Annotated in this window: 110 protein-coding genes, 19 tRNA genes, 3 rRNA genes, 4 pseudogenes and 1 riboswitch (2 of these 137 only partly in view); of the genes and pseudogenes, 21 read left to right on the top strand and 115 right to left on the bottom strand. The window is 41.0% G+C overall.

Features of this window, described 5'->3' with window-relative positions:
* Together SM12261_RS02265 and SM12261_RS02260 are read right to left on the bottom strand one after the other, a co-directional pair.
* Positions 1-479, bottom strand: the 5' portion of a protein-coding gene (locus tag SM12261_RS02265) for a DUF421 domain-containing protein (protein WP_000174457.1). 157 nt of this gene lie to the left of the window's left edge; the window shows 479 of its 636 coding nt (coding positions 1-479); its start codon is at positions 477-479; its stop codon lies beyond the left edge, outside the window.
* Entirely contained in the window at positions 476-931 is a 456-nt protein-coding gene (locus tag SM12261_RS02260) for a DUF3290 family protein (RefSeq protein WP_000675337.1), read from the bottom strand. Before SM12261_RS02260 ends, SM12261_RS02265 begins: the two co-directional genes overlap by 4 nt.
* A 133-nt stretch (positions 932-1,064) precedes the next feature.
* Between SM12261_RS02260 and SM12261_RS02255 the strand changes: the two genes are divergently transcribed.
* From SM12261_RS02255 to SM12261_RS02235, 4 genes are all read left to right on the top strand, one after another.
* The gene (locus tag SM12261_RS02255) at positions 1,065-1,892 is read left to right on the top strand and encodes an exodeoxyribonuclease III (RefSeq protein ID WP_004238789.1); all 828 of its coding nucleotides are present in this window, start codon (positions 1,065-1,067) and stop codon (positions 1,890-1,892) included.
* Positions 1,893-1,903: 11 nt separating this feature from the next.
* Positions 1,904-2,290 (top strand): bleomycin resistance protein, encoded by a 387-nt coding sequence (locus tag SM12261_RS02250; RefSeq protein ID WP_000386222.1) that lies wholly within the window; start codon positions 1,904-1,906, stop codon positions 2,288-2,290.
* Between the two features lie 231 nt (positions 2,291-2,521).
* A riboswitch (purine riboswitch) is annotated at positions 2,522-2,617 on the top strand.
* A 324-nt stretch (positions 2,618-2,941) separates the two neighbouring features.
* The gene (locus SM12261_RS02240; RefSeq protein ID WP_000770412.1) at positions 2,942-3,523 is read left to right on the top strand and encodes a xanthine phosphoribosyltransferase; all 582 of its coding nucleotides are present in this window, start codon (positions 2,942-2,944) and stop codon (positions 3,521-3,523) included.
* On the top strand, positions 3,523-4,785 hold the full coding sequence (locus SM12261_RS02235; RefSeq protein WP_001194508.1) for a nucleobase:cation symporter-2 family protein: 1,263 nt from the start codon (positions 3,523-3,525) through the stop codon (positions 4,783-4,785). The genes SM12261_RS02240 and SM12261_RS02235 overlap by 1 nt, the downstream gene beginning before the upstream one ends.
* 26 nt (positions 4,786-4,811) lie before the next feature.
* Here the strand turns inward: SM12261_RS02235 and SM12261_RS02230 are convergent, their stop codons facing one another.
* From SM12261_RS02230 to SM12261_RS02220, 3 genes are all read right to left on the bottom strand, one after another.
* Complete coding sequence (locus SM12261_RS02230) at positions 4,812-5,216, bottom strand: PaaI family thioesterase (RefSeq protein ID WP_000651224.1); 405 nt, start codon at positions 5,214-5,216, stop codon at positions 4,812-4,814.
* 69 nt (positions 5,217-5,285) lie between these two features.
* Positions 5,286-6,767 carry a UDP-glucose--hexose-1-phosphate uridylyltransferase gene (locus tag SM12261_RS02225; protein WP_000176976.1) on the bottom strand — a complete coding sequence of 494 codons (1,482 nt, stop codon included), beginning with the start codon at positions 6,765-6,767 and terminating at the stop codon, positions 5,286-5,288.
* Between the two features lie 18 nt (positions 6,768-6,785).
* A complete protein-coding gene (locus tag SM12261_RS02220) occupies positions 6,786-7,964 on the bottom strand; it encodes a galactokinase (RefSeq protein WP_000191949.1) in 1,179 nt (392 codons plus the stop codon).
* Between the two features lie 164 nt (positions 7,965-8,128).
* Between SM12261_RS02220 and galR the strand changes: the two genes are divergently transcribed.
* Entirely contained in the window at positions 8,129-9,130 is a 1,002-nt protein-coding gene (gene galR, locus SM12261_RS02215) for a DNA-binding transcriptional regulator GalR (RefSeq protein ID WP_000212485.1), read from the top strand.
* A gap of 67 nt (positions 9,131-9,197) precedes the next feature.
* Here galR and SM12261_RS02210 read toward each other — a convergent pair whose 3' ends face one another.
* The 3 genes from SM12261_RS02210 to SM12261_RS02200 all read right to left on the bottom strand — a co-directional run bounded on the left by SM12261_RS02210 (position 9,198) and on the right by SM12261_RS02200 (position 11,813).
* Positions 9,198-10,235, bottom strand: coding sequence for a zinc-binding dehydrogenase (locus SM12261_RS02210; RefSeq protein WP_000833747.1), 1,038 nt, complete (start codon positions 10,233-10,235; stop codon positions 9,198-9,200).
* Entirely contained in the window at positions 10,236-10,589 is a 354-nt protein-coding gene (nmlR, locus tag SM12261_RS02205; RefSeq protein ID WP_001022624.1) for a stress response transcriptional regulator NmlR, read from the bottom strand.
* 333 nt (positions 10,590-10,922) lie between these two features.
* A complete protein-coding gene (locus tag SM12261_RS02200; RefSeq protein ID WP_000645152.1) occupies positions 10,923-11,813 on the bottom strand; it encodes a cation diffusion facilitator family transporter in 891 nt (296 codons plus the stop codon).
* A gap of 132 nt (positions 11,814-11,945) precedes the next feature.
* Between SM12261_RS02200 and SM12261_RS02195 the strand changes: the two genes are divergently transcribed.
* On the top strand, positions 11,946-12,482 hold the full coding sequence (locus SM12261_RS02195; RefSeq protein ID WP_000207362.1) for a TetR/AcrR family transcriptional regulator: 537 nt from the start codon (positions 11,946-11,948) through the stop codon (positions 12,480-12,482).
* Between the two features lie 137 nt (positions 12,483-12,619).
* On the opposite strand, the gene SM12261_RS02190 is transcribed toward SM12261_RS02195, so the two are convergent.
* From SM12261_RS02190 to SM12261_RS02140, 10 genes and pseudogenes are all read right to left on the bottom strand, one after another.
* Positions 12,620-14,140: an ABC transporter permease/substrate-binding protein gene (locus SM12261_RS02190; protein ID WP_000182947.1), complete on the bottom strand. Its 1,521-nt coding sequence runs from the start codon at positions 14,138-14,140 to the stop codon at positions 12,620-12,622.
* Positions 14,133-14,861 (bottom strand): ATP-binding cassette domain-containing protein, encoded by a 729-nt coding sequence (locus SM12261_RS02185; protein ID WP_000575245.1) that lies wholly within the window; start codon positions 14,859-14,861, stop codon positions 14,133-14,135. The genes SM12261_RS02190 and SM12261_RS02185 overlap by 8 nt, the downstream gene beginning before the upstream one ends.
* A gap of 14 nt (positions 14,862-14,875) precedes the next feature.
* A pseudogene (locus SM12261_RS02180) lies at positions 14,876-15,067 on the bottom strand (nuclear transport factor 2 family protein); the annotation flags it as partial.
* Between the two features lie 34 nt (positions 15,068-15,101).
* Positions 15,102-15,545 (bottom strand): MarR family winged helix-turn-helix transcriptional regulator, encoded by a 444-nt coding sequence (locus SM12261_RS02175; protein ID WP_000655212.1) that lies wholly within the window; start codon positions 15,543-15,545, stop codon positions 15,102-15,104.
* Between the two features lie 145 nt (positions 15,546-15,690).
* On the bottom strand, positions 15,691-16,884 hold the full coding sequence (locus SM12261_RS02170) for an O-antigen ligase family protein (protein ID WP_004238796.1): 1,194 nt from the start codon (positions 16,882-16,884) through the stop codon (positions 15,691-15,693).
* 137 nt (positions 16,885-17,021) lie between these two features.
* Entirely contained in the window at positions 17,022-18,464 is a 1,443-nt protein-coding gene (gtfA, locus tag SM12261_RS02165; RefSeq protein ID WP_001122355.1) for a sucrose phosphorylase, read from the bottom strand.
* Positions 18,465-18,783: 319 nt separating this feature from the next.
* Entirely contained in the window at positions 18,784-19,617 is an 834-nt protein-coding gene (locus SM12261_RS02155; RefSeq protein WP_000711264.1) for a carbohydrate ABC transporter permease, read from the bottom strand.
* A gap of 16 nt (positions 19,618-19,633) precedes the next feature.
* Positions 19,634-20,506 carry a carbohydrate ABC transporter permease gene (locus SM12261_RS02150; protein WP_001007715.1) on the bottom strand — a complete coding sequence of 291 codons (873 nt, stop codon included), beginning with the start codon at positions 20,504-20,506 and terminating at the stop codon, positions 19,634-19,636.
* Between the two features lie 18 nt (positions 20,507-20,524).
* Positions 20,525-21,775 carry an extracellular solute-binding protein gene (locus SM12261_RS02145; protein WP_000872420.1) on the bottom strand — a complete coding sequence of 417 codons (1,251 nt, stop codon included), beginning with the start codon at positions 21,773-21,775 and terminating at the stop codon, positions 20,525-20,527.
* Positions 21,776-21,809: 34 nt separating this feature from the next.
* Positions 21,810-23,972 (bottom strand): alpha-galactosidase, encoded by a 2,163-nt coding sequence (locus tag SM12261_RS02140; protein WP_078228323.1) that lies wholly within the window; start codon positions 23,970-23,972, stop codon positions 21,810-21,812.
* Between the two features lie 107 nt (positions 23,973-24,079).
* On the opposite strand from SM12261_RS02140, the gene SM12261_RS02135 reads away from it, so the two are divergent.
* The 3 genes from SM12261_RS02135 to SM12261_RS02125 all read left to right on the top strand — a co-directional run bounded on the left by SM12261_RS02135 (position 24,080) and on the right by SM12261_RS02125 (position 27,277).
* Positions 24,080-24,940 carry an AraC family transcriptional regulator gene (locus SM12261_RS02135; protein WP_000959991.1) on the top strand — a complete coding sequence of 287 codons (861 nt, stop codon included), beginning with the start codon at positions 24,080-24,082 and terminating at the stop codon, positions 24,938-24,940.
* Positions 24,937-25,872 carry a bifunctional biotin--[acetyl-CoA-carboxylase] ligase/biotin operon repressor BirA gene (gene birA, locus SM12261_RS02130; protein ID WP_000844496.1) on the top strand — a complete coding sequence of 312 codons (936 nt, stop codon included), beginning with the start codon at positions 24,937-24,939 and terminating at the stop codon, positions 25,870-25,872. The genes SM12261_RS02135 and birA overlap by 4 nt, the downstream gene beginning before the upstream one ends.
* Before the next feature lie 148 nt (positions 25,873-26,020).
* Positions 26,021-27,277 (top strand): ISL3 family transposase, encoded by a 1,257-nt coding sequence (locus tag SM12261_RS02125; protein WP_004238800.1) that lies wholly within the window; start codon positions 26,021-26,023, stop codon positions 27,275-27,277.
* A gap of 201 nt (positions 27,278-27,478) precedes the next feature.
* On the opposite strand, the gene SM12261_RS02120 is transcribed toward SM12261_RS02125, so the two are convergent.
* The 23 genes from SM12261_RS02120 to rlmD form a co-directional block, all read right to left on the bottom strand.
* Positions 27,479-27,566: transfer RNA gene (locus SM12261_RS02120), tRNA-Ser, on the bottom strand.
* Positions 27,567-27,572: 6 nt separating this feature from the next.
* Positions 27,573-27,646: transfer RNA gene (locus SM12261_RS02115), tRNA-Ile, on the bottom strand.
* Between the two features lie 34 nt (positions 27,647-27,680).
* Positions 27,681-27,751 (bottom strand) — tRNA-Gly (locus SM12261_RS02110).
* A 20-nt stretch (positions 27,752-27,771) separates the two neighbouring features.
* Positions 27,772-27,844: transfer RNA gene (locus SM12261_RS02105), tRNA-Phe, on the bottom strand.
* A 3-nt stretch (positions 27,845-27,847) separates the two neighbouring features.
* Positions 27,848-27,921 (bottom strand) — tRNA-Met (locus SM12261_RS02100).
* A gap of 10 nt (positions 27,922-27,931) precedes the next feature.
* A tRNA-Ser gene (locus tag SM12261_RS02095) sits at positions 27,932-28,021 on the bottom strand.
* A gap of 12 nt (positions 28,022-28,033) precedes the next feature.
* A tRNA-Ile gene (locus tag SM12261_RS02090) sits at positions 28,034-28,107 on the bottom strand.
* Between the two features lie 13 nt (positions 28,108-28,120).
* Positions 28,121-28,194, bottom strand: a tRNA-Met gene (locus SM12261_RS02085).
* Positions 28,195-28,199: 5 nt separating this feature from the next.
* Positions 28,200-28,273: transfer RNA gene (locus SM12261_RS02080), tRNA-Pro, on the bottom strand.
* Positions 28,274-28,288: 15 nt separating this feature from the next.
* Positions 28,289-28,362: transfer RNA gene (locus tag SM12261_RS02075), tRNA-Arg, on the bottom strand.
* A gap of 11 nt (positions 28,363-28,373) precedes the next feature.
* Positions 28,374-28,459: transfer RNA gene (locus SM12261_RS02070), tRNA-Leu, on the bottom strand.
* A 7-nt stretch (positions 28,460-28,466) separates the two neighbouring features.
* Positions 28,467-28,538: transfer RNA gene (locus SM12261_RS02065), tRNA-Gly, on the bottom strand.
* Between the two features lie 22 nt (positions 28,539-28,560).
* Positions 28,561-28,633 (bottom strand) — tRNA-Thr (locus SM12261_RS02060).
* Positions 28,634-28,651: 18 nt separating this feature from the next.
* Positions 28,652-28,733, bottom strand: a tRNA-Leu gene (locus SM12261_RS02055).
* Positions 28,734-28,738: 5 nt separating this feature from the next.
* Positions 28,739-28,811, bottom strand: a tRNA-Lys gene (locus SM12261_RS02050).
* Positions 28,812-28,834: 23 nt separating this feature from the next.
* A tRNA-Asp gene (locus tag SM12261_RS02045) sits at positions 28,835-28,907 on the bottom strand.
* Between the two features lie 2 nt (positions 28,908-28,909).
* Positions 28,910-28,982: transfer RNA gene (locus tag SM12261_RS02040), tRNA-Val, on the bottom strand.
* A 4-nt stretch (positions 28,983-28,986) separates the two neighbouring features.
* Positions 28,987-29,102, bottom strand: a 5S ribosomal RNA gene (rrf, locus tag SM12261_RS02035).
* A gap of 76 nt (positions 29,103-29,178) precedes the next feature.
* Positions 29,179-32,080: ribosomal RNA gene (locus tag SM12261_RS02030) — 23S ribosomal RNA — on the bottom strand.
* Between the two features lie 124 nt (positions 32,081-32,204).
* Positions 32,205-32,277: transfer RNA gene (locus SM12261_RS02025), tRNA-Ala, on the bottom strand.
* 51 nt (positions 32,278-32,328) lie between these two features.
* Positions 32,329-33,874: ribosomal RNA gene (locus SM12261_RS02020) — 16S ribosomal RNA — on the bottom strand.
* Together the 16S, 23S and 5S rRNA genes with 19 tRNA genes alongside form the textbook arrangement of a ribosomal RNA operon.
* A gap of 241 nt (positions 33,875-34,115) precedes the next feature.
* Positions 34,116-34,187, bottom strand: a tRNA-Glu gene (locus tag SM12261_RS02015).
* A 61-nt stretch (positions 34,188-34,248) separates the two neighbouring features.
* On the bottom strand, positions 34,249-35,604 hold the full coding sequence (gene rlmD / locus SM12261_RS02010) for a 23S rRNA (uracil(1939)-C(5))-methyltransferase RlmD (RefSeq protein ID WP_020903149.1): 1,356 nt from the start codon (positions 35,602-35,604) through the stop codon (positions 34,249-34,251).
* Between the two features lie 37 nt (positions 35,605-35,641).
* On the opposite strand from rlmD, the gene recX reads away from it, so the two are divergent.
* Both recX and ntdP read left to right on the top strand, forming a co-directional pair.
* Complete coding sequence (gene recX / locus SM12261_RS02005; RefSeq protein ID WP_049499824.1) at positions 35,642-36,418, top strand: recombination regulator RecX; 777 nt, start codon at positions 35,642-35,644, stop codon at positions 36,416-36,418.
* A gap of 88 nt (positions 36,419-36,506) precedes the next feature.
* Positions 36,507-37,040, top strand: coding sequence for a nucleoside tri-diphosphate phosphatase (ntdP, locus tag SM12261_RS02000; protein WP_000775316.1), 534 nt, complete (start codon positions 36,507-36,509; stop codon positions 37,038-37,040).
* A 70-nt stretch (positions 37,041-37,110) separates the two neighbouring features.
* Here ntdP and SM12261_RS01995 read toward each other — a convergent pair whose 3' ends face one another.
* The 40 genes from SM12261_RS01995 to SM12261_RS01770 all read right to left on the bottom strand — a co-directional run bounded on the left by SM12261_RS01995 (position 37,111) and on the right by SM12261_RS01770 (position 74,247).
* The gene (locus SM12261_RS01995; protein ID WP_000567554.1) at positions 37,111-37,878 is read right to left on the bottom strand and encodes an epoxyqueuosine reductase QueH; all 768 of its coding nucleotides are present in this window, start codon (positions 37,876-37,878) and stop codon (positions 37,111-37,113) included.
* Positions 37,879-38,015: 137 nt separating this feature from the next.
* Positions 38,016-39,638, bottom strand: coding sequence for a chaperonin GroEL (groL, locus tag SM12261_RS01990; RefSeq protein ID WP_000031580.1), 1,623 nt, complete (start codon positions 39,636-39,638; stop codon positions 38,016-38,018).
* A 15-nt stretch (positions 39,639-39,653) separates the two neighbouring features.
* Positions 39,654-39,938, bottom strand: coding sequence for a co-chaperone GroES (groES, locus tag SM12261_RS01985; protein ID WP_000917337.1), 285 nt, complete (start codon positions 39,936-39,938; stop codon positions 39,654-39,656).
* Positions 39,939-40,093: 155 nt separating this feature from the next.
* Positions 40,094-40,489, bottom strand: a complete 396-nt coding sequence (locus SM12261_RS01980) for a single-stranded DNA-binding protein (protein WP_000282464.1) — start codon at positions 40,487-40,489, stop codon at positions 40,094-40,096.
* Positions 40,490-40,564: 75 nt separating this feature from the next.
* Positions 40,565-41,326: an SDR family NAD(P)-dependent oxidoreductase gene (locus SM12261_RS01975; protein ID WP_000165331.1), complete on the bottom strand. Its 762-nt coding sequence runs from the start codon at positions 41,324-41,326 to the stop codon at positions 40,565-40,567.
* A 41-nt stretch (positions 41,327-41,367) separates the two neighbouring features.
* Entirely contained in the window at positions 41,368-41,994 is a 627-nt protein-coding gene (ytpR, locus tag SM12261_RS01970) for a YtpR family tRNA-binding protein (protein ID WP_000578319.1), read from the bottom strand.
* Positions 41,995-42,009: 15 nt separating this feature from the next.
* Positions 42,010-42,327 (bottom strand): thioredoxin family protein, encoded by a 318-nt coding sequence (locus SM12261_RS01965; protein ID WP_000615777.1) that lies wholly within the window; start codon positions 42,325-42,327, stop codon positions 42,010-42,012.
* On the bottom strand, positions 42,324-42,623 hold the full coding sequence (locus tag SM12261_RS01960) for a DUF4651 domain-containing protein (protein WP_001013977.1): 300 nt from the start codon (positions 42,621-42,623) through the stop codon (positions 42,324-42,326). The genes SM12261_RS01965 and SM12261_RS01960 overlap by 4 nt, the downstream gene beginning before the upstream one ends.
* Positions 42,624-42,827: 204 nt before the next feature.
* Entirely contained in the window at positions 42,828-43,901 is a 1,074-nt protein-coding gene (locus SM12261_RS01950) for an N-acetylmuramoyl-L-alanine amidase family protein (RefSeq protein ID WP_161969979.1), read from the bottom strand.
* 119 nt (positions 43,902-44,020) lie between these two features.
* The gene (locus tag SM12261_RS01945; RefSeq protein ID WP_000105246.1) at positions 44,021-45,628 is read right to left on the bottom strand and encodes a CTP synthase; all 1,608 of its coding nucleotides are present in this window, start codon (positions 45,626-45,628) and stop codon (positions 44,021-44,023) included.
* A 237-nt stretch (positions 45,629-45,865) separates the two neighbouring features.
* On the bottom strand, positions 45,866-46,453 hold the full coding sequence (gene rpoE / locus SM12261_RS01940) for a DNA-directed RNA polymerase subunit delta (protein ID WP_000418405.1): 588 nt from the start codon (positions 46,451-46,453) through the stop codon (positions 45,866-45,868).
* A gap of 130 nt (positions 46,454-46,583) precedes the next feature.
* Entirely contained in the window at positions 46,584-48,161 is a 1,578-nt protein-coding gene (locus SM12261_RS09425; RefSeq protein WP_161969978.1) for a hypothetical protein, read from the bottom strand.
* A 70-nt stretch (positions 48,162-48,231) separates the two neighbouring features.
* Positions 48,232-49,452, bottom strand: a complete 1,221-nt coding sequence (locus SM12261_RS01930; RefSeq protein ID WP_078228330.1) for a DNA cytosine methyltransferase — start codon at positions 49,450-49,452, stop codon at positions 48,232-48,234.
* A gap of 190 nt (positions 49,453-49,642) precedes the next feature.
* Positions 49,643-50,509, bottom strand: coding sequence for a hypothetical protein (locus SM12261_RS01925; protein WP_078228331.1), 867 nt, complete (start codon positions 50,507-50,509; stop codon positions 49,643-49,645).
* 3 nt (positions 50,510-50,512) lie between these two features.
* Positions 50,513-52,564 carry an ATP-binding protein gene (locus tag SM12261_RS01920; RefSeq protein ID WP_233280454.1) on the bottom strand — a complete coding sequence of 684 codons (2,052 nt, stop codon included), beginning with the start codon at positions 52,562-52,564 and terminating at the stop codon, positions 50,513-50,515.
* 78 nt (positions 52,565-52,642) lie between these two features.
* The gene (locus tag SM12261_RS01915) at positions 52,643-53,806 is read right to left on the bottom strand and encodes a DNA cytosine methyltransferase (RefSeq protein WP_078228334.1); all 1,164 of its coding nucleotides are present in this window, start codon (positions 53,804-53,806) and stop codon (positions 52,643-52,645) included.
* Positions 53,807-53,881: 75 nt separating this feature from the next.
* The gene (locus SM12261_RS01910) at positions 53,882-56,533 is read right to left on the bottom strand and encodes a valine--tRNA ligase (RefSeq protein ID WP_078228336.1); all 2,652 of its coding nucleotides are present in this window, start codon (positions 56,531-56,533) and stop codon (positions 53,882-53,884) included.
* A complete protein-coding gene (locus SM12261_RS01905) occupies positions 56,526-57,104 on the bottom strand; it encodes an AAA family ATPase (protein WP_078228337.1) in 579 nt (192 codons plus the stop codon). The genes SM12261_RS01910 and SM12261_RS01905 overlap by 8 nt, the downstream gene beginning before the upstream one ends.
* A complete protein-coding gene (locus tag SM12261_RS01900) occupies positions 57,104-57,664 on the bottom strand; it encodes a GNAT family N-acetyltransferase (protein ID WP_078228339.1) in 561 nt (186 codons plus the stop codon). Before SM12261_RS01900 ends, SM12261_RS01905 begins: the two co-directional genes overlap by 1 nt.
* A 280-nt stretch (positions 57,665-57,944) precedes the next feature.
* The gene (locus tag SM12261_RS01895; RefSeq protein WP_078228340.1) at positions 57,945-58,340 is read right to left on the bottom strand and encodes a helix-hairpin-helix domain-containing protein; all 396 of its coding nucleotides are present in this window, start codon (positions 58,338-58,340) and stop codon (positions 57,945-57,947) included.
* Positions 58,341-58,435: 95 nt separating this feature from the next.
* Complete coding sequence (locus SM12261_RS01890) at positions 58,436-58,690, bottom strand: DUF1912 family protein (protein WP_078228342.1); 255 nt, start codon at positions 58,688-58,690, stop codon at positions 58,436-58,438.
* A 9-nt stretch (positions 58,691-58,699) separates the two neighbouring features.
* Complete coding sequence (locus SM12261_RS01885; protein ID WP_078228344.1) at positions 58,700-60,034, bottom strand: DUF438 domain-containing protein; 1,335 nt, start codon at positions 60,032-60,034, stop codon at positions 58,700-58,702.
* On the bottom strand, positions 60,034-60,267 hold the full coding sequence (locus SM12261_RS01880; RefSeq protein WP_000368739.1) for a DUF1858 domain-containing protein: 234 nt from the start codon (positions 60,265-60,267) through the stop codon (positions 60,034-60,036). Before SM12261_RS01880 ends, SM12261_RS01885 begins: the two co-directional genes overlap by 1 nt.
* A 417-nt stretch (positions 60,268-60,684) precedes the next feature.
* A complete protein-coding gene (locus SM12261_RS01870) occupies positions 60,685-60,867 on the bottom strand; it encodes a hypothetical protein (protein ID WP_000522923.1) in 183 nt (60 codons plus the stop codon).
* Positions 60,868-61,078: 211 nt separating this feature from the next.
* The gene (gene rbfA, locus SM12261_RS01865; protein WP_001273601.1) at positions 61,079-61,429 is read right to left on the bottom strand and encodes a 30S ribosome-binding factor RbfA; all 351 of its coding nucleotides are present in this window, start codon (positions 61,427-61,429) and stop codon (positions 61,079-61,081) included.
* Positions 61,430-61,680: 251 nt separating this feature from the next.
* Entirely contained in the window at positions 61,681-64,473 is a 2,793-nt protein-coding gene (gene infB, locus SM12261_RS01860; protein ID WP_000039186.1) for a translation initiation factor IF-2, read from the bottom strand.
* Between the two features lie 16 nt (positions 64,474-64,489).
* Complete coding sequence (locus SM12261_RS01855; protein ID WP_001041390.1) at positions 64,490-64,789, bottom strand: YlxQ-related RNA-binding protein; 300 nt, start codon at positions 64,787-64,789, stop codon at positions 64,490-64,492.
* On the bottom strand, positions 64,782-65,075 hold the full coding sequence (gene rnpM / locus SM12261_RS01850; protein WP_000857567.1) for an RNase P modulator RnpM: 294 nt from the start codon (positions 65,073-65,075) through the stop codon (positions 64,782-64,784). Before rnpM ends, SM12261_RS01855 begins: the two co-directional genes overlap by 8 nt.
* Positions 65,076-65,096: 21 nt before the next feature.
* Entirely contained in the window at positions 65,097-66,233 is a 1,137-nt protein-coding gene (gene nusA, locus SM12261_RS01845) for a transcription termination factor NusA (protein WP_000032285.1), read from the bottom strand.
* A gap of 43 nt (positions 66,234-66,276) precedes the next feature.
* Entirely contained in the window at positions 66,277-66,756 is a 480-nt protein-coding gene (rimP, locus tag SM12261_RS01840) for a ribosome maturation factor RimP (RefSeq protein WP_000338691.1), read from the bottom strand.
* Positions 66,757-66,882: 126 nt separating this feature from the next.
* A complete protein-coding gene (gene trmB, locus SM12261_RS01835; RefSeq protein ID WP_001266106.1) occupies positions 66,883-67,518 on the bottom strand; it encodes a tRNA (guanosine(46)-N7)-methyltransferase TrmB in 636 nt (211 codons plus the stop codon).
* Positions 67,515-68,309, bottom strand: a complete 795-nt coding sequence (gene ccrZ, locus SM12261_RS01830) for a cell cycle regulator CcrZ (RefSeq protein ID WP_000362999.1) — start codon at positions 68,307-68,309, stop codon at positions 67,515-67,517. The genes trmB and ccrZ overlap by 4 nt, the downstream gene beginning before the upstream one ends.
* Positions 68,310-68,469: 160 nt before the next feature.
* On the bottom strand, positions 68,470-69,081 hold the full coding sequence (locus SM12261_RS01820) for a CPBP family intramembrane glutamic endopeptidase (protein WP_000394026.1): 612 nt from the start codon (positions 69,079-69,081) through the stop codon (positions 68,470-68,472).
* Positions 69,082-69,111: 30 nt separating this feature from the next.
* Positions 69,112-69,360, bottom strand: a complete 249-nt coding sequence (blpZ, locus tag SM12261_RS01815; RefSeq protein ID WP_000276515.1) for an immunity protein BlpZ — start codon at positions 69,358-69,360, stop codon at positions 69,112-69,114.
* A gap of 58 nt (positions 69,361-69,418) precedes the next feature.
* Positions 69,419-69,823 carry a hypothetical protein gene (locus SM12261_RS01810; protein WP_000717993.1) on the bottom strand — a complete coding sequence of 135 codons (405 nt, stop codon included), beginning with the start codon at positions 69,821-69,823 and terminating at the stop codon, positions 69,419-69,421.
* A 28-nt stretch (positions 69,824-69,851) separates the two neighbouring features.
* The gene (locus SM12261_RS01805; protein WP_000645118.1) at positions 69,852-70,172 is read right to left on the bottom strand and encodes a hypothetical protein; all 321 of its coding nucleotides are present in this window, start codon (positions 70,170-70,172) and stop codon (positions 69,852-69,854) included.
* 14 nt (positions 70,173-70,186) lie between these two features.
* Complete coding sequence (locus SM12261_RS01800) at positions 70,187-70,414, bottom strand: bacteriocin class II family protein (RefSeq protein WP_001093254.1); 228 nt, start codon at positions 70,412-70,414, stop codon at positions 70,187-70,189.
* A 20-nt stretch (positions 70,415-70,434) separates the two neighbouring features.
* Positions 70,435-70,839, bottom strand: a complete 405-nt coding sequence (locus tag SM12261_RS01795) for a hypothetical protein (protein WP_000846948.1) — start codon at positions 70,837-70,839, stop codon at positions 70,435-70,437.
* 1,307 nt (positions 70,840-72,146) lie between these two features.
* Positions 72,147-73,496: a sensor histidine kinase gene (locus tag SM12261_RS01775; RefSeq protein ID WP_000409121.1), complete on the bottom strand. Its 1,350-nt coding sequence runs from the start codon at positions 73,494-73,496 to the stop codon at positions 72,147-72,149.
* Positions 73,497-73,500: 4 nt separating this feature from the next.
* Complete coding sequence (locus SM12261_RS01770; RefSeq protein ID WP_001219140.1) at positions 73,501-74,247, bottom strand: response regulator transcription factor; 747 nt, start codon at positions 74,245-74,247, stop codon at positions 73,501-73,503.
* A 295-nt stretch (positions 74,248-74,542) separates the two neighbouring features.
* Here SM12261_RS01770 and SM12261_RS01765 point away from each other — a divergent pair, with 295 nt between their 5' ends.
* Positions 74,543-74,872, top strand: coding sequence for a hypothetical protein (locus SM12261_RS01765; protein WP_000132585.1), 330 nt, complete (start codon positions 74,543-74,545; stop codon positions 74,870-74,872).
* Between the two features lie 61 nt (positions 74,873-74,933).
* Here the strand turns inward: SM12261_RS01765 and SM12261_RS01760 are convergent, their stop codons facing one another.
* Together SM12261_RS01760 and SM12261_RS01755 are read right to left on the bottom strand one after the other, a co-directional pair.
* Positions 74,934-75,983, bottom strand: a complete 1,050-nt coding sequence (locus SM12261_RS01760) for an ABC transporter permease (protein WP_000653760.1) — start codon at positions 75,981-75,983, stop codon at positions 74,934-74,936.
* Entirely contained in the window at positions 75,980-76,711 is a 732-nt protein-coding gene (locus SM12261_RS01755) for an ABC transporter ATP-binding protein (RefSeq protein ID WP_000889948.1), read from the bottom strand. The genes SM12261_RS01760 and SM12261_RS01755 overlap by 4 nt, the downstream gene beginning before the upstream one ends.
* 67 nt (positions 76,712-76,778) lie before the next feature.
* Between SM12261_RS01755 and SM12261_RS01750 the strand changes: the two genes are divergently transcribed.
* Positions 76,779-77,189: an HIT family protein gene (locus SM12261_RS01750; protein ID WP_001278319.1), complete on the top strand. Its 411-nt coding sequence runs from the start codon at positions 76,779-76,781 to the stop codon at positions 77,187-77,189.
* A gap of 9 nt (positions 77,190-77,198) precedes the next feature.
* Positions 77,199-77,486, top strand: coding sequence for a hypothetical protein (locus SM12261_RS01745; protein ID WP_000777752.1), 288 nt, complete (start codon positions 77,199-77,201; stop codon positions 77,484-77,486).
* A 280-nt stretch (positions 77,487-77,766) separates the two neighbouring features.
* Here SM12261_RS01745 and dnaJ read toward each other — a convergent pair whose 3' ends face one another.
* The 15 genes and pseudogenes from dnaJ to SM12261_RS09735 all read right to left on the bottom strand — a co-directional run.
* Positions 77,767-78,903, bottom strand: a complete 1,137-nt coding sequence (dnaJ, locus tag SM12261_RS01740; RefSeq protein WP_001066310.1) for a molecular chaperone DnaJ — start codon at positions 78,901-78,903, stop codon at positions 77,767-77,769.
* Positions 78,904-79,101: 198 nt separating this feature from the next.
* Complete coding sequence (locus SM12261_RS01735; protein ID WP_000756346.1) at positions 79,102-79,734, bottom strand: DJ-1/PfpI family protein; 633 nt, start codon at positions 79,732-79,734, stop codon at positions 79,102-79,104.
* A gap of 79 nt (positions 79,735-79,813) precedes the next feature.
* Positions 79,814-80,215: a hypothetical protein gene (locus tag SM12261_RS01730; RefSeq protein ID WP_000114425.1), complete on the bottom strand. Its 402-nt coding sequence runs from the start codon at positions 80,213-80,215 to the stop codon at positions 79,814-79,816.
* A gap of 1 nt (position 80,216) precedes the next feature.
* Complete coding sequence (gene dnaK / locus SM12261_RS01725; RefSeq protein ID WP_000034661.1) at positions 80,217-82,040, bottom strand: molecular chaperone DnaK; 1,824 nt, start codon at positions 82,038-82,040, stop codon at positions 80,217-80,219.
* A 252-nt stretch (positions 82,041-82,292) separates the two neighbouring features.
* The gene (gene grpE, locus SM12261_RS01715) at positions 82,293-82,817 is read right to left on the bottom strand and encodes a nucleotide exchange factor GrpE (RefSeq protein WP_000046038.1); all 525 of its coding nucleotides are present in this window, start codon (positions 82,815-82,817) and stop codon (positions 82,293-82,295) included.
* A gap of 26 nt (positions 82,818-82,843) precedes the next feature.
* Positions 82,844-83,878: a heat-inducible transcriptional repressor HrcA gene (hrcA, locus tag SM12261_RS01710; RefSeq protein ID WP_000255759.1), complete on the bottom strand. Its 1,035-nt coding sequence runs from the start codon at positions 83,876-83,878 to the stop codon at positions 82,844-82,846.
* Between the two features lie 160 nt (positions 83,879-84,038).
* Positions 84,039-84,551: a DUF2812 domain-containing protein gene (locus SM12261_RS01705; RefSeq protein WP_000837547.1), complete on the bottom strand. Its 513-nt coding sequence runs from the start codon at positions 84,549-84,551 to the stop codon at positions 84,039-84,041.
* Between the two features lie 34 nt (positions 84,552-84,585).
* Positions 84,586-85,161, bottom strand: a complete 576-nt coding sequence (locus SM12261_RS09710) for a DUF2812 domain-containing protein (protein ID WP_004238824.1) — start codon at positions 85,159-85,161, stop codon at positions 84,586-84,588.
* Positions 85,161-85,481 (bottom strand): PadR family transcriptional regulator, encoded by a 321-nt coding sequence (locus SM12261_RS01695; RefSeq protein ID WP_000423971.1) that lies wholly within the window; start codon positions 85,479-85,481, stop codon positions 85,161-85,163. Before SM12261_RS01695 ends, SM12261_RS09710 begins: the two co-directional genes overlap by 1 nt.
* Positions 85,482-85,603: 122 nt before the next feature.
* Positions 85,604-86,950 carry a type I glutamate--ammonia ligase gene (gene glnA, locus SM12261_RS01690; RefSeq protein WP_001122889.1) on the bottom strand — a complete coding sequence of 449 codons (1,347 nt, stop codon included), beginning with the start codon at positions 86,948-86,950 and terminating at the stop codon, positions 85,604-85,606.
* A 36-nt stretch (positions 86,951-86,986) separates the two neighbouring features.
* Entirely contained in the window at positions 86,987-87,343 is a 357-nt protein-coding gene (gene glnR / locus SM12261_RS01685; RefSeq protein WP_000659547.1) for a transcriptional repressor GlnR, read from the bottom strand.
* 76 nt (positions 87,344-87,419) lie between these two features.
* Positions 87,420-87,947 carry an FUSC family protein gene (locus SM12261_RS01680; protein ID WP_000119915.1) on the bottom strand — a complete coding sequence of 176 codons (528 nt, stop codon included), beginning with the start codon at positions 87,945-87,947 and terminating at the stop codon, positions 87,420-87,422.
* 134 nt (positions 87,948-88,081) lie between these two features.
* The gene (locus SM12261_RS01675) at positions 88,082-89,278 is read right to left on the bottom strand and encodes a phosphoglycerate kinase (RefSeq protein ID WP_001096741.1); all 1,197 of its coding nucleotides are present in this window, start codon (positions 89,276-89,278) and stop codon (positions 88,082-88,084) included.
* Positions 89,279-89,367: 89 nt separating this feature from the next.
* A complete protein-coding gene (locus tag SM12261_RS01670; RefSeq protein ID WP_373462777.1) occupies positions 89,368-94,287 on the bottom strand; it encodes an endo-beta-N-acetylglucosaminidase in 4,920 nt (1,639 codons plus the stop codon).
* 291 nt (positions 94,288-94,578) lie between these two features.
* A pseudogene (locus SM12261_RS09735) lies at positions 94,579-94,641 on the bottom strand (YSIRK-type signal peptide-containing protein); the annotation flags it as partial.
* A gap of 303 nt (positions 94,642-94,944) precedes the next feature.
* On the opposite strand from SM12261_RS09735, the gene SM12261_RS01665 reads away from it, so the two are divergent.
* Positions 94,945-96,576 (top strand): Na/Pi cotransporter family protein, encoded by a 1,632-nt coding sequence (locus SM12261_RS01665; protein WP_000026673.1) that lies wholly within the window; start codon positions 94,945-94,947, stop codon positions 96,574-96,576.
* A gap of 96 nt (positions 96,577-96,672) precedes the next feature.
* Here the strand turns inward: SM12261_RS01665 and SM12261_RS01660 are convergent.
* Together SM12261_RS01660 and pepA are read right to left on the bottom strand one after the other, a co-directional pair.
* Positions 96,673-96,970: pseudogene (locus SM12261_RS01660) on the bottom strand (bacteriocin immunity family protein).
* Between the two features lie 21 nt (positions 96,971-96,991).
* Positions 96,992-98,056: a glutamyl aminopeptidase gene (gene pepA, locus SM12261_RS01655; protein WP_000209170.1), complete on the bottom strand. Its 1,065-nt coding sequence runs from the start codon at positions 98,054-98,056 to the stop codon at positions 96,992-96,994.
* Between the two features lie 293 nt (positions 98,057-98,349).
* Between pepA and galE the strand changes: the two genes are divergently transcribed.
* The 5 genes from galE (at position 98,350) to SM12261_RS01630 (ending at position 103,207) form a co-directional block, all read left to right on the top strand.
* A complete protein-coding gene (gene galE / locus SM12261_RS01650) occupies positions 98,350-99,348 on the top strand; it encodes a UDP-glucose 4-epimerase GalE (protein WP_004255928.1) in 999 nt (332 codons plus the stop codon).
* 143 nt (positions 99,349-99,491) lie between these two features.
* The gene (locus SM12261_RS01645; protein WP_000777233.1) at positions 99,492-100,451 is read left to right on the top strand and encodes an ABC transporter permease; all 960 of its coding nucleotides are present in this window, start codon (positions 99,492-99,494) and stop codon (positions 100,449-100,451) included.
* Positions 100,441-101,397: an iron chelate uptake ABC transporter family permease subunit gene (locus SM12261_RS01640; RefSeq protein WP_001190920.1), complete on the top strand. Its 957-nt coding sequence runs from the start codon at positions 100,441-100,443 to the stop codon at positions 101,395-101,397. Before SM12261_RS01645 ends, SM12261_RS01640 begins: the two co-directional genes overlap by 11 nt.
* Complete coding sequence (locus SM12261_RS01635) at positions 101,394-102,146, top strand: iron ABC transporter ATP-binding protein (protein WP_000769166.1); 753 nt, start codon at positions 101,394-101,396, stop codon at positions 102,144-102,146. The genes SM12261_RS01640 and SM12261_RS01635 overlap by 4 nt, the downstream gene beginning before the upstream one ends.
* Positions 102,147-102,241: 95 nt before the next feature.
* Positions 102,242-103,207: a siderophore ABC transporter substrate-binding protein gene (locus tag SM12261_RS01630; RefSeq protein ID WP_000858281.1), complete on the top strand. Its 966-nt coding sequence runs from the start codon at positions 102,242-102,244 to the stop codon at positions 103,205-103,207.
* A 111-nt stretch (positions 103,208-103,318) separates the two neighbouring features.
* On the opposite strand, the gene yidD is transcribed toward SM12261_RS01630, so the two are convergent.
* From yidD to SM12261_RS01550, 15 genes and pseudogenes are all read right to left on the bottom strand, one after another.
* A complete protein-coding gene (gene yidD, locus SM12261_RS01625; protein ID WP_000821624.1) occupies positions 103,319-103,561 on the bottom strand; it encodes a membrane protein insertion efficiency factor YidD in 243 nt (80 codons plus the stop codon).
* Positions 103,561-104,283: a pseudouridine synthase gene (locus SM12261_RS01620; RefSeq protein ID WP_001222228.1), complete on the bottom strand. Its 723-nt coding sequence runs from the start codon at positions 104,281-104,283 to the stop codon at positions 103,561-103,563. The genes yidD and SM12261_RS01620 overlap by 1 nt, the downstream gene beginning before the upstream one ends.
* A complete protein-coding gene (gene scpB, locus SM12261_RS01615; protein ID WP_000105308.1) occupies positions 104,270-104,839 on the bottom strand; it encodes an SMC-Scp complex subunit ScpB in 570 nt (189 codons plus the stop codon). Before scpB ends, SM12261_RS01620 begins: the two co-directional genes overlap by 14 nt.
* Before the next feature lie 18 nt (positions 104,840-104,857).
* Positions 104,858-105,586: a segregation/condensation protein A gene (locus SM12261_RS01610; protein WP_000351900.1), complete on the bottom strand. Its 729-nt coding sequence runs from the start codon at positions 105,584-105,586 to the stop codon at positions 104,858-104,860.
* Positions 105,586-106,320: a site-specific tyrosine recombinase XerD gene (gene xerD, locus SM12261_RS01605; protein ID WP_309150596.1), complete on the bottom strand. Its 735-nt coding sequence runs from the start codon at positions 106,318-106,320 to the stop codon at positions 105,586-105,588. The genes SM12261_RS01610 and xerD overlap by 1 nt, the downstream gene beginning before the upstream one ends.
* Positions 106,317-106,778 carry a cyclic-di-AMP-binding protein CbpB gene (cbpB, locus tag SM12261_RS01600; protein WP_000560719.1) on the bottom strand — a complete coding sequence of 154 codons (462 nt, stop codon included), beginning with the start codon at positions 106,776-106,778 and terminating at the stop codon, positions 106,317-106,319. Before cbpB ends, xerD begins: the two co-directional genes overlap by 4 nt.
* Positions 106,775-107,296 carry a metallophosphoesterase gene (locus SM12261_RS01595; protein ID WP_001118957.1) on the bottom strand — a complete coding sequence of 174 codons (522 nt, stop codon included), beginning with the start codon at positions 107,294-107,296 and terminating at the stop codon, positions 106,775-106,777. Before SM12261_RS01595 ends, cbpB begins: the two co-directional genes overlap by 4 nt.
* The gene (locus SM12261_RS01590; protein WP_000182405.1) at positions 107,272-108,243 is read right to left on the bottom strand and encodes a nucleoside-triphosphate diphosphatase; all 972 of its coding nucleotides are present in this window, start codon (positions 108,241-108,243) and stop codon (positions 107,272-107,274) included. Before SM12261_RS01590 ends, SM12261_RS01595 begins: the two co-directional genes overlap by 25 nt.
* Complete coding sequence (gene racE / locus SM12261_RS01585) at positions 108,240-109,034, bottom strand: glutamate racemase (RefSeq protein WP_000370371.1); 795 nt, start codon at positions 109,032-109,034, stop codon at positions 108,240-108,242. The genes SM12261_RS01590 and racE overlap by 4 nt, the downstream gene beginning before the upstream one ends.
* 199 nt (positions 109,035-109,233) lie before the next feature.
* The gene (locus tag SM12261_RS01580) at positions 109,234-109,482 is read right to left on the bottom strand and encodes a YneF family protein (protein ID WP_000364990.1); all 249 of its coding nucleotides are present in this window, start codon (positions 109,480-109,482) and stop codon (positions 109,234-109,236) included.
* A 325-nt stretch (positions 109,483-109,807) separates the two neighbouring features.
* Positions 109,808-110,611, bottom strand: coding sequence for an ABC transporter ATP-binding protein (locus SM12261_RS01575; RefSeq protein WP_000157663.1), 804 nt, complete (start codon positions 110,609-110,611; stop codon positions 109,808-109,810).
* Between the two features lie 12 nt (positions 110,612-110,623).
* Positions 110,624-111,517 carry an ABC transporter permease gene (locus SM12261_RS01570; RefSeq protein WP_001012085.1) on the bottom strand — a complete coding sequence of 298 codons (894 nt, stop codon included), beginning with the start codon at positions 111,515-111,517 and terminating at the stop codon, positions 110,624-110,626.
* A gap of 11 nt (positions 111,518-111,528) precedes the next feature.
* A complete protein-coding gene (locus tag SM12261_RS01565; RefSeq protein ID WP_000869843.1) occupies positions 111,529-112,506 on the bottom strand; it encodes an ABC transporter substrate-binding protein in 978 nt (325 codons plus the stop codon).
* A 497-nt stretch (positions 112,507-113,003) separates the two neighbouring features.
* Positions 113,004-113,123 (bottom strand): annotated as a pseudogene (locus SM12261_RS01555) (IS630 family transposase); the annotation flags it as partial.
* Between the two features lie 201 nt (positions 113,124-113,324).
* Positions 113,325-114,950 (bottom strand): malolactic enzyme, encoded by a 1,626-nt coding sequence (locus tag SM12261_RS01550; protein ID WP_000200491.1) that lies wholly within the window; start codon positions 114,948-114,950, stop codon positions 113,325-113,327.
* Positions 114,951-115,223: 273 nt separating this feature from the next.
* Here SM12261_RS01550 and SM12261_RS01545 point away from each other — a divergent pair, with 273 nt between their 5' ends.
* Positions 115,224-115,343, top strand: partial view of a helix-turn-helix domain-containing protein gene (locus SM12261_RS01545; RefSeq protein WP_000208711.1) — the beginning only. 231 nt of this gene lie beyond the right edge of the window; the window shows 120 of its 351 coding nt (coding positions 1-120); its start codon is at positions 115,224-115,226; its stop codon lies off the right edge, out of view.

Here is a 115,343-nt window from a genome sequence, read left to right as displayed (position 1 = left end):
ACAACTGGATACTTAGGATTTTCATCCCCCATTTGGACCACGATGAGTTGGCCATTTTGCTCCTGCACAGCTCGTTTGACTTGCTTCATCTGGAAAATTCCTTGGCTACGAAGTTTGAGGGCTACTTCCGATGCAGACAAGCCAACTGAACGACAGGCTTCTGGGTCAATCTGCCCATTTTTGATAAGGAGAGTTGGTTTTCCATCAATCAAGCGTTTGACAAAACGAACATTGTTATTGAGCCACTTGAGGGTCAAGACCAAAATCGTCCACATCATCAAAATCACTGCATACTGGAGAATGCTGATAGAACTATTGTAAATCACCCCACCGATGATACCACCGAGAACATAGTTCTGAATTTGGTCTGTCGCAGAGTTAGGTGCTAGGTTCCCCTTTCCTGTCACATTGATAACAAAAACAAGCGAGAAGAGCCCCAAGGCCAGTTTGATTAAAATTTCCATATAATTGAGTGTCATTTGTTTACCTCCACCAATTCAATAGCGTCTGTTTGATTCAATTCTAATTTCTCTAAAAGATACTTGTCTGGTTGGCTCCCGTTCATGGCGCGGTAGAAATTTGGACCTACCTTGACAAGCGCTCCATCAGTGGCTGCAGAAGTATTGACATAAACTTCTGATTTATCCACTCCCAAGTCTTTGGAAACAACCTCTATGAAATGAAGGGAGGTTTGAAATTGGTTGTTAGAGGCTTGATTGGTCTGGTATTTTGAGATTGTCACCAAAAGCATGGCCACCAAGGTCAAGGCCAAAATCATGACCAATTCCCGAAACTTAGTCCCCTTTTTATCTCGATAGGCTTTTAAAGCAAAAAATCCTGTGATAGCTAGGAGAACAATTCCAAAGCCAATCATGATGCCATTTTGCTGACTGATTTGGCTAAGTACATAGTCATATGAGTAAAATTTCATTTATTTTCACTCCCTTTCATAAAATCATTCTTAATTATAAACGAAAGAGAGTGATTTTTCAAGCCATACGTTGGGGAAATGGACCTTTTTTTGGTATAATAAAATCTATAATCTGAATGAAAAAGGTAACTTTATGAAACTCATCTCATGGAATATTGATTCCCTCAATGCTGCCCTAACTAGTGACTCAACTCGTGCCAAATTGTCCCAAGAAGTACTACAAACCTTGGTCGCTGAAAATGCTGATATCATCGCTATCCAAGAAACCAAGCTTTCTGCCAAGGGGCCTACAAAGAAACACTTGGAAATTTTAGAAGAACTCTTCCCAGACTACGAAAACAAGTGGCGCTCTTCCCAAGAGCCTGCCCGTAAAGGCTATGCTGGAACCATGTTCCTTTACAAGAAAGAACTCACACCCACTGTCACTTTTCCAGAAATCGGTGCCCCTTCTACCATGGACTTGGAAGGCCGCATCATCACTTTGGAATTTGATAAATTTTTCGTGACCCAAGTTTACACTCCAAACACTGGCGACGGTCTCAAACGCTTGGAAGAACGCCAGATCTGGGATGTCAAATATGCGGAGTACTTGGCTGAACTAGACAAAGAAAAACCAGTCCTTGCATCCGGTGACTACAATGTGGCCCACAATGAAATCGACCTTGCAAATCCTGCTAGCAACCGCCGTTCACCAGGATTTACCGACGAGGAACGTGCTGGATTTACCAACCTTTTAGCAACTGGATTTACTGATACCTTCCGCCACATTCACGGCGATGTCCCAGAACGCTACACTTGGTGGGCACAACGCAGCAAGACTTCTAAAATCAACAATACAGGCTGGAGAATCGACTACTGGCTCACAAGTAACCGCATCGCTGACAAGGTGACCAAGTCCGATATGATCGACTCTGGAGCTCGCCAAGACCATACACCGATTGTCTTGGAGATTGAACTCTAAGGAGAAAACGAATGGACTATCAAGCTGTCATTCCTGAATTTGTAGTATCTGACATCGAAAAATCACGCCACTTCTACTGCGACTTGCTGGGATTTTCTGTCGAATACAAGCGTCCAGAGGAGAAATTTCTCTTCCTCTCGCTTGAAGACTGCCAACTTATGCTAGAAGAAGGCAGCACAGAAGAATTAGCCCAACTAACCTATCCTTTCGGGCGCGGTGTCAATATTTCCTTTGGCATTGAAGATGTCCCTCAGCTCCACCAAAAACTGCTGGAAGCTGACTATCCTATCCATCGTCCGCTGACCAAAAGAGAATTTCGAGTGGGAGATAGCTTTATTTACCCTCATGAATTTGCGATTTTGGATCCAGATGGCTATTTTTTAAGATTTAGCGAGTAGAATAATAAAGATTGGGAAAAAGTCTTTAAAGTTAAAAAGGCATATTATCAAGTCTTGAGAAATCTTGATAATATGCCTTTTATGATAGAAAAGCCTTCTAAATGTTAGCCAATAAGTTGATTTTTGCCCGTTTTTATTATATTTGTTCGTTTTTTATTTCAAAACATTAACAAAACATTTGATTTCTAAAGTTATTTAGTGTAAAATAAAAACATTGGCTCAAGCCTATTTTAAATTAAATATCGTTTTACTTGTTTATGTCGTGAATTGGCACGACGTTTCTACAAGGTGCCGGAACACCTAACAATAAGTAAGTCAGAGTGAGGTATGGGTGTTTTGCCATGCCTATTTTGGGGACTTACTTAGAGATTAAGTAGGCCCCTTTTGAATATTTTTAATATTTCCCTTAATTAGTGTGGACGGGAGCAACTTCCTTCGGAATTTCATCCCTAATTTTTGAGCCAAAAGTCTCAAAAATTCCGTCATAGACAATAACAAACTTATTGTCTATGATACCACTACAACAGGAAATATTTGATAAGACTCGCTTCGCTCGTACTAGTTTTATCAAATATATAGTACTAGCAAACTGGATCACCATAGAAACATTTAACCAACAAGTAAACTGGCTTTTAGACTTTAGGAGGTCTTATGAAATTATTAGAAGAGCGCATCCTCAAGGATGGGCATATCTTGGGTGACAACATCCTCAAGGTGGATTCCTTTTTAACCCACCAAGTTGACTTTAGCTTGATGAGAGAGATTGGTAAGGTTTTTGCGGAAAAATTTGCTTCTGCTGGCATTACCAAGGTCGTAACCATTGAAGCGTCAGGTATTGCCCCAGCCATTTTTACAGCGGAATCCTTAAACGTTCCCATGATTTTCGCCAAAAAAGCTAAGAACATCACTATGAACGAAGGAATCTTAACTGCCGAAGTTTACTCCTTTACCAAGCAGGTAACCAGCACCGTTTCTATCGCTGGCAAATTTCTCTCACCAGAGGACAAGGTCTTGATTATTGACGATTTTCTTGCTAATGGCCAAGCTGCCAAAGGCTTGATTCAAATCATCGAACAGGCTGGAGCAACAGTCGAAGCTATCGGTATTGTGATTGAAAAATCTTTCCAAGATGGCCGTGATTTGCTTGAAAAAGCAGGCTATCCTGTCCTATCACTCGCTCGTTTGGATCGTTTTGAAAATGGTCAAGTTATTTTTAAGGAGGCAGATCTCTAATGCAAACTCAAGAAAAACATTCGCAAGCAGCCGTTCTTGGCTTGCAACACTTACTAGCCATGTACTCAGGGTCCATTCTGGTTCCTATCATGATTGCGACAGCCCTTGGCTATTCGACTGAGCAGTTGACCTACCTGATTTCCACAGATATCTTCATGTGTGGTGTGGCAACCTTCCTCCAACTCCAACTCAACAAATACTTTGGGATTGGACTTCCAGTCGTTCTTGGAGTTGCCTTCCAGTCGGTAGCTCCCTTGATTATGATTGGGCAAAGCCATGGTAGTGGTGCTATGTTTGGTGCCCTTATCGCATCAGGGATTTACGTGGTTCTTGTTTCAGGCATCTTCTCAAAAGTGGCCAATCTCTTCCCATCTATCGTAACAGGATCTGTTATTACCACGATTGGTTTAACCTTGATTCCTGTTGCTATTGGAAATATGGGAAATAACGTTCCAGAACCAACTGGTCAAAGTCTCTTGCTTGCAGCTATCACTGTTCTGATTATCCTCTTGATCAACATCTTTACCAAAGGATTTATCAAGTCTATCTCTATTTTGATTGGTTTGGTTGTTGGAACTGCCATTGCTGCCAGCATGGGCTTGGTTGATTTCTCTCCTGTTGCGGCAGCACCACTTGTCCATGTCCCAACTCCACTCTACTTTGGGATGCCAACCTTTGAAATCTCATCTATTATCATGATGTGTATCATCGCAACGGTTTCTATGGTTGAGTCAACTGGTGTTTACCTAGCCTTGTCTGATATCACGAAAGATCCAATCGATAGCACACGCCTTCGCAACGGTTACCGCGCAGAAGGTTTGGCCGTTCTTCTCGGAGGAATCTTTAACACCTTCCCTTACACAGGATTTTCACAAAACGTTGGTTTGGTTAAATTGTCAGGTATCAAGACTCGCCTACCAATCTACTACGCAGCTGGTTTCCTGGTTCTCCTTGGACTCCTTCCTAAGTTTGGCGCCCTTGCCCAAATCATTCCAAACCCTGTCCTCGGTGGTGCCATGCTGGTGATGTTTGGTTTTGTATCTATTCAAGGGATGCAAATCCTCGCTCGTGTTGACTTTGCTAACAATGAACATAACTTTCTTATCGCAGCAGTATCCATAGCTGCAGGTGTCGGACTCAACAACAGTAATCTCTTTGTCAGCATGCCGACAGCCTTCCAAATGTTCTTCTCAAACGGAATCGTCGTAGCCAGCCTACTCGCCATTGCCCTCAATGCTGTATTAAATCATAAAAAGAAATAAGAAAAAGAGGTGTAGACCTCTTTTTTCTATATCCTTACCTGTCTTTCTTCTGACCTCTGGCCTGTGACAAACATGGTAAAGGTTGCTTTGCAGACATTTCTGCCTTCTTGATTGGTGATATCCACATCCACCACACAGGTTGTGCGACCTTGATGGACACATTCTCCTTTAATAGTCAGCACATCATCAAGTTTTCCTGCTTTGAGGTAGTTGATAGAGGATTGGAGCGTCACTCCGTCTAATCCTAGCGAGATAACCACCAAACCACTGATCTGGTCACAAAGGGTAAAGAGATAGCCACCATGAGCATTGCCATAGTAGTTGAGCGACGAGTCCACTACTTTGGTCGTCACCACAACGTGACCATCTCTCATTTGTTCAATTTCGTAATTTTCAAAGGCAGATATAGCGTCAAAATGAAAATCTTTCATCGTTTCCTCCTGATATTTCAAACGACACTATGATACTACTTTTTATAGGACTGTGCAAGGAGAAAGCTCCTAGTCTGGCAAAATTCCGACCTGCTCCACAAATCGCATAAAGGCCGCCTGTCCTTGTTCTGTCTGCTTGTAGACTCCTGCATCCTCAAGTACACGCGCAAAGATAGTACCCACAGAGTCCTTGACGATTTCAAGGGCTTTTTCTTTATCCGTTAGATCTGGATGGTGGGCTCTGAGTTGGTCTGCCCATTCCTGATGATAATCGGCAACTGTAACAGCTTCTCCTACAAGATAGCTAGCAACTTGCTCCACTTCTTCTTTCAGACGTGGTGGCAGGATTGCCAAGCCCATGACCTCAATCAAACCGATATTTTCCTTCTTGATATGTTGGACATCCTTGTGGGGATGATAGATACCATCAGGATGCTCTGGCGATGTTTGATTATCTCGTAAAACCAAGTCCAACTCAAACTGTCCATCGCGTTTACGCGCAATCGGTGTGATGGTGTGATGCGGTGTCCCATCAGTCTCAGCTAAAATCTGCACACTAGGATCTGAATACTGACGCCATTCCTGTAAAATCTTGTCAGCCAAGTTGATCAAATCCTCTTTGGAATCCGAAGTCAAACGCAACACTGACATAGGCCACTTGACAATTCCAGCCTTGACCTGCTCAAAACCAGCAAATCGGAAAGACTTTTGCAAGGGAGCCAATTCCATAGGAAATACGTGACGACCTCCTTGATAGTGATCATGAGTTAGAATAGAGCCCCCCACAATCGGCAAGTCGGCATTAGATCCAGCAAAATATCCTGGAAACTGCTCTACGATAGCCAACAGACGTTCAAAACTCTGACGACTAATGGCCATGGGACGATGCTGGCCATCTAAGAAAATACAGTGCTCATTAAAGTAAGCATAGGGCGAATACTGGAAGCCCCACTCCTGACCAACCATTTCAAAACGGATAATACGGTGGTTACTGCGAGCTGGGTGGTTGACCCGACCATGGTAGCCCTCATTCTCTAGACAAAGCTGACACTGAGGATAATTACTAACTTGCACCAACTTGGCTGCCGCAATCTCTTTGGGATCCTTTTCAGGCTTAGAGAGGTTGATGGTAATTTCAAGTTCACCGTAATCAGATGGAACACGATAAGCAATATTTTTAGCAATGGCCTTGAGTTTGATGTAGTCATTTTTCTGACTGAGTTGGTAAAAATCCTCTATCGATTGCTCAGGAGAGTGGGCATAGGTTTCCCAGAAGTCACGATTGACCTGACTCGGACAAGGAGTCACCAAGTCCATCAGTTCAGCACCAAGGATTTCACGTGCAGTCTGACTATCCTCAATCATCTCTAATCGAACGGCTTCCTCAACCAGCTGGTCCTTGAGGTCAATCACTTTATCCAGATCCGTCTCAACTTCCAAAACACCGTCTCCCACTCGTGCCAAGACACGATTGGTCAGGTAGATTCGATCCATTTCCTCAAATGAACTTTCAGAAATGACATGTGTTACAAATTTATCTACTAAGGTCACTATAGAGCCTCCTTTTAACTAGTCAAGGACGCGAGTGCCACCTGCAACTTCAGCGATATAGAAGCTTGGAGCGTAGCCAACTACTTCCTCGTAGTGTTTGCCTACAGCTTCCTTAAAAGCCTCAACAGTATCTTTTTGAACCAAGGCAATGGCACATCCACCAAAACCTGCCCCTGTCATACGAGCACCGAGAACACCTTCTTGTGTCCAAGCTGTGTGAACAAGAGTATCCAATTCCAAACCAGTTACTTCATAGTCATGCTCCAGAGAAACGTGTGACGCATTCATCAAACGACCAAATGTTTCCAAATCTCCTGCTTGAAGGGCTACTTGAGCTTTGAGGGTACGTTGGTTTTCAAGCACAGCATGGCGAGCACGTTTCAAACGATTTTCATCTTTAATCAGATAGCTGTATTGGTCAAAGGCCCACTCATCCAATTCACCCAAGGTCTGAATATCTAAAGCAACTTGCAATTCTTCCACTGCTTTTTCACACTCAGCACGACGTTCATTGTATTTAGAATCCGCCAATTCACGGCGTTTGTTAGTGTTCATAATAACAACGACATTGTCCTTCAAATCAAGTGGTACCAAATCATACTCTAAAGTGTTAGTATCTAAGTAAATAGCACGTTGGTCTGCACCCATACCGATAGCAAACTGGTCCATAATGCCAGAGTTGACTCCGATAAAGTTGTTTTCTGTTTGTTTTCCGATTTTAACCAAATCGAGACGCTCTAATTTTAAATCAAAGAGATGCTCTGCCACGACCCCTGTCAAAAGTTCCAAGGATGCTGAAGAAGACAAACCAGCACCATTTGGGATATTCCCATAAACAAAGAAATCAAAACCTTTGTCAATCACATGACCAGCTTCTTGCAAGAAATGAAGAACCCCTTTTGGATAATTGGTCCAATTGTGCTCTTTTTCAAACTTGAGGTCAGCGAGAGGCACTTCGATAATGCCCTTGTCCTCAAAATTAGCTGAGTAGAAACGTAAAACTTGGTCGTCACGCTTACGAGCTGCACCGTAAGTTCCCAAGGAAATAGCAGCTGGAAAAACGTGCCCACCGTTGTAGTCCGTGTGTTCACCAATCAAATTGATACGACCTGGTGAAAAGAAAGTTTGGTCTGCTTCTTGATCAAAAACAGCAAGAAAGTCTTTGCGAAGTGCTTCTGCAGTAAGATGTTGTGTCATTTGAATTCTCCTTTGACTGTCCGTTAAGCCACCTTAACATGTAATCGTTTTCTTCTATTGTATCCAAGGGATTTTCCAAGGTCAATCCTTTTTACTAAAATTTTACTAAACTATCAGTAAAAAGCAGAAAAATATGATATACTAACCTTAAAGAAGGAGGATTTATGGCTACCTTAAAAGACATTGCACAGCTAGCCTCTGTCTCTATCGCGACCGTATCCCGCGTCCTCAATCGCGACCAGAGCCTATCTGTTACAGAAGAAACCAGACACCGTATTTTAACCGTTGCTGAAGAACTGGGCTACACCAAGCACCTCAAGACAGGCGATTCCCACAAACCCAAGCAAAAGATTGCCATTATCCAATGGGTCAGTGAACAAGGAGAACTGGACGACCTTTACTACTACCAGATTCGCTTGGGTATTGAAAAAAGAGCCCAAGAGTTGGACTATGATATCTTGCGCTATTTTAATGACCATCCTTTTACCCTAAGCGAGGAAGTGATTGGGATTCTCTGCATCGGAAAGTTTAGTCGAGCTCAGATTTCTGCCTTTGAAGAATACCAAAAGCCTCTTGTATTTCTAGACAGCGATACACTTTCCCTGGGACATACCTGCATTATCACAGACTTTTACACTGCCATGAAACAGGTTGTCGATTATTTTCTCAGCCAAGGGATGGACCGCATCGGGATTCTAACAGGCCTTGAAGAAACAACCGACCAAGAAGAAATCATTGAGGATAAGCGACTGGAAAATTTTAGAAACTACAGTCAAACAAAAGGAATCTATCATGATGAATTAGTCTTTCAAGGAAGCTTTACCGCCCAGTCTGGCTATGACTTGATGAAGGAGGCCATTCAGAACTTGGGAGACCAACTCCCACCAGCCTTTTTTGCAGCTAGCGATAGTTTAGCCATCGGTGCCCTCCGTGCGCTCCAAGAAGCTGGAATCAACCTGCCAGACCGCGTCAGTCTTATTTCCTTTAACGATACTAGCCTGACCAAGCAAGTCTATCCTCCCCTCTCTAGCATCACCGTCTATACCGAAGAAATGGGCCGAGCAGGTATGGATATTCTTAATAAGGAAGTACTCCACGGTCGGAAAATCCCTAGCCTAACCATGCTGGGAACCAGACTGACATTGAGAGAGAGTACTCTGCCATAACTCCACAAATTAAAAATGACAAAAAATCCTAATAGAGAGTCTCAAATCTCCATTAGGATTTTCTTTTTTAGGCCATCACAATCATAGACTTAATGGTCTTACGTTCATCCATATCTTTATAAGCTTGATCAATATCTTCTAATTTATAGCTTGAAGTAAAGACACGGCCTGGATTGATATCACCATCAAGGACGGCTTTTAGTAAAAATTGCTTATCATATGTTGTCGCAGAAGCTGCCCCACCTGCTACAGAGATATTTTGCATAAATGTCGAACCAAGAGCACGATTATTATAGTGTGGGACTCCTACAAATCCCATACGCCCTCCATTATGAAGGACACCTAGCGCCTGTTCTACAGCAGCCTCCGTACCAACACATTCAAGTGCTGCGTCTGCTCCGCCACCGAGAATTTCACGCACCTTGGCAATACCTTCTTGACCTCGCTCAGCTACAACAGCTGTCGCACCCGACTCCAGAGCCATCTTTTGACGATCTTCATGACGACTCATAAGGATAATTTGCGATGCACCACGCATCTTCGCCGCGATGACAGCACATTGACCAACAGCACCATCACCGATAACAACAACCTTGTTCCCTTTTTGAACATTTGCAACTCGCGCCGCATGATAGCCTGTCGGCATAACATCTGCAAGAGTCAAGAGGGACTTTAGCATACCTTCTGTGTAGTCAGAAGGTTGTCCAGGGATTTTAACCAGCGCCCAGTTTGCATAGTGAAAACGAATATATTCCGCCTGAAAATCGCCTCCCAAGTTATTACCAATATGATTGTCGCAAGAACCGTCAAAACCAGCAAGACAGGCATCACATTCACCACATCCATGAGTAAAAGGGACAATGACAAAATCACCTGGTTTCACCGTCGTAATGGATTCCCCAGTTTCTTCGACAATCCCAATCGCTTCGTGTCCACTATTTTTGTGTCCAGCTTTCGTTTCTGGATTACGGTACCTCCATAGATCCGATCCGCAAACGCACGCACGAACTACACGAATAATCGCATCATCTGCGTCTATAATTTGCGGACGTTCAATTGTAGCAAGACCAACCTGACCTGCCTTTGTATATACTGCTGATTTCATTTAAATTTTTCCTTCCTTGTAAAGTTTAATTTTGAGATTTAAGCGATTTAAAGCCACCTGTAACTGAGACAAGCGCTCCTCTAATTTTTTCTTTTCCTCTTCTAAAATACCAAGCCTTTTCTCTCGCGTTTCATCCCCCTTTTGGTAGAGAGACATATAGTCAACTAAACTATCTACAGAGACACCTGCCGAACGAAAACACTTAATAAATTCCAGAGCTTCAATATCATGATCTTGAAAATCACGAATTCCAGTTGCAGTTCGAGTAATCGGTGGCACAAGACCAACCCGTTCATAGTACCGAATCGTATCCGCTGAAATTCCCAACAAGTCACTAGCAGATTTAATATTCATACACTAACCTCCTCTCATTCACTGAATTTAAGCTATTCTAACTCACTTATCTTATTATATAATTTTGAGTTGACTCCAAGTCAAGCATTTTGCGTCTAATCGAAAAATTTTTTATCATTATCAGTTCTCTTATTAGCATACCTTTTCATCAATCAAAGAAAGAGGTTGGGGAAAGCGTCTTTCAAATATGATACCAAAGAAACTGGAAAAAAAGTCTTTAAAAGCAAAAAGCGCATAGTATCAGACATTGAAAACCCTTGATACTATACGTTTTTTTGTATGAAGATTTACTTCATTTTCTCTTGAAATTGAGTTTTGTCTCAGCCGCTTTTTCTAGTGTTGATGCCCATGGGATTGCCCTAAGGCTGTTACCTTTCGCTTATGTTGCGCATGATTGCTTTGACTGGTGTCCACTTCGATAGTAATATTCTGCACACCTCTTTCTTCTAAGAGCTGACGTACTTGATTCTTTGTTTCCGTCATCTCCTCCCAATCCTCTAAACAGATATGGATAATAGCATTATTTTCTAGACCATCCATGGACCAAATGCTAAGTTGATTGACACTTTTGACATTGGTCAGAGCCTCCAAATCCTTCTCCAAATCACCTGTCTCTAGTCCTTCTGGCACAGCATCCAGGAAAATCTTGAGTGCGCTCCAAAATCGAGGAATAGCTTTTGTTAGAATGAAGATGGAAATGACAAGCGATAAGAGCGGATCAAGGATATACCAATCTGTAAATCGGAGGATAATCGCCATTAGAATGACAGCCAACCAACCTAGAGTATCTTCCAAAAAGTGCAGGCTCAGAATTGACTCGTTCTTTGTCTTTCCCTTACGAACTACTAGACTAGCTAGCACATTGATACTGACTGCAATGATTCCTAGCCAGAGGACGCCTTCGTCATTAACGGGCTGTGGATTCAAAAGTTTAGTTATATTTTCCAAGATCACTAGAATGGATCCTGTGATAAGAATCACAGCAGTCACTAGGGCCCCTAAAAGACTAAATCGCTTGTAACCCAAGGTGTATTGCCTATCTTCTTCTCTATTTGAGATTGTTTCTAAAAAGGCCGATATGCCGATTGCTATAGCATCTCCCAAGTCATGGATAGAATCAGCAAGAACAGCACTTGAACCGAAGATTCCTCCTGCGATAAACTCAACAATAGCATAGCTTAAATTTAAGAAAAAAGCTACCCAAACAGTATATTTTGCCTTCATCTTTCTCATTCCTTTGTTATAATAGATTTATGAATACCTTGTTCATTATCATTATCCACTAAAACTCAAAGAAAGGATAGAAGCAAAACGTCAGCTTTATTCATTTCTGAACAATTTGCCTCAAGTGTCCATATGACTACCATTGACCGCCGTATCAGCAAAACAAAAAAAGCCATCTATCAAGCTTTTCTACAACTTTTAAACGATAAGGGTTACGAAGCCACTACAGTTCAGGATATCATTGATCTCGCAGATGTGGGACGATCCACCTTTTACTGTCACTATGAGAGTAAGGAACTACTTCTGGACGCGCTTTGCCGCCACCTCTTCCATCATCTCTTTGAAAGAGAGCAACCCATTTCAACTGAGGACTACCTCGCCCACCTCTTTCTCCATTTTCAGAAAAACCAAGACCATATCACCAGTTTACTATTCTCCAAGAATGACTACTTCCTCCGTCAACTCCGGAGAGAGCTGGAGCACCACGTCTATCCCATGCTAACTGATGAGTTTAAAGAAGCACACCCAAGTCTGCCTGCTTCTTACCTCCAACACTTAGTCGTGTCCAACTTTATCGAGACATTGACCTGGTGGCTCAAAAAAGGACAAGACTTTACAGACCAAGAAGTTGTGCAGTTTTATCTAGACCTTCTCATTCCTAAAAATTGAATACAGATTAAAGCTCGGTTGCCTTATTTCTAGGCTACTGAGTTTTTTATCTTTTCAATAATCAAAAAAGCCCAGACGACATTGTCTGAGCGTTCTTCTATATTGTCGTTTAACCAAGTTGAGTTTAGCTTTTCAGGCTATTTCTTCAACAAACCTTGTTCTTGTAGAAACTCCTTGGCTACTTGCTCTGCTGACTTGCCTTCAACACCGACTTGGTAGTTGAGCTGGCTCATCTGGCTTTCAGTAATTTTACCAGCCAGTTTATTGAGAACTGTTTCCAACTCTGGATGTTTCTTGAGAAGAGCTTCTTTCATCAGTGGAGCTCCTTGATAAGGTGGGAAGAGTTGTTTGTCATCTTCTAAGACCTGTAAATCATAACGTGCCAATTCTGCATCAGTCGAATAGGCATCCGTGATTTGAATGTCACCTGACTGAATTGCCTGATAACGAAGAGCTGGCTCCATAGTCGCTACATTGAGATTGAGACCATACATTGACTGCAAGCCCTTATTTCCATCTTCACGGTCGTTAAACTCAAGTGTAAAGCCTGCCTTCAGCTGCCCTTCCACTTTTTTCAAGTCCGAAATGGTCTTCAAGCCATATTCTTGAGCAATTTTTTTCGGAACAGCTACAGCATAGGTATTTTGATAAGACATTGGTTTGAGATAGGCTAGATGATCCTGTTTGGCAATACCATCACGCGCCACCTGATAAACCTGCTCTGGCTCATGACTCACTTTAGGTGATGGCTGAAGTAAACTTTCAGTCACCGTACCGGTAAATTCAGGATAAATATCAATATCACCTTTTTTCAGAGCTTCATAGAGGAAGCTTGTTTTCCCAAAATTCGGTTTAACAGTCGCAGTCATACTGGTATTTTCTTCAATTAGCAACTTATACATATTGGCCAAAATTTCTGGTTCTGGACCCAATTTCCCAGCAATGATCAAGTTCTCTTTCTCTTTTTGAGCTAAGAGGGCTGGACTATAAGACAAACCGAGTAATATGGTCACCAAGGCAAAACCAGAAAAAATCGTCCGCAATTTTGCTTTTTCCATCACTTTTAGTAGGAAGTTAAAGGCAATAGCAAGCACTGCAGAAGAAAGTGCCCCGATCAAAATCAGACTGGCATTATTACGGTCAATTCCCAAAAGGATAAAGGAACCCAGCCCCCCTGCACCAATCAAGGCCGCCAAGGTTGCCGTACCGATAATTAAGACAGCTGCCGTCCTAATCCCAGACATCATAACAGGCATGGCAAGTGGAATTTCAAACTTCTTGAGTCGCTCCCACCTAGTCATCCCAAAGGCAATTCCAGCCTCTTGCAGACTCGGATCAATTCCCTTTAGCCCAGTGATGGTATTTTGCAAAATCGGAAAAATCGCATAAATCACTAGAGCTGTCAAAGCAGGCAAGGTCCCAATTCCCATCAAGGGGATAAAGAGTCCTAACAAGGCCAGAGACGGGATGGTCTGGAAAATCCCTGCAATCTGCAAAACCCAATCCGCCAACTTCTCATGATAGCGAAGATAAACAGCCAAGGGAATCGCTATAAAGATGGCCAGCAACAAGGTCAAAAGTGACAACTGCAAATGTTGAGATAGAGCTGTCAACCAATCACTAAAACGATCCTGAAAAGTTGCAATTAAATTAGTCATGAACACTACCTCCAAACAAGTCTGCTACAAAATCTGTTGCAGGAGCTTTTAAAATCGTCTCGGGATTCGCCACCTGACGAATCTCTCCATCCTGCAAGACAGCAATACGGTCCGCCAATTTCAAAGCTTCATCCGTATCATGGGTCACAAAAATCGTTGTCATCCCAAACTCTTTATGCAATTCTTTAGTCAGAACCTGCAACTGTTTGCGAGAAATAGCATCAAGAGCCGAAAAAGGTTCATCCATGAGGAGAATCTTAGGCTGACCAATCATAGCCCGTACAATTCCAACACGCTGCTGTTCTCCACCAGATAATTCATTAGGAAGTCGATGTCCATACTCAGCCACTGGTAAACCAACCTTAGCCAAAAGCTCTTCTGTTTTCTGAGCAATTTCTTCCTTAGTCCAGCCCTTCATCTCAGGAATCAGGGCAATATTTTCCGCAACTGTTAAATTGGGAAACAGAGCAATAGCCTGTAAAACATAACCAGTAGAAAGACGAAGTTCACGCTCATCATAGTCTTTGATGCGTTTACCATCCATATAAATATTTCCATCAGTCGGTTCCAAAAGACGGTTAATCATCTTGATCATGGTCGTCTTACCTGACCCAGAAGGTCCAACTAAAACCATAAACTCCCCATTCTTAATCCGTAAATTAACATCTCTCAAAACATCTTTTTCTGTGTAGCGCAAGACTACATTTTTGTATTCAATCATTCTTTGTCCTCATTTTAAAACTTTCCTCGATTGGTCAAGTCTTCTACCTTAGGCATAACTTCCTTATTATCCCAATGCTCCACAATTTTCCCGTTTTCTAGTCGGAAGCTATCGTACTGGGCATAGGCAACTCCACCAATCTGATTCTGACCATAGCTAACCACATAGTTTCCTTGTCCTAAGAGTTGGAAAACAAAGTCAAAAGTGGCCTTTACTTATAAACAGCTAATTTGCTCCATTTTAAACCTCATTTTCCTCCTCTTTCAGATTAACCAAAATTCTTTCTTGAAAGGCTTCAAACTGACGAATTTCTTCCTCGGTGAATCCTTTATAAAAGATCGTATCCAATTTCTGACTGACACGATGCCCCACTTCTTTCTGAGACTGCCCCAACTCTGTTAAAACCAAATACTTCTTACGCTTATCTTCTCCACATGGACTAATAGTTACAAGATTTTGTTCCTCTAGTTTTTTAATCATCGTCGTCAGAGTATTATTAGCAAGCCCAGTCGCAAGCGCAATATCTGTCGCAGTTGCGCAGCCAGTTTCACTATTCCATAAAACCGCTAAAATCTTCCCCTGTTCACTCCGATAAAGAGCATCAGGATCTTGGCTCAGTAACTTTTGAAAAAGCCGCCCATTCAACAAACGAATATGATGAGCTAGCAAATGACTATCTTTCATGACACCTCCAATTTATTTCCATATCGAAACGAATAAAACAATTGTAACACTCATCGTTCCAACTGTCAACTATTTCGATTTAGAAATAATTTTTCCCAGTAAAAAAATCTCCTACCCAAGGTAGAAGATTTCAATCTTATAAAACTTAATCCGTCATGTCTGATACCAACGTTCGATGCTCCAATGGAACACTGCACATAACTAGCAAGAAAATGAAACCTGACTGAATCCAGAAGAGGGCCAAGTCAAAGATTCCGTGCACAGCAACCACTGTAAGGAAAGATAGATAAAGACCGATAATCGGGCGTTTCCCCGACTCCTGACTCATATCCATCATCAAGCGAACAGGAGCCACAGAAGACAAAACTAGTAAAATAGTCCCTACAATTCCGTAACTCAGAATCGTATCAATATAAAGACTGTGAGCATGTTCATGATAAGGAGCATTTATCCGAGGATACGAGTGCATGTAGGTCAATGGCCCTTCACCCCAAAAAGGATTTTGCTTAAACAAGGCCATCCCAGCATCCCAGATAGAAATGCGTTCTTCCATAGAAGAGTCTAAAGTCCCCATCCGAACTCCCAAATCACTAGAAAAGAGGAAGCTCAAGCCAATCGCAAAGACCCCAATACTAAGCCAAAAGGCCTTCCAGTTTTTAATGGTCGTAAAGAGATAGATAATGGCACCAGCGATAATAGCAGGAAAGGCAGTTCGATTTTGCGTAAAGTTCAAACCAAAGAGATTCACAAAGCCTGCAATCACACAGAATACTTTCAACCAATTCAACTTGGTCGTTGTAAACAGATAGAAGGCAATCATGATACAGAAACAACAAATAATTCCATAATAATTAGGATTAAAGAAGGTCACTTCTGCACGATTCTGATGCCACACCTGCATGTTAGGTGAAAGAAAAGCATAGTTGAATTTCTTCACAATTTGGAAATGTTCTAAACTCGCAAAAGCAGCTGACAAAACGCTACCAAACAAGACGAGCTGCAAAATCAATCGAAAGAATTTATGTGATAAAATCGACTGATAATGCAAAAAGAAAACAGTAAATAGAAAAATTCCTACTGAGGCCACAACTCCCATCCAATTTTGTGCAAAAACGGATATAACAGTACTATAGCCAAGAAAAAGAAGTAGCATCGGATGCTCCCCCATTTTCTGAAGAATACTTTTCATGTCTCCTGTGAAAATTAAACTGATAATATATAAACAGAATACAACTACAAAAAGATAAAAGGGTAAAAAGATACTCAGGATAATTCCCAATAAAATCAGCTCTTTACTAGACAACCCTTTCAGCTTTTCAATAAAGCCTATTGATTTCAAAATGAATCCTTTCTCTCCAAATCAGTTGATTCAGATAATAGTAAGCTACCCTTTATTGTACCACTTTTTTAGCAATTTGAAAACAAAGGAAACGTTTTCTAAAATAAAAACCCTATTTTATCAACCATATCAAGTCTTCAAAATGTTACTTCAATTCCGTTCTCAATTACTCGATAAGTCTGATTTTGCAAATCAATTTCTGCTACTGCTGTTACGGACTTATCTTTATTTTGACGTTTGATTACAATGCTGTGGGCTGTTGGTGTTTCAACGTCAATAGTTCCTTCTAAATCAAATGCTACTGATCGATTACGGAAAGAAAATAGATTGAGAAGGGCCTTCACTACAGGACGTTGGACTTCTTCTGCTATTTCCTCATTGCTATAGTAATGACGATTAATATTTCGACCTACTTTAGTTTCTTCTAATAATTTCAAATCATTCTTGCCTGCTAATAGACCTACATAGTAAACTTGAGGAATACCTGGAGCAAATGCTTGAATTAATCGTGCAAGGAAATACTTGACATCATCATCTCCAAGCGCAGAATAATAGGTTGAATTGATTTGGTAGATATCTAAATTATTATACTCGGCACTGGAGTACTTACGTTTGACATTAGCTCCAACCTTATAGAGTTCATTTGAAGCATAGTCAATCTCCTCATCTGTCAAGATATCCTTGACATCCACCACTCCAATCCCATCATGGGTGTCTAGCGTCGTAAATTGCTTCATTGGGCTCATCTTTAACCACTTAGCCAAACGCTCTGTTCTGGAACTGTAAAGAGTATAAAGTGTCACCATTGGAAGAGCAAAATCATAAACATAGTAATCATGGTCTGCTATTTTAAACTGAATCGAATAATGTTCATGAATCTCAGGTAAGAGCTCTGTCCCATACTCAGCAGCGATATCTCGAACTTTGTCCAATAAATCCCAAATATCTGGTTCTACAAAGAAATCATTAGTATCCAATTTCTTCACTGCATAAGCAAAGGCGTCTAGACGAATCAAATCACACCCATTACTTGCCAAGTGCTGAATGGTCTTACGGATAAATTCCATAGTTACTTCTTTGGTCACATCAAGATCAATCTGCTCCTCACCAAAGGTATTCCACAAATGTTCGACTGACCCATCTTCAAAAACAATCTCTTGCTTTGGTGCACGATCCTTACGCTTGTAAATTAAATCTACATCAGACTGTGTCGGACGGTTTTCTGGCCAAAACTTATCCCAGTTTAAAAAGAGATCTTTAAATTCACTGGCTTCATGTTTTTCTTGATAGTCCTTATAATACTTAGATTGACGAGAAATATGATTAATCATAAAGTCAAACATAAGATAATATTTCTCACCTAAACGCTTAACATCCTCCCAATCACCAAAAGCTGAATCCACTTCGTCGTAGTCAACTGGCGCAAATCCACGATCACCTGTTGATGGGAAAAATGGTAGAAGGTGAACTCCCCCAATAGCATCTCCAAAATACTCTTCCAAATTCTCATATAAGTCTTTAAGATTATTTCCCAGACTATCTGAATAGGTAATCAACATGGTTTTATTCTGAATTGGCATCATTACTCTCCTTTTTCTAATTGAAGCCAAGTCTTATATGACTTGGCTTCGTAAATCAAGTTCATGTTATACTCTTCGAAAATCTCTTCAAATCACGTCAGCTTTATCTGCAACCTCAAAGCTGTGCTTTGAGCAACCTGCGGCTAGCTTCCTAGTTTGCTCTTTGATTTTCATTGAGTATTAAATCTCTGTTTATCATCAAACTCGTACTAATATAGACTGTGATAAACTAAGTACTACTTTCTTGTTTTCTACATAGAATTATCAACAAGCTGAACCCTTCCTCTGTGTCAAAGACTATAGATTCTATGAGTTCTTCTTACTTCACTGCTCCGTTGCTCATGCCTGAAATAATATGTTTTTGGAAGATGAGGTAGACGACAGTAATTGTTACAATTCCTACAATATAGGATGCAAAACTTGGCCCATAGTCATTAAAATACTGACCTTGGTAGTTGTACTGGAAGAGAGGCAAAGTCCACAGCTTGGAATCCTTATTCAAAATTAACAATGGCAACATAAAGTCATTCCAGAACCATAATGCATTGATAATCAAGGTTGTAGCATGCATGGGCTTCAGCATTGGAAAAATAATCCGACGGTAAGTTGTAAATCGATCAGCCCCATCAATTTCTGCAGCTTCATCTAAACTATCTGGTACACTGATTTTAATATAACCAACATACAAGAAGAGAGTCTGTGGAATTGCATAAGTTAGATAAAGTAGTACCAACCCCCACATATTTGCCAGGCCGAGTTTGCTCATCATAACTGTGATAGGAATCATAATCACCTGAAATGGAACAAATATCCCTAAAATCAATAGTGAATACATAATTGCAAAGGCTTTTTTCTTGGACATATTTCGAGCAATGGAATAGGCTGCAGCTGGTATAAAGAAGGCTACTACAATCAATGATAACACCGTAATAACAGCTGAATTCCAGAAATAGCCTCCAATCCCATCCGAAACCAATCGTTCATAATTGCTTAATGTAAAAGGATTGGGCAAACCAAAGAAATGATTCATGATATCCTTGGTTGTCTTGAAGGAACTAAAAACCGTTACCAACAAAGGAACAAGTATGAGAATACCACCTACTATCAAGAGAACATACTTCCAAAACTGATTCAATTTTTCTTCTTTTTTCATGTGTAAGACTCCCCTATTAGATTTCAAATTTCTTTGATAGTTTGATTTGGATAAGAGAAACAATTCCAATAATTAAGAATAAAATCAAGGCAATTGCATTCGCATATCCATATTGATTACTCTTGAAGGCATAGTTATAGACTAAAAGACCAAGAGACGTTGTAGCATTATTAGGACCACCACTCGTCAAAGCAAAAATTTGGTCAAAGGCAGTCAAACCGGACTTAAGAGCTAGGATAAAAACCATAGAAATCGTTGGCAACAAATATGGTAATTCAATCTTCCAAAAAGTTTGTTTGCTTGTTGCACCATCAATTGATGCCGCCTCCAAAATATCAGATGGAATACTCTGAAGACCAGCAAGAAAGAGAATAATTGGCATTGCTACTCCTTGCCATAGAAGAACAAAAATAGTTGCTACTACCGCACCGATCGGTGTTCCTAATAGACTTTCTTGTAAAAAACTAATCCCTAAAATTTTTCCAATCGTTGGAAGACCATAGTTGAAGAATTGTTTAAAAATCAAGGAAACTGTCAAACCAGACAAAACCGCCGGGAAAAAGAACCATGCTCTAAAGAAGGTCTGCCCTTTCATCTTAGAATTTAAGGCTCGAGCGACAACCATCCCAATTGTAATCTCTCCAATAATCAATGCCAGGGTTAAAATCAAAGTAAAAGCAATGGCTGTGAAGAATTTCCCATCAATCATCAGCAATTTATAGTTATTCAGACCAACAAATTTATAATTATAGGTCAATCCAGTCCAGTTAGTCAAACTATAGAAAGCACCTTGTACCATCGGAAAGTAAAAGAAGATAGCTTGTAATGCAAGCGGGATGAGCAAAAAAGTCCAACCCCAGTATTTATTTAAAATTTTTCGAATAGCCATATCATCTTAACTCCTATTCTAGTCCAAATCTGCCTTCATTGGATTAAAGAAAGCATTGAGATTGTTTGCCATATTTTTCAGATTTTTATCCATCAAGTAACCTGCACTTAGATTGAAAAAATCTTCTTCAGAATTCCAGTGTTGGCCCAACCAAACATAATGTTTATCCGTAAATGCTAGTTTAGAAATCTCTGCAAGTGCTGAATCTTCTTTTTCCTGTATACCTTTCACAGCAACTGGTGAACCATCTACATCATAATATGCCTGCATAGCTTTTGGACTAGTCATATAGCTGATAAATTCTTCGGTTTCTTTAGGATGTTTGGTCGTAGCTGAAGTTGATAATGCCATGTCCCCTGCACCAACAGTGACTTCTTTTCCTACTTCTTCTCCTGGGAAGGCAAACATCCCCACATCAAATTTTGGATCCTGTTGATTAATTGCCGCTAATGCCCATGATCCTTGTGGCATCATAAAAGCTTTTTCATTCGAGAATGCTACCACCGCATCATTATAAGAGGCACCACGCCATCCATCTTGAGCATTGTCTGCCAACAAATCTAGTCGTTCTGCATCTGCTTTTAAAATAGCATCATCTACAGAAATAGCATTTGGTTTTGAAAAGCGAAGATAGTTATTAGCTGCGTCTCCACTGCCTGTAATGGTAATGAGAGAAAGTTGGTGATAACCGTTTAATGTCCATCCTTCATTGCCTGCAACTGCAAACGGAGAATTCCCACTATCTTTTATCTTTTTAACAATCTCTTGAAACTCTTTAAAAGTCTTCGGTTCCTCAAGTCCTAATTCTTTAAACTTTGTTTTATTGTAATAGATTCCATAAAGGTTAGCAGTTAAAGGCACACTATAAATCTTGTTATTGATTGCATACTTTTCTGCATAGTCATTCTTAATATTCTCAAGATAAGATTTCCCTGTCATATCTGCAAAGTAACCTGCTTTTGCCCACTCCTGAAAATCCATATTTTGAGGATAGATATTAACAATATCTGGAACATCTCCTGATAAAATCCGAGTCTTCAGAACAATACCAGCTGCCGGAACAGTCGTCAGTTTTACATCAATAGTAGGATGATCCTTTTCAAAATTATCTACAATTTTTTGCAAAGTATCCGCCATTTCGGTCTTCTGGTTAAAAAATTCAATCGTTACCTTTCCATCAGTCGATTGATTATTCTGACCACAAGCTGCTAGACCTAGTAAACTAGCCCCAGCGACTAAAAGAAAACCTGCTTTCTTATACCATTTCATTGGAAAGCCTCCTTTATAAATTTATACACCTTTATTATAGTCTTCTAAAAATATACTGTCTACTCAAAAAATCTCCTTGGGATAAGATAACAGTTAAGCCTGCATACATGAGTTCTGCACCTGAGTAAACTTCTCCATTTTCCTGTAATTCATACAGTCCCTCTTCATCCAAATCTTTTAACTTTAAAGTTGTTTCCATGGTCTCTACAACTGACAAAACGCGAACGTAGGTTACAATCGTTTGATTTTTGTAATTAAATTGTACAGCTGCTTCATTGGATGCAGACTCGGGATTGATTAACCTATACTGTTGTCCTAACTGAACTACTGGTCGTAATTCTTTATACAAGTTCACCTGATTAGCAATCTCAGCTTTCTCTTCATCTGATAAACTTGTCAAATCAAGCTCATATCCCAAATTTCCCATCATTGCTACATGACCACGTGTTTCTAATGGTGTCGTTCGCCCCATCTGATGATTCGGTACTGCTGACACATGAGCCCCCATAGAAATGGTTGGATAGAGATAAGATGAACCGTATTGAATTGGTAAACGTGCAATAGCATCAGTATTATCACTAGTCCAGACTTGTGGGAAATAGCGCATCATACCCAGATCATTTCGTCCACCACCACCAGAGCAGGACTCAAAGAGAATATGGCTGTGCTTCTCTGTCAGATAAGAAACGAGTTCGTAAAGCCCCAACATGTACTGATGAGATTGCATCTTTGTCTCTAGATAAGTAAAGCCATTTCCTAGGTTGGTCATATTACGATTCATATCCCATTTAATATAATCAATCTCATGATAAGATAGGAGTTGATCTAAGACATTTTTCAAGTATTCTACTACCTGAGGATTGGCAAGATTAAGTACTAATTGATTCCGAGAATAAGTATGCTCATAACCAGGAACCTGAATAGCCCAGTCAGGATGTTTACGATACAAATCACTATCTACAGAAATCATTTCAGGTTCTAACCAAAGTCCAAACTGCAAACCTCTTTCATGGATAGCTGAAATCAGACTTTCTAGGCTTCCACCCAGTTTTTTCTCATTAACAACCCAATCACCTAAAGCACGATTATCATCAAAACGATTGCCAAACCAACCATCATCTAATACAAAAAGTTCAATGCCAACTTTCTTAGCTTCATCAGCTAGCTCTAACAGTTTTTCTCTCTGAAAGTCAAAGTAAGTAGCTTCCCAGTTATTAATTAGAATTGGGCGTTCTTTTGTAGAAAATTTACTTGGCATAATGTGCTTCAGTACAAAATTCTGACTTGCATGACTAACACCAGTTAATCCCTTGTCTGAATAGGTCATTAAAGCTACCGGTGTTTCAAAGTATTCCTCAGGGTCTAACTTCCAAGAAAAGTTTTCCGGATTAATCCCAATAGCCAGCCGAACTTCATTCAATTGATTCTTTTGAACAAAAGCTTCAAAGTTTCCACTATACATTAGTTGAATAGCAAACACATTCCCTGCATCCTCTGTGATTCCTTGATCACAGAGTAGAAGAGCTGGTGTTTGAGCATGCCCAGAAGCTCCACGGTTCGAACTAATTGAAAAGATTCCTTGTTCTACCTGTTGACGTCGAACAGTCTTTTCACGAGCATAAGCACCCTGCAGAGTTACGATTTCGTAAGCTGCCGCTGGAAAATCAGCCATAAAAGAAAAGTCTTTATGAATGACAACTTCCTGATTACTATTATTCACTAATTTACTGTAGCTAGCAATAGTCGAATCATTATCAAAAGCAGTATAATACAAATTCAGACTAAGTTGAGCCTTAGAATCTTCTAACATTAAGACAAGAGTCTCTGTATTATCCATGCTATGTGGAGAAGGTAAGCCCTGTGGACCATTCTGACCTTTTAAACTTTTTGCTTCTACAAATCGAAAGTCTGTTACTTCAGTTACACTATGCTGAATCTGTATAGTTGGTTTCCTAAAATCTCCTAAGCCATGTTGCCCAAAAATATGACGTTGAGTATCTAAACTAAAGGTTCGATTAGTAGCTGTTGGATTTCCTGAAAAGGCATGGTCCCGTTCATAAACACTATTGGAACCTTTATAGTTCTTAATAGTCTTTCCTAAATGTTTCAAAAGTAAGTAGCCATTTCGATTTTCAATAATCAAACTTAGATTTTTACTTTCAACATAAAATAGATTATTCTCTATCCTAACTCCCATTTACTTCACCTCATCACTTTATAGATTATATTTTATCATCTGAAAACGCTTTCCGAAATAGAAAAATGTCTCAAGAATATGGTAAAATGTTAGGTAGGAGGTAGCACATGCTAGTTTTTTCAGAATACCAGACTGGAACAATTGACCTTTCCCTAAGCTTTTATGGATATGAGGAATGCACACCAAATTACTCTTTTGGTCCAACAATTCGAGATACATACGTCCTACATTACATTACTAAAGGACAAGGAAAATTTCATTACAAGGGTAAAATTGTTGATTTAAAAGAAGGAGATTTCTTTCTATTAAAACCAGATGAACTAACCTTTTATCAAGCAGATAGTAAAGAACCTTGGGCCTACTACTGGTTAGGAATCACTGGAGGGAAAGCTCCTGATTATTTTGCTCTTTCTCAAATTTCTGACCAATCTTATCTCATCCAATCTGAAACTTGTCATACCCAGACTACTGCAAAACTCATCTCAGACATTGTCCGCTTCGCTCAGATTACCAAATCAAATGAATTAGCTCAACTCCATATCATGGGACAACTCCATGAACTGATGTTTCATCTGGGAACTATTGCTCCCAATCAGAAGAAAAAGAATATTTCATCGACCCACCAACTCTATCTTGAATGCAAACGATTAATTGATAGCCACTATCCTCAATCACTTACAATTCAAGATTTAGCAAAAGAACTATCCGTTCACAGAAGCTACTTATCAAGCGTATTCAAAGAATTTAACACCTTATCTCCAAAAGAATACCTACTATACGTTCGAATGTATCGAGCTAAACAACTCCTCGAAAATACCCAAGAGTCAATCAAGGTAATTGCGTACTCGGTAGGCTTTTCAGATCCACTACATTTTTCGAAAGCTTATAAACAATACTTTAATCAGACTCCAAGTCAAACAAGAAAAGAATATTCTCAACACCAACTAGTGAGAAAGGAAACACTATGAAATCATACCAAGCCGTCTACCAAATTCTAGCTAAAGAAACCGATTATATCAGCGGAGAAAAGATTGCAGAAGAACTATCACTGACCCGAACATCAATTTGGAAAGCCATCAAGCGTTTAGAACAAGAAGGCATTGAAATTGATAGTATCAAAAACAAAGGCTATAAACTGGTGAATGGGGATCTTATTCTTCCGGAACTCCTAGAACAAAATCTTCCAATTAAAATCAGTTTTAAATCCGAAACAAGATCAACTCAACTCGATGCAAAAGAAGCAATTGATTTAGGGAATGAAGCAAACACTCTCTATCTAGCTTCCTATCAAACAGCTGGCCGAGGCCGTTTTCAACGTTCTTTCTACTCACCCCAAGGTGGCATTTATATGACACTCCATCTCAAACCAAATCTTCCCTATGAGAAATTACCATCCTACACACTACTTGTAGCAGGAGCTATCTACAAAGCCATTAAGAACCTAACTTTAATAGATGTCGACATAAAATGGGTCAATGACATCTACCTCAAAAATCATAAAATTGGAGGAATCCTCACTGAGGCAACGACATCTGTAGAAACAGGCTTAGTCACAGATATCATTATTGGAGTAGGAATCAACTTTACTATTAAAGACTTCCCTCAAGAATTAAAAGAAAAAGCTGCTAGTTTATTTAATGTACCAGCACCTATTACCAGAAATGAATTAATTATCGAAATATGGCGCACTTTCTTCGAAACACCAGCAGATGAGTTGTTATACCTATATAAAAAACAGTCATTTGTTCTTGGAAAAGAAGTTACTTTTACACTAGATCAAAAAGACTACAAAGGACTTGCTAAAAATATCTCTGAAAATGGAAAGCTTTTGGTGCAATGTGATAACGGAAAAGAAATCTGGCTCAATAGCGGAGAAATTTCACTCAAGAATTGGAAGTAATAATAAACGAGAACAACCATAAAATGGCTCTATAATATTTGTAGTGGGTAAATCCCCTATAGATATTATGGAGCCGTTTTTATTGTAGAAAAAAAGTCCCATAAGATCTATAATGAAAAGCGACCAAACCATCATTAGAAAGAATCCTATGGAACAATTACATTTTATCACAAAACTACTAGACATTAAAGACCCTAATATCCAATTTATGGATGTCATCAATAGGAATACCCACAAAGAAATCATCGCTAAACTGGACTATGAGGCCCCATCTTGCCCTGATTGTGGAAGGCAAATGAAGAAATATGACTTTCAAAAACCGTCTAAGATCCCTTACATAGAAACGACTGGTATGGCTACTAGAATTCTACTTAGAAAACGTCGTTTTAAGTGCTATCAGTGTTCAAAAATGATGGTTGCTGAGACTCCTCTAGTAAAGAAAAATCATCAAATCCCTCGTATCATCAACCAAAAAATTGCTCAGAAGCTGATTGAAAAAACTTCTATGACCGATATTGCCCATCAGCTGGCCATCTCAACTTCAACTGTCATTCGCAAGCTCAATGACTTCCGTTTTAAGTCTGATTTTTCTCGTCTGCCTGAGATTATGTCTTGGGATGAGTACTCCTTTACAAAGGGAAAAATGAGTTTCATTGCACAAGATTTTGAAAAGCTCAATATCATCACTGTTCTCGAGGGAAGAACACAAGCTATTATTCGAAATTACTTTCTTAAATATGATAGAGTCGTCCGATGTCGAGTGAAAATCATTACTATGGATATGTTTAGCCCTTACTATGACTTGGCTAAAAAGCTTTTTCCAAACGCTAAAATCGTGTTGGATCGTTTCCATATTGTCCAACACATGAGCCGTGCTATGAGTCGTATGCGTGTCCAAATCATGAATCAGTTTCATCGAAAATCCCATGAATACAAGGCTATCAAGCGTTACTGGAAACTCATCCAACAAGATAGTCGGAAACTCAGCTATAAACGTTTTTATCGCCCTACTTTTCGCATGCACTTGACGAATAAAGAAATTCTAGACAAGCTTTTGAGCTATTCAGAAGACTTGAAACACCACTACCATCTCTATCAACTCTTGCTTTTTCACTTTCAGAATAAGGAACCGGATAAATTTTTCGGGCTCATTGAGGACAATCTAAAGCAGGTTCATCCTCTTTTTCAGACTGTCTTTAAAACCTTCCTCAAGGATAAAGAGAAAATTGCCAACGCCCTTCAACTACCCTATTCCAACGCCAAACTGGAAGCCACCAATAATCTTATCAAACTTATCAAGCGCAATGCCTTTGGATTTCGGAACTTTGAAAACTTCAAAAAACGGATTTTTATCGCTCTGAATATCAAAAAAGAAAGGACGAAATTTGTCCTTTCTAGATATTAGCTTTTCTTCAACCCACTACAGTTGACAAAGAGCCCATAAAATCAACAATATATAAAGATTTTAGCTTTTCTGCAACCCACTACAGTTGCAAAGAGCGCAAAAAAACTTCAGATAAGTAATCCAATTAAGTTTTACAAATCTGAAGTTTTTATTCTACTATTCTTAAAAATACAAAAAAAGAGTTATAAACTCTCAATAAAACGGAGAATAAGGGATTCGAACCCTTGCGCCAGTTACCCGACCTAACGATTTAGCAAACCGTCCTCTTCAGCCTCTTGAGTAATTCTCCTATTAATGGGCACGAGTGGACTCGAACCACCGACCTCACGCTTATCAGGCGTGCGCTCTAACCACCTGAGCTACGCGCCCAAGTTAAAAACTTGGTAATTTGAACAAAGTTCAAAGCGGGTGACGAGAATCGAACTCGCGACAACAGCTTGGAAGGCTGTAGTTTTACCACTAAACTACACCCGCATAAATACTATAAATAAAAATGGCGCGAGACGGAATCGAACCGCCGACACATGGAGCTTCAATCCATTGCTCTACCAACTGAGCTACCGAGCCTTATTGCGGGAGCAGGATTTGAACCTACGACCTTCGGGTTATGAGCCCGACGAGCTACCTAGCTGCTCCATCCCGCGTTAATACAAAAGGAGGATGTGGGATTCGAACCCACGCACGCTTTTACACGCCTGACGGTTTTCAAGACCGTTCCCTTCAGCCGGACTTGGGTAATCCTCCATACTATTCAAATGGACCTTGTAGGACTTGAACCTACGACCACTCGGTTATGAGCCGAGAGCTCTAACCAGCTGAGCTAAAGGTCCAACAAGATCTTTATAGCGGCGAAGGGGATCGAACCCCCGACCTCCCGGGTATGAACCGGACGCTCTAGCCAGCTGAGCTACACCGCCATATATCGGGAAGACAGGATTCGAACCTGCGACACCTTGGTCCCAAACCAAGTACTCTACCAAGCTGAGCTACTTCCCGAGTTAAATAGAAAAATGCACCCTAGAGGAGTCGAACCTCTAACCGCCTGATTCGTAGTCAGGTACTCTATCCAGTTGAGCTAAGGGTGCTCATTATATTATGCCGAGGACCGGAATCGAACCGGTACGATCGTTACCAATCGCAGGATTTTAAGTCCTGTGCGTCTGCCAGTTCCGCCACCCCGGCCTCTCTAAGCGAACGACGGGATTCGAACCCGCGACCCCCACCTTGGCAAGGTGGTGTTCTACCACTGAACTACGTTCGCACTGTTTTCTTCTATCTAAAAATGCCGGCTACATGACTTGAACACGCGACCCTCTGATTACAAATCAGATGCTCTACCAACTGAGCTAAGCCGGCTCATTTATTATATCTTAATGCGGGTTAAGGGACTTGAACCCCCACGCCGTTAAGCGCCAGATCCTAAATCTGGTGCGTCTGCCAATTCCGCCAAACCCGCATATATGACCCGTACTGGGCTCGAACCAGTGACCCATTGATTAAAAGTCAATTGCTCTACCAACTGAGCTAACGAGTCTAAAATAACTTACGTTATTCTAACGGTCCCGACGGGAATCGAACCCGCGATCTTCGCCGTGACAGGGCGACGTGATAACCGCTACACTACGGGACCTTTGGGAGTTAACGGGATCGAACCGCTGACCCTCTGCTTGTAAGGCAGATGCTCTCCCAGCTGAGCTAAACTCCCTAGAGCTAAGCGACTTCCATATCTCACAGGGGGCAACCCCCAACTACTTCCGGCGTTCTAGGGCTTAACTTCTGTGTTCGGCATGGGTACAGGTGTATCTCCTAGGCTATCGTCACTTAACTCTGAGTAATACCTACTCAAAATTGAATATCTATTCAAACCAAGAAAACCGTTCGCTTTCATATTCTCAGTTACTTTGGATAAGTCCTCGAGCTATTAGTATTAGTCCGCTACATGTGTCGCCACACTTCCACTTCTAACCTATCTACCTGATCATCTCTCAGGGCTCTTACTGATATAAAATCATGGGAAATCTCATCTTGAGGTGGGTTTCACACTTAGATGCTTTCAGCGTTTATCCCTTCCCTACATAGCTACCCAGCGATGCCTTTGGCAAGACAACTGGTACACCAGCGGTAAGTCCACTCTGGTCCTCTCGTACTAGGAGCAGATCCTCTCAAATTTCCTACGCCCGCGACGGATAGGGACCGAACTGTCTCACGACGTTCTGAACCCAGCTCGCGTGCCGCTTTAATGGGCGAACAGCCCAACCCTTGGGACCGACTACAGCCCCAGGATGCGACGAGCCGACATCGAGGTGCCAAACCTCCCCGTCGATGTGAACTCTTGGGGGAGATAAGCCTGTTATCCCCAGGGTAGCTTTTATCCGTTGAGCGATGGCCCTTCCATACGGAACCACCGGATCACTAAGCCCGACTTTCGTCCCTGCTCGAGTTGTAGCTCTCGCAGTCAAGCTCCCTTATACCTTTACACTCTGCGAATGATTTCCAACCATTCTGAGGGAACCTTTGGGCGCCTCCGTTACCTTTTAGGAGGCGACCGCCCCAGTCAAACTGCCCGTCAGACACTGTCTCCGATAGGGATCACCTATCTGGGTTAGAGTGGCCATAACACAAGGGTAGTATCCCAACAACGTCTCCTTCGAAACTGGCGTCCCGATCTCATAGACTCCTACCTATCCTGTACATGTGGTACAGACACTCAATATCAAACTGCAGTAAAGCTCCATGGGGTCTTTCCGTCCTGTCGCGGGTAACCTGCATCTTCACAGGTACTAAAATTTCACCGAGTCTCTCGTTGAGACAGTGCCCAAATCATTACGCCTTTCGTGCGGGTCGGAACTTACCCGACAAGGAATTTCGCTACCTTAGGACCGTTATAGTTACGGCCGCCGTTTACTGGGGCTTCAATTCATACCTTCGCTTACGCTAAGCACTCCTCTTAACCTTCCAGCACCGGGCAGGCGTCACCCCCTATACATCATCTTACGATTTAGCAGAGAGCTGTGTTTTTGATAAACAGTTGCTTGGGCCTATTCACTGCGGCTGACTTAAAGTCAGCACCCCTTCTCCCGAAGTTACGGGGTCATTTTGCCGAGTTCCTTAACGAGAGTTCTCTCGCTCACCTGAGGCTACTCGCCTCGACTACCTGTGTCGGTTTGCGGTACGGGTAGAGTATGCTTAAACGCTAGAAGCTTTTCTTGGCAGTGTGACGTCACTAACTTCGCTACTAAACTTCGCTCCCCATCACAGCTCAATGTTACAGATATAAGCATTTGACTCATATCACACCTCACTGCTTAGACAGACACTTCCAATCGTCTGCTTTAGTTAGCCTACTGCGTCCCTCCATCACTACATACTCTAGTACAGGAATATCAACCTGTTGTCCATCGGATACACCTTTCGGTCTCTCCTTAGGTCCCGACTAACCCAGGGCGGACGAGCCTTCCCCTGGAAACCTTAGTCTTACGGTGGACAGGATTCTCACCTGTCTTTCGCTACTCATACCGGCATTCTCACTTCTATGCGTTCCAGCACTCCTCACGGTACACCTTCTTCACACATAGAACGCTCTCCTACCATACCTATAAAGGTATCCACAGCTTCGGTAAATTGTTTTAGCCCCGGTACATTTTCGGCGCAGGGTCACTCGACTAGTGAGCTATTACGCACTCTTTGAATGAATAGCTGCTTCTAAGCTAACATCCTAGTTGTCTGTGCAACCCCACATCCTTTTCCACTTAACAATTATTTTGGGACCTTAGCTGGTGGTCTGGGCTGTTTCCCTTTCGACTACGGATCTTAGCACTCGCAGTCTGACTGCCGACCATAATTCATTGGCATTCGGAGTTTATCTGAGATTGGTAATCCGGGATGGACCCCTCACCCAAACAGTGCTCTACCTCCAAGAATCTCTAATGTCGACGCTAGCCCTAAAGCTATTTCGGAGAGAACCAGCTATCTCCAAGTTCGTTTGGAATTTCTCCGCTACCCACAAGTCATCCAAGCACTTTTCAACGTGCCCTGGTTCGGTCCTCCAGTGCGTCTTACCGCACCTTCAACCTGCTCATGGGTAGGTCACATGGTTTCGGGTCTACGTCATGATACTAATCCGCCCTATTCAGACTCGGTTTCCCTACGGCTCCGTCTCTTCAACTTAACCTCGCATCATAACGTAACTCGCCGGTTCATTCTACAAAAGGCACGCTCTCACCCATTAACGGGCTCGAACTTGTTGTAGGCACACGGTTTCAGGTTCTATTTCACTCCCCTCCCGGGGTGCTTTTCACCTTTCCCTCACGGTACTGGTTCACTATCGGTCACTAGGGAGTATTTAGGGTTGGGAGATGGTCCTCCCAGATTCCGACGGGATTTCACGTGTCCCGCCGTACTCAGGATACTGCTAGGTACAAAGACTATTTTAAATACGAGGCTATTACTCTCTTTGGCTGATCTTCCCAAATCATTCTTCTATAATCTTTGAGTCCACATTGCAGTCCTACAACCCCGAAGAGTAAACTCTTCGGTTTGCCCTCCTGCCGTTTCGCTCGCCGCTACTAAGGCAATCGCTTTTGCTTTCTCTTCCTGCAGCTACTTAGATGTTTCAGTTCACTGCGTCTTCCTCCTCACATCCTTAACAGATGTGGGTAACAGGTAGTACCTGTTGGGTTCCCCCATTCGGAAATCCCTGGATCATCGCTTACTTACAGCTACCCAAGGCATATCGTCGTTTGTCACGTCCTTCTTCGGCTCCTAGTGCCAAGGCATCCACCGTGCGCCCTTATTAACTTAACCTTATTTTTTGACCTTTCAGTCATAAACTCTTATTAATACTACAGCGTTTTCGGTTTATTTTCTTGTTACTATTTGATATAGATATTCAATTTTCAATGTGCATTACTTGGTGATCTCTCACCAATGGAGCCTAGCGGGATCGAACCGCTGACCTCCTGCGTGCAAAGCAGGCGCTCTCCCAGCTGAGCTAAGGCCCCACAAGACCTCTCAAGACTAAACAAGACCAATGCGCAGTTCCTTATCCTTAGAAAGGAGGTGATCCAGCCGCACCTTCCGATACGGCTACCTTGTTACGACTTCACCCCAATCATCTATCCCACCTTAGGCGGCTGGCTCCTAAAAGGTTACCTCACCGACTTCGGGTGTTACAAACTCTCGTGGTGTGACGGGCGGTGTGTACAAGGCCCGGGAACGTATTCACCGCGGCGTGCTGATCCGCGATTACTAGCGATTCCGACTTCATGTAGGCGAGTTGCAGCCTACAATCCGAACTGAGACTGGCTTTAAGAGATTAGCTTGCCGTCACCGGCTTGCGACTCGTTGTACCAGCCATTGTAGCACGTGTGTAGCCCAGGTCATAAGGGGCATGATGATTTGACGTCATCCCCACCTTCCTCCGGTTTATTACCGGCAGTCTCGCTAGAGTGCCCAACTAAATGATGGCAACTAACAATAGGGGTTGCGCTCGTTGCGGGACTTAACCCAACATCTCACGACACGAGCTGACGACAACCATGCACCACCTGTCACCTCTGTCCCGAAGGAAAAATCTATCTCTAGAGCGGTCAGAGGGATGTCAAGACCTGGTAAGGTTCTTCGCGTTGCTTCGAATTAAACCACATGCTCCACCGCTTGTGCGGGCCCCGTCAATTCCTTTGAGTTTCAACCTTGCGGTCGTACTCCCCAGGCGGAGTGCTTAATGCGTTAGCTGCGGCACTAAACCCCGGAAAGGGTCTAACACCTAGCACTCATCGTTTACGGCGTGGACTACCAGGGTATCTAATCCTGTTTGCTCCCCACGCTTTCGAGCCTCAGCGTCAGTTACAAGCCAGAGAGCCGCTTTCGCCACCGGTGTTCCTCCATATATCTACGCATTTCACCGCTACACATGGAATTCCACTCTCCCCTCTTGCACTCAAGTTAAACAGTTTCCAAAGCGTACTATGGTTAAGCCACAGCCTTTAACTTCAGACTTATCTAACCGCCTGCGCTCGCTTTACGCCCAATAAATCCGGACAACGCTCGGGACCTACGTATTACCGCGGCTGCTGGCACGTAGTTAGCCGTCCCTTTCTGGTAAGATACCGTCACAGTGTGAACTTTCCACTCTCACACTCGTTCTTCTCTTACAACAGAGCTTTACGATCCGAAAACCTTCTTCACTCACGCGGCGTTGCTCGGTCAGACTTCCGTCCATTGCCGAAGATTCCCTACTGCTGCCTCCCGTAGGAGTCTGGGCCGTGTCTCAGTCCCAGTGTGGCCGATCACCCTCTCAGGTCGGCTATGTATCGTCGCCTTGGTGAGCCGTTACCCCACCAACTAGCTAATACAACGCAGGTCCATCTGGTAGTGATGCAATTGCACCTTTTAAGCAAATGTCATGCAACATCTACTCTTATGCGGTATTAGCTATCGTTTCCAATAGTTATCCCCCGCTACCAGGCAGGTTACCTACGCGTTACTCACCCGTTCGCAACTCATCCGGAGAAGCAAGCTCCTCCTTCAGCGTTCTACTTGCATGTATTAGGCACGCCGCCAGCGTTCGTCCTGAGCCAGGATCAAACTCTCATTAAAAGTTTGAGTTCTCACTCATTTCTGTCACTGACAGATTTATTGTTTTTTCATTGTTCAGTACTATAACCTTAGTTATAGTGCCCTGCACATTGGTTCGTCTTGTTCAGTTTTCAAAGGTCTTTGTCACTTGCTTCTCTCAAGTGACAACTATATTAGTATATCACAGTCGCTTTCGCTTGTCAACACTTTTTTGAAACTTTTTTAATCTTTTTTCATCAAGTGCCTCAACCGCAACATACCATAGTCCGTACGGGATTCGAACCCGTGTTACCGCCGTGAAAAGGCGGTGTCTTAACCCCTTGACCAACGGACCTGAGCTGTTATTTTCAACTCTTACTATTATACAGACTTTTTCTGACTTGTCAACTACTTTTTTAAACTTTTTTTATTAATTTTACAACAGCTTCCGTTCGAGCAGTGTGTGGGAACATATCAACCGACTGGATATAATGGAGATCATAGACTTCTACTAAACGTACTAAATCACGAGCCAAGGTCGAAACATTGCAAGAAATATAGACCATTTTTTCTGGTACATAGGTAAGAATAGTATCTAATAACTTATCATCCAGACCTGTACGTGGTGGATCCACAATCAGAGCATCTGCTCGGTAGCCTTCCTTGTACCAACGAGGAATAATCTCTTCTGCCGTTCCAGCTTCGTAATGTGTGTTGTCAAATCCCATTCTTTTAGCATTTCGCTTGGCATCTTCAATGGCTTCTGGAATAATATCCATACCTCTTAATGTTTTAACTTTCTTTGCGAAGGCAAATCCAATCGTTCCAACTCCACAATAAGCGTCAATCAAATGGTCTTCTTTATTAACATCCAAGGCTTTTACAGCCTCACTATAGAGGACTTCTGTTTGTTCAGGATTTAGTTGATAGAATGCTCGAGGAGATAGTGAAAATTCATAATCGAGTACACCTTCTTGAATACTCTCTTGTCCCCAGATAATCTCTGTCTTTTCACCATAAATCTCACTGGTTTTAGCTGTATTGGTATTAACAGCTACTGTCACAACTTCTGGAAAATCTTTAATTAAATCTTTTACCAGCAGGGTTAAATTAAGCTGACGATTTATAACAATAATAATCTGAACCTGTCCAGTCTTTCTTGCTCGTCGGACCATTATAGTTCTAACACCTAGAACTTTTCTCTCATCCGTGATTGGAATCTGGTGATAAGTAAGTAATTCTGCTAGACGATTAGCAATCACTTGGGTTTCCTTGTCTTGTACCAGGCAGTCTTTCAACTCTACTAAATAGTGAGAGCTTTGTGCATATAAGCCCGCCTTGACCTGATTTTTAAATTTTCGAGTCTGAAATTGTAACTTAGCACGATAGTACTTGGGTTCCTGCATTCCAATCGTCGGGCGGATTTCATAGTTTTCATATCCTGCAGGAGCAAATTTTTTCAGCGCTTGGTGAAGTAAGTCCGTCTTGAACTCCAGCTGCTTATCATAATGCAGGTGCATGATTTGGCAGCCTCCACATTCATTGTAAATAGTACAAGCCGGCACAACTCGAAATTTAGACTTCTTGTTGACCTTCAGTAATTTTGCCTCAACAAAGTTACGTTTAATAGAAGTAATCTGACAATAGATATCTTCTCCTTTGAGAGCACCAGGCACAAAGACTAATGTTTTTTGATAAAAGCCGATTCCCTCACCATTAATTCCCATGCGCTTAATTTTTAATGGTATTTTTTGTTTCACTTTCAGATTCATACCCCTATCTTATCACATTTTGAGTTATAATAGAACTATGAAAATCACAAAACTTGAAAAGAAAAAAAGACTCTATCTGATGGAGCTTGATAATGGCGACAAATGCTACATTACTGAAGATACTATTGTTCGTTTTATGTTATCAAGAGATAAGGTGATAAGTGAAGAAGAATTGAAAGATATTCAGGACTTTGCCCAATTTTCTTACGGTAAGAATCTAGCCCTCTACCACCTATCCTTTAAAGCACGTACTGAAAAAGAGGTCAGAGAATATCTGAAAAAATACGATATTGATGAAAACATCGTTTCTCAAGTCATTATTAATCTTAAAGAAGATAAGTGGATTAATGATGCTCAGTACGCTTATGCTATCATCAATGCCAATCAACTTTCAGGAGACAAGGGTCCTTATGTACTGACTCAGAAACTAGCTCAAAAAGGGATTTCAAAATCTACTATAGAAGAGAACTTGAAAGAATTTGATTTTTCTGAAGTTGCTCAACGTGTAGCTAATAAACTATTGAAAAAATATGAGGGAAAACTTCCAGCTCGTGCCTTGCAAGATAAGATAATCCAAAATCTGACCAACAAGGGGTTTTCCTATTCTGATGCTAAAACTGCTTTTGACCAGTTGGATAGTCAAGTTGATCAAGAAACGACTCAGGAACTCATCTTCAAGGAACTTGATAAGCAATATGCTAAGTATGCCCGAAAATATGAAGGATACGAACTTAAACAGCGTTTAACTCAAGTTTTAGCACGAAAAGGCTACGATTTTTCGGATATAGCAAGCGCTCTCAGAGAATATCTTTAATATTTTCATGTAAAATTCACAGATTTTAGGTAATTTTATGGTACAATAGTAAACGATAAACTTATAAATTGTAGAAAGTTGGTTAGTTATGAAGCTTCCAAAAGAAGGCGACTTTATTACAATTCAAAGTTATAAGCATGATGGGAGTCTCCACCGAACTTGGCGGGACACCATGGTACTAAAAACAACAGAAAACGCCATTATTGGTGTCAACGATCATACACTGGTTACCGAAAGTGATGGTCGTCGTTGGGTCACTCGAGAACCGGCTATTGTTTACTTTCACAAGAAATATTGGTTTAATATCATTGCCATGATTCGTGATAATGGAATTTCCTACTATTGCAATATGGCTAGCCCCTACTATCTGGATGAAGAAGCACTGAAGTATATTGATTACGATTTGGATGTTAAAATTTTTACAGATGGAGAGAAACGTCTCTTGGACGTTGAGGAGTATGAGCGTCACAAACGCAAAATGAATTATTCCGATGACTTGGACTATATTTTAAAAGAACATGTCAAAATTCTTGTTGATTGGATTAACAATGGACGAGGTCCTTTCTCAGAAGCCTATGTAAACATTTGGTACAAGCGCTATGTAGAACTAAAGAATCGGTAAAGTTGTCAAACTGGGGTTAAGACCCCGGTTTTTTTATTTTAAAAACCCAGCTTTACAGCTGGGGTGATTTCTATATATCTAATTTCGTAACAGTAAATTTGATGTGGGAATAGTCTTTTTCAACATCCTTATCCAGCAAGAAAGCTGTAGCATCTTTCTTAACCTGAACCAGGTCAATATTCTGAGCTTGGGCTGCATAGACACAACCACAATAACATTGACGGTAAATGTCATACTCTTCACACATCTCTACCGAACGTTTGTAGCCTTGATTTTTCTTGAAATCACTTGGAAGATAGTGGGTTGTATAAATTTTTTGCACATCGATTCCGATACTATTAATGGTTTGAGAATTCTTATGAGGACTGATGGTCAAGGCTGAGCCAAAGTAGTCAAAGCCCAAGTCCATAGCCACTTGAGCTGTCTTATCCAGTCGGTAGTCAAAGCAAACCTGGCAACGGTCGCCACCTTCAGGCTCTTCTTCCAAACCTCGAACCAGTTTACGATATTCGTTAGGTTCATAAGGAGCTTCTAGGTATTGAACGCTATTGCCAGTTCGCTCATTGAAATCACTGACAAACTTTTTAGTCACATAGGCACGCTTATGGTATTCTGCCTTGGGATGGATATTAGAATTGGCAAAATAGATTGTCACATCTGCATACTTGGTCAAATATTCGAGGGTATAGGTACTGCAAGGGGCACAGCAAACGTGCATGAGAATGGTTGGCCGTTGCTCATTTTTCTCCCATACTTGTACCATCTTCTGCATGACACGGTCATAATTAATCTTCTGATTGAGGTTCATCTTGCTCAGAATTTCTTCTACATCGATCATGTTCTTCTCCTTTTTATAGTCTTATTTTATCATATAAGTTAGGAGAGCTCAAATCTATTTAGAAGTGAATATCATAAAAAGGAGGAATAGCCATTCCCTCCTTTTGTGTTTTTTATAAGTTGTTTTCTATAGAAAGCTTACATCATCCCACCCATCATACTTGGATCCATTGCTGGAGCTGGGGCTGCTGGTTCTGGTTTATTGGCTACGACTGCTTCCGTAGTCAAAATCAAGCTGGCTACAGATGCTGCATTTTGTAGAGCTGAACGACTCACTTTAACTGGGTCGATAATCCCTTGATCAATCATGTTAACCCATTCGCCAGTTGCTGCATTGAAGCCTGTACCAACTTCAGCATTTTTCAAACGATCGATAACGATAGAGCCTTCAAATCCTGCATTGTGGGCGATTTGACGAACAGGTTCTTCCAAAGCACGGAGAACAATATTGCGACCCGTTGCTTCGTCTCCTGTTAATTCCAAATCAGCTACGGCAGGGATAACATTTACAAGGGCTGTTCCACCACCTGCAACGATTCCTTCTTCAACAGCTGCACGAGTAGCGTTGAGGGCATCTTCAATGCGGAGTTTCATTTCTTTCAACTCAGTTTCAGTTGCAGCTCCGACCTTGATGACTGCTACACCACCTGACAATTTCGCCAAGCGTTCTTGCAATTTTTCACGGTCAAATTCAGAAGTTGTGGTTTCGATTTGAGACTTGATAACTGCAACACGGTGAGAAATCGCTTCAGGATTTCCAGCACCTTCTACGATAACCGTGCTATCTTTGTCCACAGTTACTCTCGCTGCTTGACCAAGTGCTTCAATTGTAGCATCTTTCAACTCAAGACCTAGGTCTTCTGTGATAACTGTTCCGCCTGTTAAGATGGCAATGTCTTCAAGCATGGCTTTGCGACGGTCACCAAAACCAGGTGCCTTGACTGCTACCACGTTGAAGGTTCCACGAATCTTGTTCAAAACAAGAGTTGGAAGAGCTTCGCCATCTACATCATCCGCAATAATCAAGAGTGGACGATTGCTTTGGAGAATACTTTCTAGGAGTGGCAAGATTTCTTGGATATTTGAAATCTTCTTATCAGTAATCAAAATGTATGGATTTTCAAGATCAGCTACCATTTTTTCGCTATCTGTCACCATGTACTGTGAAAGGTAACCGCGGTCAAACTGCATTCCTTCAACAACTTCAAGCTCTGTTTCCATACCACGTGACTCTTCGATAGTGATGACTCCATCTTTGCCAACTTTTTCCATAGCTTCAGAGATGTATTCACCGACTTTTTCAGAACGAGAAGAGACGGCTGCAACTTGAGCGATAGCTTCTTTGTTGGCAACAGGAATAGCATTGTTTTTCAAGGCTTCAACTGCTGCAGCAACTGCTGTTTCAATCCCACGACGAATGCCAATTGGATTGGCACCTGCAGTGACGTTTTTGATTCCTTCACGGACGATAGCTTGGGTCAAGACTGTTGCAGTCGTAGTCCCGTCACCTGCGATATCATTGGTTTTAGAAGCTACTTCTGATACCAATTTGGCACCCATATTTTCAAAATGGTCTTCCAATTCGATTTCTTTGGCAATAGTCACACCGTCATTGGTAATCAAGGGTGAACCGAATGACTTTTCAAGAACGACATTACGGCCTTTTGGTCCCAAGGTTACTTTAACAGTGTCTGCAAGGATATCGACACCACGGACCATAGCTGAACGGGCATCAGATGAAAATTTAATTTCTTTTGACATACTTACTTTCTCCTTCTATTTTTCAATGATAGCCAAGATGTTAGCTTCGCCTACGATGATGTACTTTTCATCGCCATCTTTGACATCAAGACCTGCGTGTGCTTCAACCAAGACACGGTCTCCAGCTTTAACACTTGGAGCAACCAAGTCACCGTTCAAGGTACGAACACCTTGTCCAGTAGCCACAACTTGAGCTGTTTTGGTTTTTTCTTGGGCTGAACCTGCGAGGACAAAACCTCCAACAGTTTGTTCTTTTTCTTCTACTTTTAAGACCACACGGTCCCCTAATGGTTTCAACATCTGATTTCCTCCATAATGAGATAGATATCATTAGCACTCTTTACACTTGAGTGCTAATTCATAGTTCTATTGTATCACTTGGTCAGAAATAGTCAAGAAAAAAGTCTGACTTTCTCAATATAAAAAGCCTGAGACCAACTCAGACTTTTTAATGCTTAAAATGGCAATTCTTCCTCTTCCAAAACCAAATCCGCCAAATCTTGTCCTGCATTATTTTCACGCATGGCACGTTGAGCACGACTTTCCAAGAGTTGGAATCCTGTCACAAGGACTTCAGTCACATAGTTCATCTGACCATTTTTCTCAAAACGACGGGTACGAAGTTCTCCATCCACAGAGATAAGACTACCTTTAGTTGCGTAGCTGGCCAAGCTTTCTGCTAGTTTGCCCCATAGAACCATATTGACAAAGTCAGCTTCGCGCTCCCCATTTTGGTCTTTGTAACGACGGTTCACAGCGATAGTTGCTCGCGCTACTGACTTGTCATTGTTGGTTTTGTGCAATTCTGGTGTAGACGTCAAACGCCCAATCATGATAACTTTATTATACATATTTTTTCCTCCTACTTATCTATTCGCAGAAAATCAAAAAAGTTACAGAAATTTGTAACTTTTCGAGGAAATTTTTTACTTTTTATGAACCATGAAACCTGTCGCCTGTTGATTGGCCATAATGGTCATATCTGTAATCTGCACACGACGAGGTTGACTGGTCACATAGACTACTGTGTCTGCAATATCCTGAGCTTGCAAGGCTTCTATTCCTTGGTAAACGGACGCAGCTCTCTCTTTATCACCATGAAAACGTACCGTAGAAAAATCTGTTTCGACAATTCCCGGTTGAATAGTCGTCACCTTGATATCCGTTGCGATGGTATCAATTCGCAGACCATCTGAAAAGGTCTTAACCGCTGCCTTGGTAGCTGAATAAACTGCTGCACCCGCATAGGCATAAATTCCTGCGGTTGAGCCCATATTGATGATATGTCCTTGATTGGCTTTTACCATTGCTGGCAAGAAACAGCGAGTGACTGCCATCAAACCTTTGACATTGGTATCCAACATGGTCAGCATATCCAACTCTTCATAGTTTTGATATGGAGCCAAGCCAAGAGCCAAACCTGCGTTATTGACCAGAATATCAATCTGACCTATCGTTTCTAGAATATCAGAGCAGACAGTCTTTACCATGGTCATATCTGTGACATCTAGCGAAAAAGTCCAAACTGTCTGATTTGGGAAGGCTTCTGCAAACTCCGACTTAAGGGCTTCTAGTCTATCTGTCCGTCGACCTGTTAAAACGATATTCTCACCCTGCTCCAGATAAGCACGCGCAATCGCTTCACCGATTCCTGATGTCGCCCCTGTAATCACAACATTTTTTGTCATCTTATTTCCTTCTAGCTGGTCTATCAGATACTGACAACTTCCTAGGTAGTCCAGTGTTTAGCTGGATCAAATGGAGTTCCAACAACTTGGTCTTCTGATAATTCAATAATACCACGCTTTTGCGGAGCATTTGGCAAGGCAAGTTCACGAGGGCTACACATCATGCCAAAACTCTTTTCGCCACGAAGCTCACCTGGGAAAATAAGATTGCCTTTGGGCATCATAGCTCCAGGAAGAGCCACAATGGTTTTCAACCCGACACGCGCATTGGGAGCCCCTGCAACGATTTGCACTGTCTTGTCACTTGCGACTGCAACTTGGCAGATGTTGAGGTGGTCACTATCTGGATGGGCTACCATCTCAACAATTTCACCAACAACAAACTTAGGTTCCTTGTCATTAACAATTTCTTCTGTAAAGCCTTCTGCCTGTAATTCTTGGTTCAAACGAGCGACTTGCTCATCTGATAAAAATACTTGACCGCGCTCTGCGATTTCAAAGAAAGTTGAAACTTCGAAAATATTCCACGCCACTGTTTCCCCATTATCTTTGAGAAAAACACGGGCTACCTTGCCTTTGCGCTCCACATCCAGTTTGGCATCTCCGCTATTTTTCACGATGACCATAAGGACATCACCGACATATTCTTTATTATATGTAAAAATCATTGTTTCCTTTTTCTCCTATTTCAGTCCTGCTAAAAAGTCGTTAATTTGTTGCTTGCTTTTACGGTCGCGATTAACAAAACGACCAATTTCCTTGTCTTTTTCTAGAACAACAAGGCTAGGAATTCCGTAAACATCCCAGAGTTTGGCTAAATCCATGTACTGGTCTCGGTCCACCCGAATAAAGGTGAACTCTGGATTGGTCTCCTCAATTTCTGGCAAGGCAGGATAGATATAACGGCAATCGCCACACCAGTCCGCCACAAAAAGAAAAACCTTCTTGCCATCTTTTTCTACTAAAGATGCTAATTCTTCTAAACTTGCTGGTTGTATCATAAGACTTCCTCCTCATAGACTAGGTCTTCATGTTCATAGACAAAGGTATAATGACGGCCATCCTCAAAAATGACGCCACCAACCAAGCTCTCTAGACTGCTTTCATAGACTTGAACATAGAGGGTCGCAATTTCCCCCATGTCTGAAAAATGGTCTCGCACAATCGCTGTCAACTCTTCCTGAGTCTTCCTGAGCTTACGGTCATCTGCAACTTTTTTCGTAGCAAGGGCAAGGCTTCCAATACCTAGCAGAGCCAAGCCTGCCATCCACATTTTTTTAGCTTTCATACCATTCATTTTAACACAAAAAAGGCTTTAGGACAAATGAGGAAACAGAAAAAAAGCAAGTAAAAAGCCCCTTCCTTTAAGGAAAAGGACTTCTTATACTCAATGAAAATCAAAGAGCAAACTAGGAAGCTAGCCGCAGATTGCTCAAAGCAGCGTTTTGAGGTTGTGGATAAAGCTGACGTGGTTTGAAGAGATTTTCGAAGAGTATTATTCTTATTGCCAGGCACCTGAGTTGCCAACGTAGTAACCATCAGGCGTGTAGGTATTGCGAAGCATCTTACCTGATGAAGACAGATAATACCACTTACCATTGTCTTTGACCCAATCATTCGCTAGCATGGCACCAGAAGAACTTACATAATACCATTCTCCCTTGTCATAAACCCAAGCGCTTGCTTTCATAGCTCCTGAAGTTGATAAATAGTACCACTTGCCTTGGTCGTAAAGCCAATCACTAGCAATCATAGCTCCTGATGATTTAAAGGCATACCAGTTACCACCTTGATAGAGCCAAGTTTGATTGAACATGACTCCTTTATCATTCATAAAGTACCAAGTTCCCTTGTCTTTAACCCAAGTATTCTGTACTAATTGACCTTGTTTTTGATAGTACCAGTTTTGGTTTGATTTTAGCCAGCTTTCTGCTTTTACAATCGGATAAAGTTCTTTGAAAGATCCTCCATCATATTTATGACTGATAGACTTTAGTTTTTCAAGTTTCAACTCGCCATTGTCATAATCTGTCCAAGCAAAGACTTTTTGACCATTGACAGTCTCTGGTAAGGTAGCAGTGTAAGTCTTGGTTTGATAATCCCATTTAGCATCGAGGTAAGTGTATTGATCATTCGATTCTTCAATACGATAGTAACCTCTCTTTCCACTATCATTATGAATATCATCCACAACTTTCGTTGACCAGGTCTTCACTTCGTTTCCGCTCTTGGCCTCTACCTTGATATCTCCTCTATAGCCATATGGAACATAAAAATTCAGGTAACGCCCTTCTTCCCCGATCATAGACTTGTCCTTTTCTTGACCTAGGAAATTGACAGTCTGATCTTGACCATTGAGACTAACTGTCCACTCGATTTTCTCGGTTTTTGGCAAATCCAAGACTTTGATATCCACTTCATGACCATTGTTAAACCGAAGAATCTTGCCATCTTGATACTGTACTCCACACTTAACAACCCATTCTTCTTTAAGCTCAAATGCCTGCCCTGAATGAGGTGAAACTAGCAAAGCTAAACCTGCTAGAGACAAACCAAATAGTGTGATTTTTTTCATTGTAGTTCCTCCTTAGTCGTTATTATGTTAATTATATCACTATGTTTTTATTTTGCAACTCATATCCTAAATATACAAGTAAAAAACCTCTGAGATTGTTCTCAAAGATTTTTTGCTTGCTAATTACTGTTCTCAACTGCTGCAGTGACAAAGGCAGTGTAGAGTTCTTCTGGACGATTTGGACGGCTTGACAGTTCAGGGTGATACTGACACGCTACAAAGAATTTATTTTCAGGAATTTCCACAATTTCGACCAAACGATTGTCTGGAGAAACACCTGAGAAGACAAAGCCTGCTGCCTCAAACTGCTCACGGAAGGCGTTGTTAAACTCATAACGGTGACGGTGACGGCGTTGCACCACTTCTTGATTGTGATAAGCAGCCGCTGCCTTAGATCCACGCTTCAACTTAGATGGATAAAGTCCCAAGCGAAGGGTTCCCCCCATATCCTCAACATCAATCTGATCACGCATGATATCAATGATAGGATATTTTGTTTCTGGTGCAAGTTCTGCTGAATTGGCACCTTCAAGACCCAAAACGTGACGAGCAAACTCGATACATGTCAACTGCATTCCCAAGCAGACTCCCAACATTGGAACATCATTCTCACGCGCATAGCGGATGGCTTGGATTTTCCCTTCCGTACCACGTTGACCAAATCCACCTGGTACGATGATTCCATCCGCATCAGACAAGAGTTCTGCCACATTCTCTGCTGTCACATCATTGGCATTGATCCAATTGATTTTAACTTCTGCGTCGTTGGCATAACCAGAGTGTTTCAAAGCTTCAACTACAGAGATGTAGGCATCCTGCAACTCCACATACTTACCGACAAGGGAAATTTTAACTTGTTTCTTGAGGTTCATGACCTTGTCTACCATAGCTGACCATTCTGTCATATCCGCTACTGGTGCATCTAATTTCAAATGGTCACAGACAATTTGGTCCATACCTTGTGCCTGCAAGTTCAATGGAATTTGGTAAAGGTGCTCAACATCCAACGATTCGATAACGGCTTCTGGTGCCACATCACAGAACTGGGCCAGTTTGTTTTTAATTCCTTGACCAGCTGGCTCTTCTGTACGAATAACCAACATATTTGGCTGGATTCCCAATCCACGCAATTCTTTTACAGAGTGTTGAGTTGGTTTGGTCTTCATTTCACCAGCAGCCTTGAGGTAAGGAAGCAGGGTTGTATGGATATACATGACATTATCCGCACCCACATCCGCCTTCATCTGACGAAGGGCCTCTAAGAATGGCAAGGACTCAATATCCCCAACAGTTCCACCAACCTCTGTGATAATGACATCAGAATCAGTCGTTAGAGCGGCACGCTTGATTTTTTCTTTTAAAGCATCTGTGATATGAGGAATAACCTGAACAGTTGCCCCAAGGTATTCTCCACGACGTTCCTTACGAAGAACTTCACTGTAAATTTTACCAGTAGTCACGTTGGAATATTTGTTAAGATTGATATCGATGAAACGTTCATAGTGACCCAAGTCCAAATCTGTCTCAGCTCCGTCATCTGTCACAAAAACTTCCCCGTGCTGGTAAGGACTCATAGTTCCCGGATCGATATTGATATAAGGATCAAACTTTTGAATGGTTACTTTGAGACCACGATTTTTCAAGAGACGGCCTAGACTCGCTGCGACAATCCCTTTCCCAATAGACGATACCACACCACCAGTTACAAAAATATATTTCGTAGACATAGATTCCTCTTTCTAAAATGCTCAAGGCCTTGTTAACTACAAGGGGACATAGAAAACAAGACCCTACTAATAAGAATAATCTGGGACGACTGCACCAGATTCACAACTAAAATACAAGAAGATAACTTCTTTAAAAAAACAAAAATAGCTCCCTAAGAACTAGGGAGCCCCGACCTCTAAAAGAGGTGCCCGAACAATATGATACCTAAAATTAGGATAATTGTCAATAGCTAACTTTTATTCCTCGATGTTTTCAGCATCATCATCTGAAAACTCGTCGTCTTCTTCGTTAAGATCCACATCTTCACCCAAGTCATCTGGAGCGATTTCGTTGATTTCTGCATCGTAAGCTTCCACTTCATTTTTCTCATCATCTGGATTTTCATCATCGTATGAAAGAGCTGGATCTGCTTCGTATGCGTCTTCATCTTCTGGATCATCTGCATTGTAGTCAATAGCATCTGAATCGCCGTCCATGAAGGCATTGACACGTTTTTTCTTAGCTTTTGGTGCTACTTCATCGTCATCATTTTCTTCAAGAGCGATGATTTCTTCGTCGATTTCGTCTACACCATACCATGAACGAAGCCCCCATTTGTTGTCTCCAAGTGAGATGAAGCTACCGTCAAAGTTCAACTCTGTGTAGAACAAAGGCAAGGCTTCACGGATATCGCTGTTTGATGTCCCAAGGTAGTTTTGAATTTCGTTTACAAGATCGCTAAAATGCATCTCATGGTCTCGACCACGAAGTTCCAAGATAGCACGCGCTACCTCAATCATAGATAGTTCACTTTTTTCTTGCCCAGCAAATACTTCTAATTCCAAAGCGTTTCTCCTCATTTATACTACTATCGCCAGAGCGAACAGACTCTGACCTCATTTTATCATTTACTCTTTATTTTACGATAATTTTGCAGAATAGTCAAAGGTTAAGGGGGAGAAAGTGACAGGACTTTTATTTCTTTTCTACCCAGCCAATAGCATCGCTAGGTGGATTTTCGGTATCAATCCAGATAAATTCAATACCGACTTCTCCATTTTTAAACTTAGTCAAACGAATTCCGTTGATTTCCAGTTCATTGAGTCGTTGGCCTGTCAAGACTTCTCGTTCTTTCAACTGGAAAACACCACGCAAAATCCAATTTCCAAGAATTTCTTGCTTATCAGTTGACTGAATCGCCTTCCCAGCTTCTTGGTTTATATAGGCATCGATGACATCTCCGGAAGGTAAAAATCGTAACTTAAAAGTTCTTTCTTCTTTGGATAGAGCTAGTTTTTTAGTGTCAGGTTCAAAACATCCAAATCCTGGACCAAAGAAATCCGGTCTTTCATCATGGAAATTCTTGGAGTCAGGCAGAGGAATGTAAACTTCGCTGACTGGACGATAGACGAGTTGTTCAATCTCTTTAATGAGTTTTTCATTGCCAGTATTATGCACAAAGTGAATCAAGTCCTCACGAATAGTCTTCATCTGAACTTTTTCTTCCTTGCTAGTCCACTTTTTCAAGAGGATTTCTTCTAAAGAGAAGGTCACAAAAGCTAGTTCTTCTGGAGCTAAATTGTCTTTGAATTTATTCTGAATCTTTAGAATCCGCGGCAGACGATCTTTCTTAGCTAGTTTTGATCCACCATTAAAAGCATTGAAACCAGAGTTTTCTTCCACGTTTCCATGTTTGTCTGTGATAACCCAAGACACGGTTTCTAGGATATCGGATTGTCCCTTTTCAGCGGTCAGTAAATGAAGATTTTCAAAGAGAGAAAAAGGATCTTCGATATAATGCACATCCCAAGTATCTACCACAATGTCCTTATTGTTAAAAGTCATGTGGAGCTGGCTGTCAGCTGCCGTGTACTTGTAGTGGTGTTGCCCATCCGTAAAACGAAAATTGGTTGGATTATTTTTGGTGGTTGAGCCTTCAATGACCAGATTATCAATATCTACTGGTAAATAAGATGTCTCACCGACAAAAATCCTTGGATTTTCTCCTTTTGGTGTCGGCATCAAGACGTGGTAAACAGCTTCAACATTGACTGATTCCGAGTTAAATCCCTTGATTTGCGCCTTAGAAGACTCTATTCTCTGATTCCTCAAAGTCGCAATCTTTCTTGCCAATTCTTCATATCTTTGATAGTTTTCCTTGTCTGCAGCTTCTTTATCAGCTGAAATATCCGCATGAAACTTGATATCACCCAATAAGTCCGTCCAAGATTGAGAATCTTTCTTGAACTGGGCAATTTTTTGGTCTCCTGAATTGATTCCAAAAGACTTGATACCCACTAGGTATTTATGATTTTCATCCACAACGACAGAAGCATCATAGGAAGTATTGGCGATATCTTCCCCAACAGCATTAAAAGCCTTCTGGAAAACAGTCTCCTGAAATTTGGAGTTGACGATAGGAGCAACATAATTCTCCGTTTGTCCCTCGTCTTCGGATTCTGCCTTTTGAGAGAAAGCTTGGCTCAAGCTAGCGAAGTTGGTAATTAAAGTTTTGTATTTGTTTTTTTGTTCAGACTTTAGATGTTCCCACATAAGCACCCTCTTTTCTATTTTCAGTATATCAAAAGAAGATTAGTTTTTCACTAACCCTCTTATATATTCGTTAATTAATACTGTAAAATTCGAGATTACCTCGTTTTTTTACAAGTCTCAAATAGTCTTCATCTGACAGAAGAGCTAAACCATCATCACAAGCCTTGATTTTTTCAAGTGCCTGGTCATAGCTATCTACAAAGTCCTTGACATAGGATTGCCCTTCAAACTGGCCATTCATCTTGGTGTAGATAATGGCAAATTTTCCTGAGCGGTCAAGTTGAGAATGTCCTTGGCTTTCGTTCAAAGCCTTGGCAATATTCTCCGCGATGCGTTTAATCACGGGAACGACTACACTATTTCCAGCCTGCTTGTAGAGCTGACCATTGGAAACCCCTTCTGGGATTTTAAATGATTTAGGATAGCCTTGAACATTAAAGGTCTCTTTGGGAGTCAACTTACGAATCTCACCACTATCTGTCAGAATCAATGGAACGTTATGTCCACCTGTTCCCATATTGGCTGTTAGGGTAGGGACAACGCCATTTTTATTTTCACGGACATACTGACGGCGCCACTGGTAAACTGTATCTTGACTGGTGACTTCAAACTTCAACTGGTCGTAGAAATTCTGCTTACCTTCACGATAGTAGTAGACCTCATCTAGCTTATCGCCAAAGTTAATGACGTCTTGAAGAGTCGTAGTCAGCTTGATTTCCTCTGGGAATTCAAACAAGTCATAAGCTTCCTTAGTATCAAAACCGACAATGTAGATCCGCTCACGGTTTTGTGGGATATTTCCGTAGTCTTTCCCATTGAGAACCTTCCACTTAATGAAGTAGTTGTTCTCCGTCAAGGCTTCACGAATAACCTTGAAGGTATTGCCATGGTCATGACCGACCATGTTTTTGACGTTTTCTATGAAAATAGCGCGAGGTTTACGCCCCTCAATCATGCGAAGCAACTCAAAGAAAAGATCGCCACGATCATCATCAAAGCCCTTACGATAACCCGCAATACTAAAGGCCTGACAAGGGAAACCTCCCATAATCACATCCACGCGCTCAGCCGGGATGTCCTCTGGCTGAACATCGTGAATATCACGACCATCCAAAAAGGTATCTGGATGGTTTAACTGATAAGTCTGACGCGCATACTTATCAAATTCATTGGCATACACCACTCTGAACTCGTTGGTCTGTTCAAATCCCAACTCAATCCCTCCAACACCTGAGAAGAAAGCTGCAATGTTGTACTTCTCAGGTCGGTTCAAACTTACAGAATTTGTCATGTAGTTACCTGCTTTCTAGAAATGTTAGTTATATTAGTAGTATTTTGATAATTTGCAAATAATTGTATTTTATCTTTTTATTGGATATAAAAAGATCTATTTGTACCCATATTTTTACTTGCTCCTATGGATTTATCAACAATTTCCTATCTTTATTAATTTCCTGTTATACAATTATGTACTTTCATCATTAATGTTTATTATTGATTATTCTTTTTGGTCTTGATCTTACCAATGCTTTCACTCGTTCTGATAGATGTATCAATAATTTTCTCTCTTCGTTAATTTCCTCTTCTACAATTTGTATACTTTTATCATCAATATTTGATATCACATATCCTTTTACATCATTAAATTCTTCTTTAGAATGAGCTAATGAATTCCGTTTATCTATCATTCGCATCCAATCATTCAATAATGATTTGTTGAGGGTTTTATCACGTTTACTAAGATGATTATTTTTAAAATCTCCGTATAGAGATTTATAATTTCTAGAATCTGCCAAGTCAACCTTTAATATTTTTTTTAATTCATATTCTATCTCAGCATTTTCACTCATATACTCTCCTCTAAGAGCATTTAGTTCATCCCATTTTGATAGACTAATTTCAATGGCTTTCTGAAATTCACGTTTAATTACTTCATCACTAGGAGAGGATAAGTTGATAATCATAGTATTATTTAATAATCCTAGATTATCTTCCTTATTAATTTTTGTTATTACTGTCTCCTTTATCTCATCATAATTTTTTGAATAAAGAATAAAAAATTGCTTATAGTTTTCTCGACTTCTTACATCACTTAAAAAGTCAATGCCATTATCAATACCATTCGCATATTCTTCTCCTAAATTAAAATCAGATATAAAAAAATCGATTCTTTTAGAACTATCATCCAAAACTTTTCTGGCATCTCCAATGCTTTCACATAAATAACAATTATCTGTTAATAATTGATAACCTTTATCTTCTATAGCTTTGTTTACTATTTTTAAATAGTCGTGAAAAGCATCTTCCATCTCATCTTCTAACCAAATAATACTAATATCTCTACGCATTTTCTAATTATCACCTAATTCAATTATAAAGCTTGTTTCTTCCGTATTTGAAACCACTTTAATTTCCCATTTAAATTTTTTACAAGTTTGTCTAATTATGTACATTCCAACTCCTGTTCCATTTTCTTTAGTAGTAAATCCTAATCTAAAAATATCGTCCTTATTTACTATTTCAGAAGATAATGGCTTATTAGAAGTTATAACTAATCTATTTTCTTCATCTATGAATTTAAATATAATTTTGTCTGCTAGTTGATCCATAGCATTTATAATAAAATTATCTAGTATCATACCTAAATCAAAAATATGTACTCTGGAAGTATGAGGATTATTTGAAAAATCAATTATAATCTCTAAATTTTTATAAGACAGACTGTTTAAGTAACTCTTTATATAACTTTTGACATTAATGTATTTCCTTCCTTTTACTTCCGAAGTATTTAATTTGAGAATTTGGTTTTTTATTGTAAATAATTTTCCAGAAGATTTTTTTAGACTAACAACATACTCGCTCACTCGTTCAAAATCATCTGTCGATTTAAAATCTGCAACAATTTTTTTATTTACTGAATCTATGTTTTTATACACTCCAGTTAATTCATGAGCCAGCAAATTTTGTTGCGCAGAATTATTACTTCCAATTAAAACATCCTTTCTTTTACTTTCCTCCTCTGCTATGTCTCTAGCTATTTCTGCTTCTTTTTGTTTTGTCTCTGCCAATTTTCTAGCTAAATCAGCCTCCTGACGTTGCTGTTCTGCAATTCTTTTATTTTCTTCTGCTTGCTTCCTTTTTTCCTCTGCAAGTTGCTCTTTTCTTTCTGATTTCTCTTTTTCTTCTTGTCGAATTTTTTCCACTTCTTTGCGAACTACACCACCAACATTAACACGTTCACTTATCAACTTATTAACAATTGGTTTTAGCAGTTCAATCAATAAAGTTATCCTTTCATCATTTCCTGATAATCCTTCACGATTTGAAGTTGAAATATCCTCCAAATAATCATTGTCTAAAATATCAAATGAGATTTCCCCTTCTATATAATTACTAAATGCTTGAGTATTATTTAACTGTGGCATAAAATCTGATACTGCCAATTTATCTCTAACATAAAGTCTTAGCTGATTAGCCTTATAAACAGAATTCCTTATAAATCTATTATTGGGATCATTTTTTGTATTTTCAGCTGCTTCCACCATATTAATTGTACTGTGGATTCCTATCCAACCAGTTAATTCATAATTAAATTCCTTTGCATATCCTTGTAAAGTTATAAATTTTCTTTTTCCTTTTAAATTTATTTTAGTAATATCTGATGGATTTAATTTTTTTACCTTACGTAATTTGTTGGATACTTGTTCTAAATCTGCATTTATTTTCACTGAGTCATTTAACAATTTGTTTTCAACGATACCTTCAGAAGTTTGAAAAAAAGCATACAAATTTTTAAATCCAATTACTTTAGAAACTTTTGAAAATTCTATCTTCTGTTTTGCTTTAGTCTTGTACGCCACTTCGATAACTGCACCAATATTGTTTAACAAGTAATAATTAGCCAAATTCATCTTTAAAGAATCTAGCTTTCCCTCTGCAAATCCAGCTAAATTAACTCCAACCGATTTTATCAAAGTCCCCGACTCAAACGAATCCCAAACACTTCTATTTTCAATAGATACATCATTAATGTCAACACGAATTAATTCAGGAATATCGCTATCAGATGCATTTGTAGAGTCTAACATCCAAGCTGTTTCAGTTCCTCCCTTCTTAGAAACTATATAATATTTTTTTGACAAAAATAATGTCGCTAATTTTCCTATACCTTTTCTTCCCTTTGTCTTCTCAGAGAATTCCTCGTTTGATATACGTCTATTTCTACCAATCAAGGCGTACTTAGTAGATAAATCTTCATAGCTCATTCCACTGCCATTATCTAAAATCTCTAATATCGAATTCTCTTTATCGATAGATTCTATATAGAGCTTGACATTTGTTGCACCAGCATCTAAACCATTAGCTATTAATTCAGATATTGCGCTCCAATTATTAGTATACATTTGCTTTCCTAACAAGTTTAAAGCAAAATAAGAGAAGTTAAATGGGATACTATTAGTTTCTATCATAATCAAACGCCTTTATAATTTATTTTCCTCGAAAAAATTTTTTATTCTATTAGCCAGATGAATACTCAAAATAGGGGGGACAGCATTCCCAATTTGAGTATTGATAGCTTGCAATCCACCTACAAATTTATAATTATCTGGAAAAGATTGAATTCTTGCCCCTTCTCTAGCCGTCAAAGCTCGGTTTTGTTCAGGATGAATGCAACGAAGAGAGGATGGTGTTGACAAATTATTTGTAATAGTAGTAGAAGGTCTATCCCACCACAATCTACCGTAAGTATTATTATAGCCAGAAGTCAGGTATAAATCTTTATCTAAAATACCATCTTCTACCATCCTATTAATATCGTTTTTTCCTTGCCCCTCTTCAAGAGCTCTCATTATTTTTTGTAATCTCTCACCATGATTTCGACTAACATGATTAAGTAGCTCGGTTTGATTTCCTTTTAATAAAGCTTGGTACTCTGTTCTTGGTTCACATATATAATTATTTTTTTGTTCATTATTTCCTAATATAGGTAAATCACTAATTGCATCTCTTAATGTAATTTCATTGTTTAGGGTAGTTTCTTCTGGGAATGTCCACTCGAACTTAATTTTTAAATCCTTTCTTATTCCTATCAAAAAAACACGTTCTCTATTTTGAGGAACACCAAAATCTTTTGCATTAATTAATTTAGTAAAAACGTCATAACCACTGACATCACCAAAGCTTGATAAATCATTAAAACTTTCTTTTACATTTCTAATGATTGGGCCGTTCTGTTCATTTTTCATAGTTAAAAGTCCAAAAACATTTTCAAAAACAAACATCTTAGGTTGGATAAAAGAAAGTATTCTTCGATATTCTCTATACATTTTAGCTCTTTTATCATATTGTCTCTTACCAACCGTACTAAATGACTGACAAGGTGGTCCACCAATAACTAAATCAACTCTTTTTGAACTGATTCCTTTGGATTTTAAAAAATGTTCATCTATATTAGCAATATCTTCCTCAATCATAGTAACTCTAGGATAATTTTGTCTGAAAGCTTCTGCTGCATCATGATTGAATTCATTTGCAAATCTAATGTTAAAGTCATTTCTGGAAACAAATTTATTATTTTTAATTGTATTCTGAAAGCCAAAAGTCAATCCTCCAGCACCAGAAAATAAGTCTACAACTTCTATCATTTCTTACCTTTTTTCAAAAAATATTCTCATTTTTCATTATACCAAAAAACACGGTTTATCACCGTGTTTCTATGTTTATTTCACCAACTTCTTCATCTCATCAATACGTGCTACGGTCGCATCATATTTCGCTTGGTAGTCAGCTTGTTTGTCACGTTCTTTTTGGACGACTTCTGGTTTGGCATTGGCTACGAAGCGTTCGTTAGAGAGCTTCTTGCCGACCATGTCCAGTTCTTTTTGCCATTTAGCCAGTTCCTTGTCGAGACGAGCTAGTTCTTCTTCGACATTTAGGAGATCTGCGAGTGGCAGGTAGATTTCTGCTCCTGTGATGACACTTGACATAGCGAGTTCAGGTGCAGGGATGTTTGATGCGATTTCCAAGTGTTCTGGATTTGTGAAGCGTTTGATGTAGTTGACATTGCTGTTAAAGAAGGCTTCCAAGTCGCTATCGCTTGTCTTAACAAGGATGGTGATTGGCTTACTTGGTGCTACGTTTACTTCCGCACGCGCATTACGAACGGCACGGATCAAGTCTTTGAGGCTCTCTACACCTGTGTGAGCAGCGAGGTCTTCAAAGGCTGGATTAACAGTTGGGTATTCTGCTGTCACGATAGAGCCTTCTGAGATTTGCCCAAAGATTTCCTCTGTCACGAATGGCATGATTGGGTGAAGGAGACGAAGAATCTTGTCCAAAGTATAAAGGAGAACAGAACGTGTGATAACTTTCTCTTCTTCATTATCGCTGTAAAGGACTTCCTTAGTCAACTCAACGTACCAGTCCGCAAACTCATCCCAGATAAAGTTGTAGAGGATGTGACCAGCCACACCAAACTCAAACTTGTCAAAGTTGGTAGTTGCTTTTCCGATGGTTTCATTGAGGTTGTGGAGAATCCAGCGGTCTGTGACATTACCAGCTTCCTTGTTGACAACTTTTTCCACATTGGCAGTTGCTTGCTCAAGGGTCAAGCCTTCATTGTTCATGAGGATGTAGCGAGAGATGTTCCAGATCTTGTTAATGAAGTTCCATGAAGCATCCATTTTCTCGTAAGAGAAGCGCACGTCTTGACCTGGTGCAGAACCGTTTGAAAGGAACCAACGCAGGCTATCTGTTCCGTACTTATCAATAACATCCATCGGATCAATCCCATTGCCCAGTGATTTAGACATCTTACGGCCTTCCTCGTCACGAATCAGACCATGAATCAATGCATTTTTGAATGGCGATTTGCCAGTAAATTCCAAACCTTGGAAAATCATTCGAGATACCCAGAACGGGATAATATCATAACCAGTCACCAAAGTTGATGTTGGATAATAACGTTTGAAGTCTTCTGAGTCGACATCTGGCCAGCCCATGGTAGAGAATGGCCAAAGGGCAGAACTGAACCAAGTATCCAAGACGTCTTCGTCCTGAGTCCAACCGTCGCCTTCTGGAGCTTCTTCGCCGACATATATTTCACCCTCAGCATTGTACCAAGCAGGGATTTGGTGACCCCACCAGAGCTGACGAGAGATTACCCAGTCGTGAACATTTTCCATCCATTGGAGGAAGGTATCGTTGAAACGAGGTGGGTAGAATTCTACCTTGTCCTCTGTGTCTTGGTTGGCAATAGCATTCTTAGCCAATTGGTCCATCTTAACGAACCATTGAGTAGACAAGCGTGGTTCAACCACAACACCTGTACGCTCTGAGTGACCAACACTGTGGACACGTTTTTCGATTTTAACGAAGGCACCAATTTCTTCCAACTTGGCAACGACTGCCTTACGAGCTTCAAAACGGTCCATACCTGCAAACTCGAAGGCAAGCTCATTCATAGTTCCGTCGTCGTTCATCACGTTGACTTGTGGCAAGTTATGACGTTGACCAACCAAGAAGTCGTTTGGATCGTGGGCAGGCGTGATTTTCACGACACCAGTACCAAACTCAGGGTCTGCGTGTTCGTCTCCAACGATTGGAATCAGTTTATTAGCGATTGGAAGGATGACATTTTTACCAATCAAGTCCTTGTATCGGGGATCTTCTGGGTTGACCGCAACCGCAACGTCTCCAAACATGGTCTCAGGACGAGTTGTCGCCACTTCAAGGGCGCGTGAACCGTCTTCCAGCATATAATTCATGTGGTAGAAGGCACCTTCGACATCCTTGTGAATCACCTCGATATCAGAAAGGGCTGTGCGAGCTGCTGGGTCCCAGTTGATGATAAACTCACCACGGTAAATCCAGCCTTTCTTGTAAAGGTCCACAAAGACCTTGCGAACAGCTTTTGACAAGCCTTCATCAAGAGTGAAACGCTCGCGAGAGTAGTCGACTGAGAGCCCCATCTTGCCCCATTGTTCCTTGATGGTAGTGGCATATTCGTCTTTCCATTCCCAGACCTTATCGAGGAATTTCTCACGACCTAGGTCATAACGTGTAATGCCCTCTCCACGCAAGCGCTCCTCAACCTTAGCCTGAGTGGCAATCCCCGCGTGGTCCATACCAGGAAGCCAAAGCGTATCAAAACCTTGCATACGTTTTTGACGGATGATGATATCTTGAAGAGTCGTATCCCAAGCGTGACCAAGGTGAAGCTTACCAGTTACATTTGGTGGTGGAATCACGATTGAATAAGGCTTAGCTTTTTGATCGCCTGAAGGCTTGAAAACATCAGCATCAAGCCATTTTTGGTAACGACCAGCCTCAACCTCGGCTGGATTGTATTTAGGTGAAAGTTCTTTAGACATGTGTGTGTCCTTTCTCTATTGTATTCATTTTATCTTGAATCTGCTTAGCAGCTTCTTCTGCAGACAAATTCGTATTATTTATTTTAAAGTAGTGGTGCAACTCATTCAGTTGATGCTGGGAATTTAATTGAAGTGTTTCAGCGGTCTCTAAAATTTCTCTTTCAGATACCTCAATATGTCGTTTCAAGGGTTTGTGCTTCAACCGGTTCTCCGTTCGATTTCTATGTAAGCGTTCTTCAAGGCTTGTTTCCAATTCAACAAAAAGAATCTCTTGATGATAGTCATTCAACAAATCTTGAATTTGCTTCAAATACATCAGCTGGTACTGATTTGAAAAATCAATTACGTCTGTTAAAATTACTGATCGCTGATTTCTTGCACTTGCTCCAAGGAAAGAAAAGGTAATTCCACGAACAAATTCCCACATCTCCTCTGTATAATCCTGATAGATTTCTAGTGCAAAATCGATGGCTTGATGGTTATAAAATAGGGTAGCATCCGTCAGTCGAGACAGTTCTTGACCAATCGTCATTTTTCCTGAGGCTGGAGCACCAATGATGAAAAGATGCATCAAATCACCTCCCACTCACTTCTCAGCAAACCATATATCAGACTGTCACAGCGGTTTCCTTGAACATCCTTTCTGTCTCTTATTCGAGCTTCGAGGGTAAATCCAAGCTTCTCTGCGACTCGTTGACTTTGGACATTGTATCCAAAACAAGTCAGTTCAATCTTGTGAAGATCCAAATCTTTAAAGGCTAAGTCAATCAAGGCAAGCGCTGCTTCTGGTACATAGCCTCGACCCCAATAGTCTGGATGCAAGGTATAGCCAAGCTCTAGCACATCATCCTCATAGCGGTGGTTGAAGTCAACCGAACCAATGACTTTATCTGTTCCTTTGACGACAAGCCCATAGCCAGCTGGGAGATTTTCCTTTTGATTGCGTTCTGGAAGAATATGCTCCAGATAATAAATCTCATCTTCCAAGGTCTTGACGGGCGGAAATCCTGCTGGATAGGCGACCTCTGGGAGACTAGCGTAGGCATGAATATCTTCGGCGTCAGTCACTGTACGAACTCGCAAGACGAGCCGTTCGGTTTCTAAGCGTTCTGGTAATTCAGCTCTTGACATTCTTCTCACCTCACTTTCTACAAAAAATCGCCCCTGCCATCTACATGACAGGGACGAATGTATTTATCCGCGGTACCACCCAATTTCGGGCAGTTGCCCGCAACTCTCGTCTTTAAAACAAAAAGACACTTTTATTTCAATTTTTCATCCATTAGCAACTAGTTTTGACACATTTGTGGACTTCTCAGCTCCGCCACTTTCTGTAAAATGCGGGATTCAAAACACCTCTAATGTCTCTATTGTAGCAAGATTTTGACGGAAATGCAAGGCACAAGAAAGATTACTTGAACTTGATGCCATTTTCCTTCAATTTCTTGATGGTAGCTGGGCCAATTCCTTTCAAGGCAAGGAGTTCTTTTTCAGTCCAATTTTTGAAATCTGAAGCAGACTTGATGCCTTCATCATAGAAAGTTTTGGCACGGTCAAGTGGAAGTCCACCCAAGTTTGCTGCAAAATCTTCTACAGAACTGGCTACTTTTTGAGCTTGTTCTTTAGTAGCTTCTACTGCTTGTTCAACTTTTTTAGAAACAGCCTTACCAGCTTGGCTTGCTGACTGCTCTGCACATTTCACGACTTTTTTTGTCTCTTCTACAACCTTAGTCACAGTACTTGAAAAGGCACCTGCACGACGGAGGCTATTTCGTAATTGTTTTTTACGATTGAGTTTCTTTGACATGATAAAATCCTTTCAATAAAAAATCCCTGTTCTGACAAGGATTTAATAAAAATATTTTATCAAGATTTTAGTGAAAAATCAAGAACCTTTCTCGTTTAATAATTTCGCTCACCAAACAAGCCATCTGGTAAATCATGGAATTCCTTGCCTGCTTTGAAGTTTTCAAACTTACCAAGCAAGAACTGATAAGCATCCAAACGGCTTTCGTAGCGAATCATGGCATCTTTGGCACGCTCGTCTTGGTCTTCTTCGTAGACTTTTTGGCTTTCCTTGTGCGCCATGTCGTTAATCATGATCTGGGTATTGACCCAAGCTTCAAATTCCTTCATAAATTCTTGTTCGTAACTCATTTTTTCTCCTTATTCTAATCCACGGAAATAGTCCGTGTCAATCTCACGGTAGGGTTGAATATCCTGAACATACTCCAACACACCTTGGAATTCTCCGTTTTCATCGTGCACTGCTGCGTAGGTGATGTGGACAAACTTGCCTCGCGACTCAGACTTGAACCACATTTCATACTTGTCTTTGCTTCCCTCACGAAGACCCTTCATGATGGTCTTGACCTTGTCCAAGTACTTAGGTGGATGACAGAGTTCAACATTGCGCCCAACTTGGGACGGCGTCCGTTTGAAAATCATCTCATCAGCCGGCGCATTGTCATTGTAATACTGGAAAATATCATCTTTATTGACAAAGGTAATCTCCATAGGGAGGTGATTGAGAATGAGATTAGCCTGCTCGACTGAAAGATAGCCATTGCCAAAAGCCTGTTGACTATGGCGGTCCAAAGCTGATTCCTTTTCTTTAGGGGTAAAGGTAATGGTAAACTGTCCTTCTGGCGTATCGATAACCTGCTGAACTTGTCCCTCTGCCGTATCTAGCTGAATAGGCTCCTCTGCAATCTTTTCCTCAACAAAACTCTGTCTTTCTGGCACCCATTTCTCAGACGGACGGATGATGGCATAACCATAGGTGTCGCTCTCCTCCGCAATCTGAAGCCAGTCATCCTGAGTAAAGGACTCAAGGAGAATCATGAGGAGGATGGATTCTTCCTTGAAAATCATACTTTCAAACTCTGTCGCAAAGGCTTCAAAAGTATCTTTTACAGTGGAAATCGACACTTCAGGTAGTGACTTGGCTGTCGCTAAAGCTGTTTGAAAGAGTTCCCTGATCTGATCATCCACTCCCCACATAACTTTTGGAGGTGAATCGTGTCCATAGCGCTCCATGATAGGAAAGAAAAGTTCTTCCTTACGTTGGTAATGGATATCAAATTGACCCACAAGTCCCATCTGACGGACCAAACCCTTACGCATCTCCGCCAGCATTTCCTCGTCTTCCATAGACTCATAGGTATCTAGCAATCTCCGAATGCGAATTAAGGCAGCACGGAGAGCCAGATTTTCTTCCTTGAAGACACGAACGGGGTGGCCAGGATGCTCAGTATCTGCAACTTCGACACCCTTAACAGCATTTTTAAAAAGATTGGCATGGACATCACAAAGTTCCATAACATCTTCAAAGGTGACACCTGAGTCTGAGTTCATCAGCTCGTGCTCCATAAGGGAAATCTCGATGGCTGAAACACCTGTAAAGGTCGCATCAAAGCGCTCCTGAACCGACTCAGGAGAGGCGCCATTGTGCAATTCTAACAAAATATCCCGTAGGATATGAATTCGCTCATCTGCCATTAGTCTAATCCAATCACTTCGTAGCCATTTGCTTCCAGTGTGCGGACAATCTTGTCCATAGGAGTCCCTTCCAGCTTAGAACCCTGCTTAAGCGATACTTTGCGACCGACTGTGTTGCGCATCAAGGGGTTAGCAAGTGGTTTAAAACCGAGTTCCACTAGGATTTCCAAGACTTCTGGATGCTTGTCCACCACTTCTGCAACAGGAATTGACACATCGATGATATTGTCCATGACGACCTCCATTGTATGTTCTAATACTCAATGAAAATCAAAGAGCAAACTAGGAAGCTGGCCGCAGGCTGCTCAAAACAGTGTTTTGAGGTTGTGGATAGAACTGACGAAGTCAGTAACCATACCTACGGCAAGGCAACGCTGACGTGGTTTGAAGAGATTTTCGAAGAGTATAAAATGATTTTACTGCTTATATTATACCATATGGAGAGAGATTAAAAAACTAGCAGTACAAGACCTGCTAGTTCCCCACGACTTGGATGACCATCTAAATAAGTTTAAAGAGCCAATCCAATATCTTAAATAATATCTTATAGAGTAGCAATTGGACTGCAAAAGAGATGATCATCCACAGGAATTTCATAATTCCAATAATTGGTTTGATAAAAAGAATAGCAAGAATCGCCCAGAAAAATTTCATTCTCTCTCCTCTGGCTTGATGAGCCACCGAGCCGTATCCATTAACTTGTCTGCAATAAAAAGTTTCCCCAGACCAACAACGACATGGTCATCTTTCTTTATCGTTTTCATGACTTTTACACCTTGCATGGTCAAAAAGTAATTCCCGTAAGTTTTAGCTAGAATTTTTATGAGTCCCATATTATCTTTCCTCGTTTAACTACACTTTCAAAATGATATCGATACCAGCCTTGTTGCCTATTTCTGAAAAATCGTTCTCTCTCACTCTTTTTATTTCCTATAATATCATACAAGTTGAATTTTATAAAGCTTTTTAATATAACTCTGGAAATATTCCGCCAGCATGTTTTATTGCCTTTTCCCCCACAAAAAAGAGGGTTTCCCCTCCTTTTTAGTTCTTATCCAGATTGCGTAGCATCTCGTCAATCTTGTTTCCATATTCGATGGATTCGTCTTTGACGAAAGTCAAATCTGGGATTTTGTACAATTTCAAATTGCGACCAAGTTCACGTTTGATAGTACCAGTTGCTTTTTCAAGCCCGATTTGGGCTTTTTGATTATCTGAAGCAAGGTTACTCAAAATGGTATAGTAAACCTTGGCAACAGACAAGTCACCTAGCATCTGAACATCTGTGATGGTCACACCTTGGACACGCGGATCACGGACTTTCTTTTGCAAAATCTCATTGACTTCACGCTTGATTTCCATGCCCACACGATCCGTACGAAAATGATTTGCCATGATATTCCTTTCTCTACTTTGAACCAAAAGCTAGGCCAGCAGACCTAGCTATTTTTAAATTTATTGATTTTCATTTCAAATTGGAACGAAGTTCAATTTGAAATCATCTGCTTCTTTCGCCGTGGTGAAAGTGATGGAACTGATTTATCAGTCCCATCACAGGGGATTTTTGAGACTCTAGGCTCAAAAATAAGCAATGAAACCATCGGTTTGCTTGCGTCCCTCACCACCTAAGAAAGGAGCAAAAAATCTTATCTCTTGATTTCTTCCATGACGTAGGCCTCAATCACATCATCAGTCTTGATATCATTGTAGCCATCGATCATCAATCCACCTTCACGACCGTTTGTAACTTCCTTAACGTCGTCTTTGTAGTGTTTCAAGCTTGCGAGTTCACCGTCATAGATAACGACACCGTCACGGATAACACGGACTTTAGAGTCACGGGTAACCTTACCATTGATAACCATGAATCCACCGATAGTTCCCACTTTAGACACCTTGAAGGTTTCACGAATAACTGCTTCACCAATAACTTTTTCTTCAAATTCTGGATCAAGCATCCCTTTCATAGCTTCTTCCATCTCTTCGATAACCTTGTAGATAATACTGTGGAGACGGATCTCAACATCGTCAGCTTCTGCTTGTTGACGAGCTTGTGGTGTAGGGCGTACGTTGAAACCAACGATAAAGGCATTTGAAGCTTCGGCAAGGGTTACGTCTGATTCGTTGATAGCACCGACCGCTGAGTGAACGATAGTAACTTTAACACCTTCCACGTCTATCTTTTGAAGTGATGCAGAAAGGGCTTCAACAGAACCTTGTACATCGGCCTTGATGATGACGTTAACTGACTTGAGTTCACCAGCTTTAAGGGTATCAAAGAGGTTTTCAAGGCTAACACGTTGGGTAGCTTGACGTTGTTTCATAAGGGCACGTTTGGCACGCTCTTCACCTGCTGCACGCGCAGATTTTTCATCCTCGTAAACGGCAAAGTGGTCACCTGCCATTGGCGCTTCGTTCAAACCTGTGATTGAAACTGGTGTTGATGGTCCAGCAACCTTAACACGACGACCAAGGTCATTGGTCATGGCACGGACACGACCGAAGGTATTTCCGACAACGATTGGGTCTTGGACATTCAAGGTACCTTGTTGAACAAGAAGGGTTGCGACCGCACCTTTTCCTTTATCCAAGCGCGCTTCGATAACTGTACCGATCGCACGCACTGTTGGGTCTGCCTTGAGTTCTTGGATTTCAGCCACAAGAAGGACTGTTTCCAACAATTCTTCGATATTTTGGTTGAATTTAGCTGAGATTTCAACAAATTCAGAATCTCCACCCCAAGCTGTTGACATAACACCATGCTCTGCCAATTCACCGATAACACGTTCTGGGTTAGCACCTGGTTTATCAATCTTGTTGATAGCTACGATGATTGGAACGTTGGCCGCTTTTGAGTGGTTAATGGCTTCGATAGTCTGAGGCATAACCCCGTCATCTGCCGCTACGACCAAGATAGTAATATCGGTAACAGAAGCACCACGCGCGCGCATAGATGTAAAGGCCGCGTGTCCTGGTGTATCAAGGAAGGTAATCTTCTTACCATTTTCCACGATTTGGTAGGCACCGATATGCTGAGTGATACCACCTGCTTCACCTGTCGCAACACGAGAGTTACGAAGGGTATCTAAGAGTGTTGTTTTACCATGGTCAACGTGTCCCATGATGGTTACAACTGGTGGGCGCTCAACCAATTCATCTTCATTGAGATAACCATCTTCGACAAAGAAACGTTCGATGTCGGCATTATCCACTTCAACTTTTTGTTTGGCTTCGATACCATAATCCACCATGAGGAGTTCGATTGTTTCCCCATCCAAGGATTGGTTTTGTGTGGCCATGACACCCATCATGAAAAGTTTCTTAACGATTTCAGCTGGTTCACGTTTGATACGTTTTGCGATTTCCGCAACGGTCATACCATCTGTATATTCAAATTCTGTTGGCAATTCATGGAATTTACGCTCTGTAACAGGTTTTGGAGTCTGATTACGATTGTTCTTGTTATTGCCTTTTTTGTTCTTTTTGTTGTTATTCCAGTTACTATTCTTTTGATTTCTCACTTGATTTTGACTACTTCGATTCTTTTGTTGTTTTCTAGGACCATCGTCTTCGTGATCATAATCATCACGTTCTTTGTCTGGTCGAGCTTGTTTTTTACGACGTGTATCCACTGGCGCTTCTTTAGCTACAGGAGCTGGTTCAACCACTGCTTGAACTTGTTGCGCTTGTTCAGCTAACTTAGCCACTTCTTCAAAGATTTCCTCTGGCTCCTTGCGTTTGTTAGCTTGAGCCAAGGCTTCTTTGGCAGCCTGAGTCTGCTTGAAACGTTCCTCACTTGAACGGGCATATTCTGCATTTTGCTCTGCTTTTAGGGCTGCTGCACGGGCTTTAAAGTCAACACGTGGAGCCGCTTGATGTGGACGTTTGTCCTCTTGTTGACGACGCTCATTTCCACGATTTTGCTGACCTTGCTGTTTCTTAGCTTGGTCGTTAAAACGGCGATTGTCGCGGTTGCCTTGACCTTGTTTTCCACCATTGCGGCCGTCGTTTTTCTGACGGTTCCCGTTTTGTTGTTGGTCACGGTTATTGCTCTTGTTTTGCTTGCGTCGTTCTGCCTGCTCTTTGGCACGGGCTTCACGCTCAGCCTTGAAATTACGGCTTTGCGGTTTTGTTGCTACTTTTTCTGCCTTCGGAGCAACTGGCTCAGCCGGTTTTGCCTCTTCCTTAGCTACAGCTGGTTTAGCTGGCTCAGATTTTTCGGCTTTCTTTTCTGCACTTGCTTTTGGTGCTGCAGGTTTTGCTTCTTCTTTCGGAGCAGCTGCAGGCTTAAAGCTGGCAGCGATTTTTGCAGCGACAGCTTCTTCCACACTTGATGAGTGGCTTTTCACATCCAAGCCCAACTCTTTTGCACGCGCTACAACTTCTTTACTTTCTTTTCCAAGTTCTTTTGCGATTTCGTACAATCTTTTCTTAGACAAATCATGTCCTCCTCTTCTATTCCATAAGAGACCTCATTTTCTTTGTAAATCCAGCATCTGTCACAGCCAAAACCTTTCTTGATTTTCCGACTGCTATGCTTAATTCCAGTGTTGAAAACACGGTTACAATTTCTACTTGATAATAGTGACTTTTATCTTGAATCTTCTTGGTCAGATTGGGGCCTGCATCATGGGCTAGAAAGACCAACTTGGCCTTGCCGTCTTGAATGGCTTTAACGACCAATTCCTCACCCGATATAATTCGCCCTGCTCGCTGAGCAAGTCCCAAGAGATTGCTTATTTTTTGCTTATTCAAGTCCTAACTCTCTTCTTTTTACTTTATGATCCACATAAGCAATCAACTCGTCATAAAAGCTTTCTTCTACTTCCATGTCAAAGCTACGGTTAAAGACCTTCTTCTTTTTCGCCTCTAGGGCTTCTTTATTGTCTAGCTTGATGTAAGCGCCACGGCCATTGGCCTTGCCTGTCGGATCGATAAAGACTTGTCCTTCTTTGTTCTTGACAATGCGGAGCAAATCACGCTTATCAATCACTTCATTGGACACAACAGACTTGCGCAAAGGGATTTTTCTCGTTTTCATCTTTCCCTCCTCTAGCAGCTTTTATTCTTCTACAGTATCGTTTTCTGCTTCCAAATCTACCGAACCAGCTTCTTCCATGGCTTCAAATTCGCTAGCAGACTTGATATCGATACGGTAACCAGTCAAGTGAGCTGCCAAGCGAACGTTTTGCCCACGACGACCGATGGCAAGAGAAAGCTTGTTATCAGGAACAACCACCAAGGCACGTTTGCTGTCGTTTTCATCAAAGATAACTTGGTCAACTTCAGCAGGAGCGATGGCATTGTAGATAAATTCAGCTGGATCTGCTACCCACTCGATAACGTCGATATTTTCTTCGATTGGGACCATACGGTCGCTCTTGGCATCGTAGCGAGCTGGGTGGAATTTGCTAGTGATTTTCTTGATGTTAGCTCCACCACGTCCAACGATTGTTCCGATAGCGTCCACGTTTGGATTATGACTGCGAACGGCAACCTTAGTACGGTCACCAGCTTCACGAGCTACGCTCATGATTTCAACCGTTCCGTCATAAACTTCTGGAATTTCTTGCTCCATCAAGCGTTTGATCATTTCTGGATGGCTACGGCTAACAAAGACGTTGACACCGCGAGGGTTGTCTTCAACCTTGTAGACATAAACTTCAATACGATCATGAGAAGCAAAAACTTCTCCAGGAATTTGGTCTTGTTTTGACAATTGGGCTTCGATGCTACCGAGGTTGACATAGATAAAGCGGTTGTCAAAGCGTTCTACTGTACCAGACATGATTTCTTGCTCATGCTCTTTGTAAGTATTGTAAGTGATGGCACGTGTTTGCTTGCGCATTTTTTCCATGATGGTTTGTTTGGCAGATTGGGCTGCTACACGACCAAACTCAGCAGGTGCTTCTTCAAACTTGATTTTGTCACCAAGTTCATAGGCTGAATTAATGGCAAGAGCATCTTTCAAGCTGATTTCCAAACGGCTATCAAATACTTCATCAACCACTTCACGGACAGTATAAACGGTAAAGTCACCTGTTTTTTCGTTAAAGTCAATAGCTACGCTGTCTGATTGACCATAGCGTCTGCGATAAGCGGAACGAAGCGACTCTACTACTGCGTCGATGATATCTTCTTTTTTGATTCCCTTGTCTTCTTCCAAAATGCGGAAGGCCTCTAGCATTTCTTTACTCATGTTTTCTTCACTTTTGAATCCTCAAAAGCTATCCTTTCTTTTTCTATAATTTAACTGCTAAACGTGCTTTTGATACTAAACTGTATGGAATTTGGACAGTTTTCTTACGCGTCTTGTCCATATATTCCATGGTCAACTCGTCCTCTTCAAAGGCCAACAAGGTTCCTTCAAAGACTTTTTGCTTATCGATGGCTTGGTAGAGCCCGACATGGATGTATTTCCCAACAGCTCCAGCGACTGCATCCTTGGTTTTCAAAGGACGTTCCAAACCTGGACTGGTGATTTCTAGGAAATATTGTTCTGGGAAGGGATCCGGCTTGATAGTGTCTAGGACAGGACTGATTATTTCTGTCAAATCTGCCGTGTCGTTCAAGGTAATTCCTTCAGGTTTATCTACAAAAATACTGAGAATCATGTCACTGCCAATCTTTCCATACTCGATATCCACGAGTTCGAAAGGTGCTTGGATGACAGGTTCTACAACTTCTCTGACTAATTCTACGATTGTTGCGATTGCGTCCACCTCCTCATAAGCAAGAGGCGAAGATATTTCCCCGCCTCACTTTCTCATATTCTTACTCTTAGTATAGCACGTTTGCCAACTTATGTAAAGCAAAAGCACTTATACAGCCTGATTTCAGGCTATTTCTTAAAATTCTGCCTCAACACGGTAGATAACTTGCCCCTTGTTGGAGAATTTTTGCTCGTATTCTGTCATGACATTGCCTTCAAAATCACTGGCATGTAAATCAAGCCAGACACCATTGAGCTTCATGCCATACTGAGAAAAGCTCACTAAACTGTACTCAAACAAGCCACGATTATCCGTCTTGAAATGAATTTCTCCATTTTCAGGCAAGATACGTTTGAAGGTATCCAAGAAGGTTTTGTAGGTCAAACGACGCTTTTCATGGCGTTTTTTAGGCCAAGGATCTGAAAAGTTCAGATACAAACGATCAATCTCACCGTCTTCAAAGTAGTCAGTCAAGTCAGAACCATCTACCCACAAGAGCTTAATGTTAGGCACTCCAACTTCAAGCACCTTGTCCAAAGCGTAGCTCAAAACAGACTTTTGAATATCAATCCCGATATAGTTGATGTCAGGATTTTGCTTGGCCATACCTGAAACAAAGGCACCCTTTCCACTTCCAACTTCCACATGAATGGGATTGTCATTGCCAAACAGGTCCCGCCATTTTCCCTTGGCTCCCAAGGGATTGAGGACCACATACTGGGGATTTGCCTCTAGTAATTCTGTCGCCCCTTTACGATTTCTAACTCTCATCTTCTCTTTCCATACTTGTCTCGGAAGTGACGCAGGCCATGAATCTCCCGATTGACATTTTCTAAATCTTGGTTCATATAATACTTGGAAATCTGGCTCAAATAAGACAATTGACCGTACCAATACAATTTATTTAATACCGTTTGATTGTACTTGTAACCGTAGTAGGTCAACCATTCCTTCCACTGATGTTCTGGAATATAATGGCAGAGCATATGGGCCACATCAAACATGCGGTCGGTCAAGCGAACCGAATCCCAATCTACCAAATAAATCAAGCCACTGTCTGTCTCAATCCAATTACTATGTCGTACATCTCCATGGACAATAGTCGCATGATCCTCTCTAAATCCTGGAATAGTCTGACGTAAATCAGCCATCACTTCACTGATAAAATGATTTTTACGCAAAGCATCTGGAGCCGTTTCCTGCCAAGACTGTAGTAAATCTACAGGTGTTTCCATGGCATATCCCAACCGACTCAACTGTGTCATCAACGGACGTGAGCGATGAAGACGGGTTAAAATATTGACGATTTGTTTACGATTCATATCATAAGGGGTCAATATTTTGCCTGTCAACCATTCTTGAGCACACATATCACGCCCATCTGCCAAACGGCGACTCCATAATAATTGTGGAGCAATTTGTTCTCTAGCTAGACCAGGTAGGATTGGAGAGGTGTTCATTTTTACAAAGATACGCTTCCCATCAGGATAGCTACCCATATAAGCCTTGCCACTTTTCCCAGGTATGGGAGTCAGTGTTAGCTCATTATCACCCAAATCCATTTCTTTCCTCCGTATAAAGTTTCCTTACTATTCTACTAGTTTTTGGCCTATTCGTCAACCGCTCCACGCCCGATTCTCAAAGAAAAGCCTCTGGGGTGGCTTGGGTATCATTATAGAAAGAAAAAGGTAAGCACCGTCTTCTACTTACCTTTCATAATTTTTATAAATAATATAAGAGTGGCCAAGCATTGTAAAACATGTGAACTAGAGTAGAAACCCATAGGTTTTGGCTCTTTTTATAAGCAAAGCCCAGTAACAAGCCCCCAAGTAGATAAAAAATAAACGAAGGGACATTAGAAGGTCCATGCATAAAAGAAAAGAGAGAGGAAGTCAGTACAATCCCTAACCAAGAATTGTCAAAAACCGCACCTTGAAGAAGTCCTCTGAAAATGAGTTCCTCCTGGATGGGTCCAAAAACTGAGGAAGTCAAAATCAAAGACAGGGAAATTCCTCTGCTGACTTCCGCCAAGTGTTGAACTCCTGCGCCAGAAGAAACAGCGAAGAAATGAATATAAACTAGCGTCTCAAGAACGCTTAGAAAAAAGATTGCAATGAAAAGCAAAAGTTGTTTCTTGCTTAACATCCCAAAAGAAACCATTTCAAACTTTCTAGCATAAGTAACACTCAGCGAGGTTACAAGAAGACTTACAATAATCAATTCAGATTCATTTTGAAAAAAATCCCCGTGGTTAATCGTATAAGGAACTGTAATGACGATTAGTAGTACTAAAAATCCAAAACAAAAGGCATGAAATTTATCAAAAAACTCCATAAAACTAGCCTCCTCAACAAACAAACTTCCCTACAAGTCATCCTTTAACTCTAACCTTTCCAAAACAAACCATTTTAGCAACCAAAATCCGACCACATAGCCAGCCCCTAAGAAGATAGCCATTAAAGATAACATGGGATTTAGGAAATAAAAGACCACCACAGATACAAAGGTTAGCACAAAAACATTAAAAGCAATGGTGTCAGAAGCCAAGACCAGAATATAAGGTGTCAACCAGTCTAAGGTTTTTGAATCTAGGAAAAATAAGTGTTTATACATGATAACCTCCTCCTGCCAGTCTTTAGACTAGTCCCAGATTAAGAAGAAAACCCTTCCTCTACTTTTTATAATACTTCAAACCCCAAATGAGTAGAAGCATGATAAGCAAGCAGAGAACAGCACCAATATATGCGATTAGTTGTTGATAGAATTCTCCTGCTGTGACACCTCTATACAAACAAATAATAGACATAAAACCTGTCAAGCCGATATACATGAGTTGATTGGTTCTAGGACTAACCAAATCATCATCTTCAAACTTTCTTATCCTCATTTCTCTAGTGAGGTAAACAGTGACCAAAATAGAAGCCAAGTTAATAACCACTAAAAGAAATTGGAGAACTACGGAAAAATTTAAAAACTGACGAGATAGAAACAGATAAGTAGAGACAAGTAAGGGCAACTGACCTAAGAACAATCTCGCAAGGAAGATGTTCCGTTTTTTAAAAAATATTTTTTTCATTGCTTTCTCCATTACAATTAAATGATATCTAATCATTTTCTAAAATTTGATAACTTTTGTGAAATGTTTTAGCAGAAACAACTCTATGATTGGTGATATCTATATAATCACCTGGATAACCAAGAACATACATTCCATAACCAGCGAATCCTCCTCCAACTGTTCCAACTAGACCAAACTTGATATTAGTTGCAAGAGAAGTGTTAAGACCTGCCATTAGAATGCGCACATGATTATCCAACCAAACCATATAATTTTTTTGAAAAGCTTCCTCTACCCAACTTGGTTTAGGAGTTGCTTGACCAATTTCCCAAACATCAACAATTTGATTCCCATATTTTGCCTTCATAGCTTCAATCCTTTTTAAATACCATTACATGAGTTTGGAGTTCCCCCTATACCATAAGGACCACATGGTTTTGAAAAATGTATAATAGGCCACTTACCATTTAATTGATCCAAAATTGGAGAAGGTGCTAGCCCACCCAATAAACCAGAAAGCATATCTCCCCAACCTCCGAAACTTCCTTCAACTTTCGCAAGCATCTCAGTATCCATAACCTCAAATTGTTCCATCATTTTTGTATTCATAACAAAAACTTCATTAGCCTCTACTTTTTATAATACTTCAAGCCCCAAATGAGTAGAAGCATAATAATCAAGCAGAGAATAGCACCAATATAGGCAATTAATTGTTGATAGGATTCTCCTGCTGTGATACCTCTATACAAACAGATAATAGACATAAAGCCTGTCAAGCCGATATACATGAGTTGATTGGTTCTAGGACTAACCAAATCATCGTCTTCAAACTTTCTTATCCTCATTTCTCTAGTGAGGTAAACAGTGACTAAAATCGAAGCCAAGTTAAGAACCACTAAAAGAAATTGGAAAACCAAGGAAAAATTTAAAAACTGACGAGATAGAAATAGATAAGTAGAGACAAGTAAGGGCAACTGACCTAGGAACAGTCTCGCAAGGAAGACGTTCCGTTTTTTAGCAAGAAAAGTTTTCATTTCTTTTCTCCTTTCTTTTTAGTTAAAGCAAAATAGATCACAACCGCAATCATATAGGCTATGGTATAAAATAGATGATACCAAGTACTCTCCCTAAGCGGATAAAGAAGGATAGACATGATCAGATATAGAACGAAAATAATCAGTATTTTTTTCTTCATAAAATTTCCTCCTAAATGTATGCTTTATCTTAGTTGAGCTACAACCTTTACACTGCTAGTATAGCACTCATTTTATCTTTGGAACACTCAAATCATAAATGGTCATCAAAACATCTTGAATTGTAAAAAATTAAAAAAGCAAGCATGAAAAACATACTTGCCCTTTACACCATATTGATACCAACTTAATTTGTAGATTTTTTATCCTGCTATCACATATCATTTTGACAGGCGAAACAATATTAAAGAAACTCCTCTGTAGATTAAACTAGCGATAAAAATCTCTTTATCTAATTAGATCTATCTTTATTCTTCTTTGGAGATTTTAAAAATTTTTCCCTAATTAAAGAAGTAATAAAAGAAACAAACATACCAACAACAAAAACAATAAGAAAACTTTTGAAATCCATAATTACCTCCAAGTACAGCTCCTCTACATGCAGGCTTAAGCCGTTAAGCAACCATAATAGACAATTGTAACATTGTTTTTGCATTCACGAGGAATACCTCTTTTTACTTTCGTCCTATTACAACCTTAATAAGGTTAGTATACTACTATTTTTTAACATTTTCCATCCAAATCACAAATGGTCATCAAAACATCTCGAATTGTAAGAAATTTAAAAAAGCAAGCATGAAAAACATACTTGCCCTATGGAAATTTAACAATGTAAAAATACATCGAAAGCTATTCACCCTTACTTCCGTCTGTTATGATAGATTCTCATGATCGCAACCAGGATACAGGCTGTCCCACCTGCCAAAACCAGGAGGGTAATGATAATGTTGAGGATTTCAGGCGTCCTCTCTATTCTGTTGACAAGACGGACTAAAGACAATACTGTCAATAAGAGTAGAGCTACTGACTCTGTCCCAATTAAAGAAGTCAGTCGGTTCTCAACCGCATATAAAAAGGACGGTAACATAACACAGGCTATAGCAATCACAAACAGATTGCTCCCCGTTTCTTCCCCCTTGTTCACCACGGAAATCATGAGAAGATTCGATGCTATGATCAACGTAGAACAGACGATAAAATAGGATTTCTTATTCATTTAATATACCTCGTATACTATGGTAAAAATCAAACTGGATAAAGACAAAACTTATCTGTTAGCTTCTCCCAATTCTTTTTTCACAAATCTTCTAATTATCAACTGACATCGAGTGAACCGTTAAAACCTGACGAAAGACTTGATTTTGACAGGTAGTATTTAGACTGGTATTGGGATGGCTTTCCACAATTTTCATAACGGTATAGAGACCAACACCTCTCTCCTCCCCTTTTGAACTTGCTCCAAAGGAGAAGATTTCAGAAATATCGATGCCCTCTTCTTTGATGGAGTTTTCAATGATAAAGGTCTCTTGTTCTCCATTTTTTAAAAAGGCAATTGAAACGTGAGGTTGACTGGCCTCTACACTGGCTTCAATGGCATTGTCACAAAGAATAGACACAATGGTTAGAAAGTCAAGCAAGCTCATTCCCTCAACTTGAATCTCCTCAGGAACTTCGACATTAAAGACAATCTTCTTATCTCTGGCTTTTAGAAATTTTCCCGCGAGGAGACTTTTGAGGGCACGGTCCCGAATATTCACCAATCTGCCCAGGTCATATTTGTTGTCCTGCAATTTTTCACTAGAATCCTTTAAGACCGAGTCGTAGACCTCTTTTATCTGCTCCATATCCTCCTCTTCAATGCCCAGACGTAAACTGGTCAAAAGGTTGGTGTAGTCATGGCGAAAACTCCGGACTTCCTTGTAAAGTTCCTCTATATGCCGACTATACCGCTCCATATCTCTGTAGCGCAAGGCCTTCTCTTTGTCCAATCTCTCATGAAGTTTGTCCTTCAAATAGGTATCTAGCTTCTTGACAATCCCCATAAAAAAGAGTAGGTAAAACACTAGAATAAAATGGCGAACAGTCTTTGATTGGATAACTTGTTCATATTCAAAGAAAGACAAAGTTTCCATGACTAGAAAGTAAGCCCCCATTATCCAGTTAATCGTAGTCAGGGATTTTTGAAAATCTTTATCTATACTCTCCCTTCTCAAGCTAGTGAAATCATAGTCTAACCATCTCAAAAAGGCTAGAGAAATGAAGAAATTGAAAATTATTATACATAACCAAGTAAATGAGTAGTCATTATATAGTTGCCCTTGCTCTAAAAACGGAAGCAAAAAATAGGAAACACCTCTATAAAAGAGATTTACCAATATCATTGGAAAGAGACCATAAAAGATAAGGAGTTTTTTAGGAAGCCCTCTAAACAATAAGAAAGATAAGCCGATACCGTACAATGGTTCCGTAAAATAAGATAGGTAATCATTTCCTACTATATAGTTAATTGTTACAAAAACAAATGCCAACAGTATCTTAAAAAGAAAGGCCTTAAAAATCCTCTCAAAAGTGAGACCAATTCCATCTACCTTAAAAAATATAAACAACTCCAATCCAGATACCAAAAATGTATAAACTATTTTCCAAACTATTTCCATTCCATCACCTCACTAAGTGTAAGTTATTGATAGCCTCAGACACTTCCCTGACCTTATAACGCGCGATCAGGCAACTTCTCCCATTGGGGAAGAAAAGGAGTTTTTCTTTCTTATCCAAATGTATCACATTGGCAGGATTGATGAGAAAAGAGCGATGGCACTGCAGGAGACGAGGCTCCTGCTTGAGAATCTCCTCTAAACTCGCTGTAAATTCCAGTCTGTCCGTCTTGGTATAGAGAATAACACGATGGGCTCTGGGCGACGTTTCGAGATAGTAAATCTCTTTAAAAGGATACTGGAATTGGGCAAATTTTGATTTAAAGTAAAAGCAATCTTCCGCTAGACTCTTACTATCTTGACTATTGGCATAGAGGAGGGCTGTCTCGATCCGAGATTCAAACTCCTCTGCTGACAAAGCCTTATCAATGTAGTCCAAAGCAGACACTTGGTAGCGAAAGGACAGGGGCATAAACTCCGAGTGAGTCGTCACAAAGACAATCAGGGCATAAGGATCCCGATCCCGAATCTTTCTAGCCACTTCCAGACCCTTCATCTCCTCATTTCGAATCTCAATATCCAAAAAGAATAGCTGATGCGCCCCCTTCTCATGCACCTCTGCCAGCAGTTGGTCTGCTTTCCCAAAGACTTCAAAAGAGCTAGGAGTGATATGATGTTCTTTCAAGAGTTTCTCAATCGTCGTTTCAATCCTAGTCTGTTGGGAAAAATCATCTTCTAAAACAAATATTCTCATCTTCTTACTCTCCTTGTTTCGATTTCTTCCTAAAAAGAGAATAGCAAAAATACTTTGATACAAGCCCACCAAATCCTAAACAGGCCTTTAACGCTCCTGAAGGGTATCTTGTTCCTCAAATAAGCATGATAATCTTACAACTATTTTATCATAAAATCTTAACAGTATCATTCAGGAAATTTCAAGGGCAATTAAAGATTTTATGGTGAAAAAGGAGATAAAAGTGATAGACTAACAGTATCAAAACACAGTTGCTAGAATCAAAACTAGCACCTAGATTAAAGGAGGAATTCTCATGACAGATACAGACCCTATCAAAAGAGCTCAGACTTTGATTACTGACTTAAACAAAGCCTATCAAGCATGCAAACAGGCAACCGCTGACGACGTCCGCTTTCAGGAGCAATTAAACTCTATTCTTGGTTTTCTAGCCAAGGCTGAAACAGTGGATAATCGAGTCTTGATTGAACTGGAAAAATTTTACCAGACTTCCAGTCTTCTCATGGGACTCAGCGCTCTTGATCCAGATGCTCCAACTCGCGCCGCTTGGCGGGCCTATGACCGCTTCCACTTTGACCAAGTCAAGACCAAGTTAAGTCTCTACGGTCCAACCATTCTCTTGTAGAAAATAAAAGAAGCTGAGACAAACTGAACTCAACTTCTTTTTTAGTGTCATATAGACAATGTTAGTCCTGCATCTGACGTTTGACCTGATAAGGTAGGTACAAGACTAGTAAAACCAAACCAGCTCCCAGTAAGGCTAGAAGGGCTAGTTTTTCTTGGAAGGTAATCAACCCAACAACTAATTCCACTACTAAGACCAAACTGGTCAATCCTCGGACTACCGCCTGCAAGCCTTTTTCCTTTTGCCCCTTGTCCAGTGGAAAGAGTTGGGTCAAATACTGGTAGTCAAAGGCATGATAGAGGGCCAGCAACTGGAAGAGCAAGAGGTAGTTAAAGAGAACCACCACTGCTGTCGCTATCCAAGCTTGCTCGATAAAGACCTGCGCCAGCAAGGAAAGTAGGAGCAGACGGAGACTGAGGGCAAAGAGGTCTCCATTTCGCAGATAAGAACGCAGATAGAGATTTTGCCAAATCTTCCCAGGCACCTTCTGAACAACCTTTAGGATAAAGTCCAGATAGGCACGACGCTTAATGCTGTTTGAAATTCCCTTGACCTGCGTAAAGAGAGCAAAGAAACGAAGCAAGACTTGCTTACGCTTGCTTTCTTGGGAAATGACATAGTCCCAGTCCAGTCCAGTTTCAGTGAAAAATTTGCTGGCTTTTTGACGAAAGAGCAGATATTTCCCTACCCCCAATAGGAGCACATAGACCAGAAAAACTGGCAAGCCAGAACCCATTGCCAAAAATAAGGGCGCAAATAAAAGCAAGAAAAGGGTTTGTACAAAGAGCCAAAAGACTAGGGAAGTGGCAATTTGACGCTTTAGATGGAGCTTGATTTCCTCTTCTCCGACCAAGAGAAAGAGCTTGTCTGGTGCCTCCATATAAGTGACAATCCCACCCCAAAGCAAAAGTAAAATAGATGTAATCCCTACAAACAAAAGGATAGGCCAATGATTTTCAGGAAAATGTTGTAAGAGTTGACTGTACTGGTAGGCTAGAAATCCCAGCAGGACAAGCAGGAACAAGACAAAGTGATCATTGAGAACATAGCGCAGATAACCAAGACACTCCTTACGAAAAGCCTGCTTTCTCTTTAAAAACAAGTCTTTCATAACTCCTCCTCTTTGGTCAGAGCCAAGTAAATATCATTCAAACTAGCCTCAGGCATGTTAAAGGCTTCGCGGAGTTGCTGGAGGTTCCCATGAGCACGCACCTCCCCCTTGTGGAGAATGACAAAGGCATCACACATCTTCTCCGCCGAATCCAGAACGTGGGTACTCATGAGAATGGACTTGCCCTTTTGCTTTTCCACTTTCAAAAGCTGAATCAAGTCCGCAATCGCCAGCGGATCAAGACCAAGGAAAGGCTCATCCACGATAAAGAGACTTGGATCCACCACAAAAGCACAGATAATCATAACCTTCTGCTTCATCCCTTTTGAAAAATGAACAGGGAACCAGTCTAATTTCTGGTCCAGACGAAACATTTTTAACAAGGGTTCTACTCGTTCAAAAGCCACTTTTTGCTCGATACCATAAGCCATAGCAACCGTTTCGATATGCTCTCTGAGGGTTAATTCCTCATACAGACTGGGTGTCTCAGGAATGTAACCAATCTGTTTGCGGTAGTTGGTCGCATCTTCTTGCAGGGTCAAGCCATTGATATTGATAGATCCGCTATAAGGTGTCAACAGACCGATAATTTCATTGATGGTCGTCGATTTCCCAGCACCATTGAGACCGATCAAACCGACTAACTGCCCACTTTCAACTGTAAAGGACACATCTTTCAAGACAGGGACATGGACATAGCCACCTGTCAGGTTTTTAATTTCTAACATATTTTCTCCAAATCTGGTATAATGTAGCTATATTATATCAAAATTCAATACAGTAGAGGTAGATTTTATGTCAGATTGCATTTTTTGTAAAATCATCGCAGGGGAAATTCCTGCATCAAAAGTATATGAAGATGAGCAGGTTCTTGCCTTTCTTGATATCTCTCAAGTGACACCAGGACACACCTTGGTCGTGCCAAAGGAACACTATCGCAATCTTTTAGAAATGGATGCTACTAGCGCCAGCCAACTCTTTGCCCAAGTACCAAAAGTAGCTCAAAAAGTCATGAAAGCTACCAAGGCTGCTGGTATGAATATCATTGCCAACTGTGAAGAAATCGGTGGTCAAACAGTCTTTCATACCCACGTTCATCTCGTGCCTCGCTACAGTGCGGACGATGACCTCAAGATTGATTTTATCGCCCACGAACCAGACTTTGACAAACTTGCTCAAGTCGCTGAAACTATCAAAAACGCCTAAGGAGTTGCCATGAAATTATCCAACCTACTGCTATTTGCAGGAGCTGCAGCCGGAAGTTATCTGGTCACAAAAAATCGCCAAACCATCACAGATGAAGTCTTGAATACCACTGACCGTGTTCAAGCTATCAAGGATGATGTGGATATTATCCAAAATAGCCTGCAAATCATCGACCAGCAAAAAGAACTCATCAAGGAATATCAAGAAGACCTAACTTACAAGTTTAAGGTCTTGGAAAAAGATATCCAGACTAGACTAGCTGTGATAAAAGAACTGCAGGAAACTGAAGATAAGTAAAAAGAGCCCGACGGCTCTTTTTTAAAAGGTAAACAAGTTATATCCCATTAATTATACATCATAATTTAGGCAACTCATTCACCATTTCACAACTAAATCCAAGACTTTCCGACGGAATGAAAACATCTGAAACAGCTTGCTTTCAGATGTTCGGAAACTTTGAGACCTAGGCTCAAAGTTTAGGTATGGAACTTCGAAGAAGGTCGCTACCGTCCGTCATTACTTAAGGAAAGTCTTAAAAAATCTATAAACAAAAAAGAGCCCAACGGCTCTTTTTGTTTTATTCTCCTTCAAAGGCATCTTTAATATGGTCAAAGAAGCCTTTTTTCTTTGGATTGACTTTTAAATCACCAGCAGCTGCGAATTCTTTAAGCGCTGCTTTTTGGCGTTCGTTCAAACCTGTCGGTGTTACGACATTAACGGTAACATATTGGTCACCAACTGCACCACCACGAAGGCTCGGAGCTCCTTTTCCACGTAGACGGAATTTCTTACCAGTCTGAGTTCCCTCTGGGATAACCAATTCAACATCACCGTGAACCGTTGGGATATCAACTGTATCACCAAGAGCTGCTTGGACAAAGTTAAGGTTCAGATTATAGAAGATAGTGGTTCCTTCACGTTCAAACTTATCGCTGGCTTCCACAGAAACCACTACATACAAGTCACCATAAGGTCCACCGTTAAATCCAGCTTCACCTTGGCCTGCTAGGCGAATTTGTTGACCAGTTTCCACACCAGCAGGGATTTTTACATGTACACTATGGGCTTGTTTTTCATGACCTGTTCCGTGACAAGTGGTACATGGATCTTTGATTTCTTTTCCGCGACCATGACAGACGTCACAGGTTACTTGGCGACGCATCATACCAAGCGGAGTCTGCGTATCGACGTTAATAACACCAGCGCCATGACAGCGTCCACAAGTGACTGGACTTGTTCCTGGTTTAGCGCCTGAGCCATTACATGTACTACAGCTTGCTTCACGATTGTACTTAACCTCTTTTTCAGCTCCAAAAATAGCTTCTTCAAAGGTCAAATTCACACGGTATTGGAGGTCATCCCCCTGACGAGGAGCATTTGGATTGCGCGAAGCACCGCCTCCGCCGAAGAAACTTGAGAAAATATCCTCAAAACCACCGAAGCCTCCTGCCCCATCGAAACCGCCGAAACCACCAGCTCCACCAAAACCACCGTTGGCTCCAGCAGCACCGTATTGGTCATAGGCAGCACGTTTTTGGTCGTCACTCAAAGTCTCATAAGCTTCCTGAACTTCCTTGTACTTTTCCTCAGCACCAGGCTCCTTATTGATATCTGGGTGATATTTTTTCGAAAGCTTACGATAAGCCTTTTTGATCTCGTCTGCCGAAGCGTTTTTTGACACCCCCAGACGATCATAAAATTCAGTATTGTTCATACAAGATACCAAGACCGTAAAATTCGACTGAAAAATAGGAAATCTGACGCTGGAGCGATGCTCCTAGGCAGATTTATCTTTTTTCCGAGAATTTAGGTCGGGTTCAATTCCTTTCTTTTATATTGAGTAATAAATTTGGGAACCCGTGTTCAATTCCCTGAACACCTTTGTTCCTTTCTATAATTTTCATGTAAATCTTTAGAGGCTGTTTTCTATACTCTGCTTCACTTGATTAAACTCTTCATCTGATAGAGTAAATATCAAATCCTCTTCAGCATACTCGTTCTGTTCTTTAAAATAGTTGTCCGTATTCTCTGCCAACCCTAAACCGAAAATCACTTTTCTTGCAAACTCTTGATGTGCAAAACCGATAGCCGTAATGATTTGTTTATCTTGGACAAGAACTTTCGGTTGAAAATTCTTACGTGGAAGAAATTCAAAATAATCAAAGAAGTTTTGCCAAATTCCACCTGTAAATTTCGTGTCGTTCAACAAGCCAGCTTTCGCTAGTAAAATGGGCGCTGAAGAAATGGCTGCAATTAGGATATCTTGCTCATTAAGACTTCTCAAAAACGAAATCAATTTCTCATCTTGTAGAGCAGGACCTATATTGACCATTCCTGGCAAAATTACACAAGAATAATCTTCTATACAGAGCTGATCCAATGTTTTCGTCGGTTGACAGGGCAAACCATCCTCAGAGACTACCATCGAATTCTCAGAAGCGACATAATCAATCGTGATATCAAAAGACAGAGCTAAAGTACTCGTTAAAGTGGTTATCTCATAAAGAGAAAAATTAGGATAAATGATACAAAGTACTTTTTTCATACGCAACATCCTCTATTTTATCGAAAAACAGAGGCTGGATTGCAACCTCTGTGGATGAGTGAAGTAACTTAAATCAAATTTATTTTGATTTTAAATATCCAATAAGCACACAAACATTTATATATTTTTGTCTCTTCTTAGTATTGGCTATAAAATTCCAATAGATTAGAAGGAAAACACAGACAACCCAAACCATGCCAATTATAAACGATATTATAAATTCTGGTTTTTGTATGGTTGCTGATACTAGTGCTGATACTAGCGCTGACAACAATACTGAAGTAACAAAATTCCTTACCGCCTCATCATTTTTAACACAACTTTCATGCTCAGCTAAAATAATTGCTTTATACCTAGCCAAATACACTACTGGAATATTATCTATAAAATCTTTTGCAGATTCATAACTATCAGCTTTATTACAAAAATCATTATAAACTTTTCGTGTATTTTTTAGATACTCTTCATCCAATACACTCATCTTACTTCTCCGTAAACTCTCCGTCTACGACGTCATCGCCTGCGTTTCCTGTTGCTTGCGCCCCTTCTGCTCCTGCTTGAGCTTGTTGCGCTGCTGCAGCTTGTTCGTAGAGTTTAACAGCAAGGCCTTGAGCTTTTTCGTTCAATGCTTCAAGTTTTGCTTTCATGTCGTCCAAGTTATTGTCTTCTTGCGCTTTCTTAAGGTCATCAAGGGCAGCTTGGGCAGCGTCACGTTCTGCGTCGAAGCCTTTGCCTTCAGTTTCCTTGATTGTCTTTTCAGTCGCAAAGATTGCTTGGTCTACTTCGTTACGAAGGTCAACTTCTTCCTTACGTTTCTTATCTGCTTCAGCGTTAGCTTCTGCATCTTTCATCATGCGGTCGATTTCTTCGTCAGTCAAACCTGAGTTTGATTGGATCACAATAGTTTGTTCTTTTTGAGTTCCAAGATCTTTGGCCTTAACAGACACGATACCATTCTTGTCGATGTCGAAAGTTACTTCGATTTGAGGAATTCCACGAGGTGCAGCTGGAATATCTGTCAATTGGAAGCGTCCAAGAGTCTTGTTATCTGCTGCCATTGGGCGTTCACCTTGAAGAACGTGGATATCAACGGCTGGTTGGTTGTCTGCTGCAGTTGAGAAGACTTGTGATTTAGATGTTGGAATAGTAGTGTTGCGATCGATAAGTTTTGTAAATACTCCACCCATTGTTTCGATACCAAGTGACAATGGTGTTACGTCAAGAAGGACAACGTCTTTAACATCACCAGTAATCACACCACCTTGGATGGCAGCACCCATAGCAACTACTTCATCAGGGTTTACTGATTTGTTTGGTTCTTTACCAGTTTCAGCCTTAACAGCTTCAACAACGGCAGGGATACGAGTTGAACCACCAACAAGGATAACTTCGTCGATTTCTGACAAGCTCAAACCTGCATCAGAAAGGGCTTGACGAACTGGAACTTTTGTACGTTCTACAAGGTCACGAGTCAAATCGTCAAATTTTGCACGAGTCAAAGTCATTTCCAAGTGAAGAGGTCCAGCTTCACCAGCAGTGATAAATGGCAAGCTGATTTGAGTTGAAGTTACACCAGAAAGGTCTTTCTTAGCTTTTTCAGCTGCATCTTTCAAACGTTGCATTGCCATCTTGTCAGTAGACAAGTCAATACCGTTTTCTTTCTTGAATTCTGCTACCAAGTGGTCGATAATTTTTTGGTCAAAGTCATCACCACCGAGTTTGTTGTCCCCTGCAGTTGACAATACGTCGAAGACACCGTCACCCAATTCAAGGATAGAGACGTCGAATGTACCACCACCAAGGTCAAATACCAAGATTTTTTCTTCTTTGTCAGTCTTGTCCAAACCATAAGCAAGAGCTGCTGCAGTTGGTTCGTTGACGATACGTTCTACTTCAAGACCAGCGATTTTACCAGCGTCTTTTGTGGCTTGACGTTGAGCGTCGTTGAAGTAAGCAGGAACTGTGATAACTGCTTTGGTTACTTTTTCACCAAGGTAGTCTTCAGCATAACCTTTCAAGTATTGAAGAATCATAGCTGAGATTTCTTGTGGAGTGTATTCTTTTCCGTTAGCAGAAACTTTTTCAGAAGTTCCCATTTTAGATTTGATAGAGATAACTGTATCTGGATTTGTAACTGCTTGACGTTTTGCAGCATCACCAACGATGATTTCACCGTTTTTGAATGAGACTACAGATGGAGTTGTACGGTTTCCTTCTGGGTTTGCGATGATTTTGCTTTCAGTTCCTTCAAGAACTGCAACTGCTGAGTTTGTTGTACCTAAGTCAATACCGATAATTTTAGACATGTGTTTTTCTCCTTGTTAGTTAATTTTCTATTTTTTTATATTTCCCTTAAGTGGTGGGGACGTGAGCAACTCCCTACGGGATTTCATCACTTATTTTTGAGCCTATTGTCTCAAAAATCCCCTGTTTCAGTAGCTTTTGCTACTGAAACTTTCACCACGGTGGGAAATATCTTCCTTGCAAGCCTCCGGCTTGCCTCTTATCTTTCTTCATAGTTTATTGTCGTTTCGGACAAGGTTTTTAAGCGCTCTCTCCTAGTTGTAAACAACTACCATGGCTGGGCGTAGGATGCGGTCATGGAGTTTGTAGCCTTTTTGGAAAACTTGAGCGATGGTATCTGCTGGGTGTTCATCGTCTGCTGGAAGAGTTTGGATGGCCATATGATAGTTATGGTCAAATTCACCGTCAGCTGCGATTTCTTCGATTCCTTCTTCTTTCAAAGCGTGAATCAAGCTTTCTTGCACCATTTCCAAGCCCTTCTTCACATCATCTGTCAAACCTTCAACTGCGAGTGCACGCTCAAGGTTGTCCAAAGAAGGGAGAATCGCTTTTGCCAAGTCCTGGCTACGATAACGTTGCAAATTTTGACGCTCTTCATTGGCACGGCGTTGGATATTTTGCATTTCTGCATGAGCGCGAAGATATTTATTTTCGAACTCATCTGCACGTTCATTTGCCAAGTCCAATTCAGACTTCTCAGGAGTTGTTTCTTCTACCGTTTCCACAACTTCCTCTTCTTGAACTTCTTCTACTTCTTCATTTTTTATATCTTGGGCCATTTTCGCCTCCTTTAATGATTTCAATCTTAATGTACTTCGTAATGATTACTGCTGAGGTAGCGGTAAAAATCTGTCAACTTCATGGTCAAAACACGATTGACTACATTGACTTGGTTGATTAATTGCTGATAATCCAGATTAACTGGACCGATAATGGCTAGAATTCCAACTCCCCGATAAGGAATGAGGAACTTGCTACTAATCACCGCTAGGTCGGCTAGACAGGACTCTTGACTGTCTGCAACACGAACGTTTTGCATCTGATCTTCACGCAGACCCTCACGAATCTCCAGAGCCACCTTTTGCGGTTGGTCAAAGAACTGATAAGCTGCCAGATTGGCAAAATTCAAGAGATTGACTTTGCCCGCCACCACAATGTTTTCGTTGAACATTTCCTTAAAGATATGTTCAAAGAGATCGATAACATTGTCCGTTGTTGTAAAGTAACGCTGGATAATCTGCGGAATCTCCGTCCGAATCTTGTAGTGAATATCTAGAACGGTGTGGCCGAGGAAACGTTCCTGAATGATGCTCTTCAGCTTCAGCAAATCCTCCTGCAAAAAGTTCCTTGGAATCAGAAACTGACTGGTAACCGTTCGAGACTCGTCTAGGGTGAATACCGCCAAGGCTGTATGTTGCCCCAAAACAACGATATCAAAGGCTGTCAAACGTTGCCTGCTCGGCTCAACATCCAGTGCTACTACCGTACAGCCACTCAAGTCTGTCAGCAGGTTAGCAGCCTCTTGCAGAATATCCTCCAATTTGAAGAATTCCTGATCAAAGGCTTTGACAATCTCATATACCTCATTTTCAGCTAGTCGGTCAAAATCCAGTGAGTGTTTCACATAGTACTGAAAACCAGCAACACTTGGCATCCGACCACTTGAAGTATGGGCCTTCTCAAGCAACCCTTGCTTTTCTAGAGCCGCCATGTCATTACGAATGGTTGCACTGCTAGAGTTAATAGACTCTTGCAAGGCTTTGGATCCGACAGGTTCGTGCGTTTTGGTAAAGATGTCAATAATCAGATTTAAAATATCCTGCTGACGCTCTGTAACCACCTCATCACTCCTCTCTGTCTGATCGATTAGCACTCGATACACTCAAGTGCTAACTTATGATTCTATTATACACCCTTAAAAGAGAATGTCAAGACAAAAACTCAAAAAATTAGCACTCTTTTGCCAAGAGTGCTAAAAATCAGTCTAAAGACCTAGAACCTTACTGTTTATCTACTCGGTATGCCCTTTTAAGCCTTAAATAGCCATGAATTAAATAAGAAATCATAAAGGCATATAGAGCAAAAATGACAAAGAAAGATTGCGACAGTTCTTCTCGAAACAAACTCATACAAACAACAAGACCACCTAAGAAAGTAGCTGCACATGAACGAAATCTATATCGCATAACTTCCCATCTGAGCCCCTTACTCATATAGACTTGATCCTCTGGAAGTATATTAGAAGCCGGTTTACGAAAAATTGAATAAAAACCTCTTTCTATCAATTCCCAACCTCTATTTCTAAAATCTTGCAGTTCATGCTTATATTTTTTAAGAAATCTAGAATCATAGATACGGTAGATGACATCGTCTGGTTGACATTGGTCAAAATAGAAAAAACCAAAACGACTCGTTCTATACCTCCAACCTTTCAAGTGCATCTCATGTAAATATTCTTCTTTCTTATCCTCATCAAGAATCGTAAAAATCCGAAATTGTAGTTTGCTTTTCATCATCGCACCTCCAAATTAGAAAACATGCATGGTTTTATTTATCAGATAATTCTTTCCACTTTTGAAACAATCTCCAAAAAATATAAGACATCTGAATCGAATGAACTATCAATAAAACACCATCTATTATAACAATCAAAAACATTTCCCAACTGAAAGAACTACCTCCAGTGACAAACTTTGAGAAAACCGGTAGTAGAGCTAAAAAGAGAAGCAAAATAGGAAGCATCCGCCTCGTTAAAATCCGTTTGACCATAGCTAGCTTCCCGGCCGCGTCATTATAAATTTCAAACTCGGCATCCAACTCAATTCCAGAATGAAGCTTTCTAAAGTAGGAAAAACCATTAAAGTCTGTAATATGCTCCCATCCACAGTCTTTAAATAATTGTAAATAGGAGGCTCTCTCTGATTTTTTCATAGGATAAAAGTCCAACTGATAAGACACCTGCTCCGGTTGGCACTTTTCAAAAGTATACTTAACCGCAACTACTAAGTTAGAGTAGGTCACTTCCTTGAGTTTCCAGCCCTCAGCATGCATTTTTCTAAGATATAAAGCCTCTCTATCATAATCCGCAATGGTAGCAATTCTATAAACAACCTTCTTTTCCATCATCTTTCCTCCAGACTGTTTCTATAGAGCCGTTCAATACGTTTCAATTCAATATCTAAGACTTTTCTTCCCAAGTCTGTAATCTGATAGATTTTACGCTTCTCCTCTTCTCGGACAAAGGAAATCAAACCATCCTTTTCCATTTTTGACAAGGTTCCATACATAGTTCCAGGACTAATCGAAACTTGCAAATCTGTCATCTCCTTGACCTTTTGCGTAATACTGTACCCATGACCTTCCTTTTGCAGACAGAACAAGATATAAAAGCCCGTTTCCGTCATCGGAAGATAAACTCGACGAATCTTATCCGTTAATTCCATTTATAGCTACCTCCTATCCAGTTCGATATATCGCACTTCGTTATATAAAATATATCACACCTCGATATAAAATACAAGAAAAAAAGATTATCCTCACGGACAATCTTCCTTCTATATTAGTATTAGTAAAGGTCTAAATAATTATCAATTTCCCATTGTGAAACGAAGGTTGCATAACTTGCCCATTCGATTCGTTTGGCTTCAAGGAAACTAGTATAGATATGTTCTCCGAGAGCCGCTATGACAACTTCATCTTCTGTCAAAGCTTTCAAAGCGTTGTGAAGGGTTGATGGAAGGTCTGTAATACCAGCTTCCTTACGCTCTTCTGCTGTCATGATGTAGATATTTTCTTCGATAGGAGCTGGTGCTTCGATTTTGTTTTCAATACCATGTAAACCAACTTCCAAAAGAACAGCCATAGCGATGTAAGGGTTTGCCATTGGATCCACTGAACGCAACTCAAGACGGGTTCCCATACCACGTGAAGCAGGCACGCGCACAAGTGGCGAACGGTTACGACCAGCCCAAGCAATGTAAACAGGTGCTTCATAACCAGGAACCAAACGTTTGTATGAGTTAACTGTTGGGTTCATGATGGCAGTATAGTTGTAGGCATGCTTAATCAAACCGCCAAGGAAATGGTAGGCCGTTTCTGACAACTGCATTCCTTTTGGATCATTTGGATCAAAGAAGGCATTGTTTCCTTCTTCATCAAACAAGGACATATTACAGTGCATACCTGATCCAGCAATACCAAATTTTGGTTTAGCCATAAAGGTTGCGTAAAGCCCATGTTTGCGAGCAATGGTTTTAACAACAAGTTTAAAGATTTGAATCTTATCACAAGCACGGAGAACTTCATCGTACTTGAAGTCAATCTCATGCTGTCCAACCGCAACCTCGTGGTGACTCGCTTCTACTTCAAATCCCATTTTGGTCAAGACATTCACAATCTCACGACGTGTATTGTCCGCAAGGTCAGTAGGTGCCAAATCAAAGTAGCCACCCTTGTCATTTACTTCAAGTGTTGGATCCCCATTTTCATCCAGTTTAAATAGGAAGAATTCTGGTTCTGGCCCAAGGTTGAAGGACTTGAATCCTACTTCTTCCATGTGACGAAGAGCACGTTTCAAATTGCCACGAGGGTCTCCTGCAAATGGTTCACCTTCTGTTGTATAGACATCACAGATCAAACCTGCAACACTTCCATTTTCATCTCCCCAAGGGAAGACTGTCCATGTATCCAAGTCTGGGTACAAGTACATATCTGACTCATTGATACGTACAAAACCTTCAATAGAAGATCCATCAAACATAGCCTTGTTCGACAAGACTTTATCTAACTGTTCATCTGTAGCAGGAATTTCGACGTTTTTCATGGTTCCCAAAATATCTGAGAACATGAGACGAATAAAGGTAACATTTTTTTCCTTGACTTCACGACGAATATCTGCAGCTGTGATTGGCATGAGTTTTCTCCTTAATGTATGACTACTTGCGGTTGCCTAACCGCGACCAAAAGGTGACTGTACTGAAGCAAAGCGACCCTGTTGGAGGAGTTCATTATGAAGTGCACGACGCACCTCAGTCTGACTCACCGCTTTCTTGGATTTCGCTTCACGTTCAGCATATTTTTTCTTAATGGCAGCGATATTATAACCTTCGGAGATATAATCTTTGATTTCAAGCAGACGATCCATGTCATTCAAGGAATACATGCGACGGTTCCCTTCGTTTCGATCAGGCTTAATCAACTCTTGATCTTCATAATAACGAATCTGACGCGCCGATAGATCGGTCAACTTCATAACACTGCCGATAGGAAAAACAGCCATATTTCGGCGAAATTCTTTTTCCTTCATTTACAATTTCCTTCTTTCTGTCTATTATAGTCTAAAAAAAGACAAACGTCAATTGATAATGTTATAAAATGTAACATTATTTTTCTTTTTTCTCTAAAAAGAGCCGAATACGATCAATATCGTAATTTACGAGAATTGCGACAAAAACTCCCATGAAAGTTTCTGATACACGCGCAAATACGTACAAAATTGTCTCTCCACTCGGAATCGATAGGGTAATGATTAACATAGCTGCTACACCACCAATAACCCCTGCTTTGTTATTCATGGCTACGTTTGTCATAATGGTTAACATGGTGCAGATTGGAACAACTACCAAGGTCACCCAAAAGGCTTCGTGGAAAAAGGTATTTAATAAGAAGAAGACCAAAGCATAGAGGCCACCGATACTATTTCCTAAAATACGCGAAGTCCCAAAATGGACACTCTTATCAAAGCTCTCCCTCAGACTAAAAACCGCTGTCAAAGCACCGATTTGAAGACCTTTCCAGCCAAAAAAGCCAAAAATCAAGAGAACTAGAAAAACAGCAATACCTGTTTTAAAGGTTCGCATACCAAGTTTGAACTGGGATTTATCGAATTTATATTTTTTAAAATAACTCATAATCTCAACTTTCTATTTCCATTTTATCATAAATCGGTGATTTTTATGAGTAATAGTTGAGAGGAAGCGTTTTTATTTTAAGCAAAAGAAAAGAGGAACTTTCATTCCTCTCTTCTTTGATTGTTTATAAAATCTTATTTTTCTGTAAGTGCAGCCAAACCTGGCAATACTTTACCTTCGAGAAGTTCCATTGAAGCACCTCCGCCCGTACTAATCCATGAGAATTTGTCTGCACGTCCAAGGTTGATCGCTGCGGCAGCTGAGTCACCACCACCGATGATTGATTTAACGCCTAGTTGTTTCACGATAGCGTCCATCACACCGATTGTTCCAGCTTGGAAGTCTGGGTTTTCAAATACACCCATAGGTCCGTTCCATACAACTGTTTTCGCACCAGTCAAAGCTTCATCAAATTTAGCGATAGATTTTGGACCGATGTCAAGACCAAGGAAGCCTGGATCCACTGCTTCACCTTCAGTGTCTTTCACTTCAGTGTAACCAGCAAATGCGTTAGCTTCTTTTGAGTCAACTGGCAAGATCAATTTACCGTTTGCTTTTTCAAGAAGAGCTTTCGCAACATCCACTTTGTCTTCTTCTACAAGTGAGTTACCGATTTCGATACCTTGTGCTTTGTAGAATGTGTAAGTCATACCACCACCGATAAGAACTTTATCAGCTTTTTCAAGCAAGTTTTCGATAACACCGATCTTGTCTGAAACTTTTGAACCACCAAGGATAGCTACGAATGGACGTTCTGGAGCTTCAACTGCTTCTTGGATGTAGGCAATTTCGTTTTCAAGAAGGAAACCAGCAACTGCTTTTTCAACGTTTGCTGAGATACCAACGTTAGATGCGTGTGCACGGTGAGCTGTACCGAATGCATCGTTTACGAAGATACCATCTCCAAGTGATGCCCAGTATTTACCAAGTTCAGGATCGTTTTTAGATTCTTTCTTGCCGTCAACATCTTCGTAACGAGTGTTTTCAACCAAGAGAACTTGTCCATCTTCAAGAGCGTTGATAGCTGCTTCCAATTCAGCACCACGAGTTACACCTGGGAAAACAACGTCTTGGCCAAGTTTTGCTGCCAAGTCTGCTGCTACAGGAGCAAGTGATTTACCAGCTTTATCAGCTTCTTCTTTTACACGTCCAAGGTGAGAGAAAAGAATTGCACGTCCACCTTGTTCGATGATGTACTTAATAGTTGGAAGAGCTGCTGTGATACGGTTGTCGTTAGTGATTACGCCATCTTTCAATGGTACGTTGAAATCAACACGAACGAGGACTTTTTTACCTTTCAAGTCAACGTCTTTAACAGTAAGTTTTGCCATGTTACAAAAACCCCTTTATTTATTTTATTCGAAACTATTATATCACACTTTGGAAATATAAGGAAAGATTTCACAAGATTTTTCGATATTTAATCTTCATCTTCTTTTTTCTGTTTCAAGGTCAAGGCTAAACTAGCAAGACCAAGGCTGGCCAAGCCTGCTATTAGGGCTTCATTAGCATCAACTGTTCCTGTATTTGGCAATTGTTTGCTTGCTTCTTCTGATTTAACTGCTGTATTTTGGGCTGGTTTTTCTTGTGTAGGCGCTACTGCTGGCTCTGTTTTTACTTTTGTTCCAATTTCAACAATTTCTGGAATCGCTTCTTGGATAACTTCTGTTGAACGAAGACGACGCTGACCGTTTTCATCAACTTCAAAGACATGTCTTAATAGACCATCTCGTCCCTGTATGATGACTCGTTGTTCCCCAACTAGCATATCAGCATTTTCATGCTCTTGACGGTCAAAGGCAACCTTTTCCTCTTGAACTTCCAATTTAGGAGCCTTTTGTTGATCAGAAGCCAGTTGATTAGTAGGTTTTGGAAGGTCTGTGTTTTGTGGTGCTGGATTGGCAGGAATGAGACCAGTACCTACTTCTACGATTTCAGGACTTGCTTCTTTCAAAACTTCTGTAGCTCGAAGCGTACGATTGCCTTGACTATCTACTTCAATCAAACGACGAATTTGCCCCTCAACTCCTGCTTGGACAAGTTGACGTTGACCGACTGTAAGATTTGGATTGGGACGTTCTTGGTGTTCGAAGGCAATACTTGTCTCTTCAACTTCTAATTTCGGAGTATCCACAACCAAATTCTTGACACCTTCAGCTGGTTCCTTGCTTGAAATAACTTTTTCTACTGGTTTAGCAGGTTGTGGTTTTTCAGCAGACTCATAAACAAAGGCATAATGCGTGAAGTGTGGTGCTGTAAAGATGACATGACTATCCGTTTGTTCAAAAGCCAATTCTACTGCTTCTTTGCCTTCAGGCAAGAAGAATACTTTCTTCACTTTCTTATCTTTTTCAATTGGAATTTTCACAATAGAAGCGTAAGAGAGATCAACATCTTGACCTTTTTCATCCAAACCTTCTATTTCAAAGACATGGGCATCTTCTCCTGCAAAGTATTTCTTCTCTTCAGCACTTGCTTGGACACGTTCTACTTTCAAGCCCTTGATGACAGTCTTTTCTTTATTTGAGAAGTGTACTTCCACACCTGTTTTACTATCAGAAAAGACTGCTGGTTTGTCTTCTTTCAATAAAGCAACCAGATCTTTTAGACTCTGTTTCGCTGTTGCAAGCTCTTCTGGACTCAAATCTACTTTTTCAACCAAGGCCTTATTTTTCTCAAGAAGCGGAGCTAGGGCAGAACCTGAAGGATGGTTTGGTTTGGCAGCCAAGAGTTCTTGAGCCTCACCTGTTAAGCGATCAAGTTCTGTCTTTTCTTCCGTAAATTTCTCTTGACCATTCAGAGCTTTATGAGCTTCTGTCAATTTATTGAGACGATCATTCACCTGATCTTGGGTGCTAGTTTCATGGTCTTTCAACACTTGTTCAGCCGCTTCAATTGCTTTCAAGAAGGCTTCTTTTACTTCTGGTGAAGCAAAGTTATAGACCACCTTGTTCTTAGCCGCTTCAACTTCTGCTAATTTTTGTTTAAGGTACTCATCGTTCAATGCTGCTTTTGGAGATACCAAAACATCAAAGTTGACTTTATGACCTTGGTAACGAAGAGTCAAGGTTTGACGACCGGTCTTTTGAGCATCGTAACCAGAAATTTCAACTCCCTCATCAGTAAAGGAATGTTCTTCCATGGTGTCATTGCTATAAGCCACTGCAAAGCGTCCTTCAGACAAGTCTAAGCTATCACCAACTAGGTAATCTTTTTTCGGTTCCTGACTTACTTCAATTCCCAAAATAGTTTTCGGACTTGCTTCATCTTGACTAGTAACAGTCACTGATAAATTAGCATGTACCGGTTGTCCCAAATATTGTAAAGTAAGATTTTGTTCTCCCTTATGATGCGTATCAAAACCTGATACTGATACACCCGCGTGAGTTAGGCGAATAAGTTCGTCCTCAGCTCCACCTTCATACTGAACTCGAAGAACACCACCTCTAAGGTCCAAATCCTCCCCTTCGGCGTAGCTTGTTTTCTTAGGTCCTGTTTCTAGGCTGACTGACTTGATTCTTCTGTCATCTTTTGGAACGGAAACTGCTAGGATATTACTAATTTCCTTGCCTGGCAACTGGGTACGATAGTAAAGAAGACCAGATTGATTTGTCAAATCCAATGGTGCACTTGCTAGGTCTCCTCCAACTTCGCTCTTCAAGGTTGCAAGCGGAGTTTGAGAATTTGGATTATCATAAACGGTAATGGTTGCTCCAGCTGGTACATCCGCAAAGCCAACTTGTACCTTGTTATTGCCTAGAGAACGGGCTGCAGCCTTGGCCATCGGAATATTGACACTCTCAGTATCAAGCTTTTCATACATTTTCCAGTTATAGATACGAATAGCCTTCCATGGAGTTCCATTGTCAGAAGTGACAACATTCAAGCGCCAATCTTGAGCTGTGATAGGTTTGTCAAGGGTAATATCTGTAACATGGGCTTTATTGCCACGAACTTCCTTAGCCAACTTCCATTGACCATCCGCATCTTTATAATAGAGGTCAAAGTCTTTGGTGTTCATCAAACCATCGTTTACAGATTCTCCACCAGCTCCAGCATGGTCCATCACCCATCTAACAACTGTACGTGGCTGGGTCAAACGAATATCCACACTACCGCTTAACTGTCCAGAAGACCACTTGTCTGAAAGACTGGTAATGGTACCATTCAACATACCTTCAATACCTTCTCCACCTTCAGTCTTAGGGAAAGTACTATCAATAACTGTTGCACCTGGAACGATATTTTCAGCTAGTGGTTTTGGTAGGCTGGTATCTTTTACAGTCATGCCCCAATCAAAGGTTGTAGTTGCAGCTTCTGAACGAACTCCATTTTTACCGACTGCTACAACCTTCAGTTCTTGAGTTGTACCTTGAGCACTTGCTGAGCGGCTAACTTTTGGTAGATAAATAGTTGTAGAAGATGAGCCAGTTAGTAATTTCCAGCTGTCTCCATCTTTTTCGTAAACTTCATAGAAATCTGCATCCTTGTTGCCTTTAAATTGCACAACTGCTTCCGCTTCTTGGGCATTTTTAAGGACTTGTTTGGCTACAGCAACTGTGGTTGGTGCCTGAGGAGCATCTTGATTATTGCTGATGGTCAATTGCCCCAGGTTAAATTGATAACCTTTTAAGTCTTTGTCATTTTCAAAATAGAGTTTAATACCGTAAATTGTTTTACCTGCTAAGGCACTCAAATCAAAATCATCGGTAGTCCAGTTATCTGAAACTGTCAATTCTTTACGGGCAGCTTCATCACCGTAGGTATAATCTTTCTTGGTTGCAAATTCTACATAAACCTTGGTCCCTTTGCCTCCTTTGTGGGCAACATGCAATTTAGTTGTATCTGTCACCTTCAAGCGAGTAGAGTACAAATTCACATCTTGCTTGGTCGCACCTGAAAGATCCCCTGCAAATTTGAGAGAAGTTCCACCATTATAAGCATCTTCAAAATCATAGCTTGCTTTCAACTTATCACCAGTTGATTTTTGCCACCAGCGCCATGTTGGAAGAACACCTGAAACTGAACGGTAATTCCACTCAGAATCCTTAGAAACCTTACCGTCTACGAACCATTTTCTACCATGACCTGTATTAAAGGAAGTAGTAAAGGTATGACCTACTGCTGGCGTGCGGTCTGCAACTAGGTTAGCAATACCATACCAATCTTTGTCACCTGGTTTTTGACCAGTAGGGTCACCTTGGTAACCTGTAAAGAAGATATCTTCATTTTTATGATAATCTTCACCAGTTTTTCCTAAACTTGTAATGGTATCTGGGGCAAACAAACCAAGAGACAGACGCAATTTCCCATTTTCATCTAAAATGTCATTCCATTTGACCTTGGTCTTGTAGGAACCACCCTGTTGCAATTCCAAACCTGCAAATACATCATAAGGATTACGACCAATCCAGTTGGCAGTTGCAATAGTGTAATCATTCTTAGCCTTATCCCAGTTAAAGTTAGCAAAGAAGTTGTCTGCTGGAACCTTATCTCCTTCAGGTTGCATGAATTGGTAGTTGTATTCTCCCAAACCATCTTGGTGGTAACGTCCATAGTTATAGGTCATAGCATCGTACCAAGAATACTTGATTGGATGGTTTACCTTAGCAGCATACTCCTTGGTATAGAGCATAAACTGGCGCATCTTTTCTCCAAGAGGTTCAACCAAATCCCCAGTTGTTTCCTGGTTGATGAAATAGCCATCATAGCCATAATACTTGGCCATATCTACCAATTTACGGGCAATTGGGAAGCTACCATCTGGGTCTTGCTTCAAAGCTTCAGCGAATTTTTCTTGATCAGCAATACTATTAGACCAGTTGAAGAAGAGTGTACCATATACAGGAACCCCGTTACGGTGACCTGCATCAATAACGTCAGGAGTTGGTACGAGACCTTCCCAGAAGACCATTGAATCTAGATATTGCCAATAGTCAAAAGCATAGGCCTTGAACTCTTCTCCACCAACAGAAGCATGGTCTTTTGCTTTAGAATTGGTGTTTGATAGGGCTTGAACTTTTGCTTCCTTGCTAGCTTTTTCATTGACCAAATGACCTGTCCGACGTGAAGCGAGGGCGACAGACCCGCGGTTAATAGCATCATCTTCACGAGCACCTGGTTCCCATTTTAACAATTCTTCCCAAGAATTAAATTTGATTTCCTTTGGTTTTAATGTTTTTTCTGTATTTTTAGGGACATCTGGCTGGACTTCTTTTTCAGTCTTATTAGCTTCTGCTGCTGGCTTAGACTCATCCCCTTGGCTAGTTGCTTCAGGCTTTGCTTCTATTTCCTTGTCAGACTTAGGTTTTGCTTCTGCAGATGGTGTTTCCGCAGCCACCTCACTTGGTTTTTCCTCTGGTTTAGCTACGCTTACTGCCTCTGCAGTTTCAGTAGTTGCAGCTTCATTGCTTGCTGGCGAAGCAGTTTCAGATGCTGTCGCTACTCCTTCTGCCTTTTCTGGCTTATTTTCTCTAGCATGTTCTCCTTCATGCTGCTTGTCAGCTTCATTAGTTGGATGCTCACTCTCTCCTGAAACAAGCTCTGTATTGGCTCCGTTATTTTCAGGAACTGCAGTTTCTTCTGCTAAGGCTGGACCAGCAAATAAAACAGCCCCAATCATCAGCGAGCAGGCTCCTACTGATAACTTACGAATACTGTAACGACAACGTCTTTCAAAAAATAGATTCTTCATTTTCTCCTCCTAAAAGATTGATTTTGTTGCACAAAAGAAAGCGCTTAACTTTCTTTATAAAATTTTTATCCCAATCACAGGGACCAAGATAATTCCTCCCTCATTTTAAAATATTTCTTTTAAATGTCAATATATAAAAGGAAATATCTATATCTAGGTTAGAAATTGGTAAAATTAATATAATTAAGGCCCATTCTAACGAATTTTCTTTCTAAAATCTTAGCTTAACACTTGTTAGATTTACTTTTATCCTTTAAAATAGAATAGGAGAAATTCCGTTATTATTTTTCGGAGGAAAAAGAAATGTCCATTAATTGGCAGGAAATTTTATTTCACTTTTTAGGTGGTCTGGGACTATTCTTATATAGCATCAAGACCATGGGAGACGGTTTGCAACAAGCTGCTGGAGATCGCCTTCGTTTTTACATTGACAAGTACACTAGCAATCCCTTTTTAGGTGTTCTAGTCGGAATTGTCGTGACTGCCCTGATTCAGTCAAGTACAGGGGTTACAGTTATCACGGTTGGGCTGGTCAGCGCTAGTCTTCTCACTCTTAGACAGGCTATCGGAATTATCATGGGAGCCAATATCGGAACTACCGTTACTTCCTTTATCATCGGTTTCAAGCTTGGCGAGTATGCTTTGCCCCTGATTTTCCTTGGGACCATGTTCCTCTTCTTTACAAAAAACAGAACAGCAAACAATATCGGGCGCATCCTGTTTGGTGTGGGGGGAATCTTCTACGCCCTCAACCTCATCAGTGCCGGTATGAGCCCTCTTAAAGATTTACCACAATTCAAGGAATACATGGTAACCTTGGGACAAAATCCTGTGTTGGGAGTTTTTGCCGGTGCAGTGATTACCGTCCTCATCCAAGCTTCTTCTGCGACGATCGGGATTTTGCAAGGTCTCTATGCAGGTGGATTCCTTGACCTTAAAGGTTCGCTACCAGTTCTCTTCGGGGATAATATCGGGACAACCCTAACAGTTATCATCGCGGCAGCTGGAGCCAATGTCTCTGCGAAACGCGTTGCTGCAACCCACGTTACCTTTAACGTTTTAGGAACCATTCTTTGCTTAATCTTATTAGGTCCATTTACATCTATGATTGAGTACTTCCAGGCACTCCTTCACCTCTCACCTGAGATGACCATCGCCTTCTCTCACGGTGCCTTTAACGTAAGTAACACCATTGTACAATTTCCATTCATCGGAGCCTTGGCCTACTTTGTAACCAAGCTCATCCCTGGTGAAGATGAAGTTGTCAAGTACGAGCCACTTTATCTTGATGAGCATTTGATTAAACAAGCTCCATCAATCGCTCTCGGAAATGCCAAAAAAGAACTCCTTCACTTGGGAAATTATGCTTCTAAAGCCTTTGACCTTTCATACAACTACATCATTGACCTCAATGAAAAGGTTGCTGAAAAAGGCCACAAGACGGAAGAAGCCATCAATACCATTGATGAAAAATTGACTCGTTACCTTATTACTCTTTCAAGTGAAGCCCTTAGCCAGAAAGAAAGTGAAGTGCTGACCAACATCCTTGATTCATCCCGTGATTTGGAACGGATTGGGGATCACGCTGAGGCCCTAATCAATCTGACTGACTATCTTCGACGTAAAAATGTTGAGTTCTCTGAAGCTGCTTTGCAAGAACTAGCTGATATCTATCAAAAAACCACTGGCTTTATCAAGGATGCCCTTGATAGCGTGGAAAACAACGACATTGAAAAAGCTCAAAGTCTAATTGAACGCCATAAAGAAATCAACAATATGGAACGTGTTCTCAGAAAGACTCACATCAAACGCCTCAACAAGGGCGAGTGTTCAACGCAAGCTGGGGTCAACTTTATCGATATTGTTTCCCACTACACTCGTGTATCAGACCATGCTATGAATCTAGCTGAAAAGGTCATTGCTGAACAAATCTAAGAACCAAGAAGCTATCCTGAATAGGATGGCTTCTTCTTCTCCTAATCAAGAATTATTCTTCTACCATATAGAAAAATGCTTTGATTCACAATGGAATCAAAGCATTTTAAAGAGCTCCCCGTACATAAGCGCAGAAGCTGCGGGTCCTCTGTACTTAGCTTCTTCTCTTTTGATAAAGCGAGCCAAGTTGAGCAACTCAGGGTGCCGGATGTCTGGGATTCTTGAGCAATTCACGATTGACCAGGCCTGAGAGACGAACTGCCAGCAATTGCTCATTTGTAGTAGGCAGTTTTTTAGCAGTCTCTAGGAGAGCAGCAACTAAATCCTCACTCAAATCATGTCGAGCATGATTGTAAAGATCTTTTACAAGGCTTTCTAGGTTTGGTTCTACCATCCCTACCACCTCCCTTATGATTTAATAATTTTTAATCAAATCAACCGTTGAACGATCCAATTTTTTCACCAAGGCTTGCAAGAAAGCTTGCGCTTCTAAGAAGTCATCCATAGCGTAGAGGGTTTGATGAGAATGGATATAACGAGCGCAAACACCGATTGTTGTAGATGGGACACCACCATTTTTCAGATGAGCTGCGCCAGCGTCTGTTCCGCCTTTACCACAGTAGTATTGGTACTTGATACCAGCTTCTTCAGCCGTTGTCAAAAGGAAATCCTTCATTCCTGGGAGAAGCAAGTGACCTGGGTCGTAGAAACGAATCAAGGTTCCATCCCCAATCTTGCCTTGACCGCCATAAACATCACCAGCAGGTGAGCAGTCAACTGCTAGGAAAACTTCTGGGTCAAACTTAGTTGTGGAAGTATGAGCACCACGAAGACCAACTTCTTCTTGGACGTTAGAGCCAAGATAGAGTTCATTTCCGAGTTTTTGACCTGAAAGGGCTTCTGCTAGCTCACTCACCATAAGAACACCGTAGCGGTTGTCCCAAGCTTTTGAGATGATATTTTTTTCATTGGCTGTCAAGATTGCAGAACTATCTGGTACGATGGTGTCGCCAGGACGGATACCAAAGCTTTCAGCCTCAGCCTTGTCCGCAAAACCGCCATCAAAGACGATATCTGCAATAGCTGGCATAGTTGGTCCACCCTTTCCGCGAGTCAAATGTGGAGGGACAGAACCCGAAATCACAGGAATTTCACGACCGTCACGAGTCAGGAGTTTGAAACGTTGGCTGCTAACCACCATAGGATTCCAACCACCGATTTCTACGACACGAAAAGTACCATCTGGCTTGATTTCGCTGACCATAAAACCAACTTCATCCATGTGAGAAGCGACCAAGACGCGCGGTGCATCCGCAGCTTCTGAATGTTTAATCCCGAAAATACCACCCAAGCCATCTGTCACCACTTCATCCACGTGTGGTGTCAACTTTTCACGAAGATAAGCACGGACAGGCGCTTCATGACCTGAGATCGCAGCAAGTTCTGTTACTTCTTTGATTTTTGAAAATAATGTTGTCATTTCAGTTCCTTCTTTCTTTCATCCATTTTACCACTTTTTATAGGAGAAGGATAGCGGGAAGGTGGATTTCTAAGTTAGTATCTTAGTTTTGCTCTATCTTAGAAATGAATTGTATTCTCTTGCATTTGAAGTAAAATCTAAAAAATTCCAAGATTCACTCGAAATTTTATTCCCAAACAAAAAAACAATCCGATGCCAAAATCGTTCAGATTTTTCATAAAATTTGCAGAAAATAGTTGACTTCTCCTTCTTATTTCTTTAAAATAGTACAAAACTAGAAAAAGGAAAAAATCATGACCAAAACAATTCTTGTTACAGGTGGAGCTGGCTACATTGGCTCCCATACCGTTAAAGCTCTTTTAAATGCTAGCTATCAGGTACATGTTCTAGATAATCTCTCTACAGGAAATCGAGCGGCTGTAGATAGTCGTGCTAGCTTTAAACAACTGGATGTTTATGATGCTAATGCCTTAAAAACTTACTTGGAAGAAAACAAGATTGACGCTGTTCTGCATTGTGCGGGTGAAATTGTTGTGAGCGAAAGTATTGAAAATCCAAGTAAATACTTCACTGCCAATGTTGCGGGTATGAACCAAGTTCTCAAAGTCTTATCTGAAGTTGGTATTCAAAAAATCATGTTCTCTTCGACTGCTTCCCTCTATGGTAATAACTGTATTGACAAGCCTGCAACTGAAGATACCCTGCTCGACCCTGTCAACCCTTATGCAGAAACAAAACTGATGGGTGAACGAATGATTTACTGGATGGCCAATCGCTATAATTGGAAATATGTCATTTTCCGTTACTTTAATGTAGCTGGGGCTGAAATGGATGCTTCAAACGGTCTGCGAGTGAAAAATCCAACTCATATCATTCCAAATATCAACAAGACCGCATTGGGACAAAATGATAGCCTGAAAATATTTGGAGATGACTACGATACACGTGATGGTTCATGTATTCGGGATTACATTCATGTCTTGGACCTTGCACAGGCTCATGTTAAAGGAATGAACTACCTATTTCAAGAAGACAGTTCTTCTCAAATCTTTAACTTAGGAACTGAAAAAGGCTATACCGTCAAAGAAATCTTTAAAACTGCTGAAGAATTACTGAATCAAAAAATACCACACGAAATTGTTGCTCGCCGTGCTGGTGACCCAGCTAGCGTCCTAGCAGACGCATCAAAAGCTAAACAATATCTTGATTGGAAGGCTAGCTACTCCCTCGAAGATATTATTTTATCAGATTATCGTTGGCGTGTTAAAGAAGGCAAAAACATTTTGGAATAGGATAACAAAGGAGAAAGCCTTGGCGCTCTCTCCTTGTTTTATTCATTAAATTGTCAGAAAATTTATTGACAGATTAAATAATTCGTGTTACATTAATATCCGCAGGTATCTTTCGATACCAAATCCACATGAAAGGACGGGGTATGAAACTTTCTCATTATTTAATTGGCTTACTTCTACTCCTGGTCTTTCTCTCTATTAGCATTGGGACCAGTGATTTTTCATGGGGAAAACTCTTTGCACTGGATCATGAAACTTGGCTTCTCTTTCAAGAGTCCCGTCTTCCAAGAACCATTAGCATTCTCCTGACTGCCTCTAGTATGAGTATGGCAGGGCTCCTCATGCAGACTATCACTCAAAATCAGTTTGCTGCACCGAGTACAGTTGGAACGACTGAAGCCGCCAAACTAGGAATGGTATTGAGCCTCTTTGTCTTTCCGTCGGCTAGTCTGACTCAAAAGATGCTCTTCGCTTTTGTTTCATCCATCGTATTCACCCTCTTCTTCCTAGCCTTTATGGCCATTTTTACTGTAAAGGAAAGGTGGATGTTGCCTCTGATTGGGATCATCTATAGTGGGATTATCGGTTCTGTGACAGAAGTTATCGCCTACCGTTTCAATCTGGTTCAGAGTATGACAGCTTGGACCCAGGGCTCCTTCTCCATGATTCAGACCCATCAGTATGAATGGCTTTTCTTAGGCCTCATTATCCTGATAGCCGTTTGGAAATTATCCCAAACCTTCACCATCATGAATCTGGGCAAAGAAACCAGCGAGAGTTTGGGGATTTCCTACTCCCTACTTGAAAAACTGGCCCTCTTTCTTGTGGCTCTAACGACTAGTGTCACCATGATTACCGTGGGTGGCTTGCCATTTCTCGTAGTCATCGTTCCAAATCTTGTTCGCAAGCACTATGGAGATAATCTGAGCCAAACCAAACTCATGGTCGTACTGGTCGGTGCCAATCTAGTTCTGGCCTGCGATATCCTATCCCGAGTTCTGATTCGGCCCTATGAGCTGTCTGTCAGTCTTCTACTAGGAATCATTGGTAGCCTCGTCTTTATCCTACTTCTCTGGAGAGGGGGACGAAAAGATGCAGTCTAAAAGCAAACATACTAAGCTATTCTGCCTTCTCATTATTCTGGCCATCGGAGCTTGTCTCCTCTATTTTTGGCCCATTACTCACTTGTCAGCCTTTGCCTGGAAGCTGCGTTCCCAAAAGATCATCGTTTATCTCTTGGTAGCTATCGCGACAGGGATTTCGACCATTAGTTTTCAAACACTGACGGAAAATCGTTTCCTGACGCCAAGTATTTTAGGAATCGAATCCTTCTACGTCCTACTGCAAACTCTACTACTGGTTTTTGAAAGTAAGTTTCTTCAACTTGGCAAGTCCCCTATCTTAGAATTCCTAATCTTACTTCTCATCCAATCCCTCTTCTTTCTTGCCTTACAAGGCTACTTGAAGACACTGATGAAGCAAGACCTTGTCTTCATTCTGTTGATCTGTCTAGCCCTCGGAAGTCTCTTTCGAAATATCAGTACCTTCCTCCAAGTCCTGATGGATCCAAATGAATACGATAAACTGCAAAACAGTCTCTTTGCCTCCTTTCAACATCTCAACACTTCCATCCTAACCATCGGTTCTCTAATCATCCTCGCTTTGACAATCTTTTTCTTTCAAAAAGCAGTCATTCTCGATGTCTTGCACCTGCAAAGAGAAACTGCTCAGATATTGGGGCTCAATGTTGAAAAAGAACAGAGAGAACTCCTCTGGGGTATCGTGCTTTTGACTTCAACGGCTACTGCCTTGGTAGGACCTATGGCCTTCTTCGGTTTTATGCTAGCCAACCTCACCTACCTAATTGTCAATGACTATCGGCACAAGTTACTCTTTATCGTGGCCATTCTGATCGGATTTATCAGTTTGACTTTGGGGCAAGCCCTAATTGAACGAGTATTTGCTATGGAAATTCGCATCAGTATGATCATCGAGAGTGTGGGTGGCTTCTTATTCTTTATCTTACTTTATAGGAGGGCGCGTCGGTGAAACTGAAAAACATTGACAAATCCATTCAAAAACAGGATATTTTGCAAGGCATTTCGCTTGAAGTCAGTCCTCAGAAACTGACAGCCTTTATTGGTCCAAATGGTGCTGGAAAATCGACTCTCCTCTCCATCATGAGCAGACTGACCAAGAAAGATCAGGGAATTCTCAGTATAAAAGACCGTGAAATCGAGAGCTGGAATTCGCAAGAACTGGCTCAAGAACTGACTATCCTAAAGCAGAAAATCAATTACCAAGCCAAATTGACGGTGGAAGAACTGGTCAGTTTTGGACGTTTTCCCTACAGCCGAGGTCGACTTAGACCAGAAGACTGGGAAAAAATTCAAGAAACTCTGGACTATTTAGAACTGACCAACTTAAAAAACCGCTACATCGATAGCCTGTCTGGAGGACAACTCCAGCGGGTCTTTATCGCTATGGTACTGGCCCAGGATACGGACTTTATCTTGCTGGACGAACCACTCAACAATCTCGATATCAAGCAAAGCGTCAGCATGATGCAGATTCTTCGGCGACTGGTGGAGGAACTCGACAAAACCATTATCATCGTTCTCCACGATATCAACATGGCCAGTCAGTATGCAGATGAAATTGTCGCCTTCAAGGACGGTCAAGTCTTTAGCAAGGGAACAACCAATCAAATCATGCAGGCTGACCTGCTCAGTCAACTCTATGAGATTCCCATCACGCTAGCTGATATCAATGGCAAAAAGATCTGTATCTATAGCTAGTAACATAGAAGCTCAAGTTAGAGAACCTTCAGTCTCTTAGTCAATAAAACCTAGAGACTCCCTAAATCGTTATCACATTTTAAAAAGGAGAAATCATGAAAACATCCCTCAAACTTTACCTCACTGCCCTAGTAGCCAGCTTCTTGCTCCTACTTGGTGCATGTAGTACAAACTCAAGCACTAGTAAGACGGAGTCAAGTAGCTCTGCTCCAACAGAGGTAACCATTAAAAATTCACTAGGTGTAGTCACACTTTCAAAAGTCCCTGAAAAGATTGTGACCTTTGACCTCGGTGCTGCGGATACTATTCGCGCTTTAGGTTTTGAAAAGAATATCGTCGGAATGCCTATAAAAACTGTTCCGACTTATCTTAAAGACCTAGCTGGAAAAGTTAAAAATGTTGGTTCTATGGTTGAGCCAGACCTAGAAGCCCTTGCTGCTCTTGAACCAGACCTAATTATCGCTTCACCACGTACCCAAAAATTCGTAGATAAGTTCAACGAAATCGCTCCGACTGTTCTCTTCCAAGCAGGCAAAGATGACTACTGGACTTCTACCAAGGCTAATATCGAATCCCTAGCAAGCGCCTTTGGTGAAACTGGTACACAGAAAGCCAAGGAAGAATTGGCCAAGCTAGACAAGAGCATACAAGAAGTCGCTACTAAAAATGAAAGTTCTGACAAAAAAGCCCTTGCTATCCTCCTCAACGAAGGGAAAATGGCTGCCTTTGGTGCCCAATCTCGTTTCTCTTTCTTGTACCAAACCTTGAAATTCAAGCCAACAGATACTCAATTTGAAGACTCTCGCCACGGACAAGAAGTCAGCTTTGAAAGTGTCAAAGAAATCAATCCTGACATCCTTTTTGTCATCAACCGTACCCTTGCCATCGGTGGGGACAACTCAAGCAACGACGGCGTCCTAGAAAATGCCCTCATCGCTGAAACTCCTGCCGCTAAAAATGGTAAAATTATCCAACTCACACCAGACCTCTGGTATCTAAGCGGAGGCGGTCTTGAATCAACAAAACTCATGATTGAAGACGCACAAAAAGCCTTGAAATAAGCAACTTCAAACTCAACTAACATCTTTACATGATAAAACGCATCCTATCAGACTCACTCAAACCTGATAGGATGCGTTTTTATCATTTCACTAAAATATTTTTACCCATCCTCATTTTTCTTCTTGATTCCGTTTGAGTGAAAAGTGGTCTGGGACGGGGTCCTTACCTGTTTTCGACCAGGGATGGCAACGTAAAATCCGTGCCAAGCCCATCAAGACACCCTTAAAGCCATGTTTTTCAATAGCCTGAATCATGTAATTGGAACAAGTAGGCTCAAAGCGACAAGAGGGGGGAAAGGCTGGCGAGATAAACCGTTGATAAAAGCGCACAGGCGCTATTAAAATTCGTTTCATTATTTCTTGGTTACAGCCATGGTATGTAGTTGGCTGATTTCTTTTTTGTTAAGACGACGGGATTCTCCTGGACGGAGTCCTGTCAAGTCTAGATGTCCAAAACGGGTCCGTGACAACTTGTCCACTTGAAGACCGACAGCTTCAAACATCTTTTTAACCTGGTGGTTACGCCCTTCATGGATAGTCAACTGTACCACAGAGCGGTTTTTAACTGGGTCCACTTTGAGAATCTCATAGACAGCCGGCTTGGTTTTCTTGCCATCAATCTCAAGTCCACGGGTCAAGGGACGAAGATTGTCCTTATTGGCCACACCTTTAACACGCGCAACATAAACCTTATCAATCTCATTACGAGGGTGAATCATTTCATCCGTAAAATCCCCATCATTGGTCAAAATCAAGACTCCTGATGTATCCCAGTCCAAACGACCTACAGGGTAGATGCGCTCTTTCACGTTGGGCAAGAGGTCCACAACTGTCTTACGGCCCTTGTCATCTGTCACACTGGAAATAACACCTCGTGGTTTGTTAAGCAGATAATAAACCTTTTCTTCGTTGTAGATTGGTTGACCTTCTACTTCGACCTTGTCTCCTGACTTGATGGTCGTTGCGAGTTCACGTACCACCTGGCCGTTGACCGTCACCAAGCCTTGCTTGATTAACTCTTCTGCTTTTCTCCTACTGGCCACACCTGCGTGGGCAATATACTTATTGATTCTCATCTTCTTCTATCCTTTCACCAAATAATTGGCTTTCTCGGGCTTGAATCTCAAGCTCATCAATCACTGGTAATTCTTCTAAATGGTTTATCCCCATGTAATCTAGGAAATAATCTGTAGTCACATAGAGGTTGGGGCGACCCAACACTTCTTTTTTCCCGTCTTCTCGTATCAAGTCAAAGGCCTGCAACTTTGCCAAGGCCCCACTCGAGTTGACCCCACGGATGGCATCAATTTCTATCCGTGTGATGGGTTGTTTGTAGGCAACGATGGACAAGGTCTCAAGGGCAGCCCGAGATAAACTCTGGTTGATAGGTGCCTTAGAGTATTCCTTCAAAATCTCTGAAAACTGAGGCTTGGTCACCAATCTATAAGCGCCCCCTGTCTCAATCAGGGCCAAACTGGAATCTGGGTCCCTTTCATACTTCTGGACTAATTTTTCTAAACTCTGTTGGATGCCTGTCGGTGGCAGAGAGAGGAGTTCAGCTAACTGGCGGACTCTAATCCCATCTTCACCCGCTACAAACAAGAGCGCTTCTATTTTTGCTAAAGTACTCATCTTTCCTCTCTATCAAGTCTAGCTTTGGGCCACTTGACTTTCTTCCTTCTTTTCCATGAGATAAATATCTCCGAAACTTTCCTCTTGCACGAGGATCAGCTCCTGGGTTTTGATTAACTCTAGGGTTGCCAAAAAGAGGGTAATGACCTCTTGCACATTCTGGGCTTCCTTAAACAAATCCTGCAAGCGCAATTGATCTCGTCCGGTCAAGGACTCTTTTACGATGGCCATCATGTCCTCAATCTTATACTCATCCCGCAAGATAGTCGTGTGATTCTGTGCAAACTCCTCTTTTTTCTTGGCTAGGATATTTGAAAAAGCCAAAAAGAGGTCAATGGTCGTCTTGTCATGCACAAGCTCCGCATCTTCGTAAATCAACTCTGTCGGCGCTTTGGAATAGTACTGGGCCCGATCTTGGTGCTTGGCTTCCAAATTCTCACCCAAGAGCTTGAACTTGCGGTATTCTTCGATTTGAGAGAGAAGGTCCTGCTCCAGGTCATCCTCCAAATCGGTCACTTCTGCTACCTTTGGAAGGAGTTTACGGCTCTTGATCAGCATGAGCTGACTGGCCATAACCATGTACTCGCCCGTCACTTCCAGACGCATGGCCTGCAGGGTTGAAACATAGGCTAGATACTGTTCAATGACTTCCGTAATGGGCACATCGTAGATATCCATCTGGTACTTAGAAACCAGGTGCAAAAGCAAGTCCAGGGGCCCTTCAAAATCTTTTAGTTTAATATCCATTATCTATATTTTTCTAAGGTCAGGACTGTTTTTAATCCTAATTTTTTTGCAATTTCGTACAAATTGACCTTCTTTTCTATTTGTCTTAGAATAAACTGTTCCCGCAAGGCTTGAGCGGATAAGGTTGAGAAACCTTTCTCCTTGACAAAAGCTTCTAACTGACGGAAGGCCCACTGACGAGAATAGGCTTTCCCTGCCCTTTCAAAGAGATAGGTCTGCCCCATCAAGGGTTCCAATTCTGAAAGCAAGCTCGTGGGAATGGTGACAATCCTCTGTTGGGAAGCCTTCTGGATTCGCAACACCTGAAAATCCAGATTGATATCCTCAACCTTGAGAGCTAAAATCTCACTCGGCAAGAGCCCCATTTCTAGGATTAAGAGTGCTAGCAAGCGACCCTCTGGATAGTCACTTTCCTGCCAAAAAGAGTCTAGGTCTAACAGTTCTGGCTTTTCGGTCTTCTTTTCAGCTTGTTTAGCTAATTCCAAGCGGTAAAAGCTATCCACTTCTCCTTTTTGATAGAGAAAGTAGAGAAATCGGTTACAGGCCGAAATCTTTCGCTTCTGGGCGCTGATTTTTAGATTGGCTAGCTGGGCTTGGTAAATCTTGAGACTGGTCTCAGAAATCCGCTCACCTACCAAATCTAAAAACTGTTCTAAATCATACTTATATGACTGCTTAGAATTGGCAGATAAGCCCTGCTTTTCCTCTAAAAAGGCTGAAATCTTGTCTCTCATTTGCATCGAATCTCATATTCCTTACTAAAGTCATGCAAGAGGGCATTCACTGCCTTGAGGATAGACTTGCGCGTGATAATTCCTTGGAAAATACCAGACGCATCCACAACCGGCAAGAAGGACTCATCTACCAATTTGTGCAAGACCTCTGTAATGGTAAAATCAGGCGAGACAACTGCTACGTCCGTTCTCGTCATATGAACGATATCCGTATCTGCCATGATTTCTTGACTAAAGTCATGCTCCATCTGATAAGCCATAATATCTCTGAGCCCAATCGTCCCAACAAAGTGTTTTTCATCTGTCACAACGGGAACACGGGTATAGGTCATCTGACTGAGCAAGAGGGTCGCATGATCCGCATTGTGAGTATCAATCAACACAGCTAGATTTTTAGCAGGAGTCAAAAAAGTTTCCTCTTGCCCCAACAAGAAAGTCTCAAACTCCTTGGCAATCATCGGCTAAACTCCTTGGACAAGCCCGGATACACCTCATGAGCTCGTGTCAAAAAGTCGACTTTGAAGTAACTATCATCAATCTCCACACGAGCATAGAGACATTCTCTGATGGTCCCACGCGGTTGACTGATAGAACCTGGATTTAGAAAAAGAGTCTTTCCTTCCATCCAAGCGTTTGGCACATGCAAGTGACCATAAAGACAGATATCGGCCTCTTCTTCCTGAGCCCAGTAGTCCAACTTTTGAAAGTTGAAATTGATGTCAAACAAGTGACCATGGGTTTGGATAATCTTGGTCGAACCAAGCTCAGTCACCAAACGTTCTGGGTAGCCGGAGTAGAAGTCCATGTTCCCTTTAACAACGCGGATGCCTTCCCAAAGGGGAGAATCAGGACGCAGTTCAGAATCGCCGTTATGAAAAACGGCATCAACTTTGCCCACATAGCGATCACGGATTTCTTCCACAATCAAGCTATCGCCATGAGAATCGCTCATTACAATGATGGTTTGCTTTGCCATGATGGAAATACCTCCAAAAGTTTCTTAACGGCTAAGGCACGGTGAGATTGACTATTTTTTTCTTCAAGGGTTAATTCAGCTGAGGACTTGCCTGTCTCTCCTACAAGGAAGAGAGGGTCATAGCCAAAGCCATTTTCACCCTTAGGTTCAAAGTTAATGTAGCCATGCCAGTCTGCTTCAACAACCAAGCTTTCCTTGTTTGGACTGGCTACGACTAGGGTTGTATGGAATTGAGCCGAGCGGTCCTTGAGTTCAAAGACCATGGCCAATTCGTGCAAGAGCTTGGCATTGTTTTCACGGTCAGTAGCTCCCACACCTGCGAAACGAGCTGACCAGACACCTGGCAAGCCACCAAGGACATCAACTTTCAGTCCAGAATCATCTGCCAGAACCATCTTGCCTGTTAATTGAGAAATAGTTTCTGCCTTGAGACGGGCATTTTCTTCGAAGGTCATGCCTGTTTCTGCTACTTCAGGCAAGTCAGGATAGTCATTAAGATTTTCCACATCGTAGCCTAGCTTGTCAAAGATAGCTCGGAACTCTTTGGTCTTGCCTTCGTTTCGAGTCGCAATCAATAAGGTTTCTCTGACCTTGTTTGTCTCAAAGAAATCATGAACATCGACCCCTTCTTTGGGCAATTCCACATACAAGAGTTGCCCATTTTCAACCACGAGCAGAGCCCCTTGACGTTGGATGACTTCCACATTTCGTCCCATTTCTTGGTTGAGGATATCTACCACAAAAGACAATAAACGGTAGAGGGAACCATAGCGTAAAACAGTAACAGAAACAGGAAAACCTCGATCCTCATCTCGAAATCTTTGGGCAAACTCCAATAGAGGAAAATCCAAGTCATCATCCGTCAACGTCCGGACGCCACCAAAAATACCATAGGACCCGACATACCAGTCCTGGTCATCCTTGTATTCATAAATTTTATTTGTCATAATTCTACATGCTCCACATGAATCTCTTTTTCCAGCCATTCTTCACCAATTTGTGCAAAACTTTGGCTACTGGCTGTTGTGTAAAAACGGTGATGGAGTGGTCCGGCATCGCGACCACGATTGATTTCAAAATAATTAAGTAAGACTGAGATATCCCGTACGCACTCTGCCCCACTATCGATGAGCTGAACCTTGGGTCCCATGACATTTTGAATAATAGGTCTGAGGAGTGGATAATGGGTACAGCCCAAAATCAAGCTATCCACCTTTCCAACCAAGGGACGCAGGGTTTCATAGACCACTTTCTTGGTAACACTGGTTGACAGGGCACCCGACTCCACCAAGGGAGCAAACTTGGGACAGGCCAAACTCTCCACCTGTAAGTCCGGATCCAAATCATGGATTTTCTGACGGTAGATGTCTGAGTGTACCGTCATGGGTGTTCCAATCACTCCGATTTTCCCACCTTGGCTAGACTTGATAGCTGCCGAAGCTCCTGGCAAAATCACACCTAGGACAGGAATATCTAGTTGAGCTTTGATTTCTTCCCAGACGACGGCAGTCGCAGTATTACAAGCAATGACAATCATTTTGACATCCTTGGTCAAAAGAAAGTTGACCAACTGCCAAGTATATTCACGAATTTGCTCAGCAGGACGGGGACCATAGGGCGCCCGTGCCGAATCTCCAATATAGACGATTTCTTCATGGGGAAGCTGGCGCATGAGCTCGCGCACAACGGTCAAGCCCCCGACACCCGAATCCAAAAAACCAATTGGTCGATTATCCATACAGTCTTCTTTCTAGTCTTTTTTCTGATTGATAGTTCATTATGATTATTGATCCTTATGAACTGAATGACATCCTAATCAACAACTATCTCTCTTAATCATAATCAAATATCAATAGAATGCAAGGAAAAAGTCGCATTCCTAAACCATAACCAACATAGTGAGAAGTCTGGAACTTTCATCCCAGACTTTTCCTTATTTATTTTTTCTTTTTATTGTTAGCAAGGGCTGCCTTTTGTTGGCGGATGATTTGGTGGTAAACTTGTTGTACCTTAGCTTCGCTTGGTTTTTGACCATTTGCACTCAAAAGAGTACGAACTGCTTCAGCATTCAAACGTGGGTTGTCAGCGAATTCTTTTTCAATTTGCTTACGAACCAAGTACATCCCTCCAAGAGCTCCTCCTAGAAAAGCTAGCACAATCAATACAATTGCTAATAGTAAATCCATCATTTTTCTCCTGTTTCTTTTTGAGTCTCTTTCATTATACCACAAACTAGCCACCCTGACTAGTTTGTTTTACGCTTTCAGGGAGGGAATAGACAGCAAAAAGAACCCTGCTTTTCTGCAAAAGAGAGCTCCCTACTGAGTTTATACTCACTGAAAATCAAAGAGCAAACTAGGAAGCTAGCCACAGGCTGCTCAAAACACGGTTTGGAGGTTGCAGATAGAGTTGACACGGTTTGAAGAGATTTTCGAAGAGTATCAATTTCATATTTCTGCCTATCCATTTGTACTAATAAAAGACTGAGACACCACATCTCAGCCTTTTTCTTTATCCCAAAACTAATTCATCACTAACTAGACTTTGGCCACTATTTTTCTGGAAGAGATGCATGAGATCTTCAACCGTCAGATGCTTTTTCTCCTCTCCCTTGACATCCACCACTATCTTACCCTGATAGAGCATAATGAGACGATTGCCGTACTCAATCGCATGGTTCATATCGTGGGTAATCATCAAAGTCGTCAACTGATGGTGTTCCACAATCTTTTGCGTCAAATCCATCACCATTTGACTCGTTTTCGGGTCAAGTGCCGCAGTATGTTCATCCAAAAGCAAGAGTTTGGGTTTCACCAGAGCTGCCATGACTAGGGTCAAAGCCTGTCTTTGTCCTCCTGAGAGGTATTGAGTATCTACTTTTAAGCGGCTTTCAAGACCAATATTCAACTCCTTCAAGGCCTCTTGGAACTGGATTCTATCCTTCTCCTTCACGCCCCAACCAAGCCCTCTCTTCTGCCCGCGTCTCAAGGCAATAGCCATATTCTCCTCAATCGTCAAACGAGAAGCTGTTCCCATCTTAGGATCTTGAAAAACACGGGCGATATCCTTGGCTCTCTTTCTTACACTCAGATTTTTAATGGATTTGCCTGCCAATAAAAGGTCCCCTTCGTCCACCGATAGATTGCCAGCCAAGATATTCATCAAAGTGGATTTCCCTGCTCCATTTCCACCGATCACAGAGATAAAATCTCCCTCTTCAACCTCTAAATCTAACCCTTTGAGGACATGGTTCTCATTGACCGTCCCTGCTTCAAATGTTTTGTGAATATTTTCAAGTGTTAACAAACTTGCCATAACTTTCTCCTCCTATTCATTTCTCAATTTCAGACCACGAATCTTTAATCTCTTTTGCAATTCTGGTGCAAATAAAACTAAGGCTAACAAGATTGCATTAAAGAGACGAACCAGGTTTTGATCTAGATTTGGAATTTCATAGATATTTAAAATAATCAAACGGTAAACAATTGCACCAATTCCGATGGATAACAAACGGCCTCCAATGGTCAAATCGTGGATCAAGACTTCCGCAATAATCACTGCACTCAAACCAACAACAATGGTTCCTGTCCCAGAAGTCACATCTGAAAATCCATCATTTTGGGCAAACAAAGAACCACATAGGGCAATCAAGCCGTTTGAAATCATGTAACCAACAATCTTCATGGTGTCTACATTGACCCCATTGGCCTCACTCATCGGAATATTGTCCCCAGTCGAACGCAAGACCAAGCCAATCTCTGTTTTCATCAAAAGAGTCAAGACCAAACAAACAAGTAAGAGACAGGCCAAACTGAATGAGAAAACAGCTTCTTCATTTGTCAGTCCTAAGCTCGCCAACTGTTTAAAGACAGTCGAAGAATCTCCCAAGGAAAGATTGGGCACACTTCCCATGATTTTAATATTGATGGAATAAAGCCCTGTCAAGGTCACAATCCCTGTCAAGAGAGCTGGAATTTTCATCTTGGTGTGAAGCATTCCTGATACAAGACCTGCTACCATACCTGCCAGCAAAGCAAGTAAGGTCGCAATCCAAGGATTTGTCCCTGCCTGTATCTGAGATACAACGACTGCTGCCCCCAGAGGAAAGGCTCCTTCAGCAGTCATATCTGCAATATCCAAAATACGGAAAGTCAAGTAGACCCCAATAGCCATAATCGACCATAGCAAACCTTCTGATAAACTAGATAATACAAAATTCATCTCAAACCTCCTTATTCCTTGCCTTCTAACTTACTAATATCAATTCCCAATGCATCTGCCATTTCTTGATTGGTATGCAATTCCAGTTTTTCAGGCAACTCAACTGCTATATTTTCTGGCTTCTCACCTTTTAAGACACGAATCAACATGCGAGCTGTCTGTCTTCCTAATTCTTCATAATTGGTTCCGTAGTTATACAAGCCACCAACAGCAATCATTTCTGTTGAACCACCGAATACTGGAACCTTGTGTTTAATAGAAACCTGCTTAACTGTTTCCATGGTTGACGAAATGATATTATCCGTTGGGACAAAAACCATATCCACCTCTGCCATCAAACTCTCTGCTGCCGCCTTGACGTTGTTACTGTCCAAGATTGTTTTTTCAACAACGGTAAAGCCTTTTTCTTCCAGAAGACGCTTAGCTTCATCCTTTTGGACAACTGAGTTTGGCTCGCTCTGAGTATAAAGAATTCCAATTGTTTTAGCTTTTGGCAACACTTTCTTTATCAAATTGATTTGGGTTGAAATGGCATCTGATGACTGGTCACTTGTCCCAGTCACATTGCCCCCAGGATGCTCTCTTGACTCAACCAACTTGGAACTGACAGGATCTGTTACCGCTGAAAAGATAACAGGTGTCGTTTGTGTTGTATTGGCCAAGCTCTGAGCAGAAGGCGTTGCAATAGCTAGAACGACATCACTAGATTCTGCTAGTTGCTGGGAAATCGTTTTAAGATTTCGTTGTTCTCCCTGTGCATTTTGCAAATCAATCTCGATATTTTTCCCTTCAACATAGCCTTGCTTGGCCAGCTCATCCACAAAGCCTTCTCTGGTAGCGTCTAGAGACTGGTGGGTAATAAATTGTGAAATACCGATACGAAATACATCTTTTTTCTTATCTGCCTTCAACTGATGCAAACTGATCAGAGAGGTCAAGAGAATCCCCACTACCAAGAGGGGTGCTAGTAATTTTCGAACAACTTTCATAATGAAACTCCTTCTCAGAAAAGATAATACTCAATGAAAATCAAAGAGCAAACTAGGAAACTAGCCGCAGGCTGTACTTGAGTACGGCAAGGCGACGTTGACGTGGTTTGAATTTGATTTTCGAAGAGTATAAAACAAAAAACCGCCTAGATAATACCTAAACGGATGCTTGAAATAATCTAACAAGTTATAACTTTGCTAGTCCATTTAGATATTCATCTATATGGACCACAATCAAAAATCTTAGCCACATAGATACAAACAAATTGCTTGAACTGTTTGCATCCATGGTGACATGTCTACAAACACTATCTAAAGTAGCTAAAGTAAAAGTTTTGATTCATCGTTACAGCTTGTTTCTTGTTCATTTCTTTTTCTGCTTTCTTTTTTGATGTTTCCTATCTTACCACCTTTTTCATCACCTGTCAAGAATATTTCAGAATTTTTTAAAATTTTTCGAAAATTCTTTCATAATTCTTTCAATTCTTTTAGGATAATTTCAAAGATTTGCCCATTAGACAAAATAGAACGATTTGAAGACTTTTATGGTATTTAGTTGTACTAGAGTTTTTTAAAAGTGTTTTGATGGCTTGTATTTCTTTTTTGGTTGATTTCATATCACTATTATATAATGCGTTTTGATTTTAGTATAGTATTAAACTAACTCTTGCAGTCGGACAAAAAATCGACAGTTATTTTATACTGTTTAAAACCAATAGTCAATACGACAATCTCTTTACTTTTCGGTTATCAACTCTGTAGATTGCTAACATATCCAAAATAAGCCAAGTATCCCGAGGATAGGCAACAGAAATGAATTATTTATACTCTGGATACCACTTCAAATCACGAACTGCTTTGGCCATATCTGTTTCCTTAGCGCGTGCAAGACCTTGCTCTTGTGCTTTTTTAGCGACTGCTTCTGCTACTTTAATAGAAACATCTGCTACATACTTGAATGGTGGCAAGACAGGAGCTCCTGGTTGGCCTGGATTGACAATACCACTCAATGAATGCGCCGCTGCTCCAATCATTTCATCAGTCAAAAGACTTGCTTCAGAAGCCAGCATACCTAGACCAAGACCTGGGTAAATCAGGGCATTATTTGCTTGACCAATCACATAGTCTACACCTTTATAAGAAACCGTATCAGCAGGAATTCCTGTTGCGACAAAAGCTTTACCATCTGACCATTCAATCAAATCTTTGGCACTAGCTTCTGCCAATTTAGTTGGGTTTGACAAAGGGAAGATCATTGGATGTTCTGTGTTTTCACACATAGCTTCTACTATTTCTTTAGTGAAGGTATTAGGCTGAGTTGAAGTTCCTACAAGAATGGTTGGCTTCACAGTCTTCACTACTTCAAGCAGGTCAGTCAACTTATCTGCGTTACTAAAGTCAGCACGTTTCTTAGCAAATGGTTTTTGCTCTGGTGTCAAGTCATCCATGTCATCAAAGAGAAGACCTTGTTTATCAACCATAAAGAACCGTTTATAGGCTTCTTCTTCAGAAAGACCTTCACTTACCATTTCACGAAGAACACGAGAGGCAATTCCTGCACCCGCAGTACCACCACCATAGCAAAGATAAACTTGATCTATTAATTTTTCACCACTAATATCCAGCGAACCAAAGATACCACCCAAGGTAACGATTCCTGTACCTTGAATATCATCATTAAAGGTCGGAATTTGTTTCCGGTATTTTTCAAGAATATTGGCTGCATTCAAGCGGCCGAAGTCTTCCCAGTGAAGGTAGAGTTTAGGAAAGAGACGTTCTGCTGTTTGAACAAATTGGTCAATGAAGTCGTAGTAACGATCTCCGCAGACCCGTTCGTGACGATTTCCTAAGTAATTAGGATTGTTACGAAGTTCTTCACGGTTAGTCCCTGCATCAATGACTAAAGGAAGGACCATCGAAGGATCGATTCCAGCAGCACCCGTATAGACCATCAATTTCCCAACAGAAATATCGACACCATTTGTTCCCCAGTCGCCAATTCCAAGGATTCCTTCTGCATCTGTTACAACAATGAGACGAATCTCGCGACCCCCGGCAGCGTTTTTCAAAGTAGCTTCAATATTTTCAGGATGATTAATATCAAGATATCCCGCATATTGGGGATCTACAAAAAGATCACTATAGCCTTCAATCGTATCTGCAATAGTTGGATCATATACAATTGGATTGAATTCTTCCAAATGTTGAGAAAAAAGGTAATAGAAAAGAGTCCTGTTGGTATTAAAAATTTCCATTAGAAAAAGACGTTTTTCCAAATCATTGGCTTTTGTTTGCATTTGTGCATAAGTTTGCGCCGCTTGTTCTTCAATCGTTTGAACATACGGTGGCAATAAACCAATAAGGCCTAGTTCCTTTCGCTCCTCTAAGGTAAAGGCAGTACCTTTATTGAGTAAAGGATTGTTTAAAATATCATGTGAAGTCATAGTGCAACCTCCTTTTTACTTATATTATACCACATGAAACGAATTGTTCGTAAAACGTTGTTGTTTAAATAATACAATTGTATACGCATATGTTATAAATTTCTGAACTCATCAAACTCTCGATGATCTCTCTTTACTAAAAGTTTCGAGTAAAATAAACCAATCATACAAATTGACAATCCTAATTAAAATAAATATCATATAGGTATGTTATGTAATACTTTGTATTTTTTAAGGTGTTTTTTTGTCATATAAAACTTGTATTCTATTTATATGACAACTAAAAACTATTTACAACAATATATTTCCCAAAAAGTGAAATATTTTCGAACACAGAATAAAATGAGCCAGGAAGAACTTTCAGAACAAGCAGGCCTCGGGCTTAAGTATATC

The organism is Streptococcus mitis NCTC 12261 (genome assembly GCF_000148585.2).
In the GTDB taxonomy this organism is placed as follows: Bacteria; Bacillota; Bacilli; order Lactobacillales; family Streptococcaceae; genus Streptococcus; species Streptococcus mitis.
Note: the sequence above shows the minus strand (reverse complement) of the source record. Positions and strands in the feature narration are given on the sequence as shown.

What these genes read in the sequence shown, in the direction of transcription:
- SM12261_RS01775 (WP_000409121.1), bottom strand. Translation starts at nt 73,496, where the DNA reads ATGGAAATAGTTTGGAAAATAGTTTATACATTTTTGGTATCTGGATTG.
- SM12261_RS01565 (WP_000869843.1), bottom strand. Translation starts at nt 112,506, where the DNA reads ATGAAAGTTGTTCGAAAATTACTAGCACCCCTCTTGGTAGTGGGGATT.
- glnA (WP_001122889.1), bottom strand. Translation starts at nt 86,950, where the DNA reads ATGCCAATCACAGCTGCAGATATTCGTCGTGAAGTCAAGGAAAAAAAT.
- ytpR (WP_000578319.1), bottom strand. Translation starts at nt 41,994, where the DNA reads ATGATTTTTACATATAATAAAGAATATGTCGGTGATGTCCTTATGGTC.
- SM12261_RS01640 (WP_001190920.1), top strand. Translation starts at nt 100,441, where the DNA reads ATGCAGTCTAAAAGCAAACATACTAAGCTATTCTGCCTTCTCATTATT.
- gtfA (WP_001122355.1), bottom strand. Translation starts at nt 18,464, where the DNA reads ATGCCAATTCAGAATAAAACCATGTTGATTACCTATTCAGATAGTCTG.
- SM12261_RS01745 (WP_000777752.1), top strand. Translation starts at nt 77,199, where the DNA reads ATGAAATTATCCAACCTACTGCTATTTGCAGGAGCTGCAGCCGGAAGT.
- SM12261_RS02175 (WP_000655212.1), bottom strand. Translation starts at nt 15,545, where the DNA reads ATGAAAGATAGTCATTTGCTAGCTCATCATATTCGTTTGTTGAATGGG.
- SM12261_RS01900 (WP_078228339.1), bottom strand. Translation starts at nt 57,664, where the DNA reads ATGTCAAGAGCTGAATTACCAGAACGCTTAGAAACCGAACGGCTCGTC.
- SM12261_RS01550 (WP_000200491.1), bottom strand. Translation starts at nt 114,950, where the DNA reads ATGACTTCACATGATATTTTAAACAATCCTTTACTCAATAAAGGTACT.
- SM12261_RS02195 (WP_000207362.1), top strand. Translation starts at nt 11,946, where the DNA reads ATGACTACCATTGACCGCCGTATCAGCAAAACAAAAAAAGCCATCTAT.
- SM12261_RS02125 (WP_004238800.1), top strand. Translation starts at nt 26,021, where the DNA reads ATGGAACAATTACATTTTATCACAAAACTACTAGACATTAAAGACCCT.
- SM12261_RS01665 (WP_000026673.1), top strand. Translation starts at nt 94,945, where the DNA reads ATGTCCATTAATTGGCAGGAAATTTTATTTCACTTTTTAGGTGGTCTG.
- glnR (WP_000659547.1), bottom strand. Translation starts at nt 87,343, where the DNA reads ATGAAGGAAAAAGAATTTCGCCGAAATATGGCTGTTTTTCCTATCGGC.
- SM12261_RS02230 (WP_000651224.1), bottom strand. Translation starts at nt 5,216, where the DNA reads ATGAAAGATTTTCATTTTGACGCTATATCTGCCTTTGAAAATTACGAA.
- SM12261_RS01930 (WP_078228330.1), bottom strand. Translation starts at nt 49,452, where the DNA reads ATGACAAATTCTGTAAGTTTGAACCGACCTGAGAAGTACAACATTGCA.
- SM12261_RS01610 (WP_000351900.1), bottom strand. Translation starts at nt 105,586, where the DNA reads ATGGATATTAAACTAAAAGATTTTGAAGGGCCCCTGGACTTGCTTTTG.
- SM12261_RS01885 (WP_078228344.1), bottom strand. Translation starts at nt 60,034, where the DNA reads ATGGCAGATGAGCGAATTCATATCCTACGGGATATTTTGTTAGAATTG.
- SM12261_RS01570 (WP_001012085.1), bottom strand. Translation starts at nt 111,517, where the DNA reads ATGAATTTTGTATTATCTAGTTTATCAGAAGGTTTGCTATGGTCGATT.
- SM12261_RS01645 (WP_000777233.1), top strand. Translation starts at nt 99,492, where the DNA reads ATGAAACTTTCTCATTATTTAATTGGCTTACTTCTACTCCTGGTCTTT.
- galE (WP_004255928.1), top strand. Translation starts at nt 98,350, where the DNA reads ATGACCAAAACAATTCTTGTTACAGGTGGAGCTGGCTACATTGGCTCC.
- trmB (WP_001266106.1), bottom strand. Translation starts at nt 67,518, where the DNA reads ATGAGAGTTAGAAATCGTAAAGGGGCGACAGAATTACTAGAGGCAAAT.
- SM12261_RS02255 (WP_004238789.1), top strand. Translation starts at nt 1,065, where the DNA reads ATGAAACTCATCTCATGGAATATTGATTCCCTCAATGCTGCCCTAACT.
- SM12261_RS01580 (WP_000364990.1), bottom strand. Translation starts at nt 109,482, where the DNA reads ATGGATTTACTATTAGCAATTGTATTGATTGTGCTAGCTTTTCTAGGA.
- SM12261_RS01750 (WP_001278319.1), top strand. Translation starts at nt 76,779, where the DNA reads ATGTCAGATTGCATTTTTTGTAAAATCATCGCAGGGGAAATTCCTGCA.
- SM12261_RS01995 (WP_000567554.1), bottom strand. Translation starts at nt 37,878, where the DNA reads ATGATCGATGTAGAAGAAATTCTGAGCAAGATGAACCTCAATCAGAAG.
- SM12261_RS01630 (WP_000858281.1), top strand. Translation starts at nt 102,242, where the DNA reads ATGAAAACATCCCTCAAACTTTACCTCACTGCCCTAGTAGCCAGCTTC.
- SM12261_RS09710 (WP_004238824.1), bottom strand. Translation starts at nt 85,161, where the DNA reads ATGGAAAAGAAGGTTGTTTATAGAATTGCTACCATTGCGGATTATGAT.
- dnaJ (WP_001066310.1), bottom strand. Translation starts at nt 78,903, where the DNA reads ATGAACAATACTGAATTTTATGATCGTCTGGGGGTGTCAAAAAACGCT.
- groES (WP_000917337.1), bottom strand. Translation starts at nt 39,938, where the DNA reads ATGTTGAAACCATTAGGGGACCGTGTGGTCTTAAAAGTAGAAGAAAAA.
- galR (WP_000212485.1), top strand. Translation starts at nt 8,129, where the DNA reads ATGGCTACCTTAAAAGACATTGCACAGCTAGCCTCTGTCTCTATCGCG.
- SM12261_RS01880 (WP_000368739.1), bottom strand. Translation starts at nt 60,267, where the DNA reads ATGGACAATATCATCGATGTGTCAATTCCTGTTGCAGAAGTGGTGGAC.
- xerD (WP_309150596.1), bottom strand. Translation starts at nt 106,320, where the DNA reads ATGAGAGACAAGATTTCAGCCTTTTTAGAGGAAAAGCAGGGCTTATCT.
- birA (WP_000844496.1), top strand. Translation starts at nt 24,937, where the DNA reads ATGAAATCATACCAAGCCGTCTACCAAATTCTAGCTAAAGAAACCGAT.
- SM12261_RS02190 (WP_000182947.1), bottom strand. Translation starts at nt 14,140, where the DNA reads ATGACTAATTTAATTGCAACTTTTCAGGATCGTTTTAGTGATTGGTTG.
- grpE (WP_000046038.1), bottom strand. Translation starts at nt 82,817, where the DNA reads ATGGCCCAAGATATAAAAAATGAAGAAGTAGAAGAAGTTCAAGAAGAG.
- SM12261_RS01805 (WP_000645118.1), bottom strand. Translation starts at nt 70,172, where the DNA reads ATGAAGGCAAAATATGGGAATCAAATTGTTGATGTTTGGGAAATTGGT.
- nmlR (WP_001022624.1), bottom strand. Translation starts at nt 10,589, where the DNA reads ATGAATATTAAATCTGCTAGTGACTTGTTGGGAATTTCAGCGGATACG.
- SM12261_RS02260 (WP_000675337.1), bottom strand. Translation starts at nt 931, where the DNA reads ATGAAATTTTACTCATATGACTATGTACTTAGCCAAATCAGTCAGCAA.
- SM12261_RS02155 (WP_000711264.1), bottom strand. Translation starts at nt 19,617, where the DNA reads ATGAAAAAAGAAGAAAAATTGAATCAGTTTTGGAAGTATGTTCTCTTG.
- SM12261_RS01755 (WP_000889948.1), bottom strand. Translation starts at nt 76,711, where the DNA reads ATGTTAGAAATTAAAAACCTGACAGGTGGCTATGTCCATGTCCCTGTC.
- ccrZ (WP_000362999.1), bottom strand. Translation starts at nt 68,309, where the DNA reads ATGGATTTGGGTGATAATGAGCTAACACTGACTCCCATACCTGGGAAA.
- SM12261_RS01695 (WP_000423971.1), bottom strand. Translation starts at nt 85,481, where the DNA reads ATGGAATTAACGGATAAGATTCGTCGAGTTTATCTTCCGATGACGGAA.
- cbpB (WP_000560719.1), bottom strand. Translation starts at nt 106,778, where the DNA reads ATGATTGCCAAGGAGTTTGAGACTTTCTTGTTGGGGCAAGAGGAAACT.
- SM12261_RS02200 (WP_000645152.1), bottom strand. Translation starts at nt 11,813, where the DNA reads ATGAAGGCAAAATATACTGTTTGGGTAGCTTTTTTCTTAAATTTAAGC.
- SM12261_RS01675 (WP_001096741.1), bottom strand. Translation starts at nt 89,278, where the DNA reads ATGGCAAAACTTACTGTTAAAGACGTTGACTTGAAAGGTAAAAAAGTC.
- SM12261_RS02150 (WP_001007715.1), bottom strand. Translation starts at nt 20,506, where the DNA reads ATGGCTATTCGAAAAATTTTAAATAAATACTGGGGTTGGACTTTTTTG.
- recX (WP_049499824.1), top strand. Translation starts at nt 35,642, where the DNA reads ATGAAAATCACAAAACTTGAAAAGAAAAAAAGACTCTATCTGATGGAG.
- SM12261_RS01620 (WP_001222228.1), bottom strand. Translation starts at nt 104,283, where the DNA reads ATGAGAATCAATAAGTATATTGCCCACGCAGGTGTGGCCAGTAGGAGA.
- groL (WP_000031580.1), bottom strand. Translation starts at nt 39,638, where the DNA reads ATGTCAAAAGAAATTAAATTTTCATCTGATGCCCGTTCAGCTATGGTC.
- SM12261_RS01975 (WP_000165331.1), bottom strand. Translation starts at nt 41,326, where the DNA reads ATGACAAAAAATGTTGTGATTACAGGGGCGACATCAGGAATCGGTGAA.
- SM12261_RS01760 (WP_000653760.1), bottom strand. Translation starts at nt 75,983, where the DNA reads ATGAAAGACTTGTTTTTAAAGAGAAAGCAGGCTTTTCGTAAGGAGTGT.
- SM12261_RS01915 (WP_078228334.1), bottom strand. Translation starts at nt 53,806, where the DNA reads ATGATAGAAGTTGTAGACTTATTTTCTGGTGCTGGAGGATTGACTTTT.
- SM12261_RS01905 (WP_078228337.1), bottom strand. Translation starts at nt 57,104, where the DNA reads ATGCATCTTTTCATCATTGGTGCTCCAGCCTCAGGAAAAATGACGATT.
- pepA (WP_000209170.1), bottom strand. Translation starts at nt 98,056, where the DNA reads ATGACAACATTATTTTCAAAAATCAAAGAAGTAACAGAACTTGCTGCG.
- SM12261_RS01960 (WP_001013977.1), bottom strand. Translation starts at nt 42,623, where the DNA reads ATGAATGGTATGAAAGCTAAAAAAATGTGGATGGCAGGCTTGGCTCTG.
- SM12261_RS01870 (WP_000522923.1), bottom strand. Translation starts at nt 60,867, where the DNA reads ATGGGACTCATAAAAATTCTAGCTAAAACTTACGGGAATTACTTTTTG.
- rnpM (WP_000857567.1), bottom strand. Translation starts at nt 65,075, where the DNA reads ATGAAAACGAGAAAAATCCCTTTGCGCAAGTCTGTTGTGTCCAATGAA.
- nusA (WP_000032285.1), bottom strand. Translation starts at nt 66,233, where the DNA reads ATGAGTAAAGAAATGCTAGAGGCCTTCCGCATTTTGGAAGAAGACAAG.
- SM12261_RS01950 (WP_161969979.1), bottom strand. Translation starts at nt 43,901, where the DNA reads ATGAAAAAAATCACACTATTTGGTTTGTCTCTAGCAGGTTTAGCTTTG.
- SM12261_RS01735 (WP_000756346.1), bottom strand. Translation starts at nt 79,734, where the DNA reads ATGAAAAAAGTACTTTGTATCATTTATCCTAATTTTTCTCTTTATGAG.
- SM12261_RS01595 (WP_001118957.1), bottom strand. Translation starts at nt 107,296, where the DNA reads ATGGCAAAGCAAACCATCATTGTAATGAGCGATTCTCATGGCGATAGC.
- SM12261_RS01890 (WP_078228342.1), bottom strand. Translation starts at nt 58,690, where the DNA reads ATGAGTTACGAACAAGAATTTATGAAGGAATTTGAAGCTTGGGTCAAT.
- ntdP (WP_000775316.1), top strand. Translation starts at nt 36,507, where the DNA reads ATGAAGCTTCCAAAAGAAGGCGACTTTATTACAATTCAAAGTTATAAG.
- rlmD (WP_020903149.1), bottom strand. Translation starts at nt 35,604, where the DNA reads ATGAATCTGAAAGTGAAACAAAAAATACCATTAAAAATTAAGCGCATG.
- SM12261_RS01945 (WP_000105246.1), bottom strand. Translation starts at nt 45,628, where the DNA reads ATGTCTACGAAATATATTTTTGTAACTGGTGGTGTGGTATCGTCTATT.
- SM12261_RS01590 (WP_000182405.1), bottom strand. Translation starts at nt 108,243, where the DNA reads ATGACAAATAAAATTTATGAATACAAGGATGACCAGGACTGGTATGTC.
- dnaK (WP_000034661.1), bottom strand. Translation starts at nt 82,040, where the DNA reads ATGTCTAAAATTATCGGTATTGACTTAGGTACAACAAACTCAGCAGTT.
- SM12261_RS01980 (WP_000282464.1), bottom strand. Translation starts at nt 40,489, where the DNA reads ATGTATAATAAAGTTATCATGATTGGGCGTTTGACGTCTACACCAGAA.
- SM12261_RS01820 (WP_000394026.1), bottom strand. Translation starts at nt 69,081, where the DNA reads ATGGAGTTTTTTGATAAATTTCATGCCTTTTGTTTTGGATTTTTAGTA.
- SM12261_RS01810 (WP_000717993.1), bottom strand. Translation starts at nt 69,823, where the DNA reads ATGAAAAAAATATTTTTTAAAAAACGGAACATCTTCCTTGCGAGATTG.
- SM12261_RS02235 (WP_001194508.1), top strand. Translation starts at nt 3,523, where the DNA reads ATGCAAACTCAAGAAAAACATTCGCAAGCAGCCGTTCTTGGCTTGCAA.
- SM12261_RS02240 (WP_000770412.1), top strand. Translation starts at nt 2,942, where the DNA reads ATGAAATTATTAGAAGAGCGCATCCTCAAGGATGGGCATATCTTGGGT.
- SM12261_RS01680 (WP_000119915.1), bottom strand. Translation starts at nt 87,947, where the DNA reads ATGAGTTATTTTAAAAAATATAAATTCGATAAATCCCAGTTCAAACTT.
- SM12261_RS01925 (WP_078228331.1), bottom strand. Translation starts at nt 50,509, where the DNA reads ATGCGTAGAGATATTAGTATTATTTGGTTAGAAGATGAGATGGAAGAT.
- blpZ (WP_000276515.1), bottom strand. Translation starts at nt 69,360, where the DNA reads ATGTATAAACACTTATTTTTCCTAGATTCAAAAACCTTAGACTGGTTG.
- SM12261_RS02135 (WP_000959991.1), top strand. Translation starts at nt 24,080, where the DNA reads ATGCTAGTTTTTTCAGAATACCAGACTGGAACAATTGACCTTTCCCTA.
- SM12261_RS01910 (WP_078228336.1), bottom strand. Translation starts at nt 56,533, where the DNA reads ATGTCTAAAGAACTTTCACCTAAATACAATCCAGCCGAGGTTGAGGCT.
- yidD (WP_000821624.1), bottom strand. Translation starts at nt 103,561, where the DNA reads ATGAAACGAATTTTAATAGCGCCTGTGCGCTTTTATCAACGGTTTATC.
- SM12261_RS02220 (WP_000191949.1), bottom strand. Translation starts at nt 7,964, where the DNA reads ATGACACAACATCTTACTGCAGAAGCACTTCGCAAAGACTTTCTTGCT.
- scpB (WP_000105308.1), bottom strand. Translation starts at nt 104,839, where the DNA reads ATGAGTACTTTAGCAAAAATAGAAGCGCTCTTGTTTGTAGCGGGTGAA.
- SM12261_RS01920 (WP_233280454.1), bottom strand. Translation starts at nt 52,564, where the DNA reads ATGTATACTAATAATTGGAGCGCAATATCTGAATTAATAGCTAATGGT.
- SM12261_RS09425 (WP_161969978.1), bottom strand. Translation starts at nt 48,161, where the DNA reads ATGTGGGAACATCTAAAGTCTGAACAAAAAAACAAATACAAAACTTTA.
- rbfA (WP_001273601.1), bottom strand. Translation starts at nt 61,429, where the DNA reads ATGGCAAATCATTTTCGTACGGATCGTGTGGGCATGGAAATCAAGCGT.
- SM12261_RS02140 (WP_078228323.1), bottom strand. Translation starts at nt 23,972, where the DNA reads ATGGGAGTTAGGATAGAGAATAATCTATTTTATGTTGAAAGTAAAAAT.
- SM12261_RS01770 (WP_001219140.1), bottom strand. Translation starts at nt 74,247, where the DNA reads ATGAGAATATTTGTTTTAGAAGATGATTTTTCCCAACAGACTAGGATT.
- SM12261_RS02145 (WP_000872420.1), bottom strand. Translation starts at nt 21,775, where the DNA reads ATGAAATGGTATAAGAAAGCAGGTTTTCTTTTAGTCGCTGGGGCTAGT.
- SM12261_RS01575 (WP_000157663.1), bottom strand. Translation starts at nt 110,611, where the DNA reads ATGGCAAGTTTGTTAACACTTGAAAATATTCACAAAACATTTGAAGCA.
- SM12261_RS01965 (WP_000615777.1), bottom strand. Translation starts at nt 42,327, where the DNA reads ATGATACAACCAGCAAGTTTAGAAGAATTAGCATCTTTAGTAGAAAAA.
- SM12261_RS01800 (WP_001093254.1), bottom strand. Translation starts at nt 70,414, where the DNA reads ATGAATACAAAAATGATGGAACAATTTGAGGTTATGGATACTGAGATG.
- SM12261_RS01705 (WP_000837547.1), bottom strand. Translation starts at nt 84,551, where the DNA reads ATGAAAAGCAAACTACAATTTCGGATTTTTACGATTCTTGATGAGGAT.
- SM12261_RS01795 (WP_000846948.1), bottom strand. Translation starts at nt 70,839, where the DNA reads ATGAAAACTTTTCTTGCTAAAAAACGGAACGTCTTCCTTGCGAGACTG.
- SM12261_RS01895 (WP_078228340.1), bottom strand. Translation starts at nt 58,340, where the DNA reads ATGTCAAAGAAACTCAATCGTAAAAAACAATTACGAAATAGCCTCCGT.
- SM12261_RS02210 (WP_000833747.1), bottom strand. Translation starts at nt 10,235, where the DNA reads ATGAAATCAGCAGTATATACAAAGGCAGGTCAGGTTGGTCTTGCTACA.
- racE (WP_000370371.1), bottom strand. Translation starts at nt 109,034, where the DNA reads ATGGATAATCGACCAATTGGTTTTTTGGATTCGGGTGTCGGGGGCTTG.
- SM12261_RS02185 (WP_000575245.1), bottom strand. Translation starts at nt 14,861, where the DNA reads ATGATTGAATACAAAAATGTAGTCTTGCGCTACACAGAAAAAGATGTT.
- SM12261_RS01730 (WP_000114425.1), bottom strand. Translation starts at nt 80,215, where the DNA reads ATGAGTGTATTGGATGAAGAGTATCTAAAAAATACACGAAAAGTTTAT.
- SM12261_RS02250 (WP_000386222.1), top strand. Translation starts at nt 1,904, where the DNA reads ATGGACTATCAAGCTGTCATTCCTGAATTTGTAGTATCTGACATCGAA.
- SM12261_RS01765 (WP_000132585.1), top strand. Translation starts at nt 74,543, where the DNA reads ATGACAGATACAGACCCTATCAAAAGAGCTCAGACTTTGATTACTGAC.